Origin of the sequence: Streptomyces sp. NPDC059373, assembly GCF_042751495.1 — a bacterium.
Lineage (GTDB): Bacteria > Actinomycetota > Actinomycetes > Streptomycetales > Streptomycetaceae > Actinacidiphila.
Genome location: NZ_JBHYXC010000009.1, coordinates 1 through 115,343 on the forward strand (window position 1 = coordinate 1; position 115,343 = coordinate 115,343).

The 115,343-nt window shown below is 71.0% G+C and carries 91 protein-coding genes, 1 tRNA gene and 2 pseudogenes (1 of these 94 running past the window's edge); 33 read left to right on the forward strand and 61 right to left on the reverse strand.

The annotated features are described in order from the left end of the window. Positions 1 to 140: 140 nt before the first annotated feature. Positions 141 to 545 (forward strand): globin, encoded by a 405-nt coding sequence (locus tag ACFXJ5_RS15645; RefSeq protein WP_384630923.1) that lies wholly within the window; start codon positions 141 to 143, stop codon positions 543 to 545. A 26-nt stretch (positions 546 to 571) separates the two neighbouring features. Here ACFXJ5_RS15645 and ACFXJ5_RS15650 read toward each other — a convergent pair whose 3' ends face one another. Genes ACFXJ5_RS15650 through ettA form a run of 3 tightly spaced genes read right to left on the reverse strand, consistent with a single transcriptional unit; the run spans position 572 to position 3,356 of the window. Next, positions 572 to 1,270: a hypothetical protein gene (locus ACFXJ5_RS15650; protein WP_384630924.1), complete on the reverse strand. Its 699-nt coding sequence runs from the start codon at positions 1,268 to 1,270 to the stop codon at positions 572 to 574. Next, positions 1,267 to 1,689 (reverse strand): acyl-CoA thioesterase, encoded by a 423-nt coding sequence (locus ACFXJ5_RS15655; RefSeq protein ID WP_384630925.1) that lies wholly within the window; start codon positions 1,687 to 1,689, stop codon positions 1,267 to 1,269. Before ACFXJ5_RS15655 ends, ACFXJ5_RS15650 begins: the two co-directional genes overlap by 4 nt. A gap of 2 nt (positions 1,690 to 1,691) precedes the next feature. Then, positions 1,692 to 3,356, reverse strand: coding sequence for an energy-dependent translational throttle protein EttA (gene ettA / locus ACFXJ5_RS15660; protein ID WP_384630926.1), 1,665 nt, complete (start codon positions 3,354 to 3,356; stop codon positions 1,692 to 1,694). 208 nt (positions 3,357 to 3,564) lie between these two features. Here ettA and ACFXJ5_RS15665 point away from each other — a divergent pair, with 208 nt between their 5' ends. Further along, on the forward strand, positions 3,565 to 3,978 hold the full coding sequence (locus ACFXJ5_RS15665; protein ID WP_384630927.1) for an SHOCT domain-containing protein: 414 nt from the start codon (positions 3,565 to 3,567) through the stop codon (positions 3,976 to 3,978). A gap of 136 nt (positions 3,979 to 4,114) precedes the next feature. Here the strand turns inward: ACFXJ5_RS15665 and ACFXJ5_RS15670 are convergent, their stop codons facing one another. The 4 genes from ACFXJ5_RS15670 to ACFXJ5_RS15685 all read right to left on the reverse strand — a co-directional run bounded on the left by ACFXJ5_RS15670 (position 4,115) and on the right by ACFXJ5_RS15685 (position 9,507). Next, a complete protein-coding gene (locus ACFXJ5_RS15670; protein ID WP_384630928.1) occupies positions 4,115 to 5,506 on the reverse strand; it encodes a Cys-Gln thioester bond-forming surface protein in 1,392 nt (463 codons plus the stop codon). Positions 5,507 to 5,723: 217 nt separating this feature from the next. Next, complete coding sequence (locus tag ACFXJ5_RS15675) at positions 5,724 to 6,149, reverse strand: single-stranded DNA-binding protein (RefSeq protein ID WP_384630929.1); 426 nt, start codon at positions 6,147 to 6,149, stop codon at positions 5,724 to 5,726. Positions 6,150 to 6,259: 110 nt separating this feature from the next. Next, positions 6,260 to 7,921, reverse strand: coding sequence for a GTPase (locus tag ACFXJ5_RS15680; RefSeq protein WP_384630930.1), 1,662 nt, complete (start codon positions 7,919 to 7,921; stop codon positions 6,260 to 6,262). Beyond that, positions 7,918 to 9,507 carry a dynamin family protein gene (locus ACFXJ5_RS15685; protein WP_384630931.1) on the reverse strand — a complete coding sequence of 530 codons (1,590 nt, stop codon included), beginning with the start codon at positions 9,505 to 9,507 and terminating at the stop codon, positions 7,918 to 7,920. The genes ACFXJ5_RS15680 and ACFXJ5_RS15685 overlap by 4 nt, the downstream gene beginning before the upstream one ends. Positions 9,508 to 9,805: 298 nt before the next feature. On the opposite strand from ACFXJ5_RS15685, the gene ACFXJ5_RS15690 reads away from it, so the two are divergent. Next, positions 9,806 to 9,878, forward strand: a tRNA-Arg gene (locus ACFXJ5_RS15690). Positions 9,879 to 10,055: 177 nt separating this feature from the next. On the opposite strand, the gene ACFXJ5_RS15695 is transcribed toward ACFXJ5_RS15690, so the two are convergent. Next, complete coding sequence (locus ACFXJ5_RS15695) at positions 10,056 to 10,637, reverse strand: TetR/AcrR family transcriptional regulator (RefSeq protein ID WP_384630932.1); 582 nt, start codon at positions 10,635 to 10,637, stop codon at positions 10,056 to 10,058. 29 nt (positions 10,638 to 10,666) lie between these two features. Beyond that, complete coding sequence (locus ACFXJ5_RS15700; RefSeq protein WP_384630933.1) at positions 10,667 to 12,025, reverse strand: MFS transporter; 1,359 nt, start codon at positions 12,023 to 12,025, stop codon at positions 10,667 to 10,669. A gap of 212 nt (positions 12,026 to 12,237) precedes the next feature. On the opposite strand from ACFXJ5_RS15700, the gene ACFXJ5_RS15705 reads away from it, so the two are divergent. Beyond that, positions 12,238 to 13,812, forward strand: coding sequence for a glycosyl hydrolase family 28 protein (locus tag ACFXJ5_RS15705; protein ID WP_384630934.1), 1,575 nt, complete (start codon positions 12,238 to 12,240; stop codon positions 13,810 to 13,812). A gap of 56 nt (positions 13,813 to 13,868) precedes the next feature. Here ACFXJ5_RS15705 and ACFXJ5_RS15710 read toward each other — a convergent pair whose 3' ends face one another. From ACFXJ5_RS15710 to ACFXJ5_RS15770, 13 genes are all read right to left on the reverse strand, one after another. Continuing rightward, positions 13,869 to 15,047 (reverse strand): NAD-dependent formate dehydrogenase, encoded by a 1,179-nt coding sequence (locus ACFXJ5_RS15710; RefSeq protein ID WP_384630935.1) that lies wholly within the window; start codon positions 15,045 to 15,047, stop codon positions 13,869 to 13,871. Between the two features lie 114 nt (positions 15,048 to 15,161). Then, the gene (locus ACFXJ5_RS15715; RefSeq protein WP_384630936.1) at positions 15,162 to 16,076 is read right to left on the reverse strand and encodes a LysR family transcriptional regulator; all 915 of its coding nucleotides are present in this window, start codon (positions 16,074 to 16,076) and stop codon (positions 15,162 to 15,164) included. Between the two features lie 49 nt (positions 16,077 to 16,125). Next, on the reverse strand, positions 16,126 to 17,601 hold the full coding sequence (locus tag ACFXJ5_RS15720) for an alpha-amylase (RefSeq protein WP_384630937.1): 1,476 nt from the start codon (positions 17,599 to 17,601) through the stop codon (positions 16,126 to 16,128). Next, a complete protein-coding gene (locus ACFXJ5_RS15725; protein ID WP_384630938.1) occupies positions 17,598 to 20,333 on the reverse strand; it encodes an MGH1-like glycoside hydrolase domain-containing protein in 2,736 nt (911 codons plus the stop codon). The genes ACFXJ5_RS15720 and ACFXJ5_RS15725 overlap by 4 nt, the downstream gene beginning before the upstream one ends. Before the next feature lie 97 nt (positions 20,334 to 20,430). Then, positions 20,431 to 24,441, reverse strand: a complete 4,011-nt coding sequence (locus tag ACFXJ5_RS15730; RefSeq protein ID WP_384630939.1) for a putative Ig domain-containing protein — start codon at positions 24,439 to 24,441, stop codon at positions 20,431 to 20,433. A 2-nt stretch (positions 24,442 to 24,443) separates the two neighbouring features. Next, entirely contained in the window at positions 24,444 to 26,231 is a 1,788-nt protein-coding gene (locus ACFXJ5_RS15735; RefSeq protein ID WP_384630940.1) for a putative Ig domain-containing protein, read from the reverse strand. A 77-nt stretch (positions 26,232 to 26,308) separates the two neighbouring features. Further along, positions 26,309 to 27,997 (reverse strand): AbfB domain-containing protein, encoded by a 1,689-nt coding sequence (locus ACFXJ5_RS15740; protein ID WP_384630941.1) that lies wholly within the window; start codon positions 27,995 to 27,997, stop codon positions 26,309 to 26,311. A 42-nt stretch (positions 27,998 to 28,039) separates the two neighbouring features. Then, a complete protein-coding gene (locus ACFXJ5_RS15745; protein WP_384630942.1) occupies positions 28,040 to 28,978 on the reverse strand; it encodes a glycosyl hydrolase in 939 nt (312 codons plus the stop codon). After that, complete coding sequence (locus ACFXJ5_RS15750; RefSeq protein WP_384630943.1) at positions 28,975 to 31,086, reverse strand: TIM-barrel domain-containing protein; 2,112 nt, start codon at positions 31,084 to 31,086, stop codon at positions 28,975 to 28,977. The genes ACFXJ5_RS15745 and ACFXJ5_RS15750 overlap by 4 nt, the downstream gene beginning before the upstream one ends. Before the next feature lie 17 nt (positions 31,087 to 31,103). After that, positions 31,104 to 32,639 (reverse strand): arabinosylfuranosidase ArfA, encoded by a 1,536-nt coding sequence (gene arfA, locus ACFXJ5_RS15755; RefSeq protein ID WP_384630944.1) that lies wholly within the window; start codon positions 32,637 to 32,639, stop codon positions 31,104 to 31,106. A 34-nt stretch (positions 32,640 to 32,673) separates the two neighbouring features. Beyond that, complete coding sequence (locus tag ACFXJ5_RS15760; RefSeq protein WP_384630945.1) at positions 32,674 to 33,498, reverse strand: carbohydrate ABC transporter permease; 825 nt, start codon at positions 33,496 to 33,498, stop codon at positions 32,674 to 32,676. After that, positions 33,495 to 34,511: a carbohydrate ABC transporter permease gene (locus tag ACFXJ5_RS15765; protein WP_384630946.1), complete on the reverse strand. Its 1,017-nt coding sequence runs from the start codon at positions 34,509 to 34,511 to the stop codon at positions 33,495 to 33,497. Before ACFXJ5_RS15765 ends, ACFXJ5_RS15760 begins: the two co-directional genes overlap by 4 nt. After that, complete coding sequence (locus ACFXJ5_RS15770) at positions 34,508 to 35,830, reverse strand: ABC transporter substrate-binding protein (protein WP_384630947.1); 1,323 nt, start codon at positions 35,828 to 35,830, stop codon at positions 34,508 to 34,510. Before ACFXJ5_RS15770 ends, ACFXJ5_RS15765 begins: the two co-directional genes overlap by 4 nt. Before the next feature lie 457 nt (positions 35,831 to 36,287). Between ACFXJ5_RS15770 and ACFXJ5_RS15775 the strand changes: the two genes are divergently transcribed. Further along, entirely contained in the window at positions 36,288 to 37,286 is a 999-nt protein-coding gene (locus ACFXJ5_RS15775) for a LacI family DNA-binding transcriptional regulator (RefSeq protein ID WP_384630948.1), read from the forward strand. Positions 37,287 to 37,369: 83 nt separating this feature from the next. After that, positions 37,370 to 40,315: a glycoside hydrolase family 2 TIM barrel-domain containing protein gene (locus tag ACFXJ5_RS15780; RefSeq protein WP_384630949.1), complete on the forward strand. Its 2,946-nt coding sequence runs from the start codon at positions 37,370 to 37,372 to the stop codon at positions 40,313 to 40,315. A 27-nt stretch (positions 40,316 to 40,342) separates the two neighbouring features. Here ACFXJ5_RS15780 and ACFXJ5_RS15785 read toward each other — a convergent pair whose 3' ends face one another. Next, positions 40,343 to 41,356: a cytochrome c oxidase assembly protein gene (locus ACFXJ5_RS15785; protein ID WP_384630950.1), complete on the reverse strand. Its 1,014-nt coding sequence runs from the start codon at positions 41,354 to 41,356 to the stop codon at positions 40,343 to 40,345. A gap of 100 nt (positions 41,357 to 41,456) precedes the next feature. Between ACFXJ5_RS15785 and recQ the strand changes: the two genes are divergently transcribed. Next, positions 41,457 to 43,274, forward strand: coding sequence for a DNA helicase RecQ (recQ, locus tag ACFXJ5_RS15790; protein ID WP_384630951.1), 1,818 nt, complete (start codon positions 41,457 to 41,459; stop codon positions 43,272 to 43,274). A 388-nt stretch (positions 43,275 to 43,662) separates the two neighbouring features. On the opposite strand, the gene ACFXJ5_RS15795 is transcribed toward recQ, so the two are convergent. The 6 genes from ACFXJ5_RS15795 to ACFXJ5_RS15820 all read right to left on the reverse strand — a co-directional run bounded on the left by ACFXJ5_RS15795 (position 43,663) and on the right by ACFXJ5_RS15820 (position 51,289). Beyond that, entirely contained in the window at positions 43,663 to 45,423 is a 1,761-nt protein-coding gene (locus ACFXJ5_RS15795) for an acyltransferase domain-containing protein (RefSeq protein WP_384630952.1), read from the reverse strand. Between the two features lie 139 nt (positions 45,424 to 45,562). Next, positions 45,563 to 45,832 (reverse strand): acyl carrier protein, encoded by a 270-nt coding sequence (locus ACFXJ5_RS15800; protein WP_384630953.1) that lies wholly within the window; start codon positions 45,830 to 45,832, stop codon positions 45,563 to 45,565. Positions 45,833 to 45,866: 34 nt separating this feature from the next. Further along, positions 45,867 to 47,030 carry a ketosynthase chain-length factor gene (locus ACFXJ5_RS15805; RefSeq protein WP_384631072.1) on the reverse strand — a complete coding sequence of 388 codons (1,164 nt, stop codon included), beginning with the start codon at positions 47,028 to 47,030 and terminating at the stop codon, positions 45,867 to 45,869. A gap of 50 nt (positions 47,031 to 47,080) precedes the next feature. Further along, positions 47,081 to 48,346, reverse strand: a complete 1,266-nt coding sequence (locus tag ACFXJ5_RS15810; RefSeq protein ID WP_384630954.1) for a beta-ketoacyl-[acyl-carrier-protein] synthase family protein — start codon at positions 48,344 to 48,346, stop codon at positions 47,081 to 47,083. Between the two features lie 173 nt (positions 48,347 to 48,519). Continuing rightward, entirely contained in the window at positions 48,520 to 50,109 is a 1,590-nt protein-coding gene (locus tag ACFXJ5_RS15815) for an acyl-CoA carboxylase subunit beta (RefSeq protein ID WP_384630955.1), read from the reverse strand. A 385-nt stretch (positions 50,110 to 50,494) separates the two neighbouring features. Next, entirely contained in the window at positions 50,495 to 51,289 is a 795-nt protein-coding gene (locus tag ACFXJ5_RS15820; RefSeq protein ID WP_384630956.1) for a BTAD domain-containing putative transcriptional regulator, read from the reverse strand. A 241-nt stretch (positions 51,290 to 51,530) separates the two neighbouring features. On the opposite strand from ACFXJ5_RS15820, the gene ACFXJ5_RS15825 reads away from it, so the two are divergent. From ACFXJ5_RS15825 to ACFXJ5_RS15840, 4 genes are all read left to right on the forward strand, one after another. After that, positions 51,531 to 51,830, forward strand: a complete 300-nt coding sequence (locus ACFXJ5_RS15825; RefSeq protein WP_384630957.1) for a hypothetical protein — start codon at positions 51,531 to 51,533, stop codon at positions 51,828 to 51,830. 44 nt (positions 51,831 to 51,874) lie between these two features. Further along, a complete protein-coding gene (locus ACFXJ5_RS15830) occupies positions 51,875 to 54,124 on the forward strand; it encodes a TOMM precursor leader peptide-binding protein (RefSeq protein ID WP_384630958.1) in 2,250 nt (749 codons plus the stop codon). A gap of 90 nt (positions 54,125 to 54,214) precedes the next feature. Beyond that, a complete protein-coding gene (locus tag ACFXJ5_RS15835; protein ID WP_384630959.1) occupies positions 54,215 to 55,405 on the forward strand; it encodes a sensor histidine kinase in 1,191 nt (396 codons plus the stop codon). A 30-nt stretch (positions 55,406 to 55,435) separates the two neighbouring features. Beyond that, positions 55,436 to 56,047, forward strand: coding sequence for a DNA-binding response regulator (locus tag ACFXJ5_RS15840; protein ID WP_384630960.1), 612 nt, complete (start codon positions 55,436 to 55,438; stop codon positions 56,045 to 56,047). 30 nt (positions 56,048 to 56,077) lie between these two features. On the opposite strand, the gene ACFXJ5_RS15845 is transcribed toward ACFXJ5_RS15840, so the two are convergent. The 12 genes from ACFXJ5_RS15845 to ACFXJ5_RS15900 form a co-directional block, all read right to left on the reverse strand. Continuing rightward, positions 56,078 to 56,914, reverse strand: a complete 837-nt coding sequence (locus tag ACFXJ5_RS15845) for a 4'-phosphopantetheinyl transferase family protein (protein ID WP_384630961.1) — start codon at positions 56,912 to 56,914, stop codon at positions 56,078 to 56,080. Continuing rightward, a complete protein-coding gene (locus tag ACFXJ5_RS15850) occupies positions 56,905 to 58,170 on the reverse strand; it encodes an acyltransferase domain-containing protein (protein WP_384630962.1) in 1,266 nt (421 codons plus the stop codon). Before ACFXJ5_RS15850 ends, ACFXJ5_RS15845 begins: the two co-directional genes overlap by 10 nt. Positions 58,171 to 58,210: 40 nt before the next feature. Continuing rightward, positions 58,211 to 59,905: an acyl-CoA dehydrogenase family protein gene (locus ACFXJ5_RS15855; RefSeq protein ID WP_384630963.1), complete on the reverse strand. Its 1,695-nt coding sequence runs from the start codon at positions 59,903 to 59,905 to the stop codon at positions 58,211 to 58,213. Continuing rightward, a complete protein-coding gene (locus ACFXJ5_RS15860; protein WP_384630964.1) occupies positions 59,902 to 61,638 on the reverse strand; it encodes a fatty acyl-AMP ligase in 1,737 nt (578 codons plus the stop codon). The genes ACFXJ5_RS15855 and ACFXJ5_RS15860 overlap by 4 nt, the downstream gene beginning before the upstream one ends. 113 nt (positions 61,639 to 61,751) lie before the next feature. Further along, positions 61,752 to 62,402, reverse strand: a complete 651-nt coding sequence (locus ACFXJ5_RS15865) for an antibiotic biosynthesis monooxygenase family protein (protein ID WP_384630965.1) — start codon at positions 62,400 to 62,402, stop codon at positions 61,752 to 61,754. Beyond that, positions 62,383 to 63,363: an aromatase/cyclase gene (locus ACFXJ5_RS15870; protein WP_384630966.1), complete on the reverse strand. Its 981-nt coding sequence runs from the start codon at positions 63,361 to 63,363 to the stop codon at positions 62,383 to 62,385. Before ACFXJ5_RS15870 ends, ACFXJ5_RS15865 begins: the two co-directional genes overlap by 20 nt. 86 nt (positions 63,364 to 63,449) lie before the next feature. After that, positions 63,450 to 64,478, reverse strand: coding sequence for a ketoacyl-ACP synthase III family protein (locus tag ACFXJ5_RS15875; protein ID WP_384630967.1), 1,029 nt, complete (start codon positions 64,476 to 64,478; stop codon positions 63,450 to 63,452). A gap of 6 nt (positions 64,479 to 64,484) precedes the next feature. Then, positions 64,485 to 66,086 (reverse strand): citramalate synthase, encoded by a 1,602-nt coding sequence (gene cimA, locus ACFXJ5_RS15880; protein WP_384630968.1) that lies wholly within the window; start codon positions 66,084 to 66,086, stop codon positions 64,485 to 64,487. A gap of 111 nt (positions 66,087 to 66,197) precedes the next feature. Beyond that, positions 66,198 to 66,689, reverse strand: coding sequence for a VOC family protein (locus tag ACFXJ5_RS15885; protein WP_384630969.1), 492 nt, complete (start codon positions 66,687 to 66,689; stop codon positions 66,198 to 66,200). A gap of 38 nt (positions 66,690 to 66,727) precedes the next feature. Beyond that, complete coding sequence (locus ACFXJ5_RS15890) at positions 66,728 to 67,504, reverse strand: SDR family NAD(P)-dependent oxidoreductase (protein ID WP_384630970.1); 777 nt, start codon at positions 67,502 to 67,504, stop codon at positions 66,728 to 66,730. A gap of 192 nt (positions 67,505 to 67,696) precedes the next feature. After that, entirely contained in the window at positions 67,697 to 69,382 is a 1,686-nt protein-coding gene (locus tag ACFXJ5_RS15895) for an MFS transporter (RefSeq protein WP_384630971.1), read from the reverse strand. Positions 69,383 to 69,493: 111 nt separating this feature from the next. Further along, positions 69,494 to 70,555 (reverse strand): CaiB/BaiF CoA transferase family protein, encoded by a 1,062-nt coding sequence (locus tag ACFXJ5_RS15900; RefSeq protein ID WP_384630972.1) that lies wholly within the window; start codon positions 70,553 to 70,555, stop codon positions 69,494 to 69,496. A 145-nt stretch (positions 70,556 to 70,700) separates the two neighbouring features. On the opposite strand from ACFXJ5_RS15900, the gene ACFXJ5_RS15905 reads away from it, so the two are divergent. From ACFXJ5_RS15905 to ACFXJ5_RS15925, 5 genes are read left to right on the forward strand one after another with little or no spacing between them, the layout of a single operon-like run. Continuing rightward, entirely contained in the window at positions 70,701 to 71,930 is a 1,230-nt protein-coding gene (locus ACFXJ5_RS15905) for a cytochrome P450 (protein ID WP_384630973.1), read from the forward strand. Positions 71,931 to 71,955: 25 nt separating this feature from the next. Then, positions 71,956 to 73,077 carry an epoxide hydrolase family protein gene (locus ACFXJ5_RS15910; protein WP_384630974.1) on the forward strand — a complete coding sequence of 374 codons (1,122 nt, stop codon included), beginning with the start codon at positions 71,956 to 71,958 and terminating at the stop codon, positions 73,075 to 73,077. 13 nt (positions 73,078 to 73,090) lie between these two features. After that, on the forward strand, positions 73,091 to 74,323 hold the full coding sequence (locus ACFXJ5_RS15915; RefSeq protein ID WP_384630975.1) for a cytochrome P450: 1,233 nt from the start codon (positions 73,091 to 73,093) through the stop codon (positions 74,321 to 74,323). Further along, a complete protein-coding gene (locus ACFXJ5_RS15920; RefSeq protein ID WP_384630976.1) occupies positions 74,320 to 75,348 on the forward strand; it encodes a zinc-binding dehydrogenase in 1,029 nt (342 codons plus the stop codon). Before ACFXJ5_RS15915 ends, ACFXJ5_RS15920 begins: the two co-directional genes overlap by 4 nt. A 23-nt stretch (positions 75,349 to 75,371) precedes the next feature. Then, positions 75,372 to 76,481 (forward strand): winged helix DNA-binding domain-containing protein, encoded by a 1,110-nt coding sequence (locus ACFXJ5_RS15925; protein WP_384630977.1) that lies wholly within the window; start codon positions 75,372 to 75,374, stop codon positions 76,479 to 76,481. An 88-nt stretch (positions 76,482 to 76,569) separates the two neighbouring features. Here the strand turns inward: ACFXJ5_RS15925 and ACFXJ5_RS15930 are convergent, their stop codons facing one another. The 3 genes from ACFXJ5_RS15930 to ACFXJ5_RS15940 are packed head-to-tail and all read right to left on the reverse strand — an operon-like array spanning position 76,570 to position 79,081. Beyond that, positions 76,570 to 77,607, reverse strand: coding sequence for a ketoacyl-ACP synthase III family protein (locus ACFXJ5_RS15930; protein ID WP_384630978.1), 1,038 nt, complete (start codon positions 77,605 to 77,607; stop codon positions 76,570 to 76,572). Positions 77,608 to 77,609: 2 nt separating this feature from the next. Beyond that, positions 77,610 to 77,849, reverse strand: coding sequence for an acyl carrier protein (locus ACFXJ5_RS15935; protein WP_384630979.1), 240 nt, complete (start codon positions 77,847 to 77,849; stop codon positions 77,610 to 77,612). A 38-nt stretch (positions 77,850 to 77,887) separates the two neighbouring features. Further along, positions 77,888 to 79,081, reverse strand: coding sequence for an NAD(P)/FAD-dependent oxidoreductase (locus tag ACFXJ5_RS15940; RefSeq protein ID WP_384630980.1), 1,194 nt, complete (start codon positions 79,079 to 79,081; stop codon positions 77,888 to 77,890). Between the two features lie 148 nt (positions 79,082 to 79,229). Between ACFXJ5_RS15940 and ACFXJ5_RS15945 the strand changes: the two genes are divergently transcribed. After that, a complete protein-coding gene (locus ACFXJ5_RS15945) occupies positions 79,230 to 80,753 on the forward strand; it encodes an amino acid adenylation domain-containing protein (RefSeq protein ID WP_384630981.1) in 1,524 nt (507 codons plus the stop codon). Positions 80,754 to 80,825: 72 nt separating this feature from the next. Here ACFXJ5_RS15945 and ACFXJ5_RS15950 read toward each other — a convergent pair whose 3' ends face one another. The 3 genes from ACFXJ5_RS15950 to ACFXJ5_RS15960 form a co-directional block, all read right to left on the reverse strand. Next, the gene (locus ACFXJ5_RS15950) at positions 80,826 to 82,139 is read right to left on the reverse strand and encodes a cytochrome P450 (protein ID WP_384630982.1); all 1,314 of its coding nucleotides are present in this window, start codon (positions 82,137 to 82,139) and stop codon (positions 80,826 to 80,828) included. Beyond that, entirely contained in the window at positions 82,136 to 83,614 is a 1,479-nt protein-coding gene (locus ACFXJ5_RS15955; RefSeq protein ID WP_384630983.1) for an alpha/beta fold hydrolase, read from the reverse strand. Before ACFXJ5_RS15955 ends, ACFXJ5_RS15950 begins: the two co-directional genes overlap by 4 nt. A gap of 185 nt (positions 83,615 to 83,799) precedes the next feature. Continuing rightward, a complete protein-coding gene (locus tag ACFXJ5_RS15960; protein WP_384630984.1) occupies positions 83,800 to 85,275 on the reverse strand; it encodes an MFS transporter in 1,476 nt (491 codons plus the stop codon). A 159-nt stretch (positions 85,276 to 85,434) separates the two neighbouring features. Here ACFXJ5_RS15960 and ACFXJ5_RS15965 point away from each other — a divergent pair, with 159 nt between their 5' ends. From ACFXJ5_RS15965 to ACFXJ5_RS15975, 3 genes are read left to right on the forward strand one after another with little or no spacing between them, the layout of a single operon-like run. Continuing rightward, the gene (locus tag ACFXJ5_RS15965) at positions 85,435 to 85,758 is read left to right on the forward strand and encodes a 2Fe-2S iron-sulfur cluster-binding protein (protein ID WP_384630985.1); all 324 of its coding nucleotides are present in this window, start codon (positions 85,435 to 85,437) and stop codon (positions 85,756 to 85,758) included. Next, on the forward strand, positions 85,758 to 87,038 hold the full coding sequence (locus ACFXJ5_RS15970; RefSeq protein WP_384630986.1) for an NAD(P)/FAD-dependent oxidoreductase: 1,281 nt from the start codon (positions 85,758 to 85,760) through the stop codon (positions 87,036 to 87,038). The genes ACFXJ5_RS15965 and ACFXJ5_RS15970 overlap by 1 nt, the downstream gene beginning before the upstream one ends. Continuing rightward, on the forward strand, positions 87,031 to 87,582 hold the full coding sequence (locus tag ACFXJ5_RS15975) for a hypothetical protein (protein ID WP_384630987.1): 552 nt from the start codon (positions 87,031 to 87,033) through the stop codon (positions 87,580 to 87,582). The genes ACFXJ5_RS15970 and ACFXJ5_RS15975 overlap by 8 nt, the downstream gene beginning before the upstream one ends. A 153-nt stretch (positions 87,583 to 87,735) precedes the next feature. Here ACFXJ5_RS15975 and ACFXJ5_RS15980 read toward each other — a convergent pair whose 3' ends face one another. Genes ACFXJ5_RS15980 through ACFXJ5_RS15990 form a run of 3 tightly spaced genes read right to left on the reverse strand, consistent with a single transcriptional unit; the run spans position 87,736 to position 90,612 of the window. Beyond that, positions 87,736 to 88,962 (reverse strand): cytochrome P450, encoded by a 1,227-nt coding sequence (locus tag ACFXJ5_RS15980; RefSeq protein ID WP_384630988.1) that lies wholly within the window; start codon positions 88,960 to 88,962, stop codon positions 87,736 to 87,738. Positions 88,963 to 88,999: 37 nt separating this feature from the next. Continuing rightward, positions 89,000 to 90,121 (reverse strand): hydrolase, encoded by a 1,122-nt coding sequence (locus ACFXJ5_RS15985; protein ID WP_384630989.1) that lies wholly within the window; start codon positions 90,119 to 90,121, stop codon positions 89,000 to 89,002. Between the two features lie 14 nt (positions 90,122 to 90,135). Continuing rightward, the gene (locus ACFXJ5_RS15990) at positions 90,136 to 90,612 is read right to left on the reverse strand and encodes an SRPBCC family protein (RefSeq protein WP_384630990.1); all 477 of its coding nucleotides are present in this window, start codon (positions 90,610 to 90,612) and stop codon (positions 90,136 to 90,138) included. 232 nt (positions 90,613 to 90,844) lie between these two features. Between ACFXJ5_RS15990 and ACFXJ5_RS15995 the strand changes: the two genes are divergently transcribed. The 3 genes from ACFXJ5_RS15995 to ACFXJ5_RS16005 all read left to right on the forward strand — a co-directional run bounded on the left by ACFXJ5_RS15995 (position 90,845) and on the right by ACFXJ5_RS16005 (position 93,226). After that, the gene (locus ACFXJ5_RS15995) at positions 90,845 to 91,630 is read left to right on the forward strand and encodes an SDR family NAD(P)-dependent oxidoreductase (protein WP_384630991.1); all 786 of its coding nucleotides are present in this window, start codon (positions 90,845 to 90,847) and stop codon (positions 91,628 to 91,630) included. Between the two features lie 100 nt (positions 91,631 to 91,730). Continuing rightward, complete coding sequence (locus ACFXJ5_RS16000; RefSeq protein ID WP_384630992.1) at positions 91,731 to 92,267, forward strand: flavin reductase family protein; 537 nt, start codon at positions 91,731 to 91,733, stop codon at positions 92,265 to 92,267. Beyond that, entirely contained in the window at positions 92,264 to 93,226 is a 963-nt protein-coding gene (locus ACFXJ5_RS16005; RefSeq protein WP_384630993.1) for an MBL fold metallo-hydrolase, read from the forward strand. The genes ACFXJ5_RS16000 and ACFXJ5_RS16005 overlap by 4 nt, the downstream gene beginning before the upstream one ends. 217 nt (positions 93,227 to 93,443) lie before the next feature. On the opposite strand, the gene ACFXJ5_RS16010 is transcribed toward ACFXJ5_RS16005, so the two are convergent. From ACFXJ5_RS16010 to ACFXJ5_RS16020, 3 genes are all read right to left on the reverse strand, one after another. Next, a complete protein-coding gene (locus ACFXJ5_RS16010) occupies positions 93,444 to 93,890 on the reverse strand; it encodes a nuclear transport factor 2 family protein (protein ID WP_384630994.1) in 447 nt (148 codons plus the stop codon). Positions 93,891 to 93,969: 79 nt separating this feature from the next. Beyond that, a complete protein-coding gene (locus ACFXJ5_RS16015; protein WP_384630995.1) occupies positions 93,970 to 96,009 on the reverse strand; it encodes a M3 family metallopeptidase in 2,040 nt (679 codons plus the stop codon). Between the two features lie 10 nt (positions 96,010 to 96,019). Next, the gene (locus ACFXJ5_RS16020; protein WP_384630996.1) at positions 96,020 to 96,202 is read right to left on the reverse strand and encodes a hypothetical protein; all 183 of its coding nucleotides are present in this window, start codon (positions 96,200 to 96,202) and stop codon (positions 96,020 to 96,022) included. Positions 96,203 to 96,317: 115 nt separating this feature from the next. Between ACFXJ5_RS16020 and ACFXJ5_RS16025 the strand changes: the two genes are divergently transcribed. Next, positions 96,318 to 96,521 (forward strand): MarR family transcriptional regulator, encoded by a 204-nt coding sequence (locus ACFXJ5_RS16025; protein WP_384630997.1) that lies wholly within the window; start codon positions 96,318 to 96,320, stop codon positions 96,519 to 96,521. Between the two features lie 25 nt (positions 96,522 to 96,546). On the opposite strand, the gene ACFXJ5_RS16030 is transcribed toward ACFXJ5_RS16025, so the two are convergent. Continuing rightward, positions 96,547 to 98,811 carry an MMPL family transporter gene (locus ACFXJ5_RS16030; protein WP_384630998.1) on the reverse strand — a complete coding sequence of 755 codons (2,265 nt, stop codon included), beginning with the start codon at positions 98,809 to 98,811 and terminating at the stop codon, positions 96,547 to 96,549. Between the two features lie 124 nt (positions 98,812 to 98,935). On the opposite strand from ACFXJ5_RS16030, the gene ACFXJ5_RS16035 reads away from it, so the two are divergent. Continuing rightward, a complete protein-coding gene (locus tag ACFXJ5_RS16035) occupies positions 98,936 to 99,574 on the forward strand; it encodes a TetR/AcrR family transcriptional regulator (RefSeq protein WP_384630999.1) in 639 nt (212 codons plus the stop codon). A 165-nt stretch (positions 99,575 to 99,739) separates the two neighbouring features. Next, positions 99,740 to 100,642, forward strand: a complete 903-nt coding sequence (locus ACFXJ5_RS16040) for a 2-dehydropantoate 2-reductase (protein WP_384631000.1) — start codon at positions 99,740 to 99,742, stop codon at positions 100,640 to 100,642. A gap of 33 nt (positions 100,643 to 100,675) precedes the next feature. Here the strand turns inward: ACFXJ5_RS16040 and ACFXJ5_RS16045 are convergent, their stop codons facing one another. From ACFXJ5_RS16045 to recD2, 4 genes are all read right to left on the reverse strand, one after another. Further along, positions 100,676 to 101,416, reverse strand: a complete 741-nt coding sequence (locus ACFXJ5_RS16045) for a DedA family protein (RefSeq protein ID WP_384631001.1) — start codon at positions 101,414 to 101,416, stop codon at positions 100,676 to 100,678. 210 nt (positions 101,417 to 101,626) lie between these two features. Next, complete coding sequence (locus tag ACFXJ5_RS16050; RefSeq protein ID WP_384631002.1) at positions 101,627 to 102,373, reverse strand: SDR family NAD(P)-dependent oxidoreductase; 747 nt, start codon at positions 102,371 to 102,373, stop codon at positions 101,627 to 101,629. 440 nt (positions 102,374 to 102,813) lie between these two features. Beyond that, entirely contained in the window at positions 102,814 to 104,103 is a 1,290-nt protein-coding gene (locus ACFXJ5_RS16055) for a citrate synthase (protein ID WP_384631003.1), read from the reverse strand. Positions 104,104 to 104,235: 132 nt separating this feature from the next. Then, on the reverse strand, positions 104,236 to 106,437 hold the full coding sequence (gene recD2 / locus ACFXJ5_RS16060) for an SF1B family DNA helicase RecD2 (RefSeq protein ID WP_384631073.1): 2,202 nt from the start codon (positions 106,435 to 106,437) through the stop codon (positions 104,236 to 104,238). Between the two features lie 218 nt (positions 106,438 to 106,655). On the opposite strand from recD2, the gene ACFXJ5_RS16065 reads away from it, so the two are divergent. From ACFXJ5_RS16065 to ACFXJ5_RS16095, 7 genes and pseudogenes are all read left to right on the forward strand, one after another. Next, positions 106,656 to 107,669, forward strand: a complete 1,014-nt coding sequence (locus ACFXJ5_RS16065) for a LacI family DNA-binding transcriptional regulator (protein WP_384631004.1) — start codon at positions 106,656 to 106,658, stop codon at positions 107,667 to 107,669. 47 nt (positions 107,670 to 107,716) lie between these two features. Then, entirely contained in the window at positions 107,717 to 109,210 is a 1,494-nt protein-coding gene (locus ACFXJ5_RS16070; RefSeq protein WP_384631074.1) for a sugar ABC transporter ATP-binding protein, read from the forward strand. Continuing rightward, a pseudogene (locus ACFXJ5_RS16075) lies at positions 109,200 to 110,171 on the forward strand (ABC transporter permease); the annotation flags it as partial. The gene ACFXJ5_RS16070 and the pseudogene ACFXJ5_RS16075, both read left to right, overlap by 11 nt. 174 nt (positions 110,172 to 110,345) lie before the next feature. Next, positions 110,346 to 111,212, forward strand: a pseudogene (locus ACFXJ5_RS16080) (D-ribose ABC transporter substrate-binding protein); the annotation flags it as partial. Positions 111,213 to 111,256: 44 nt separating this feature from the next. Then, positions 111,257 to 112,159: a ribokinase gene (gene rbsK / locus ACFXJ5_RS16085; RefSeq protein WP_384631005.1), complete on the forward strand. Its 903-nt coding sequence runs from the start codon at positions 111,257 to 111,259 to the stop codon at positions 112,157 to 112,159. Then, complete coding sequence (rbsD, locus tag ACFXJ5_RS16090) at positions 112,156 to 112,545, forward strand: D-ribose pyranase (RefSeq protein WP_384631006.1); 390 nt, start codon at positions 112,156 to 112,158, stop codon at positions 112,543 to 112,545. The genes rbsK and rbsD overlap by 4 nt, the downstream gene beginning before the upstream one ends. 91 nt (positions 112,546 to 112,636) lie before the next feature. After that, positions 112,637 to 113,038 carry a DUF937 domain-containing protein gene (locus ACFXJ5_RS16095; RefSeq protein WP_384631007.1) on the forward strand — a complete coding sequence of 134 codons (402 nt, stop codon included), beginning with the start codon at positions 112,637 to 112,639 and terminating at the stop codon, positions 113,036 to 113,038. Positions 113,039 to 113,268: 230 nt separating this feature from the next. Here ACFXJ5_RS16095 and ACFXJ5_RS16100 read toward each other — a convergent pair whose 3' ends face one another. The 3 genes in view from ACFXJ5_RS16100 to ACFXJ5_RS16110 are tightly spaced (at most 2 nt apart) and all read right to left on the reverse strand, a layout consistent with a single transcriptional unit that may run on beyond the window. After that, entirely contained in the window at positions 113,269 to 114,111 is an 843-nt protein-coding gene (locus tag ACFXJ5_RS16100) for a sugar phosphate isomerase/epimerase family protein (protein WP_384631008.1), read from the reverse strand. Positions 114,112 to 114,113: 2 nt separating this feature from the next. Beyond that, positions 114,114 to 115,271 (reverse strand): dihydrodipicolinate synthase family protein, encoded by a 1,158-nt coding sequence (locus tag ACFXJ5_RS16105; protein WP_384631009.1) that lies wholly within the window; start codon positions 115,269 to 115,271, stop codon positions 114,114 to 114,116. Then, on the reverse strand, positions 115,268 to 115,343 hold the 3' portion of the coding sequence (locus tag ACFXJ5_RS16110; RefSeq protein ID WP_384631010.1) for a Gfo/Idh/MocA family protein. 1,091 nt of this gene lie beyond the right edge of the window; only the last 76 of its 1,167 coding nucleotides appear in the window; the start codon falls outside the window, past its right edge; the stop codon is at positions 115,268 to 115,270. Before ACFXJ5_RS16110 ends, ACFXJ5_RS16105 begins: the two co-directional genes overlap by 4 nt.

Below are 115,343 nucleotides of genomic sequence, written 5' to 3' on the forward strand. Positions count from 1 at the left end.
CGCTCAAACGGGCCGAGCACCGCAACTGGACGCCACCCGCACCAGACACCGTCACCATCACTCGGCAGGACAGAACCTAAGTCACCGGCATTGGGCCTAGGCCCGAAGTCCTCCGCCGCCCCGTCTGAGACCATGGAGCCGTGAACGAGATCCCGATCGGCAGCATTGAGCAGCAGACGTTCTACGAGGCGGTCGGCGGCGAGAAGACCTTCCGCCGTCTCGTGCACCGCTTCTACGAAGGCGTCGCACAGGACCCCGTCCTGCGGCCGCTGTATCCGGAGGAGGACCTCGGGCCCGCCGAGGAGCGGCTCACGCTGTTCCTCATGCAGTACTGGGGCGGCCCCCGCACCTACAGCGACAATCGGGGCCACCCGCGGCTGCGCATGCGGCACGCGCCGTTCCAGGTCGACCAGGCGGCGCACGACGCCTGGCTGCGCCACATGCGCGACGCGGTGGACGAGCTCGGCCTGGAGCCCGACTACGAGCGGCAGTTGTGGGACTACCTGGTCTACGCGGCCGCGTCGATGGTGAACACGGCCGGCTGAGGCCCTGGCCGGACCGCGGGCCGGGCTCAGACCGGGGTGACGCTCAGCCCGAGCCCGGTGTTGCGCCGTACGGCCACCGAGCCGTAGGGCGTACGCAGCCGCAGCCACGGCCCGGCGGCCAGCAGGGCCGGCGCGTCGTCGGGGGACGCCACGCGCGGGCCCGGCACGGGCAGCCGGACAGGCCGCAGGAAGCCGAGGGCCTGGGCGGCGTGGACGGCCCGCAGGGGCAGTCCGGTGGCGCCGAGCTGCCGGGACCAGATGTCGTCGGCGATGGCGTCGAGGGCGGTCCGGGTACGGTCCTGCGACGCCAACTGCTCGGTGCGGGCGCGGAATTCGGCGACCCCGGCGGCCGCGGCGGCACGGATGTCCTCGGCGGAGGGCAGCCCTTCCACCGGGCGCCAGCCGGCGCGCGGCGGCAGGAGCCCGGCCCAGGCGGGGCCGGTGACGGAGCCGGGGACGGTGACCGTGTCGCCCGGCTCGTCGATGCCCTCGAGCAGCTGCCCGGCGGACACGGTGGCGTCGAGCCCGGAGGGATCCGCGGGCGTGGCCAGCGCGGCCGTACGTATCGCCAGGACCCCGCCGAAGGGCGGCTGTCCGAAGACGGCCAGGACCCCGCCGGCGGCCTGGAGCCTTACCGCGGCGGCCTTGTCCCAGCGCAGCAGCCGGCCCAGGAAGGCGGCAAAGGCCTCCGCCTCCCTGGGCTCCGCGAGCTGGAGGGTCGTCATGCCGCGACAGCCTCTTCGTCCTCGGAGGGCGCGTCGTCCCGGTACTCCTCCAGGAAGGCCCGCTCGTCCGCCGTGATCCGGCGCGGCCGCTGCGCCTCGAAGTCGAACGGCACGATCACCGTCGAGGCCCGGACATAGAGCTGGTCCGGGTCCTTGACCTCGTACGCGACGGTGAACGACGCCGCGTTGATCTTCGTGACCCACAGCTCGATGTCCACCGGCGTGTGCCGGTGCGCCAACTGCCGCTTGTAGTCGATCTCATGGCGTGCCACCACGGACCCCTGCTGGAAGTCCTTGTCCGGGCGGAACAGGAAGTCGATGCGCGCCTCCTCCAGATAGCGGAGGAAGACCACGTTGTTGATGTGGCCGTACGCGTCCATGTCCGCCCAGCGCAGCGGGCAGCGGTAGATGTGCCGCAAGATCAGCCCCGGGTCAGCTTCTTGTAGGTGGCACGGTGCGGACGGGCGGCGTCCGGGCCGAGCCTCTCGACCTTGTTCTTCTCGTACGACTCGAAGTTGCCCTCGAACCAGAACCACTTGCTCTCGCCCTCGTACGCCAGGATGTGCGTGGCGACCCGGTCGAGGAACCAGCGATCATGGGAGACGACCACAGCCGCGCCGGGGAACTCGAGCAGCGCGTTCTCGAGCGAACCCAGTGTCTCGACGTCGAGGTCGTTGGTCGGCTCGTCGAGGAGCAGCAGGTTGCCGCCCTGCTTGAGGGTGAGCGCGAGGTTGAGGCGGTTGCGCTCACCGCCGGAGAGCACGCCGGCCGGCTTCTGCTGGTCCGGGCCCTTGAAGCCGAAGGCGCTGACGTACGCGCGGGACGGCATCTCGACCTGGCCGACGTTGATGTAGTCCAGCTCGTCGGAGACGACGGCCCACAGCGTCTTCTTGGGGTCGATGTTGGCGCGGCTCTGGTCGACGTAGGAGATCTTGACCGTCTCGCCGACCTTGATCTCCCCGGAGTCGGGGGTCTCCAGGCCCTGGATCATCTTGAAGAGCGTGGTCTTGCCAGCACCGTTGGGGCCGATGACACCCACGATGCCGTTGCGCGGCAGGGTGAAGGAGAGGTCGTCGATGAGGACCTTGTCACCGAACGCCTTGGAGAGGTTGTTGACCTCGACGACGATGGACCCCAGGCGCGGGCCCGGCGGGATCTGGATCTCCTCGAAGTCCAGCTTCCGCATCTTGTCGGCCTCGGCGGCCATCTCCTCGTAACGGGCGAGGCGGGCCTTGGACTTGACCTGGCGGCCCTTGGCGTTGGAGCGGACCCACTCCAGCTCTTCCTTGAGGCGCTTGGCGCGCTTCGCGTCCTTCTGGCCCTCGACCTTGAGGCGGGAGGCCTTCTTCTCCAGGTACGTGGAGTAGTTGCCCTCGTAGGGGTGGGCGCGGCCGCGGTCGAGCTCGAGGATCCACTCGGCGACGTTGTCCAGGAAGTACCGGTCGTGGGTGACGGCGACGACGGTGCCGGCGTACTTGGCGAGGTGCTGCTCCAGCCACTGCACGGACTCGGCGTCCAGGTGGTTGGTGGGCTCGTCGAGGAGCAGCAGGTCGGGGGCCTCGAGCAGCAGCTTGCAGAGCGCGACGCGGCGCTTCTCGCCACCGGAGAGGTTGACCACCGGCCAGTCGCCGGGCGGGCAGCCCAGGGCGTCCATGGCCTGCTCGAGCTGGGCGTCGAGGTCCCAGGCGTTGGCGTGGTCGAGCTGCTCCTGCAGCTGGCCCATCTCGTCCAGGAGCGCGTCGGAGTAGTCGGTCGCCATCAGCTCGGCGATCTCGTTGAAGCGGTTGAGCTTGCCCTTGATCTCGGCCACGCCGTCCTCGACGTTCTCGAGAACGGTCTTGGTCTCGTCCAGCGGCGGCTCCTGCAGCAGCATGCCGACGCTGTAACCGGGCGAGAGATACGCCTCGCCGTTGGACGGGTGCTCCAGGCCGGCCATGATCTTGAGCACGGTGGACTTGCCCGCGCCGTTCGGTCCCACGACGCCGATCTTGGCGCCTGGCAGGAAGTTCAGGGTGACGTCGTCCAGGATCACCTTGTCGCCGTGCGCCTTGCGCGTCTTGCGCATGGTGTAGATGAACTCAGCCAAGAGAAACCGTCCGGCATTAGATGATGGGCAGAAAGCAGATACACCCCATCTTGCCTGACCGCCACCCTCCCGGGCGAACCCGTAGGTCGGAGACCTCCATCCCGCCCGCGCCCTGCTGCGGCAGCCCGTCGCCGACGGCCCCGGCCCTCGCGTGGCGGCCCACGCGGAAGCACGTGACCATGGAAGTCGGCGACGACGGGAGAAAGCGATGGACGGCTACATATACATGGCCTACGACTATCCGATTCTGGGTGCGTTCTGGACCATGCTGTTGATCTTCCTGTGGGTCATGTGGTTCTTCCTGCTTTTCCGGGTCATCGTCGATCTCTTCCGCGATGACGACCTGAGCGGATGGGCCAAGGCAGGGTGGCTGGTCTTCGTGCTCGTAGTTCCGTTCCTCGGTGTCTTCGTCTACGTCCTCGCGCGTGGCGGGAATATGGGCGCCCGTGAGAGGCGCGAGGCCCAGGCACGGCAGGAGGAGATGAACGCCTACATCCGCGAGGCCGCGGGCGAGGGCGGAAGGAGCGAGGTGGAGGAACTCGCGAAGCTGTCGGAGATCAAGGCCAGAGGCGACATCTCCGAGGAGGAGTTCCAGCGGGCCAAGGAAAAGATCCTGCACTGACGAGGCACGTGACGAGGAACCCTCGCCGAGTTCGGCGAGGGTAGGTCCGGCCTCGGCCAAGGGAAGCCAAGGGAAAGGGCAGGGGGGCGGACCCTGTGAGGTCCGCCCCCCTGCCCTTGGGGATCAGTGCCTGTTGTTACTCGGTGGGGGTCGCCGACTTCTTCTTGCGGAGGAAGAAGACCGCGCCGCCGCCGACCAGGACGAGGACGAGGGCGATGCCCGCGATGACCGGGGTCGCGCTGCTGCTACCGGTCTCGGCGAGGTCGCCGCCGGTGCTCGTGCTGCCGGTCGAGGCCGTGCTCGGCGAGGAGGACGGGCTGGCGGAGCTGGTGCCGCCGCCGGAGGTGGCCGTCTTGCAGTCCAGGACGCCCTCGAAGGTCTTCTCGAAGCCGTTCGGGCCGGTGATGCTGATCTTGTACGCCTGGTCCTCGTCCACCGGGACGGTGATGGTCTCGGACTTGCCGGGCGCGACCGTGTACTCCTTGCCGGCGAGCTGGAAGGTGAAGTCCTCGTCACCCTCGTTCGTCGCGGTCACGTCCACGCCGCCCTTGGCGCAGTCGACGGCGGCGGAGACGGCGGGTATCGCGCCCTTCTTCGCCCAGGTGCCGCCCGCGGTGGCAGTGACGGTGCTGTCGCTGGAGCCGGCCAGGATCTGGGTCTGGCTGGTGCTGTCGGTCGCGGTGAACGCGCGGCCGACGGGCACGGTGGTGGTCGCGGTCGCGGTCAGCGCGGCGGTGCCCTCGGTGCCGGCCGGGACGTCGAAGTAGACCTGGGCGCCGTCGGCGGCCGTGGTCACCTCCTTGCCGTCCTTGTCGACGAGCTTGACGCCCGCCGGGGTGCTCGGGGTGAGGCCCAGCTCGACGCTGTCGGCGTTGGTGTGCACGGTGACCGGGCCGAGCTTGTCGCCCGCCTTGCCGGACACGGCGGTCGGGCTGAGGCTCAGCGAGGCGTCCGGCTCGGCGGTGTCCGCCGCGTGCTGCTGCAGGTAGTCGGCGAGCTTCTCGGCGGCCGGGTCGGAGGCGGTGACGTCCACACCGTCCGAGAAGCGCCAGATGGCGACCTGGGTGCCCGCCGCAGCGGTCTTCTGGCTGAGCGTGCCGGCGCCGGAGGTGGAGGCGAGCGCTGCGAGGTCGTTCACCTGCGGGTAGGAGTGCTGCAGGATCCAGTTGATCTTGCCGGCGTTGGGGTTGGCGTGCAGCGACGAGGCGTCCCAGGGCACCTCCTTGTAGGTGGCGTCCTTGAGCGTGTGGTGGTTGATGTCGATGCAGTACGTCTGGATGGCTCCGCCACCGTCGACGGACATCTCGAACAGGCCGGCCGAGACATCTTGCGAGGTGCCGTTCTCGTGGATGACGGCGCCGTCGTACGTCTTCAGGCCGCCGAGCGTGGCGGTGGCGCCGCCCGCGGTGGGGGTCGCGTCGTCCGCGACAGCGGATCCGGCGCCGGCTATCGCACCCGCGGCGAAGAGGCCCGAGGCCAGTATCGCGGCGGCAAGGCGGGCAGCGTTCCGCCTTCGTACAGTGAACATGTTTTCCCCTCCGGGCGAGGCCGGTCGGTGGGGGGACGCCTCGCCTGCAGTCTGTGAACCGTGCGGTACCCACGGAATCCTAGGAAGCGGCCGTATCGATGGCGCCGGGATTCACAGGCCGGTTCGCATTCGAATCACAATCGTTATCGGCGCAGGTGAGTATCCCGGCATTCCCAGGCGGGATTGTCGATAAATCACTCACCCGCTGTCCGAATTATCAGGACACGCCCATCGGTACGGGCACCGATGCCGGGGAATCCGGAATAAGCAGTTCGGGCCGACCCTGGGTGATCCGGCGGAACGCCGAGGTCCCGCGCGACAGATCGTGGCCCACGGCCACCGCGTCGATCTCGGCCGAGGTCCACCGCTTGCCGTCCCGGTCCTCCTCGCGAACCCGCAACCTGCCCTGGACGACCAGCGGTTCCCCGACCCCGACCGAGGCCATCACGTTCTCCCCGAGCGCCCGCCAGGCCCAGACGGTGTAGAAGCTCGTATGCCCGTCGCTCCAGGCGCCGTTCTCCCGGTCCCAGCGGCGGGCCGTGGTGGCCAGCCGGAACCGGGCCACCGGGACTTCCGACCCCGTCTTACGGAATTCGGGCTGCGTCGCGACATTCCCCACGATGGTTACCAGCGTCTCGTTCATTCCCGGGTCCTCCCCCGTGTCGACTTCGACTTCCGAGCACCATCGTGCACCCGCCGGGACTGTTTTGGAGGAACCAACTTCAACCTGTGGATAACCAAGGATTACGAGGATTACCGGTGGGTTGTGGACAACTCCGTCACCCGGAAGTGGGTACCGGCCACGACTCCGTACTGCTCCCGCACCTCCCGGTACCGCATCAGCTCGGCCGCGACCGGCTCCAGCACCCGCGCCCGGCCGCAGTCCGCCGCCGCGTCGCGAAGCCGCCGCTCGGCCGCCTGCCCATGGCGACGGGCCGGGCCCCGCGCGGCGAGCCGGCCGGCCCGCGACAGCAGCGGCCCGCCCAGGGCGCCGGTGCCCAGCAGGGCGAGCGGCAGCCACCAGGGCAGGCCGAACCGGCCGGCCGCGACGGCGCCCCCGCACACCAGCCCCGCCATCGTGAGCAGCGCCAGCAGCCACTGGGCGGCGCCCATCACCGACCACCACGCCGGGCGGCCCGGCGCACCCGGCTCTGCCCGCGCCACCGCCTTGTCCAGCGCGTCGGGCAGTTTCTCGCCGCCGCGCCGGGCCGTGTCGCGTACCGCCTGTGCCCAGGGCGCGGGCAGCCCTGCCGCCGCCTCGGCCGCGACGATGCGTACGGCCTCCTCCACCACCGGACGGGACGCCACCGGGCCCCGCCCCACGTCCACCGATCCCGCTGACGGCCCCGCTCCCGCGACCGCCGCCATCGCCCGGACCGCGCCCTGCTGACGGCCCCTCACCAGCCGCCGCCACACCGGGCCGCAGGCATCGGCGGCCGCCCACGCCCACTCCCGCTCGGCCGCCTGCCCGGCCGCCACCGCGCCGACCGCCGCCGCCAGCCGTCCGGCGAACTCCTCCCGGGCCGGGTCGGTGAGCCCGCTCCCGCTCACCGCGTTCTTCGGCACGTACACCGGCCGCAGCCGCGCCGCCGTACGGTCGACGTCCGCCGCCAGCCGCCGGTTCGCGGCATCGCGCTCGGCCACGATCTGCGTGATGGCCGCCCGCAGATCGGCCATGCCCTCCCCGGTGAGCGCGGAGGTCGCGAGCACCGTCGCGCCCGCCTCGCCGTGCTCGCCGACCGCCAGGCCGTCCTCGTCGAGCAGCCGCCGCAGGTCGTCGAGGACCTGGTCGGCGCAGTCGCCGGGCAGCCGGTCGATCTGGTTGAGCACGATCAGCGTCACGTCGGCGTAGCCGGCCAGCGGTCGCAGATAGCGCTCGTGCAGGGCGGCGTCGGCGTACTTCTCCGGGTCCAGCACCCACACCACCACGTCCACCAGCTTCAGCAGCCGGTCGACCTGATCGCGGTGATCGGTCGCCGCCGAGTCGTGGTCCGGCAGGTCGATCAGTACGAGCCCGTCGTCGGAGAAACCTTCCTGCGCGCGCTCCCCGAAGTCCAGTGCGCTGCGGCGCGCGTACCGGGACTTCGGCGCGATGCCGAGGCGGTCCAGCAGCCCGGCCGCGCCCTCCGGGTCCCAGGCGCAGGCCACCGGCGCGGACGTGGTCGGCCGGCGCACCCCGCTCTCCGACAGCTCCAGCCCGGCCAGCGCGTTGAAGAGGGTGGACTTGCCGCTGCCGGTCGCCCCGGCCAGCGCGACCACGGTGTGGTCCGGCGAGAGCCGGCGCCGTTCCGCGACCCGGTCGAGCAGCTCGCCGGTCTCGGCCAGCGCGTCCGGGCTGACCCGGGTGCGGGACAGCCCGAGCAGTTCGCCGAGCGCGTCCAGGCGTGCCCCGAGCGCGCCATCCGTCATCGTCATGCGCATTCCTTCCGCAGTACCGACAGGGCTGCGATCAGCTCCGCCTGCTGTCGCGAGGTCACATCGAGTACGTCGACCGGGCCGAGCCGCCGCTCACGCTCCCCCCGCAGCAGACCGTCGACGGCCGCGTCGAGCGCGTCCACGGCCCGGTCCCGTACCCGCAGCGCCGCCTGGGCGCCGAACAGTTCGGCGAGCCGCTCCCCCGCCACAACGCCCCGGCGGCCGCCGAGCACGGCGACGGCCAGCAGCGCGGCCGCGTCCTCCGGATCCACGCTGTCGTCACGCGAACACACGTCGTACGAAAGCCTGCTGAGCCCCCGCCGCCACTGTCCGACCGCCTCGTCGACCGCTGCCCCGGCGCCTTCGCCGGCCTCCGCCAGCACCACTCCGGCCCGGTCGCGCCGCCAGCCGCACAAGGTCCGTTCCTCGGCGGCCGCCACCTCCGTACGCAACAGCGCCGCCAGCCCCTCCTCCAGCGCCGACCGCACCGCCTCCGCCCCGCACTCCGGATACCCCCGCCAGCACGCCAGTGCCTCCCCCGCCAGCGGCACCCCGTCGACGACGGCCCCCCGGATCCGTACCGCCGCCGCGTCGTACGCCTCGTCCACATACCGCGCCAGCCGCTGCGCCGCCGCATGCTGCGCCGCCGACGCGCCGGCCAGCTCCGGCATGCGGGTACGCAGCGACTCCAGCACCCCGCACGCCGTACGCCGCGCCGCCTGATGCCGCGCCGCCGGGTCCTCCGCGCAGTGCGCCAGCCAGCTCCCGATCGCGGCGACCGCGGTGTGCGGCAACAGCCCCCCGCCCCCGGCCGACTCCGGCAGCTCCGGCACCGTGAACCGCGGTACGTCCCCGAGCCCGGCCTTGGCCAGCAGCGCCGCGTAGTGCCGGGAGACCTCCTCGGCGATCTGGTGCGGCACCCGGTCCAGGACGGTGGCCAGGGTGACGTCGTACTCCTTGGCCGTACGCAGCAGATGCCACGGCAGCGCATCCGCGTACCGCGAGGCGGTGGTGACCAGGATCCAGATGTCGGCGGCGCAGATCAGCTCGGCGGCCAGTTCACGATTCCGGGTGACCAGCGAGTCGATGTCCGGGGCGTCGAGCAGCCCCAGCCCGCGCGGCAGCGTCTCGTCCGTCTCCAGCCGCAGCCACAGCCGCCCCTCCTCCGCCTCCTCCGTCCCCTCGGCGTCCTCCTCGCTCCTCGGCCGCGGCGCCCACGCCCTCGCCAGCCCCGGCAGAATCCGCGGATCCGCGAACCACGCCCGGTCCTCCGGATGGCACACCAGCACCGGCGTCCGCGTCGTCGGCCGCAGCACCCCCGCCTCGCTCACCCGCCGCCCGATCAGCGAATTCACCAACGTCGACTTCCCCGCCCCCGTCGACCCCCCGACCACCGCCAGCAACGGCGCTTCAGGCGCCCGCAACCGGGGCACCAGATAGTCGTCGAGCTGCGCCAGCACCTCCTCCCTCGTCCGCCAGGCCCGGGCAGCCCCGGCAAGCGGAAACGGGAAGCACGCGGCCTCGACACGGTCGCGCAGCGCGGACAGCGCGTCTAGCAGCTCGGGCCGTACGTCCAAGATCGCCACGAGGGAAGAATGACCCATTTTGATGGGATTTTGAAGCCTATTCCGCTCACTTCACGTCTTTCAACCCGCAAGGATGCGGCAAATGAGGACAGAAGCGCCGGATGAGACACCGGCATAACGAGTACACAACAGCCGTCGCCTGGGGCGCCAAAACCGGTGCGCCATTCGTACCCGCCTGCGATTATCAGACCGCTTCACCGAACCTACACATCGTGTTGAGCAGGCGAAGCAACCGGCCGCACATCCGCAGCGCCCTATCCTTGTCCCCGGCAAGGTCAACGGCCGCGGCCACGGTCCAGCCCCCGTAGCTCAGTGGATAGAGCAGGTGCCTTCTAAGCACTTGGCCGCAGGTTCGAGTCCTGCCGGGGGCACACAGACCGCACGACCGCGAGGCCCTCCACCCCGGAGGGCCTTTTTGCTGGTCAGAGGCACTCTAGCGGGCGGTGCGTAGCGGACACGTAAGCGCCGAACCGCCCCGGGGACGGTCGGGGATCGGTCCGGCGCTGTCCGGCTGTCACCGGGTTAACGAGAGGCACTGACGCCACGGATTACCCGGCGACCGCGGCATCCAGCAGAGCGGACGCCGCCGCACGTGCGGCTACAGCCGCCGTCGGGTCGCGGTCCATGCGTGCCGACAGCCCTGCGCCGTCGTAGAGGAGCTGCAGTTGCTTGGCCAGAGCCTCGGGATCCGCAACCCCGGCGTCCTTCGCGAGACCGGTGAACAGAGCCCGTATCCACGCGCGGTACTCGTCGGCAGCCTGGTCCACCAGGCTGCCCGAGTGGGTCTCCGCGGTCGCGCTCACGAAGGCGCAACCGTGGAAGTCCGGCCGGGCGAACAACTCACCCTGCGCCTCGAAAACACTCAGCAACCGCTCCCGTGGGGTGCCGTGGCGTGCGAGCGCGCGCTCGATCTTCTGGGTTGTACTGGCGTGCCGCGAATCGAGGTACGCGCGGATCAGTTGTTCCTTGCCGCCGAAGGTGTTGTACAGCGATGCCTTCGCCACGCCGGCGTGCTCGATGATCCGGTCGATGCCGACGGTCTGCACGCCCTCCGCGTAGAAGAGTTCGTTGGCGGCGGCGAGCAGGCGCTCGCGCGCCGAAGGCTTCGTCGCACTCCTGGTGTCCGCCATGCCCTCACCTCTGGTACAGATCTGTCTGTCTACTGTACGCGGACATCAGACCGTGGAGCGGCTCGCTTGTTGCTCAGGAACAGCGCGCCGAGAGCCAGAACGGCGAGTGCGATCACGGCGCCGCCGTACTCCTCGGAGGTCGTGATGAGGCCGCCACCGTGTACGACCAGCAGCCCGGCGATGACAGAGGGAACGCCCATGCCGAGGTAGGAAACGACGAAGAGCAGGGACAGCACGCCGGAGCTCTCGTGGGCCTTGGTCAGTGGCATCACGGTGCGGATGCCTCCCTGGAAGCCGCTGCCGAATCCGACGCCGGCCACGGCCGTGCCCACGAAGAACAGGGCGGGCAGGCCTGACCGGATGGAAAGGAGCGTGAGAGCCACACCCAGAATGAGGGCCGCGATGCCGGTGTACATGACGGCGGTGGCCTTGGCGTCGCGCAGGGCGAGGACGGACAGAGCAGCGATCCCTGCGAGAACGAAGAGGCCCAGACCTCCGTAGACGGCGGATGTGGAGCCCACGAGGGTGCGTACGACGGCCGGGCCGAGGGATCCGTAGAAACCAGCGAGCGCCCAGACGGCGAAGATGACGGGAGCTGCGGCCGTCACTGCGCTGCGTACCGATCGCGGGAGCCGGATTTCCGGTATCAGCGTCGCCAGGGCGCCCGGCCGGCGGCTGACGGTTTCGTCGATCAGGGCGATGGCGATGGCCTGGGCTGCGAACACCACGAGCAGGGCCAGATAGATGAGGTGGGTCGGCGCGGGCAGGTACTGCACCACAAGACCGCTGACGAGCGCACCCGTCGCAGTGCCCAGACCCGGGGCAAACGCGTTCGCCACGGTTCCGCGGGGCCGGTTGATGTCCATCATGGCGGCGCCGACTGCGCCGAGCGCGGCACCGGTGGACAAACCCTGGACGACACGGGCGAAGAGCAGTGTGTCCACTCCGCCGGCGCTGGAGAACATGAGCATGACAGCAGCCTGCGCGGCGATCGCGGTGATGAGTATCGGGCGCCGTCCGACATGGTCGGAGAGCTTCCCGAGAACCAGCAGCCCGGAGAGCACGGCGACGGCGTAGACGCCGAAGACGACCGTGGTGGTGACGGGGGTGAAGCCCCACTCGGCCTGATAAGTCGCGTACAGGGGCGTCGGCGCACTCGATGCCGCCAGAAAGGAGACCACGATGGAGGCCAGTACGTAGAACGCTGCCCGCGGCGGGATCGGACGACGCGACGCCGCCGTGAGCTCGGGCTGGAACTCCGCCGTCGGGCCGAACCGGGGGTCGGGCTGTGCGCACCGAGCTCGCTCTCCTGGCGTGTGGATGCCGACGACAGTGGCCGCACCACGCTCAGCGTTCCGACCGTGGACGTCCAAGGGTTCGGAGGTCATGAAAACATCCTCGTGGTGGGTAGACCTGTCTGTCTAACTAAGGCTTCCACACTTTAGACAGACCTGTCTACCGATGTCAAGGCGGTGGGAGCGCAGCACCGGCCGCCATTGACAACGTTTCCATCGCTCCTTAGTGTGCGCGGCACACCGTGGTGGGACAGGGACCGGAAGGACACCGGATGAGATCACCGCTGAGCCGCTTAGCCCTTGGGGTGGCCGCTCTTCTGCTGGGTGTCGCGGGGCTCGTGGGGGCGCCGGCGGAGGCTCAGGCCGCTTCGGCGACGGTGGGGGTGTATCCGGTCGCGTCGATCTATCCGGCGTCGACGGACTACCGGCTCAGCGTCAACGGGACGTCTGTGCCGGTCACCAAGTACAGCGGGTACGACATAGCGCAGTTCGCCCTGGGGGCGGGGACGGCGACCATGGCGGTGACCAAGGTCAACAACACGGGCATCGGCTCGTACAGCATCAGTCCGCAGAAGCTGGGGATCGCCGGGTCGGTGAGCGGCCCGACGCTGACGTTCACGGTGCAGAACGACGAGTATCTGATCGTGAAGCTCGACGGGCGCCCCAACCTGGTGATTGCGGCCGACCCGCCGGAGAACAACCGGCCGGCGTCGTCGGGGACCGGGATCTTCAATGTGCAGAGCGCGCCTTACTCGGCGCAGCCGGACACCGGGGCCTACACGACGGCGGCCTTCCAGAGCGCCCTCGACGATGCCGCGGCGTGGGGGTCCGCGAACGGGAAGCAGGGCATCGTGTATGTGCCGGCGGGCGTGTACACGCTGGGCAATCTGTATCTGCGGAGCAATCTCGCGTTCTATCTCGCGCGCGGTGCGGTGCTTCGGTACACGGGAGATGCCGGCCACTATGTGGTGAACGGGCACAAGACGTCGCAGGGGCGGGACCTGACCTGGTTCATATCCACCCGGTACTCGTCGTCGAACATCTCGATCTACGGCCGGGGGGTGATCGACGGGAACGGGCAGGCCGCCCTGGCGCCCTCGAACCTCGGGGTGAACCTCCTGGCTCCCGTCTACACGAGCGGGTTCACGGTCGACGGCATCACCTTCCGTGAGTCCAGTAGTTGGGGGATCATTCCCTTGCGGTCCTCGAACATGACGTTCCGTAACATCAAGATGTTCAACCGGTTCGACATGGGCGAGGACGACGGTATCGACGTCATGGAGTCCACCGACGTCACCGTCACCCACGCGATCGGCATCGGGCTCGACGACCCGTTCAGCACGAAGACCTGGGCAGACGCCACCGACCTCTACAGCACCGTCCCCGGCACCGCGCGGCCGCTGAGCGGCGTCACCTTCGACGACCTGGTGTCGTGGACCTACTGCTACGGCGTCAAGGTGGGCCAGGGCGTGGTGCAGTCGCAGGACAGCGTCACCTTCAGGCACGTCGTGGTCTATGACGCGGCGGTGGGCATCGGCGTCCACCACAAGTACGGGGCGGCCAGCGCGACGAACATCCGGTTCGACGACATCGACATCGAACGGCTCAGCTACAGCAACGACGGCAACCGGACCTGGCTGGCCATGATGACCGGGAGCACCCAGGGCGTCGGCCCGGTCACGGGCGTCACGATCGCCAACGTGAGGGTCCGCAACGCCGGCACCACCGCCGCGCGCATCAACGGCCTGCCGGGCGCCCCCATCAGCGGGGTCACCCTGAGCAATGTCGTGATGCCCGGAAGTACCTCCGCGGCGACCACCCTCGGCCAGCTGAACCTCACGAACCTGTCGGACTACGGAGCGATCACGATCACGTCGTAGGCACGGGTTCTCGGCCGGCAGGGGGCGGTGGGCGGTGGGGCCGGCTCCGGGCGGGGTCAGGACGTGGGCGTCGCCGTCGAGTAGGAGTGGGCGCCGGTGCCGGCCAGGGCGCCGCCGTCGACGATGAGGTATTCGTCGCGGATGGGCTTGCCGTCGAACCAGGACTCGAGGATTTCCCTGGTGCCGGCGGCGTAGCGGGCCTGGGCGGAGAGGGAGGAGCCGGAGATGTGGGGCGTCATGCCGTGGTGGGGCATGGTGCGCCAGGGGTGGTCCGCCGGGGCGGGCTGGGGGTACCAGACGTCGCCCGCGTAGCCGGCGAGCCGGCCGCTGCGCAGGGCGCGGTCGACGGCGTCGCGGTCGACGATCTTGGCGCGGGCGGTGTTGATGAGGTAGGCGCCGCGCTTCATGGTGGCGATCAGCTTGTCGCCGAAGAGGCCCTCGGTCTCGGGGTGGAGGGGGGCGTTGATGGTGATGACGTCGCAGTGCGGGGCCATGGCCTCGGCGCTGTCGTGCCAGGTCAGCCCCAGCTCGCGCTCGGTGGCCTCCGGCAGCCGGTGCCGGTCGGTGTAGTGCAGCTTGACGTCGAAGGGCGCGAGGCGGCGGAGTACGGCGAGCCCGATGCGGCCGGCCGCCACCGTGCCGACGTGCATGCCTTCGAGGTCGTAGGAGCGGGCCACGCAGTCGGCGATGTTCCAGCCGCCGTCCAGGACGACCTGGTGGGAGGGCAGGTAGTTCCGTACGAGCGAGAGCGTCATCATCACGACGTGCTCGGCGACGCTGATGCTGTTGCAGTACGTGACCTCGGCGACGGTGACGCCGCTCGCGATGGCCGCGTCCAGGTCGACGTGGTCGGAACCGATCCCGGCGGTCACGGCGAGCTTGAGGTTCTTGGCCGCGGCGATGCGCTCGGGGGTGAGATAGGCGGGCCAGAAGGGCTGCGAGATGACGATGTCGGCGTCGGGGAGTTCGCGGTCGAAGACCGAGCCGGTGCCGTCGGTGTCGTCCTTGTCGGAGGTGACGACGAGGGTGTGGCCGCGGCTCTCCAGGAAGGTACGGAGGCCGAGTTCGCCGGTGACGCTGCCGAGCAGGTGGCCCGGGGTGAAGTCGGTGCCGGCGGGGGTGGGGGTGGTCTGGCCGCCGGGGTAGTGGTCGATGCGCGGCAGGTCGTCACGGGCGTAGGTGGTCGGGTATCCGTCGGTGGGGTCGTCGTACAGAACGCACAGGACCTTGGCCATGATTGCGGCTCCTCATCCGTTGTCATGCGCTTACGGGAAGGTGCCTTCAACCATCCTCGCGGTCGATCCCGCAGGTCAAAGTGAAAGTTGCTATGCCGGGATAGGCCGCTTCTATCACTTGCCGAGGTAGGTGTTGAGCAGGTCGTCGAGCGCGTCCCGCACCCGCGTCTCCCGGGCCACCTCCAGCAGCGCCGCCGCCAGTACGGATTGCGGCTCGTGGTCCGCGACGACCAGCCCCACCCTCGGTCCGTGCGCCGGCCCCTCCAGCGGCACCACCCGCATCCCCTCCGGCACCCCGAACACGTGCAGCCAGGCATGCGAGATCACGCTCGACCACCGCCCCGCCGCCAGGTGGGCGTACAGTCCGGCCACGGTGTCCGACTCCACCGCCGGGGCCGCCGTCGCCCCCTCGGCGGCGAAGCACTCGTCGATGATCCGCCGGTTGCGCATCCGGGGCGACAGCAGGCACAGCGGAAGCGCGGCCACCTGCGCCCAGGCGGCCGTGGGCCCGGTCGGTTCGCGCGTCAGCAGCACGTAGCGCTCCTCGTACAGCGGGATCCTGCGTACGTGGTGGAGCGTGTCGTCGTCCAGATACGTCAACGCCACATCGAGCTCGAACTCGGCCAGGCGGTGCGTTATCTCGGCCGACGACAGCGAGTCCAGGCTGACCCGGGCCCGCGGATGCCGCTCGCAGAACGGCGTGGTCAGCAGTGACGCGGCGGTCAGCGCCGTGGGGATGGCGCCGATGCGCAGCGTGCCGGTCAGTCCGCCGCGCATCGCCGACAGCTCCTGGCTCAGCGCGTCCCGTTCGGCCAGGATGCGGTGTGCCCAGGCCAGTACCCGCTCGCCCTCCGGGGTCAGCCCCTCGAAGCGGCGGCCGCGCCGCACGATCGGCACGTCGAGTTCGTGCTCGAGCTTGCGGATGGCGGCGGACAGCGACGGTTGCGATACGTAGCAGGCGGCCGCGGCACGTGCGAAGTGCCGCTCGCGGGCGAGGGCGACCAGGTACTCCAGCTGACGTAGCAACATGCCCTCACCCTGTCCGGCTTCCCGATCAGCGTCCAGAGGGGCGCATACGTCAGGCCTCGAGTGACATGAGGTGCCACCGCCAGGCGTCCAGGGCGACGAACAGGCCCGGGGCGGCCAGCTCGTCGCCGTCCCGGGCGTAGGTGGTCCCGTCCAGCAGCTCGGTCAGGCGGCAGGGCCGGCCCCGGAGGTCGTTCCAGGGCAGCGGGACGTGGCCTTGGGCGGGGTGGTCGGAGAGGTTGATGACGACGAGGTGGCGGTCGGGGCCGGCGGTCCAGGACCAGGCGAGGAGGTTGAGGTGGGTGGGGTTGTCGGGCCAGCCGGTGGGGTCGAGGAGTTGCCAGTGGCCGGAGCGCATGCCGGTCGAGCCGACGGCGGCCAGGAGTTGGTGGTGGAAGTCGCGCAGCGGCTCGTCGGCGGGCTCGTCGGGCCTGCGGGAGAGGAAGACCGGCGGGCGCACGCGGCGGCCTTCGAACTCGCCCTCGTGCCAGAGGGTCGCGCCGGGGAGGGTGGCGACGGCGACGGCCGCCGCTCGTTCGTGGTCGGGCGGCATCGTGGCGGCGGCGCGGGGCTCGTCGTGGTTCTCCAGGAAGCGTACGAGTCCGCGCTGGTAGGCGAGGTCGGCGAGGAGATGGGGGCGCACGGAGGCGGGGCCTTCGTGGAGCAGGCGGTCGTAGAGCCTTTTGTCGTAGCAGTGGTCGAACCCTTGCTGCTGGAGGGCCCATTCGTAGTCCCAGTAGGCCTCGGCGACGAGCAGCAGGTCGGGGTGGCGCTGTCTGACCTGAGGGATGACATGCGCCCAGAAGTCCTCGGCGGGTGGGTCGCCGGCCCGGTCGCACCAGGTCTTGGCGAACACGTCGTTCATGAGCAGCATGGCCATGTCGCAGCGCACGCCGTCCGCCTGGTCGCCGATCGAGGCCAGGGTGTCGACGGTGGCGATGCGGAGCTGGTCGCTGAAGGCGTTCAGCTGGACGACGTCCGGCCAGGGCGGGAAGTACGGGTCGCGGCCACGGGCGAAGACGTGCCCGGCGGCTTCCAGGAAGGCGTCGGGGGATTCCGCGAGGTCGGCCGCGTCGCCCTGGATGAGGCAGGCCGGGCGGTCGGTCAGCCATGGATGGTCGGGGGCGACATGGTTGGGTACGTGGTCGAGCACCAGGCGCACACCGCGGGCGGCGAGTTCGGCCCGGGCGGCGGCCAGCCCGTCGGGTCCGCCGAGCGCGCCGTCGACGACGTAGTCGCGGACGCAGTAGGGCGAGCCGGCGATGTCCTCCGGACGGAGGTCGGGCAGGGCGTCCCGGAAGGAGGCCTGCAGGGCGTCGTCGCGCAGGGCGATCCGCAGTCCGGCCGGGCTGCGTTCCCATACGCCCATCAGCCAGACGGCGTCGACGCCCGGCAGCGCGACCTCGTCCCATGCGACGGCGGGTACGTCGCCCAGGGTGACCGGGCGGCCGTGCCGGCGGCTCAGTTCGCCGAGCCAGATCAGGGTGTTGACCTCGTAGATCACCGGCTGGTCCGGCCACCCGGTCATGACAGCGGCTCCTCTCGGGCGCCCATGGGCCGCAGGCCCTCGCGGCTGCGGGTGTGCCAGTCGTCGGCACTGACGGTGTGGAACAGGGTCGTGGTGACCGCGGCCAGGCCGGTCCAGCCTGTCTGGTGGCCGGCGCCGATTCCGGCGCCGTTGTCGCCGTGGAAGTACTCGTAGAACAGCAGCAGGTCCCGCCAGTGGGGGTCCTTGGCGAACTTGGCCTGCGCGCCGTGCACCGGGCGGTGGCCGTCCTCGTCGCGCAGGAAGATGCCGGTCAGCCGGGAGGCGATCTCCCGCGCGACCTCGTAGAGGTTGAGCTGCCGGCCGGAGCCGGTCGGGCATTCGACGGTGAAGCTCTCGCCGTGGTACGCGTGGAGGTTGAGGAGGGCGCGGATGAGCAGGACGTTGATGGGGAACCACACCGGTCCGCGCCAGTTGGAGTTACCGCCGAACATCCCGGAGTCGGACTCGGCGGGCAGGTAGCCGACGCGGTACTCCTCGCCGTGCACCGTGAAGGAGTAGGGGCGTTCGGCGTGGTGGCGGGAGAGGGAGCGGATGCCGTGCGGGCTGAGGAACTCGTCCTCGTCGAGCATCCGGGAGAGGATCCGCCGCAGTCTGTCCTCGCCGAACAGGGCGAACAGGTGCCGGCCCTCGGCGCCGGGTCCCAGCGCGTCCTGGGAGGAGACGATGGCCTCCACCGCGGGGTGGCGTTCGATGAACTCGCGTGCTCCTGCGGCCAGTTCGGGGAAGCGGAGGTCGGCCCAGCCGCCGACCACGCTGGTGGCGGCGAGCGGGATCAGCCCGACGAGGGAACGCACCTTCAGCCGGGTCGCGCTGCCGTCGGGCAGCCGCAGCGAGTCGTAGAAGAAGCCGTCCTCCTCGTCCCACAGGCTGTCGTTCTCCGCGCCGATGCGGTTCATGGCGGTGGCGATCCACGCGAAGTGCTCGAACAGCGTCTGCGCCTGCTCGACGTACACCGGGTTGTCGATCGCCAGCTCGATGGCGATCTCCAGCAGGTTCTGGCAGTACAGCGCCATCCAGGCGGTGCCGTCGGCCTGGTCGAGGTGGCCGCCGGTCGGCAGCGGGGCGCTGCGGTCGAAGACGCCGATGTTGTCGAGCCCGAGGAAGCCGCCCTGGAAGACGTTGTTCCCGTCGGCGTCCTTGCGGTTGAGCCACCACGTGAAGTTCTTCATCAGCTTCTGGAAGGCGTTCTCCAGGAAGGCGCGGTCGCCCCGCCCGGTGCGGTGCTTCTCGAGCTCGTAGACGAAGAGGATGGCCCAGGCGTGCACCGGCGGGTTGACGTCGCCGAAGTTCCATTCGTACGCCGGGATCTGGCCGTTGGGATGCAGGTAGAGGCGGCGCAGCAACAGGTCGAGCTGGCCCTTGGCGAAGGTGAGGTCGACCATGGACAGCGCGATGGCGTGGAAGGCGAGATCCCAGGCCGCGAACCACGGGTACTCCCAGGCGTCCGGCATCGACATGATCTCGTCGTTGACCATGTGGTACCAGTTGCTGTTGCGGACCCGGGGGTCGGAGGCGAGCGGGTCGTGGCCGTGCTCGGCAAGCCAGCGCTCGACGTCGAAGTAGTAGTACTGCTTGCTCCAGAGCATCCCCGCCATCGCCTGGCGGACGAGGCGCCGCTCGTCCTCGCTCATGCCGGGCTCGGCGATGCCGTCGTAGAAGGCGTCGGCCTCGCACCGGCGCTCCGCCATCACCTGCTCGTGTTGCGGCCCCCAGGGGTCGGTGAGTTCGGAGTCGGTCAGGCGCAGCCGCAGGGTGGTGCTCCCGCCGCCGGCGAGGGTGAGCGTGTGATGGACGGCCGCTTTGGTGCCGGTGCGTGCCGGGTTGAGGGTGCCGGTCTCGCCGTGGACGACGTGGCGGTCGATGCCGTCCTTGACGTACGGAGTGGTGTTGGGGCTTCCGAAGATCCGCTCGTTGTTCGTCTCGTTGTCGGTGAACAGCGCCGCCGCGTCGGCGTCGCAGTACAGCCACCGCGGGCCCAGTTCCTCGTGGTCGGCACGGATGACGACCGAGCCCGGTGCGCCGGGGACCTGCCGCAGGCTTGGGGTGGCCGCGCCGCCCGCCCATGACCAGGTGTGCCGGAACCACAGCGTGGGCAGCAGGTGCAACTCGGCCTCGTCGGCGCCGCGGTTGTGCACGGTGATCTCGACGAGCAGGTCATCGGGGCCGGCCTTGGCGTACTCGACGAACACGTCGAAGTAGCGGTCCTCGTCGAAGATGCCGGTGTCGAGCAGCTCGTACTCGAAGTCGTCGCGACCGCGCGCTTGGTTGGTCGCCACGAGGTCCTCGTACGGGAACTCCGCGTGCGGGTACTTGTAGAGGTACTTCATGTACGCGTGGGTGGGCGTGTTGTCGAGGTAGAAGTAGTACTCCTTGACGTCCTCGCCGTGGTTGCCCTCGGCGTTGGTCAGCCCGAACATCCGCTCCTTCAGCAGCGGGTCGCGGCCGTTCCACAGCGCCAGCGCGAAGCACAGCCGCTGCTTGTCGTCGCTGATGCCGGCGATGCCGTCCTCGCCCCACCGGTACGCCCGCGACCGTGCCTGGTCGTGCGTGAAGTACGACCAGGCGTCCCCGTCGTGGCTGTAGTCCTCCCGGACCGTCCCCCACTGCCGCTCGCTCAGATACGGGCCCCAGCGGCGCCACGGCACCCCCGATTCGTCGGCCTCGGCCAGCCGTCGCCGCTCGGCGTCCTCCCGCGGTCCTGTGGTCGTCACTGTCGCCCGCCCCTCCCAGCCGCCCTGCACATCCACCCAGGCTACGGCGGTTCCCGCAGGGCTGAGCCCGCCGGGGGCCCAGCCCTGCCGGGCGGGGTCAGGCGACGGTGAACTCGCTGAAGTCGACCTCCCCCGCGTTGCCGGAGGAATGGGTGCAGGTGAAGACGCCCGCGTCCTGGGTCGTGGCGGCGGAGTTCACGGTGGCGGTGCCGACGGCGGTCCAGGTGCTGCCGTCGGTGGAGTAGGACGCGGCGTAGGAGGTGCCGGTCCGGACGAGCTTGAGCCAGGTCGGGTAGGCCGTGGTGCCGTCTGTCTCGATGTTGCTGTCCACGGCGCCGTTGCCGTCCTTGTCCCACTGGAGGGCGACGCCGTGGCCGGGGGTGACGGCGAGGATGAGGTAACCGGCGGACGTACCGGTGCCGGTGATGTCGTTGCGGACCATGATTCCGGACTTCGTCCAGACGTTGGTGGCGTCCTGCGAGGTGACCGCGACCGTGACGGTCGAGCCGTCGGTGACCGCGCCGGGCAGGTAGATGGAGCTGTACTCGTCGGTGCTGCCCCAGACGTCCGCCCCGGCGCCCTGGATGGCGAGGTCGGTGCCCGACTGGCCGTAGACCGGGGTGGGTGAGGTCGCGGAGCTGAAGGTCTTGTACGGGTCCTGGACCGGCTGGCCGAGCACCGGGACCGACGCCACGGCTGTGACGGTGATGTTGTCGAAGACGGTGGTGTTGAGCGCTGACGGCGTACGTGAGGTGACGACGAGCCCCACGTAGTACGCGGCATCGCCGAAGGTGGCGATCGTGTCCCTTGCTATGACCGACCACGTGCTGCCGTCCGGAGAGGCGGAGGCGGTGAACTTGGTCCCGGCCCGCTCCAGCTTCAGCCAGGTCGGGGTCGCGACACCACTGGAACCGTCGGTCGAGGACGTGCCGCCGGCCACGACCTTGCGGCGGACGAACTGCTTGACGCCGGTGTCACCACTGCCGGTGCTGGTCAGGACCGTGGCGGCCATCTGGCAGAACGGCGACAGTGACTGGGTCATCATCAGTCCGACCCGGTCGGATTCGCCGGCGTTGTCCCGACTCACGACCCGGGCGATGATCGTGCCGTCGCCGGTGATCGGCTGGAAGGCGTACTGGGCCGTCATGCCCTGGCCGTTGACGTTCAGGTCCGTCCCCGCGCCGCGCACGGTGAAGCTCTGGTCCGTGCTGTCGTAGCCGGTGATCCCGGGGGTGCTCAGGGCGACGACCCCGTAGGCCCCCAACTGCCGTTCGTCCAGAACGTAGTCGCCGATGTCCTGGTGGGACCACGGCGCGGGCGGTGGCGTCCCGACGCCGAGCTTGAGGGTCTCGGTGGCGGTGGCAGTCGCGTTGGACACCGAGATCCGGACCTCGAAGTCCCCGGTGCCGGTGGGGGTGCCTGAGATCAGACCGGTCGCGGCATCGACGCTCAGCCCGCCGGGCAGGCCGGAGGCGGCGAAGGACGCGGGGTCGTTGGACGCGCCGATCAGGTACTCGAACGGAGCGCCCACATTCGCGTACGCGGTCAGGGCACTGCCGATCTCCGGTGCGGGCGGCGTCGGCATCGTCGCGCTGACCTCCGCCGAGTCGGGGCCCGCCCCGGCGACGTTGGTCTTGGCGACGACGTACGTGTACGTGGTGCCCGGCGTCCCGGTGGCGTCGGCGTAGCGGGTGTGGATGCCGAAGCCGACCGGTCCGACGCCGGTGGCGATCACCTCGTACGGGCCGTCGGCCGAGGTGCGGCGCTTGACGGTGTAGCGGCCGGACAGGTCCGGGTCGCTCCAGGTCAGCTCGACCGCGCTGGGCCCGGCGGCGGCTGCCAGGGCGGTGGCGACGCCCTTGGGGGCCGGCACCTGCCAGTGCGTCGAGCCCTTGCGGACCACGGTGACGTTGTCGAAGGAGGCCGTCCCGGTCTCCGCGTAGGACTGCGAGACGCCCAGGCAGGAGCAGTTGACCAGCCCGATGTAGAGGGTGGTGCCGAGATCCAGCGCGGTGGAACCGACCTCGGTCCAGTGCACGCCGTCCGGGGAGATCGAGCCGGTGAACGTGTTCTTCACCCGCTCCAGGCGCACCCAGTACGGCATCCGCATCCGGTATCCGTCGCCCGCCGCTTCCACATGGGGAGCCGTCAGCGGTGTCGCCGAATCCGGCAGCGACCCCAGATTGGAGATCGGGTAGGACGCCGCCGTCGAGATCGCCGACTGCTGGGCCGGCGGGACCGAGGTGCTGCCGGTCGCCGACGTCGCCGCACCGGTGGTGGCGCGGGTGGTCCACACCCCGCTCCACGCGCTGAGGGTCAGGCCCTGGAGCAGCATCGCCGCGTGCGCCGAGCCCGTCGCGGTCGAACTGCGCATCATCACGCCGACCTTGGCGTACTGCGAGCTCAGCGGGAACACCACCCGTGCGGTGATGGACACGTTCCCGCTCAGCGACATCTGAGCGATCCGGAAGCTGTCGGCGGTCCCCGCGATGTCCGCGCCACTGGCCTCCAGCGTGAACCGCTCACCGTCGAAGGTCGTCAGCCCCGACGCCTGGACGGTCCCGATGTTCCGGGACGACCAGTTGCTGGGCAGACCGGCCGTCGCGCAGGCCTCCAGCGACGCGAGGCTCGTGCCCACGGCGTTGGTGGCGGTGACCGTGTAGTAGTACGTCGTCCCGATGGTGACCTCGAGGTCGGAGTACGTGGTGGCCGTCAGTCCGGTCGCGATCGTCTTGTACGTCCCCCCGCTGGTGGTCGCCCGCGCCACCGAGTAGGTCGCCGCCGAGGTCGCGCTGACCGGCTCCACCGATCCCACCCAGGCGAGCTCGACGGAGTCCGAGCCGTTGAGCGCGGTCAGCCCGGCAGGTGAGCCGGGCGGGGCGACGGGCGTCGAGGAGGCCGGTGCGTCACGCGCGCAGGTGAGGGTGCCCCAGGAGGCGTGGTCCTGGTCGTAGCCCTCGATGAACCGGGCCCCGTCGGTGCCCCGGAAGACGACCTGCTTCGTGTACGGCGCCGACAGCCCCAGCACGGTCACGTAGTGCGCGTAGGCCAGCTCGTAGATGGGCCGGGACAGACCCCGTACCAGCGTGGTGACCGCGGTCTTGAGGTACTTCCCGGTCCGGTCGAGGTCCGCGACGAAGGGCACGTCGTCATTGCCCAGGTTGTACTTCGCGTCGTACTCGTAGCCGGCGAGGATGCGGTTGCCCGCGAAGCCGAAGAGATCGACGCCCTGGTTCCACGCCACCTGGGCCGCGCTGGCGAGCAGGCCGAGGGCCAGCTGCTCGTGGGTCTGGTCGCGGCCGCTCTCCTGGCCCTGCCCGGTGGCGTTGATGATGCGGTGCTTGATGCTGCCGTTGCCGGCGCCCGCGGCGGCGTAACGCACCGCGTCCTCGAACATCACGCGGTCGTCGCAGAAGACGGCGATGCCCAGGACGGTCTGGATGATCCCGGTGTCCCAGCCGCCGTTGGCGAAGAGGGCGTAGCCGGACTGGGCCTTGTACCAGACGTCCCTGAGGGACTGCTCGCAGCGCGCGATGTCCTCGGCCGCCCAGCCGTCGTAGCCGCTGTACCGCAGGATCTCCGCCGCGTTGGCGAACTTGAACCCCTGCAGGGACGCCCCGAGTTCGCCGTCCGCGCCGGTGATCCCCTCCAGGGTCTTCGACCAGATGTTGATGACGTCCCGGGCCTTGTCGGCGTACCGGACGTCCTGCGTGATGTACCACATCAGGGCGTTCTGGTAGGCCGCGGCGGCGTCGTTCGGCGCCTGGTCCTGGTAGTTGTACGGACCGCGCCCCCAGGTGGTGATCTGGCCGGTGTTCTGCACCGTGTAGTCGTACGAGGAGCGGCTGTCCGCGGCCAGTTTCTGGTAGCCCGAGTAGACCGGATCCAGCTGGGCCGCGACGGCGGATCTCATCCGGTCGAGGTCCTCCTGGGTGTGCAGGATCCCCGGGTGGGCGAAGGCGAAGCCCGCGGCGCCGCCCTCCGCGGGTGTCTCGGCGTGCGCCGTGCCCGACGCCAGGACGGTGCCGGGACCGGTCGCGGCGAGCACGGCTCCGGTCATGGCCCCGGTGGACCCCAGGAACGATCGACGGCTGAAGAATCTGGTCATGTTCAGCTCACCGCCAGCGTGAGGGTCAGGGTGCCGGTACCGACGGCGTTGGTGGCGCTGATCTCGACGGACGACGTGCCGGTGGCCGTCGGCTGACCGGAAATGACCCCGGTGGACTTGTTGACGGTGAGGCCGTCCGGCAGCCCGGTGGCGTCGAAGGCGTACGGGTAGTTGGATGCCGTGATCGTGTAGCTGAAGTCGGAACCGGCGCTCGCGGTCGCGGAGTCGGCGCTGCCGATCGCGGGGAGCACGGAGGTGAGGGAGGCCCCGGAGTCCACGAACTTCAGGTTGGTGACGTGCTCGTTGGTGTACATCGGGACGAAGTCCGAGGTCTTGTACCAGGAGGCGTGACCGTCGGTGTCGGAGACCAGAGTGCCGTTGATGACCAGGTTCTCGAAGGTCACGTCCTTGATGCCGCGGTCCGCGTCGTAGCCCACCATGTGCGAGGTGGAGGCATGGGTGCCGGTGTAGGTGAGGTCCTTGACGTAGACCATCTCGATGCCACGGCCGGCCGAGGTGTTGTACGACGTGTTGAACATCACCCGCATGTTGATCAGCTGTCCCCAGCGGAAGTCCTCGACCCGGACGTCCTCGATGCGGACGTTGCGGATGAGGTTGCTGTCTCCGGCGTTCAGCGCGAAGCAGCCCTGGTAGTCGAGCTGTGGTTCACGGTGGTCGAGGATGTCGATGTTCTTGAAGGTCAGGTTCTCCATCGTCTCGGGGTTGTCGGTATTGCCGTGGGTGCCGATGTTGACCGGGTGCGCGATGTCCGCCCACAGGGTGGAGTTCTTGACGAGGATGTTGTTGGTGTCCCCGACGTAGTCCCAGCGGTGGTTGTAGACGGCGATGCAGTCGTCGGAGTTCCGCATGAACACGCCGTCGATCACCACGTCCGTGCAGCAGAACAGGTCGATCCCGTCGCCCCATTGAGCCGAGGACATGGAGCGGATGTTCCGGATGGTGAGGTTCTTCGTCTCGGCGGCGGTGATGGTGTTCCCCTGGGGGTTCAGCCACATGACGCCGTCGACCTCGATGTTCTCGGAGTAGGTGATGGAGCAGCCGCCCCAGTCGGGGGACTGGTAGAGCATGCCCCGGCCGAGCAGCTTGGCGTTCTCGACGTTGTCCATCAGCACCTTGGCCTTGACGACCGCGCCGCCGGCCAGGTAGACGGTCTTGCCGCTGGGCACGGTGAGATGGCCGTCCGAGGTGGTGTGCACGCCGGGACCGAAGTAGATGACGTCGGGGTCGTCCGCGCTGGGCGGGTTGGTGTCGATCGCTCCCGCGAACAGCTGGAGATTGTCGAAGATCTCCTCGTTGAACTCGATCGACAGGTTCCGCGGTTCGGTGAGCTTGAAGGTCAGCGTGGCGCTGCTCTTGTCCAGCTTGTGCGCGATGTCGTACGACAGAGGGCGGATCCGGGCCTTCTTGACCGTGTCCTGGGTGTAGGTGACCGAGACCTCGACCGTCCCGGTGAAGTCGAAGTACGCCATCGACGAGTTGTTCGTGGTGGAGCCGCCCGTTCTCGGATCGATGATCTTGAAGGTCGCCAGATAGATCGGGAGCTTCTGCCACGTGCCCCCGGGCGTCCGCACCTTCACGGCAAAACTGTCGTTCGTCGCTATGCCGTCAGGGATGGGGTAGACCGCCAGCTGGTCGGCGGCGGCGTCCGTCGCCGCGGCGTCCGCTGCTCGCGCGGGGGTGGCCCTGGTGGCCACGTAGCCGGCGAGGGCTGTGGCGCCTGCGGCGTGCAGCAATGTCCGGCGGGAGAGCCGTGATTCGGGGGTGTTCATCGGGGGTGACCTTTCGGGAGGGGCCGCCGCCCGCGGGGGAGCACGGGCGGCGGCCGATGGGGTGGGCAGGTGTGTGCTCAGGCCCAGGCGGTGACGGGCACGAAGGAGCTGTCGGCCGGGAAGGTCCCGCCGACGAGGTCGTACGTGTCGACCCACAGCTGGTAGTCGCGGTGGCGGATGCAGCGCCCCGGGTAGTTGTGGGACACCAGGCGCACCGACCCGCTCGCCGAGCCGGCCAGGGCGTAGAACGTCGCGTCCTCGTTGAAGGTGGTCGAGCCGTCGCTGGTGTCCAGCTCGATGCGGAACGAGAAGTGACGCAGGTAGCGGCCGTCGGAGGCCCGGAAGGAGTAGCCCTTCGAGTCGGCGAGCCCGGCCACGATCGTGTAGCTGGCTTCCTGCTTGAGCGTGGAGGAGCTGCTGGAGGTGACCTGGGTCAGGGCGCCCAGGCTGTCGGAGCCGTACGAGGCGTAGTACGTCGGGTAGTTGACCGACTGGAGGGAGCGGGTCACGCCGGTCGGCAGGGTGGTGCGGGTCTGCTCGGTGGAGGTCAGCTGGGTCAGGCCCAGGTGGTCGTAGCCACCGCTGGTCGAGCCGTAGTCACCGCCGCCGCCCTCGGGCTCGACGAGCTTGGCGAACGCGGCCGTGTTGGGCACGAACAGCCCCTTGCGCACCGCGTAGTGGTTGTACAGCTGCGCCCAGATGGGCCGGACCTGGCCCCGGCTATCGGTGGACACCTCGGTGAAGGTCTGCGATCCCGACCAGACGCCCGGGGCGCCGTAGAACCAGTAGTAGTCGGTGAACGGCACGTCCTCGCCGAGGTTGTACCGGGCGACGTACTCACACGCCTTGAGGAAGCGGTTGCTGTCGTAGCCGTACAGGTCGTAGCCCTGGTGCCAGGCCATCTCGCAGATCGTGCCCATCAGGCCGATGCCGAGCATGGTGTGGCCCTGGTCCCGGCCGCTCTCCTGCCACTGGGCCAGGCCCTGGTCGTCGTAGACGTAGGGGATGGCGTTCTCGATGGCGCCCATGCCGGCGCCGGACTGGAAGTACGTGATGGCCTGGTCGATCTTGGCCTGGTCGTCGCAGAGGATGCCGGTGGCCAGGACGCACGCGATGTTGCACAGGTCCCAGCTGGCCCAGTAGTTGGTGATGTAGGCGCCGTTGTGGTTGACCAGGAAGTCGTTGCTGAGCGGGTAGAACGCGTTGAGCATGAGGTTCTGGAACGCGGTGAGGTCGAAACCGCTGTAACCGCGCATGATCTCGGCCGCGTTGGCGAATTCGTAGCCGTAGATGCCCGAGGCCAGGAAGCGGTCGGCCGTGCCGTCGATCAGGGTGAGCGTGCTCGACCAGGCGTTGAGGATGTCGCGGGCCGCGTTGCCGTGCGTGGTGAGGCCCTGGATCTTCCAGCGGAGCGCGTTCTGGTACGCGGCGGCGATGTCGTTGTAGAGGATGCCGTAGTTCTCCGGGGTGCCGGAACCACGGTAGATCGTCGCCTGCGGGTTGGCCGTGTAGCTGGGCAGCGAGTGGGAGTTGGCGATCAGCACGGCCCAGGCGTCCTGCCAGGGCTGGGCCGCGGCGCTGACCTTGGCGGCCATCCGGCTGAAGTCGGCCGCGGTGTGCAGCATTCCCGGGTGGACGATCGTCGCGGCCGAGGCCGGGCTCGCCGTTAACAGCGGGCTCGCGAGGGCGGCGACACCGACGCCGGCCGCCGCTTTCAGTACGGTGCGGCGGGTGGTGCCGTTGGATGGTGCGGCTCTTTCTGTCACGTCGGGCTCCTTTGCCCTTCGGTGGTGTGCCTTGCGGATCCGTCAGGACGGCATGTCGCCGCCCCGCAGTACGGGCGTACGGTCCGCCCGCAGTTCCAGGCCGAAGGCCGCGTCCCGCTCGCAGCACAGCAGGCCGTCTCGCACCGTCAGCGGCGCAGCCTGAACGCATGAGCGCTGCCCGTCGGCGGGGTGTGTGAAGTAGAAGAGGTACGCGTCGTCGCCCTGGGAGAGCGCGAAGGCGTGATGGCCGATCGCCTCGTCGCCCGGACGACGGCCCCTGCCCGCCAGGAGCGGTTCGTCCTGCCGTACCCAGTCGGTCAGGTCCTCGGAGCGGTAGACCAGCAGCCCGGACCAGTAGTCGGTGACCATCCAGTAGCTGCCGGCGTGGCGAAAGACGTTCGGCCCTTCCTGCGCCTGTTTGTCCAGGGCCGGGCCGACGGGCCGCCAGTCGTACAGGTCGGGTGAGTCCGCCGCGTGGATGTGGGACCCGCCGGTCTCGTCCTTGAACCACATCCGCCAGCCCCCGCCGGGCAGCAGCCACACGGACGCGTCGATGACCCGGTCGCTGCCGAGGTCGAGCACCGACTCGAACCGCCAGTGCTCCAGGTCCTGGGAGGTGTAGTGCAGGATGTGCGCCTCGCCGCCCCAGTCGGTGGGCACCCCGGAGATGTACGAGACGTACATGTGGTGGGTGCCGTCGTGCCACAGGATCTCCGGCGCCCAGTAGGTGTTGCGGCCCGGCTCGTGGGCCAGGCCCTGGACGATGCCGCGGTACGTCCAGGTGCGGCCGCCGTCCGCGCTGGTGGCGATGCCGATGTCGGTGCCGTGCACCCAGCCGAAGCCCTCGGTGGTGAGGTCGGCGCGCCGGGCGGTGTAGAACATCCACCACTCGCCGGTCTCCCGGTGCCGGATCAGGGTGGGATCGGCGGCGCCGTCGTGGACCGGGTCCCGGAACAGCGGGGCGTCGGGGGCGGTCTTCATGACACCGGCCCGGTGAACGCGGCCGCGACCGCGGCGCCTTCGCGTACGAAGACGGGGATGCGCTCCAGCGGGGCGGGTACGTCGAGGGTGGCTCCGCCCCCGTGGATCTCACCGGTGGCGGTGTCGGTCCAGCGGGCGCCGGTGGGCAGGTACACGGCACGGCTGCGGGCGCCCGCCTCGGTCACCGGGGCGACGAGGACGTCCGGGCCGAGCAGGAACTGGTCGTCCACGGCCCAGGCGCGGTCGTCGTCCGGGAAGCCGAAGAACAGGGGCCGCATGACCGGGGCGCCGGTGAGGTGAGCCGCCTCGGACAGCTCCAGGAGGTAGCGGCGGAGCCGCTCGCGGAGGTGGAGATGCTCGGTCAGGATCGGGTACGCCTCGGGTCCGTACGACCAGACTTCGTTCGGACCGCCGGACATGTCTGCGGAGAAGGTGGGGTGGTTGGGCTCGCGGTCGCCGTGCAGCCGCATGATCGGGCTGAAGGTGCCGTACTGGAACCAGCGGACCAGCAGCTCCTGATACGCCGGGTCGGTGGGGTCGCCGCCGCCGAAGCCGCCGATGTCGGTGTTCCACCACGGGATGCCGCTCATGGCGACGTTCAGCCCGGCCCGCACCTGCTGGGCCAGCGACTCGAAGGTGGGGCGGATGTCGCCGGACCACAGGGCGGAGCCGTAGCGCTGGCTGCCGGCCCAGGCCGAGCGGATCAGGCTGAGCGGGCGGTCCTGGCCGGCCTCGCGCAGGCCTTCGGCGACGCCGCGCGCGTGCAGCGTGCCGTAGAGGTTGCCGACCTGGGTGCCGGGACCGGCGGCGTAGACCGCACGGGCGGCCAGCTCCGGGGGGAGGTCGGGCTCGCAGGCGTCCAGCCAGAAGGCGGCGACGCCGAGGGAGAGGTAGTGCTCGCGGAGCTGCTCCCAGAGGTAGCGGCGGGCGCCGGGGTCGGTGGCGTCGAGGTACGCCATCGGCTGGTGGTCCGCTCCGTGGCCCCGGGCCGGCCAGGGGAAGGTCAGCAGGCCGCCGTGGCCGTCTCCGACGAGGTGCCCGGCGGCGTGCAGGGGCTCGTAGTTGTCGCTGCCGGGCTCCACCGTGGGCCAGACGGACACCGCCAGCTTGACGCCGAGCGAGTCCAGCTCCTTGACCATGGCGTCCGGGTCGGGCCAGTCGGCGGCGTCGAAGTCCCAGTCCCCCATGCGGGTCCAGTGGAAGAAGTCGCAGACGATCGCCGCCAGCGGCAGCCCGCGCTCCGCGTACTCCCGTGCCACGGCCATGAGTTCGTCCTGGGTGCGGTAGCGCAGCTTGGACTGCCAGAAACCGGCGGCCCATTCGGGCAGCAGCGGCGCGTGGCCGGTGGCGTCCGCGTACGAGGCCATGATGTCGGCGGGGGTGTCGCCCGCGGTGATCCAGTAGTCGAGCTGCCGGGCCGGGTCGGCGACCCAGCGGGTGGTGTCACCGCCCAGCTCGACACGGCCCATCGCCGGGTTGTTCCACAGCAGGCCATAGCCGCGGGAGGAGTGCAGGAACGGGATGGCGGCGATGGTGTTGCCCTGGACCAGGTCGATGACCAGGCCCTTCTGGTCGAGGCGGCCGTGCAGATGCTGACCGAGGCCGTGGATCCGCTCGCCGTCGTACGCCTCGAAGCTCTGCTCGATGCGGTACGTCCCGTCGCCGAGCGGTGCGTAGGCGCGCGGCTCCGGATACCAGGTGTAGGGGCGCTTGTCGGCCAGCAGTTCGCGGCCGGTGGCTGTGCGCAGGAAGCGCAGCTTGCCGTCCTCGCCGGCCTCGACCGTGAGCCGGCCGTTGACGAGGCGGGCGGTGCCGTCCTCCCGTACGGTCACGTCCGCGGGCGGCCCGGGCGCGGGGATGTCGAGGGCGCCGGGCAGGGTCTGGTCGATGCCGCCGACGACGGCGCCGGGGGCGGCGTGGGTGACGGCGTCGGCGTCGGCGTGCGTGACGGTGCTGCCGTCCAGGCTGCGGCCGGCGATGGTGTCGTCCAGGTCGCGGACGGACCGGGCGCGGACCCGTACCGAGTGCGGCCCCCACGGTTCGATGACCAGGACCTCGTGCGCGGTGCGCCGTTCGAGCGCGCCGCCCTGTTCGGTGAAGACAGTCATGGGTCGGGAATCCCTTGTCAGCTCTGCGTGGTGGCCAGGCGGATGACGTTCCAGGACAGCGGCGGCAGCGTGGAGGTCAGCACCTCACCGGTGACGCTGCTGGCGTCGACCGCGACGGGGGCCACCCGCTCGGGGTCGGCCAGGGTGTTGCGAGCGCCGGGGTCGGCATCGGTGAGCAGCAGATGCTCGACGACCCGTACGGGGCCGAGGCCGCGGAGCGCCACTTCGAGCGGGAGTTGGTGCGTACGGCTGCGGTTGACGGCGAAGACGGTGACCGTGCCGGCTTCCTCGTCGTGGGTGGCGGTGGCGTGCAGCAGGTCGACCTCGCCGAAGCGCCCGGTGGGGTGGACCGGGCTGTCCACCTCGACGCGCAGCACCCGGCCGCGTCCGTGGCGGGAGGCCTGGGCGAAGGGGAAGAAGGTGGTCTGCCGCCAGGCGGGGCCGCCCGGCTCGGTCATGATCGGGGCGATGACGTTGACGAGTTGGGCGAGGGAGGCGGAGGTGACGCGGTCGGCGTGCCGCAGGAGGGCGATCAGCAGCGAGCCGACGAGTACGGCGTCGGTCAGGGTGTAGCTGTTCTCCAGCAGCCGGGGGGCCTGGGGCCAGTCGTCCTCGGGTTTCGCGGGCGGCGGGGGCGCCGGTTCGGTGTGCCAGACGTTCCACTCGTCGAACGAGATCATGATCTTCTTGTCGGACTTGAGTGTGGCGCCGACGTGGTCGCAGGTGGCGACCGCCGCCTCGATGTACCGCTCCATGTCCACCGCCGACGCGAGGAAGGAGTCGTGGTCGGGCTTGTCCGGGTCGAGGCCGTAGTAGATGTGCAGGGAGAGGTACTCGACCTTGTCATAGCACTCGGTCAGTACGGTCGCCTCCCAGGTGCCGAAGGTCGGCATCCCGAAGCTGGAGGAACCGCAGAGGACCAGTTCGAGGCCGGGGTCGATCTGCTTCATGAGGTTGGCGGTCTCGCGGGCGAGAGGGCCGTACTCCTGGGCCGTCTTGTGGCCGATCTGCCAGGGGCCGTCCATCTCGTTGCCCAGGCACCACATGCGGATGCCGTACGGCTCCTTGCTGCCATGGGCGATGCGCAGGTCGGACAGTTCGGTGCCGCCCGGGTGGTTCGCGTAGTCCAGCAGCCGGCCGGCGTCCTCCACGCCTCGGGTGCCGAGGTTGACCGCCATCATCGGCTCGGCGCCGGCCTTGCCGCAGAGGCCCATGAACTCCGCGAGTCCGAACGCGTTGGTCTCGGTCGAGCGCCAGGCCGGCTCCAGGCGCCGGGGGCGCTGCCCGACCGGCCCGACGCTGTCCTCCCAGCGGTAGCCGGAGACGAAGTTGCCGCCCGGGTAGCGGACCGTGGTGACGCCGAGCTCCCTGATCAGCGCGAGCACGTCCTCGCGCAGGCCGGCCTCGTCGGCGTCGGGGTGGTCCGGCTCGTGGATGCCGTCGTAGACACAGCGGCCCAGGTGCTCGACGAACGAACCGTAGAGCCGCGGATCGACGACCCCGATGCCGAAGGCGGGGTCGAGGGTGAAGCGGGCAGGGCGGGGCGAGGGCATGCTGCGTCCTTGGGGATCGGGGAGGTCGCTGTCTCTACTTCAGGCCCGAGGTGGACACCCCGGTGACAAAGCCCTTCTGGAGAACGAGGAAAAGCACCAGGACGGGGATGATGTACATGACCGCGCCCGCCGCGATGAGGTTGTTGATCGGCGCGCCGTTCGAGGGGATGACGTACTCGGTGGCCACCGCGACGGCCAGGGTGGTGTGGTCGGTACTGAGCAGCAGCGACGGGGCGATGTAGTCACCCCAGGTCCAGGTGAACGACAACACCAGGCTGGTGGCCAGCACCGGCCAGGACTGCGGCAGGAAGATCCGCCAGAAGATCCGGCCGTAGCCGCAGCCGTCGACGATCGCGGCCTCCTCCAGTTCCCGGGGCATGTTCGCGAAGAACTGCCGGAACAGGAAGATCAGGTAGGGGGCGCCGGACAGTCCCCAGAGGACCCAGGGCCAGTAGGTGTCGACCATCCCGAGCTTGGCGAAGATGATGTAGGTGGGGATGAGAGTGATCATCGCCGGCATCATCATCGTGGACAGCAGCATCCCGAAGAGGACCCGCTTGCCCGGGGCGCTCAGCCGCGCGAACCCGAAGCCCGCCCAGGCCGAACTGAGGGTGACCAGCACCGAATAGATGAGGGCAATGGTCAGTGAGTTCCTGGCGTAGGCGAGGTAGGGGATCTCCGTGAGGGCCCTGGAGAAGTTGCTGAACTCCCACGTGTGGGGCGTCCAGTGCAGCGGGTAGGCAGCCAGCTCGGAGGTGTCCTTGAGGGCGGTGATGACCAGCCAGCCGAAGGGGCTGATGAACAGCGTGACCAGCGCTATGAGGATCAGATACATGCTGGTGCGACGAGCGAGAATCATTTCTTGGTCTCCGGCTCGAAGTTGTAGAACACCGCACCCGAGCTCACCTTGAAGATCACAGCGGTGATGACGAGGATCACGGCGAACAGCACCCACAACAGCGCTGAGGCGTAGCCGAAGCGGCCGTACGCGAGGTACTGCGCGAACACGTTGATCATGTAGAGGTAGTCGCCCTGAGGCACCGTGGTGACCCCGGCGGTCCCCGGATTCGCCGCGAGGAGCAGTGGCATCGCGCTCTGGAGGGCCCCGATGACGCCGGTGATGACCTGGAAGAAGATCACGGGCGACAGCAGGGGGGTGGTGATATTCCGGAACACCTGCCAGGAGCTGGCGCCGTCGATGCGTGCGGCCTCGTGCAGTTCCTTGGGCATGTCCTGCAGCCCCGCCAACGAGATGATCATGGCGTTTCCGCAGCCCCAGAGGGTGAGCATCATCAGCACGTACCGGGCGTAGGGATCGATGAGCCACGAGACCGGGTTGATGTCGGCGAAGGCGAGGAGGCCGTTGGCGGCGCCGGCGTCCCGGTCGAAGATCATCTTGAAGGCCATCGCCGCACCCACCGGCGGGAACACCGCCGGCAGATAGAGCAGCGTACGGAAGATGCCCCGGCCCCGGATGGGGCGGTTGAGCAGCACCGCGAGGGCGAGTCCCGCGATGATGCCCAAGGGCACGACGACCGCGACGAAGATTCCGGTGCGGACCAGGGTCTCCCGGGTGACCGGGTCCGAGAGCAGTTCCCTGTAGTTGTCCAGGCCGATGAAACTCGAGTTCCCCGAGATTCCGTCGGAGTTGGTCAAGCTCAGCCACAGCGCATACGCCAGCGGATAGAGCGTGAGGCCGAGGAATCCGAGCACCCATGGCGCTACACAGAGATAGAAGACCCGGGACTGCTGGCGGGCCATCGCGCCCCTGCGGCCGGCCCGCCGGCCGCTCCCCCGGCCGGCGGTCACCCGCGCGCCCCCGGCGGGCTTCGCGGACGTGACGGAAGCTCCGGCGAGCTGGCCCGTACTCACTTGACCAGCTTCTTGCCGTTCGCAAGCTGCTTGTTGATGCCGGAGTTGAGCTGATCCGCCACCTTTCCCACGGCCACGTTCCCCTTGATCGCCGCCGGCATCACCTGGTTGACCACGGCGTCGATGGCGTCGAGCCGGGCGTACGGGGTGAACGAGATCACCGAGAAGTACGGCAGCTCCTTCTGCTGCACCGCGTACGCCTCCTTCTGGTAGGCCTCGGTCTGCGGCAGCAGGGGGCGCAGGGACCTGAGTGCGGGCAGGCCGCCGCCGGTCTTCGCACGCGCCTTGGCGGGCGCACCGCCGAGGAAGTACTCGTACGCCTCCCAGGCCGCGTCCTTGTTCTTGCCGGCTTTGGGCATCCAGTAGCCGGTCGCTCCGGAGCAGGAGCTCACCCGGGTGCTGCCGAACTGTGGGGCGGGGGCGAAGCGCGCGGTCGTGGCGCTCTTCTTGTCGGTGGCGACCATCCCGCCGAACCAGTAGCCGTCGGTGGCGATCGCCATACGGTTGGCCTGGAAGGTGGGCCAGTCCCAGCCGTTCGGGTCGGGGTTGGCGATGGTGGGCGCGATACCGGCCTTGGCCAGCTTCAGATACCAGGTGAGGGCCTTGATCCCCTCCGGGCTGGAGAAGTCGACGGCGGAGAAGTCGTCGGTGAAGAGCCGGCCTCCCTGAGAGGCGATCATGGTCAGGAAGTTGGCGGTGTTGCCGGCGAAGCTCAGCCCGTAGACCTTGGCCTTCTTACCGGTCTGGGTGAGGGCCCTGCCCTTGTCGAAGGCCTCGTCGTAGGTCATCGGCACGGTGTCGCTGGGGTACTCCACACCGGCCTTGTCGAACAGCCCGGTGTTGTACCAGATCATGTTGTCCTGGGAGTAGTCCTTCGCCATCCCGTAGCGGGGTCCCTTGCCCTGCGTCGTACCGTCGAAGCGCCAGACGTCGTTGACCGGGTCCAGGTCGCTGACCTTGAGGACGCTGCTCTTGGCGAAGTAGGCGTCCAGGTCCTGAGCGACGCCGTGCGCCGCGAGGTAGGGGGCGTCCACGGCACCCTGACCGCGGACGATGTCAGGCGGGCTGCCGGCGGTGAGCATGGCGGTCAGCCGGGTGAGGTCGTACTTCAGGATCGTGAGCTTGAAGCCGAGCGCCTTCTCGGCCGCCTTGATATCGGCGGGCGATCCCAGCTCGGTGCCGTTCGACATGATGGTCACGGTGGCCTTGCCCCCGGACTTGCCCGAGGACACCGAGCCGGCGCACCCCGACAGCAGAGCGCCTCCGGTGGCTGCCGCGGCGACGCCGGCCGAGGTGGCGAGGAAGCGACGGCGTGTCATCGGGGTGCCGGGTATGGAGCGCATGGATGCCTGCCTTTCAGGATCGCTTTGCATGAAGAGCGGACAGAGTGTGTGCCAGGCGTGGCAATTGCGTCCATCGGCGGGTTGAATTCCGAAAGTTTCGCCAGAACTACGCCGGTGGCAGCAACTACTGAGATCCGCGGAATTTGCGTTCGGGCTCATCGCGCAACGGTCCGCGTGGTGAGGCTCAAGGAGTGGGCGCAGCACGGTTTTTGACCGGTAAAACGCTGCGGGGCAAGACGTTAACTACGTGTGTCTGGTGCGTCAAGAGGGCGTGCACAAGAGCCTTTTGGGTCGCAGTAGCGGCCGAGAGCAAGGGTCGGGGACGAATATTTCACCGACATCTTGACCGCACTCGCGGACCGCTGTAACAATCCAGCTCCGTATGGATTTTTACCGGTCAAATGAGAGGCGGTACCGCCCGGTGGTGGTCACTATGGCCGACGTCGCGAAGCGCGCCGGCGTCACCAAACAGACCGTCTCCAACGTCGTACGGGGGCGAACGGTCGTGAGCCCCGAGACCAGGGCGAAGGTCGAGGCGGCGATCACGGCACTGGGGTACACGCCCAACCTGGTCGCCCGGGGCCTCGCCACCGGTACGACCATGACCATCGGCTTCATCGTGCCCACCATCGCCAACCCCTTCTACTCGGAGGTGGTGGAGGAGGTGGAGACCCTGCTCGAGGAGCAGGGCTACCACCTGCTGCTGGCCACCACCCGAGGGGACGGGGCGCGCGCGCTGCGCCATCTGACCACCCTGTCCAGCCGGTCCGTGGACGCGCTGCTCGTCGCCGGCGACTTCGACCTGAACCAGCACCTGCCGCTGCTCGGCGACTACGGGTTGCCCGTCGCCCTGTGCGCCTGGGAGATCGATCCGCCGGCCACGCTGCCCGTCGTCACCATCGACTACGAGAAGGCCGGTTACCTGGCCGGCCGCCACCTCCGGGAGCTCGGCCACCGGAGTCTGACGGTGGTCGCCGACCTCCCGGCGCACCGCATCCGGGTCAGCGGAGCCCACCGGGCCTTCGCCGAGGACGGCATCGCCCTGTCCCCGGACTCCGTGTTCACGGCCCCCGCCGCGACCCCCGAGTCCGGTTACGAGGCGGCGCTGCGGGCCCTGAGCAGCTCCGCCGACCGTACGACCGCCGTGTTCGCGTCCACCGACGCCATCGCCCTGGGGGTCATGGACGCCGTGCGGAGCCGCGGCCTGCGAGTGCCCGAGGACGTCTCGGTCGTCGGGATCGACGACATACCGCAGGCGTCGCACGCCCATCCGCCGCTGACCACCGTGGCGCTGCCCAAACGGCAGATGGCCCAGGACGCCACCGCACTTCTGCTCCGCGGGATCGCCGAGAACCAGCCGGTCGCCCCCTCGCTGTCCCTCCTCACCCCCGAGGTCCTGGTCCGCGCGAGTTCCGCGCCGCCGGCCGTGTGACCCGTCCGCGGGACCCGTCCGCCTGACCCGTCCGCCCCGCACCCAGCCACGCCCGTCATCGCCCCAAGGGAGAGCCCTGCCGCATGAGCGAGCCCATCGCGTACGACTACCTGGAAAGCCGCTCGCCGGGCCGTGGCCGTGCGCGGCCCCGTGCCACCTTCACCTCGGACGCACCCGTACTGGACCTGACCGGCCCGTGGCGGTTCCACCTCGCCGCCGGTCTGCCGGAAGTCACCGAGGGCTTCCAGGCAGCCGACTTCGACGACAGCGGCTGGGCGACGATCGCCGTGCCGTCGAACTGGCAGATGGACGGGCTGCCCGGCGAACCACGGTTCGGCGCGCCCGCCTACACCAACCAGATCTACCCCTTCCCCATCGACCCGCCGCACGTCCCCGACGCCAACCCGACCGGCGAGTACCGCCGGGAGTTCGACCTCCCCGAGCCGTGGCCGGCCGGTCGTTCCCTGCTGCGCTTCGAGGGCGTCGACTCCTGCTTCGCCGTCTGGCTCAACGGCCGGTCCCTCGGCGACGGCAAGGGCAGCCGGCTGCCCACCGAGTTCGACGTCACCGACGTCCTGCGGCCCGGCCGCAACACGCTCGCCGTACGGGTGCACCAGTGGTCGTCGGGCAGCTATCTGGAGGACCAGGACATGTGGTGGCTGTCGGGGATCTTCCGCCCCGTCGCCCTCGTCTCCCGTCCGCACAGCGGCCTCGCCGACTTCTTCGTCCACGCCGACTACGACCACCTGACCGGGCAGGGCACCCTCTCCGTGAACACCGCCGGCTCGCCGGCCCGGCTGACCGTCCCCGAGTTGGGCCTCACCGACGCCGACCCGGCCGGGCCGCACACCGTCTCCGGCATCGTGTCCTGGTCGGCCGAGCAACCCAAGTTGTACGAGGGCGAGTTGGTGACCGACGGCGAGCGGATCCCGCTGCGGATCGGCTTCCGGCGGATCGAGGTCAGGGACGGCCGGATCCTCGCCAACGGGCGGCCCCTGCTCTTCCGTGGCGTCAACCGCCACGAGTGGCACCCCGAGACCGGGCGCACCCTCAGCCACGAGGACATGCTCACCGACGTGCTGCTGATGAAGCGTCACAACGTCAACGCCGTACGCACCAGCCACTACCCACCGGATTCCGCCTTCCTCGACCTGTGCGACGAGTACGGACTGTGGGTCGTCGACGAGTGCGACCTGGAGACCCACGGCTTCGGCCTGGTCGGCTGGAAGGGCAACCCCAGCGACGACCCGCGCTGGCGCGAGGCGTGCCTGGACCGGATGCGCCGGATGGTCGAGCGCGACAAGAACCACCCGTCCGTCGTCATGTGGTCGCTCGGCAACGAGGCCGGCCACGGCTCCAACCTGGAGGCCATGGCCGAGTGGGCGAAGGACCGCGACCCCGACCGGCTCATCCACTACGAGGGCGACGACAACTGCCGCTACACGGACGTCTACAGCCTGATGTACGTCGACCACGACGGGCTGGGCGTGATCGGCCGAGGCCATGAAGCCGTCACCCGCGACCCGGCCCTGGACGCCAGGCGCCGCGCGATGCCCTTCATCATCTGCGAGTACGCGCACGCCATGGGCAACGGCCCCGGCGGCCTGCGCGAGTACCAGGAACTTTTCGAGAGCCATCCCCGGCTGCACGGCGGCTTCGTCTGGGAGTGGATCGACCACGGCATCCGGCGACAGGCCCCGGACGGCCGCGAACACTTCGCGTACGGCGGCGACTTCGGCGAGCCGGTGCACGACGACAACTTCGTCTGCGACGGACTGGTCTTCGCCGACCGCACCCCCTCCCCCGGCCTCACGGAGTACAAGAAGGTCGTCGAGCCGGTCCGCATCACCGTCGACCCCACGGCGGGGACGGTACGGGTCCACAGCCACCTGCACACCCTCGACACCGCGCATCTGCGGTTCCGCTGGAGCGTCGAGGACGACGGGCAGCCCCGGGGGGACGCCGAGCTCGCGGTGCCTCCGGTCGCGGCCGGCGCCGCCGTGGAACTGCCCTGGCCCGAGGCCCTCGTCAAGCTCTGCGACGCGCCCCTGACGGCGGGCGAGGAGCGCTGGGTGACGATCACCGCAGAGCTGGCGCAGGACGAGCCCTGGGCGCCGGCCGGGCACGAGGTCGGCTGGACCCAGGCCTCGGTCACGGGCCCCGAGCCGGTGGCCCCGGCGGTGGGCCGGCCGTCGGCGCCGGTCATCGGTGACGGCACGTACTCCCTGGGCCCCGGGGTCTTCGACGCCGTCTCCGGAACGCTGGTCGCCCTGGGCGGCCTCGACGTCGACGGCCCCCGCCTCGAACTGTGGCGCGCGCCCACCGACAACGACCTGCGCACCTGGGGCGGCCCGGTCGCGGAGGCCTGGCGCAAGGCGGGCCTGGACCGCCTGGAACACCGGGTCCTCGAGGTCCGGCCCCATGACGGCGGCCTGGAGGTCACCACCCGGACCGCTCCGGCCGGCGCCGACTTCGCCATGCGCAGCACCTTCCGCTGGTCCGCCGACGCCGAGGACCCCGGGCAGCTACGGCTCTCCCTCACCTCGGAGCCCGCCGGGACCTGGCCCTGCCCGCTCGGGCGCATCGGCATCCGTCTGGCCCTGCCGCAGGGCATCGACACCGTCGACTGGTTCGGGCTCGGGCCGGGTGAGGCGTACTCCGACACCACCTCGGCCGTCCGGGTCGGCCGCTTCACCGCCACCGTCGACGAGCTGCAGACCCCCTACGTCCTCCCGCAGGAGAACGGCAACCGGCGCGCGGTCCGCCGGGCCCGCCTGACCGACAGCCGGGGCGGCGGGCTCGTCATCACCGCGCGCCCCTTCCTCGACCTGACCGTACGGCCCTGGACCAGCCATGACCTCGACCAGGCCCGCCACACCACCGACCTGCGCCCCCGCGACCGGGTGTACGTCAACCTCGACGCCGCCCACCAGGGCATCGGCAGCGGTGCCTGCGGACCCCCCACCCAGCCCCAGTACGAGCTGGTCGCCCGTCCCGTCACCCTGACGATCGGATTCCGCCCCTGCTGACGCCTCCCGGGCCGGCCGGGCTGAATCCTACGTACGTGGGGGCGGCGCTTCTCCCGGCCGGCCGGAGGCACGGATGCGCTGCCCGACCACACCGGTGTCGGTCTCCCACCAGGGGCGTACGCGATCCGCCTCGGCTGCCGGCGCCGACGGCGAGGGCGCTCGCGGGGCGGCCCGCACCTGCTCGGCGTCCAGCCGCCGGTCCAGCTCGGCCGTCTTCACCCGCTCCGCCCGCACCCACTCGGCGAAGACGGCGATCAGGAAGACCAGCCCCACCAGCTCGGCGATCGAGATCATCGCACCCCCGCCGATCATCTGGTCCATCTGCACGTCGGGGCCCCAGGTCCGCGCCTGGGCCCGGTACCAGCTTCCGGCGACGAGCGTGCCGCTGGTCATCACCACCACGCCGGGGATGGCGTCGAAGATGCCGTCGAGGAAGACCAGGGCCGCCCGCACGGGGTGACCGCACCAGGCGGGGAGCATCTCCTCCCGCGAGAGCATCGGCAGGACGAAAAGGCAGCCCGCCAGGAGCAGGTGCAGGTACATGACTTCGTGCAGCGCGCTGTGGCGCAGCGCCGCCCCGAAGTAGGGGGTGAAGTAGATGCCCAGCTCGGTCGCGATCACCACGGCGGAACTCACCAGCGGGAAGGTCAGCGCCCGGACGACGCGGCCGGTCATCGCCCCGCGCAGCCACCGCGCCGACGAGGGCCGCAGAGCGCGGTACGCCAGCGCCAGCGGATCCCCGAGCGCCAGGCCGATCGGGGCGATCAGATCGAGGAGGATGTTCTGAACCGCCGCCGGCCAGAACAGAACCCGGTCATAGACGGCCAGAGCGGACATCGTCGCGAAGACGATGGTGCCCAGCCCGAGGATCCCGAAGGCCGCCGTCCTGGCGACCGGCCACCTCTCACCGCGCCCACGCAGCCGCAGAACGGCCCATCCGTACGCTCCGCCGAGCACGACCACGAACGCGACCGCCGCGAAGTCCCACTCCCAGTAGCCCAGAAAGCGTCCACCGGTCAGCTCCGGCAGGAATCCGGTCACCCTGCCTCACACTCTCTTCCTCTGGGCTCGTAGGCCAATGACCCGACCGACCCTACAGACTCTCGGGAAACGAACGGCACCGGCACCGTAGACTGCCCGGATGACTGCGCTCGACGTGTTGCACCGCGTATTCGGCTACGACGCCTTCCGCGGCGAGCAGCAGGAGATCATCGAGCACGTCGTGGCCGGCGGCGACGCGCTCGTGCTGATGCCGACGGGCGGCGGCAAGTCGCTCTGCTACCAGATTCCGGCGCTGGTGCGGGACGGCGTCGGGGTGGTCGTGTCACCGCTGATCGCGCTCATGCAGGACCAGGTGGACGCGCTGCGGGCGCTCGGGGTGCGGGCCGGGTTCCTGAACTCGACGCAGGACCTCGACGAGCGGCGGCTGGTGGAGGCCGAGTTCCTGTCCGGTGAGCTCGATCTGCTCTACCTGGCGCCCGAGCGGCTGCGGGTCGAGGCGACGCTGCGGTTGCTGGACCGGGGCAAGGTGTCGCTCTTCGCGATCGACGAGGCACACTGCGTGGCCCAGTGGGGTCACGACTTCCGGCCGGACTACCTCGCCCTGTCCGAGCTGCACGAGCGCTGGCCCGAGGTCCCCCGGATCGCGCTGACGGCGACCGCGACGGAGGCCACCCACACCGAGATCGCGGCGCGGCTGAAGCTCCAGGACGCGCGGCACTTTGTGGCCAGCTTCGACCGGCCCAACATCCAGTACCGGATCGCGCCCAAGGACGAGCCCCGGCGGCAGCTCCTGCAACTGCTGCGTACGGAACACCCGGGCGACGCGGGCATCGTCTACTGCCTGTCACGGGCCTCGGTGGACAAGACCGCCGAGTTCCTGGTGAAGAGCGGCGTCGAGGCCGTGCCCTATCACGCAGGACTGGACGCGCGGACCCGGGCCGCGAACCAGGCGCGCTTCCTGCGCGAGGACGGGCTGATCGTCGTCGCGACCATCGCCTTCGGGATGGGCATCGACAAGCCGGACGTGCGGTTCGTGGCACACCTGGATCTGCCGAAGTCGATCGAGGGCTACTACCAGGAGACCGGGCGTGCCGGGCGCGACGGGCTGCCGTCCACGGCGTGGCTCGCGTACGGGCTCCAGGACGTGGTCCAGCAGCGCAAGATGATCGACACCTCGGAGGGCGACGACGCCCACCGGCGACGGCTCGCCGCCCATCTGGACTCCATGCTGGCGCTCTGCGAGACCGTGGAGTGCCGGCGGGTGCGGCTGCTCGCCTACTTCGGCCAGGAGTCGGGGCCCTGCGGCAACTGCGACACCTGCATCACGCCGCCCGAGTCCTGGGACGGCACGATCGCCGCGCAGAAGCTGCTGTCGACGGTGGTCCGGCTGAAGCGGGAGCGCGGGCAGAAGTTCGGGGCGGGGCAGATCGTCGACATCCTGCTGGGGAAGAAGACCGCGAAGGTCATCCAGTTCGATCACGACGCCCTGTCCGTCTTCGGGATCGGAACCGAGCTGAAGGAAGGCGAATGGCGAGGCGTGGTACGGCAGTTGCTCGCCCAGGGCCTGCTGGCCGTCGAGGGTGACTACGGCACGCTCGTCCTGACGGACGGCAGCGGTGAGGTCCTCGGCGGCAGCCATCCCGTGCAGCTGCGCCGCGAGCCGGAGCGCGCGGCGAAGGCGGCCAAGGCCGCCAAGTCCTCCGGCGGCTCGCGCCGTTCCGCCCCCGTCGACCTGCCGGAGGAGGCCCTTCCGGTCTTCGAGCTGCTGCGGTCCTGGCGTGCGGCCACGGCGAAGGAGCAGGGCGTGCCGGCTTATGTGATCTTCCACGACGCCACGCTGCGCGAGATCGCGACGGCGCCGCCCGCCACGCTCGATGATCTGGGCGCGGTGAGCGGCGTCGGTGAGAACAAACTGGCCAAGTACGGTCAGCAGATTCTGGACGCGCTTGCTGTGTAACCGGGTTGGGGGTAGGCCGTCCGCCTGAGGCGGGACGGGCTGGCCCAACCCGGCCACGGACCGTCTGCCGCCGACGCACCCCTGGCCACGCGCCGTCGTGGTGCGGGCCCGTCGCCGGGTGCGGGCCGGGTGTGCCAGCCCTCCCCCAGACTCCGTCTGGGAGGTGCCCCCATCTCGCTTCGCTCGCCTTGCGGAACGTTCTCCCACAACCCGGTTGATTAGGAAGCGAACTCGCGTTCCAGGGCTAGTTCCACGGCGCTAAGTGGTACGTCCGGGCAGGGCCGCTCGGGGTGGCCGGGGGGTGGGCCGGAGAGTGGCGGGAGCGGGGGGATGTGGACCCAGATGGAACCGGCGGCGATGACGGCGTTGTAGATGGTGCGGAGGATCCTCATGAGGTGACCAGGGCGGGGTGGGAGGCGGGTTCGTCGGTCCAGGTCCAGAGCCGGGTGAGGGCGGACTGGTCGAGGTCGTGGCCCTCGGTCCAGAGGCGGGCGGCGGCATTGAGGACGCAGCGGCGGTCGGCCTCGGGCGGGCCGGGGCGGGCGGGGAGCAGGGGGATGGCGGCGCTGGCGCCGAGGCGGACGGCGCGGTGGCGGCGGGCGAAGGCGGTGAGGGTCTGGCGGGGGCCGGCCTCGATGAGCAGCATGTCGTCGGTGGCCAGCAGCGATTCCAGAGCCTGCTTGAAGTAGACGGTGTCGGTGATCTGGCGGGCCCAGAAGCGCGGGCTGAGGGCGTCCGCGGCGCCGAGCAGCTCGCCGGTGTAGCCGGAGTACAGCGGCAGTGTGGGCTCGTTGAGGCGGATGCCGGCGGCGTAGGCGAGTTCCACGGCGGCGGAGGCGGGGGCCATCGCCGGTGAGTGGAAGGGGCTGGTGGCGGGCACCGGGACGACGGTCAGCTCGTCCGCGCGCAACCGGCTCTCGACGAAGGCCAGTTGCGCGGCCGGGCCGGCGAGCATGGTCTGCTGGTTGGCGTTGACGGCCGCGATGGCGACCTCGCCGAGGAGGTAGGGGCGCAGCCGCTCCTCGGAGGCGGCGACGGCGAGCATGCCGCCGGCCGGGATCTCGACGGCGTGCCGTACGCGCTCGCGGACCATCGTGACCGCGTCCGGGAGGGTGACCACCCCGGCGAGGGTCGCCGCGACGAGTTCGCCGGCGCTGTGGCCGAGCAGGGCGGCGGGGCGTACGCCCCAGCTCAGGATCATGCGGCCGAGTGCGAAGTCGACAGCGAACAGGAGGGGTTGGGCCCGGCGTACGTCGTCGATGTCGATCGCGGGACGTACGGTGGCGCGGCTGAGCCAGTCGGCGCGGATCGCGGGGCCGTCCTCGCCCATCAGGTCCAGTACGGCGTCGACGGCGGCGGTGAACACGGGCTCGCGCCGGTAGAGCCCGGCCGCCATGGCCGCGTGCTGGGAACCCTGTCCCGGGAAGAGCAGGGCCACCGGGCGGGGCCGGGTGAGGGTCGCCGCCTTGGCCGCCGCCACGGCCTGCGGGGCGTCGGCGGTGGAGGCGGCCACCGCGGCCCGGACGGGGCCCGGGGCCTGGCCGCAGGGGACGGAGGTGGGGAGCGCGAGGTACGCCTCGGCCGGCAGGCCTTCGAGGAGCGGGCGCAGCTCGCCCCGGACCCGCTGCTCGTCCCGCTCGTCCTGGCCGGACCAGAGCAACAGCCGCTCCGCGCCCCTGTCCAGCACCGCGGCCGTCGCCCGGGCGCCGTGGCGGAGCGGACGCAGCACGGGCTCGGCGCCGGGCTCGGTCTCGGGCTCCGGTACGCCGACGATGCTGTCACCCTCCGCGACCGCCTCGGCGGCGCGGCGTACCGCGTACACCGTGACGGCGCCCGGGGTGGGCTCGCCGAGGGCGGCGATGAGGACGAAGTCGGCCGTCTTGGCGGTGAGTTCGTGGTGGGCGAGGGCCAGGGCGCGGTTGGAGGAGTCGGTGGTGCGGACCGGGATGTCGCCCTGCGCGGGCGCCAGGCCCGGGGCGGGCTCCGGGGCCGCGATGAAGACGAGGGTGCGCGGGGGGAGTTGGGCGGGGGTGCGGCCGCGGAGGGCGGCGGCGACGAGGTCGTTGTCGGCGGCCGGTGAGGGTGCGGTGCCCCCGGCCGTGATCACCAGCCTTCTGGTCACGACGGTCTGGGCGGTGAGCGGCGGCATCCTGGGCTCCTTGGCCATGTGGGACGGGGGCTGGGTGGGTGGAGGCGGGCATGGGGCGGGGCGGGGAAGGGGGATCACCCCCACCCCGCCCCTTCCCGAACCAGGGGCTCCGCCCCTGGACCCCGGTCCTGGGTCGGCGCTACTGCGCGGCCGCGCGGCCCGCGTTGATCAGCTCGAGGAGGGCGCCGGGGGTTTCGGCGTCGACGACCGCGTCGTCGGGTATGACGACGCCGTACTCGCGCTGGATCTGGCCGATGACCTGGAGCAGGGCGAGGGAGTCGTAGCCGAGCTCGATGAACGGGGTGTCCACGACATCGCCGTCGAGGTCGACGCCCTCCTCCTCGCCGGCGCTCTCGCGGAGCATGCGGGTCAGGTCGGCCAGGGTCACCGTGGTGGTGCTGGTGGTCATGAGGTATGTCCTCTCAACTCGTTCCAGGTTCCGGTCAGTTGGCGCGACGTACGACGAGCGCCGCGTTGAAGCCCCCGTGGCCGCGGGCGAGGACCAGCGCGGTGCGCAGATCCGCCTCCCTGGGGGCCCCGGTGACCAGATCGAGGGCGTACTCGGGGGCGGGCCCCGGCACATTGGTGGTGGGCGGGATGACGCGGTCGCGCAGAGCGAGCAGCGCGGTGGCCACGTCGAGGGCGGCGCCCCCGGCGAGGAGACGGCCGGTCATGGTCTTGGGGGCCGTCACCGGCACCCCCCGCGGGCCGAAGATGCCGGTCAGCGCCTCGGCCTCCTGGCGGTCGAGCTCTGGCACGCCGGAAGCGTCGGCGAAGACCACGTCCACGTCGCCGGGGGTGATCCCCGCCTCCGCGAGCGCGTTCTCCGCCGCCCGGCGCAGTCCCGGCGGACGGCCGGAGCCGGGCCGGGGGTCCATGGTGGCGCCGTAGCCGGCGACCTCTCCGTAGATGTGCTCGGCGCCGCGCTCCCGGGCGTGGGACGCCTCCTCGACGATGAGGATGGCGCCGCCCTCGCCCGTGACGTAGCCCCGCGCATCCGATCCGAAGGGCAGGAAGGCGCGGGCCGGGTCGGACTCCGTACTCATCAGCCCGGTGGAGAGCTGCGGTACCCAGCCCCAGGGGCACAGGGCCGCGTCGACGCCGCCGGAGACGACCAGCGGGACGCCCTTGCGGATGTGGCGGCGGGCCTGGCCGATGGTGTCGATGCCGCCGGCCTGCTCGGTGAGCAGCACGCCGCTCGGCCCGCGCATCTTGTGCCGGATGGAGATCTGGCCGGTGTTGACCGCGTAGAACCAGGCGAAGGACTGGTACGCGCTGACGTACTCCTTGCCCTGGCTCCACAGGTTCTGCAGCTCGCGCTGGCCGAACTCGACGGCCCCGCCGGAGGCGGAGGTGACGACACCGAATCCGTACTCCGCGACCTGCTCCGGGTTGACCCCGGAGTCGGTGATCGCCCAGTCGGCGGCGACGAGGGCGAGCCGGGTCATGTGGTCGGTCTGCGGCATGAGCCGGCTGGGGATGTGGTCCTCGGCGGTGAAGCCGGGGACCTCGCCGGCGACGGTCGACGGGTACTGGTCGACGTCGAAGCGGGTGACCTTGCCCAGGCCGCTCTCGCCGGCCAGGGTGGCGGCCCAGTAGTCCTCCATGCCCAGGCCGTTGGGCGCGGCGATGCCGAGACCACTGATGACGGTCGCGCTCACGCGATGCTCCTTTCGGGTCGGGCCAGCACCATGGCGCTCTGGAAACCGCCGAAGCCGCTGCCGACGCTGAGCACGGCATCGGGCTTCTTCTCGCGGGCGACGAGCGGGATGTAGTCGAGGTCCAGCTCGGGGTCGGGCTCGTGCAGGTTGGCCGTGGGCGGCAGCACACCGTGCTCCATGGCCAGGGCGCAGGCGGCGATCTCCAGGGAGCCGATGGCGCCGAGCGAGTGGCCGATCATCGACTTGATGGAGCTGATCGGGGTCTCGTACGCGTGCTGCCCGAGGCTGCGCTTGAAGGCGCCGGTCTCGTGGCGGTCGTTCATCTTGGTGCCGGAGCCATGGGCGTTGATGTAGCCGATGGCGGTCGGGTCGAGCCGGGCCTCGTCGAGGGCGAAGTCGATGGCCTCGGCCATCTCCCGCCCGTCCGGCTTGAGTCCGGTCATGTGGAAGGCGTTGCAGCGGGAGGCGAAGCCGGCGATCTCGGCGTAGATGTGGGCGCCGCGCTGCCGGGCGCTCTCCAGCTCTTCGAGGATCAGGATGGCCGCGCCCTCGCCGAGGACCAGGCCACTGCGGTCCCGGGCGAACGGCCGGCAGGCGCTCTCCGGGATGTCGTTGCGCGGGGTGGTGGCGTGGATGGCGTCGAAGCAGGCCGAGGTGATCGGTGAGATCGGTGCCTCGGTCGCGCCGGCGATCATGATGTCGGCGGTGCCCTCGCGGATCAGGTCGACCGCGTGGCCGAGCGAGTCCAGGCCCGAGGTGCAGCCCGTGGACACGACGGCCGCCGGTCCCTCCGCCCCCGCGGTCCAGGCCACCTCGGCGGCCATGGAGCTGGGGACGAAGTGCCGGTACAGCTCCGGCACCGCGTACTCGTGGTCGACGTTCCACTTCCGGCCACCGTCGCTGACCACCACGTACTCGCGTTCCAGGCTGGTGGTGCAGCCCACCGCGCTGCCCAGCGCGGTGCCGATCCTGGTGGGGTCGAGCCGCGCGGTGTCCAGTCCGCTGTCGTTGAGCGCCTCGCGGGCGCTGACGACGGCGAACTGCGCGGCCCGGTCGAGCCGGCGGATCTCCTGCGGGCTCAGGCCCGCGGCCTTCGGGTCGAAGTCGGCTTCGGCGGCGACCCGGGACCGGAAGGGCGAGGCGTCGTAGAAACTGATGGTGCGGGTGGCGGACCGGCCGGCGGTGAGCAGCTCCCAGTACTCCTTGACGCCGATCCCGCCGGGGGCCACAACGCCCAGTCCTGTGATGGCGACTCGTCGCATCGCCGATACCTCCTGAAGTCGGGTTCTTGGCGGCCGGGGCGGTCCGGGATCGGCCTTAACCGCCCCAGCGCCGGACCGGACGGCTGCCCGCTCGTGACGGACGGCCGCTCCCGTTCACGTCATGGTTGGCCGGGGCCCTCGACAGCCGCTCGCGCGAACATGGACCAGTGCGGCTACAGCGGTACGTTGCCGTGCTTGCGGGCCGGCACCTCGGCGTGCTTGGCCCGCAGCATCGCCAGCGACCGGATCAGCACCTGCCGGGTCTCACCTGGGTCGATGACGTCGTCCACCAGGCCGCGTTCGGCCGCGTAATAGGGGTGCATCAGCTCTTCCCGGTACTGCTTGACGAGCCGGGCGCGGGTGGCCTCCGGGTCGTCGGAGGCGGCTATCTCGCGGCGGAACACCACGTTCGCCGCCCCCTCGGCACCCATCACCGCGATCTCGTTCGTCGGCCACGCGAACGACAGATCAGCGCCGATCGAGCGGGAGTCCATGACGATGTAAGCGCCGCCGTAGGCCTTGCGCAGCACCAGCGAGACCCGGGGCACGGTCGCGTTGCAGTACGCGTACAGCAGCTTGGCGCCGTGCCGGATGATGCCGCCGTGCTCCTGGTCGACGCCGGGCAGGAAGCCGGGCACGTCGATCAGGCTCACCAACGGGATGTTGAAGGCGTCGCAGATGGAGACGAACCGCGCGGCCTTCTCACTCGCGTGGATGTCCAGCACCCCCGCCAGCACCGCCGGCTGATTGGCGACGATCCCCGTCACATGGCCGTCGAGGCGCGCCAGCGCGCACACCACATTCCCCGCCCAGGCCTCGTGCACCTCGAAGAACTCACCGTCGTCGGCGATCTCCTCGATCACCTTGCGGATGTCGTACGCCTGCCCCGGATCGGCCGGGACCAGATCGGCGAGCGCGTCCGTACGCCGGTCGGCGGGGTCCTCCGCGGGGGCGGCCGGCGGCAGTTCGCGGTTGTTGGACGGCAGCAGCGAGAGCAGGAAACGTACGTCCTCCAGGCACTCCGCCTCGTCGTCATAGGCGAACCCGGCTACGCCCGTCGTACCCGCGTGCACGTCGGCGCCGCCCAGGCCGTTGATGCTGATCTTCTCGCCGGTCACGGCCTGGACGACGTCCGGACCCGTGATGAACATCTGCGAGGTCTCACGCACCATGAACACGAAATCCGTCAGCGCCGGGCTGTACGCCGCACCGCCTGCGCACGGGCCCAGCATCACGCTGATCTGCGGAATGACCCCCGACGCCGCGGTATTGCGGCGGAAGATCCCGCCGTACCCCGCCAACGCGGTGACGCCCTCCTGAATACGGGCGCCCGCGCCGTCGTTGAGCGAGACCAACGGCGCCCCGGCCGCCGCCGCCAGGTCCATCACCTTGTGGACCTTCGCCGCGTGCGCCTCCCCCAGCGCCCCCGCGAACACCCGGAAGTCATGGGCGTAAGCGAAGACCGTCCGGCCATGCACCGTGCCCCAGCCGGTCGTCACCCCGTCGCCGTGCGGCTTGCGCTCCTCCAGCCCGAACCCCGTGGCCCGGTGCCGGCGCAACGGCTCGATCTCCGTGAAGCTTCCGGGGTCGAACAGGATGTCCAGCCGCTCCCGCACCGTCAGTTTGCCCTTGGCATGCTGCCGCCGCGTGGCCTCCGGATCGGGGCCCCGCCCGATCTCCTCTTTGAGCCGGTTCAGCTCTTCGGTGGCCCGCCGCACGTCCGGCGCGGGTGTCAGGGTGCTGATGTCATCGATTGCCGTCATCCGCCGAACGTAGGAACGATCCCTAGAACGGGACTTGACGGCCGACGGTGACCACCCGGCGAGTGAGCCGAAGCGGAGCGGTCGCTGTCGAAAAGGAGAACGCGCGCAGTCCGCGAGGAACGAGCGGGCGAGCACGATCGACTTCCCCCAGACTCCGTCTGGGAGGTGCCCCCACAGTGACTGAGCGCAGCGGAGGCGAACCGAGCCGCTCAAAAAAGAGGAATGCGGTCAGCTCACGGCCGGCCTGGGCACGGTGTCGTTGCGCCACCGGCCCTGCGCGCCGAACCCCGGCACGTCAGGCCGCTCGGCTCGAGCCTCCCCGCCCAAGCCGCCCCCGTCCAACCCCTGACCCCTGGCCCCTGACCCCAACCCCTCAAGCCGACCCTCAAGAAGCCCGCGCCGCAGGCTGGTCCAGCCCCGCATCCCCCGAAAGCACCGCGTGGTGCAACCGCTGAAGCTTGTTGGACGGCTCCAGCCCCAGCTCCCGTACCAGCGTCGTCCGCAGCCGCTGGTACGCCTCGAGCGCCCGCCAGGACGAGCCCGACCGGTGCAGGGCGACCATCAGCTGGGCGCAGAAGTTCTCATGCATCGGATTGCGCGCGGCCAGCACACTCAGCTCGGGAACGAGCTCGGTGTGCCGCCCGAGCCGCAGGTCGGCCGCGATGCGGCGTTCCAGGGCGGCCATGCGGTCCTCCTCCAGGCGCAGTACCTCCAGCTCCAGCATCGAGCCGACCCGTACGTCGACCAGGGCCGGCCCGCGCCACATGCCGAGGGCCCGGCCGAGCAGGTCGGAGGCGGCGTGGTCGTCGCCGGCGTCGAAGGCGGCCCGCCCGGAGGCGGTGAGCTGCTCGAACTCCTGGACGTCGACCTGCCCGGGCTGGACCTGGAGCAGGTAGCCGCCGTGCCGGGTGACCAGGACGTCCTTGGCGTGCCGCTCGGGGTCGCCCTCGAGGGCGGCGCCGAGCTTGCGGCGCAGTTGGAGGATGTACGTCTGCAGGGTGGTGGCGGCACTGCGGGGCACGTTCTCGCCCCAGATCTCCTCCATGAGGGAGGGTACGGTGACGACCCGATCGGCCTGCAGAGCGAGCAGGGCGAGGATCTGCCGCGGTTTGGCGGCACTCGGCACTACCGAGTGTCCGCGCTCGTGGGCGGTGAGCGGACCGAGAACCTTGATCTCCATGGTGTGCTCTCCCCTTCCGTTCGCTCCGTTCGACGGCTTCTGGCCAACGATTCAAAACAGAACGTTCTGGAAGCGTGCCAGCGGGGCGCTGGACGGCCCAGTGAGAGGGTCACGAGTCCAATCATGAAAATGTCATGCCGCCCTGATGACCCCGGCACTGTCCCTGGCCCGAACGCTGCCCGCAGAATCCTCGCCAATGGAGTCGAAAATGGATTCGTCCGACTGAGGAGGGGGCTCTCCGATGGACCGTACAGTGGACCACCGTTTCGCCGAAGTGACTGCCGGGATCGAGCTGGAGCCGGACCTGGCCGCGATGCAGGAGGCCGATCTGACCGCCCTGCTCGCCGAGTTCGGGCTGCCGGCCGCGGAACCGGTGTTCACCGGCTGCCCGCTGGTGATCATCGAGGACCTCGACCGGGTGGACCCGGAAGCCATGTGCCTGCCCACCCAAGCGTGCGCGCCGACGATCCCGAGGGCGGAGACGGCTCTGCCGGTTCCGGGCCTGGCACCTGCCGGGCCACGGTCGCTGGTGGGCGCGTGACCGGCGGAAACTCAGCCGAAGGGGCGGCCGCAGGCCGCCCCTTCGTGGGATTCAAACGTCACTGGCGGGCCGAGGTCGTTCCCGGCGAGGCCGCCTATCTGCTGTCCGAGCGGGGGGTCAAGGCCCTGTACGGGCGGCACATCCGGGCGCTGGTCCCGCTGCTCGACGGGACCCGTACGCTGCCGGAGCTGCTCCGGGAAGCACAGTCGGCGATGTCGGCGGCCGAGGCAGGCCGCCTCGTACGGGATCTCGCCAGGGCCGACCTGATCGGCTACCGCCGTCCCGGGACCGGCGACGCGACGGAGACGGAGGAGTCCGCGCGGGCTTACTGGGATCTGTCCGGGCTGGACGGCGCGACGGCCGCGGAGGCCTTGTCCCGAACCCCGGTCGAGGTGGTGGCGGTCGGCCGCACCCACATCGAGGACGCCCGAACGGCCTGTGCGGCCTCGGGTATCGCGGTGACGGAACCGGGTGCGGAGGCGGCGTTCTCGCTGGTGCTCTGCGACGACTACCTGGCGCCGGAGTTGCGGGCGGTGGACGCCCGGCACCGGGAGTCGGGACGTCCCTGGCTGCTGGCCAAGCCCTCCGGCGCCGAGCCGTGGGTGGGGCCGGTGTTCCGCCCGGGGGAAGGGCCCTGCTGGTCCTGTCTGGCACACCGGCTGCGGGCGCACCGCCGGGCCGAGGAGCTGGTGGTGCGCGCCCTGGGCGCAGACGGCCCGGTGGTGTGCCCGGCCAGTTCGCTCGCCGCCGGGCGGGCACTGGGACTGCACGCGGCGGTGCTGGAGGCCGCGAAGTGGCTGGCCGGTTCACGGCACGAGAACCAGGACGCGGTGTCCACCCTGGACACCCTCACTCTGCGCACCCGGCATCATCGCCTCACCCGCCGGCCGCAGTGTCCCGACTGCGGGGACCCGGGCCTGACGGCGGAGCGTACGGCTCTGCCGGTCGTCCCGGGGTCCCGTCCCAAGGCCACCCATGGCGGGAACAACCACCGGGCGCTCAGCCCGGAACAGGTGCGGCTGCGCTACGGGCACCTGGTGAGCCCGGTCACCGGGATCATCTCCGGGATCCGCCGCGACACCCGGCTCCCCGAATCCCTGAACGCCTGGGTGTCGGGCCACAATCTGGCCCTGCGCACCCACACCACTGCGGGGGTGCGCAGTACGTTGCGCCAGCTGAGCGGGGGCAAGGGAACCACCGCGCTCGAAGCCGAGACGGGGGCCCTGTGCGAGGCGGTGGAACGGTACTCGGGGACCCGGCAGGGCGATGAGCTCACGGTGCGCGACACCCTCCACGGGCTCGGGGAGCGGGCCGTGCATCCGAACGACTGCCAGCTGTACGCCGCTGAGCAGTTCAGGGACCGCGAGCGCTGGAACGCCGCCAACTCCGCCTTCAACCAGGTGTGCGCGCCCTTCGATCCCGGGCGGCCGGTGGAGTGGACCCCGGTCTGGTCACTCACCACACGTACCCAGCGCATGCTGCCGACCTCGATGCTGTACTTCGGTGAGTACGGCGACTCCGGCCCCTGGGCCGACTCCAACGGCAACGCGGCGGGCAGCAGTCTCGAGGACGCGATCGTCCAGGGCTTCCTGGAACTGGTGGAACGCGACGCCGTGGCTCTGTGGTGGTACAACCGCACCCGCCACCCGGCCGTCGACCTGGACGCCTTCGACGAACCCTGGCTCGCCGAGATGCGGGAGACGTACGCCCGGCTGCACCGCGAGATGTGGGTGCTGGACCTCACGGCGGACTTCGGCATCCCGGTCATGGCCGCCGTGTCCCGGCGTACGGACAAAACGGAAGAGGACATCGCCTTCGGCTTCGGCGCTCACTTCGATCCCGCCCTGGCCCTGCGCCGGGCGGCGACGGAGATGACCCAGTTGCTCCCCATAGCGGCAGCAACCGATCAGGACTCGGGGGCCCATCCGGTTTCGGACACCGAACTGACCTCGTGGTGGACGGGAGCAACCATGCGGAATCAGCCATATCTGGTACCGGATCCGGGTCAGTCGGCCCGCCGTCCGGGGGAGTTCGGCTACGTTCCGCGCGCCGATCTGCTCCAGGACATCGAGGCCGCCGACGCTCTTGTCCGGTCACATGGCATGGAACTGCTCGTTCTCGACCATACCCGGCCCGACGTGGGGCTTCCGGTGGTGAAGGTGATCGTGCCGGGGATGCGGCACTTCTGGGCACGGTTCGCTCCGGGGCGGCTCTTCGACGTACCGGTGCGGCTGGGGCGCGCGGACCGGCGCACTCCGGTTGCCGAACTTAACCCGATTCCACTGTTCGTCTGAAACAAGTCGACACCGGTGTTGGCTGGTTCGGGTGGAAACCGATGGCCGTACTATGCGACTCAACCGACGGCGGCAGGTGAGGAGCCAGGGATGATCTCCCCCGCGATCCGCAAGGCACGCGAGGACGTCCCGCCTCCTCGGCTCGCACAGACAATTACTGTCGCCGCCCTGGTGTGGTGTGCGGTCGTCGCCGTCCTGAACGTCGTATGGACCGAGCCTGGCCGGAACCAGCTCATCCTCTGCGCGGTCTGCATCGGCGTGATCTTCGGTGTCCAGGTGGTTCACACCCTTCCGACGGCCCGTCGGTGGCCTCCCCGGACCAGGGCCATCACCCTCACCGTGCAGGTTCTTCTCACCTACCTGCCGTCCATCGCCTACGGCATCAACTGGTCGCCGATGGCCGGCCCCCTGGCGGGAACCATTCTGCTTCTGGTGGCAGGGTGGGCCGGCTGGGCGCTCTACGGACTCGCCGCCGCCACGGTGACCGTGACGGCCGTACTGACCGGCCAGACCGCCTTCTTCACGGTGTACTTCACCGGTTCGACGCTGCTGTGGGGCCTGGTCATCTACAGCCTGACCCGGCTGGCGGACCTGGTCGACGAGGTCCACGTCGCGCGCGGCGAACTGGCCCGGATGGCCGTGACCCAGGAGCGGATGCGCTTCGCCCGGGACCTGCACGACCTGCTGGGCTACAGCCTCTCCGCGATCACACTCAAGAGCGAACTGCTGTACCGCCTCATCGGCGACCGGTCCGATCAGGCCCGCGACGAGGTCTCCTCGATCCTCGACGTCTCCCGCCAGGCACTGTCCGACGTACGCCTGGTGGCGAGCGGCTACCGGGACATGTCACTGGCGGCCGAGGCGGATTCGGCGGCCTCGATCCTGGCGGCCGCCGGCGTGCAGGCCGAGGTCGACGTGGAGTGCGGCCGGCTGCATCCGCTTGTGGACACTGTGCTCGCTACGGCGCTGCGGGAGGGGATCACGAATATCCTGAGGCACAGCAAGGTGCAACAATGTTCGATTACCGCCGCCGCGGAAGGAGAAACGGTGCGCCTCACCCTCGTCAACGACGGGGTCGGTGAGGGCGCCGCGATCCTGTCCCCCCACAGCGGCAGCGGTATCGGCAATCTGCAGCTCCGGCTGACCGCGGTGGGCGGCCGGGTGGACGCGGGCGTGCGCGACGACGGCCGTTTCCATCTGGTGGCCGAGGCACCGCTGCGTCCGGAGCCACAGACGGCCGAGCCGTCATCGGAGGACACGGCCGCGAGACCCGCGGCCTGATCCACGCGAGTTGGGCCGGGGGACCAATTGATGCGAACGAGGATCCTGCTTGCCGAGGATGTCCACATGATCCGCGGGGCGCTGATCGCCCTGCTGGAGCTGGAGGCCGATCTCCAGGTGGTCGCCTCGGTGGACCGGGGGGACTGCATCGTGAAGGCGGCGCTGGAGTCCCGCCCCGATGTCGCGGTCATCGACATCGATCTGCCGGGCATCGACGGGCTGACGGCGGCGGCCGAGCTGCGGGAGCAACTGCCGAGCTGCCGCACCCTCATCCTGACCAGTCTCGGCCGCCCCGGCACACTGCGCCGGGCGCTGGCCGCCCATGTGTCGGGGTATCTGCTGAAGGACGCGCCGCCCGACCGGCTCGCCCAGTCGGTACGGGCGATCGCGGCCGGCCAGCGCGTCATCGATCCCCAACTCGCGCTGGCCGCCTGGGACTGCGCGGAGAATCCGATGTCCCAGCGGGAGATCGAGGTGCTGCGGCTCGCCGCCCAGGGGGCGGACGCGTCGGAGATAGCGGCCTGCCTGTACCTGTCCAAGGGGACGGTACGGAACTACCTCACCGCCATCGTCACCAAGCTCAACGCGCGTAACCGGATCGACGCCATCCGAATCGCCGAGGAAGCCGGCTGGATCCCGTGATCAGGGGCCGGACCGGTTGCGGGGGACGGCTCACGGGTCGTACGAGGCGCCGAGCAGCGCGTCCAGCAGTCCCTCGTCGAGCGCGGTGTGCACCGACAGGTCCGCCAGCTCGCCGAATCCGGCGTCGTAGACCCCGGCGCTCACCACGAACCGCCCGGCGAGCGGGAAGGTGCCGAACACCCACTCCCCCGACCCGCCGGCCGGGGTGCCGTCGGGGCGTACCAGACGTGCGCCCCCGTCGCTGTCGCCCGGGTCGCCCAGCGCGAAGCCGAACTCGGTGAAGCGGAAGCGCAGGCCCTGGCCGACGGCCTTGCTGTAGGCCTCCTTCAGGGTCCACAGCCGGACCAGCAGGCTGTTGCGCTGCTCCGGTTCGGCCGCGTCCAGGGCGGCCTTCTCGAAGGCGGTGCAGGCCTGTGACTCCGAGCCGGTGCCGGCCATCCGCCGGTCGGCCAGCTCCACGTCCACGCCGATCCGGCCCCTGCGGGTGATCCCGACCACCAGTAGGTCCTCGGTGTGGCTGAGGCTGACGTCGATCTGGTCGCAGCCGCGCACATACGGGCGGCCGCCCGGCTGGTAGGCCAGGTCGACCAGCTCCGGGGCGGTGTCGATGGCAGCCGCCGCCACATGCCGCAGCAGCAGCCGTGAGGCGGCGAAGCGCTCCCGCATCCGGGGCTGGGACATGCCCTCGTACCGGGTGAAGTCCCGGCCGAGCAGGCGGCGAAGCCCGCTTTCGCCGCCCTTGTAGCGCAGCCAGCCGGGAAGCAGCCCGTAGACCACGACCGTGCCGCTGTCCGCCAGCTCACGGCTCACCTCGCGCCAGGGGCCCCGGGGTCCTGAGGCCTCCAGCGGAGGCCGGATCACCGGCATGTCCTCGACAGCGCCTCCGAGAGCGGCCAGGCGTCGAGTGACGAGAGCACCCCCGCCAGGTCGACCGCGTTGGTCTGCGGATTCCGGCACACGGCGACGCACACCGGTCCGTGGGTGCCGCCCATGCGGCGCAGGAAGGGGGTGAGGACCAGCTTCGGGCCGATCTCCACGATGTGGGTGAGGTCCTGCTGGGCGATCATCAGCCGGGCGGCGTCGGCGAACCGCACCGGGGCGGTGATGTGCTCGGTCCAGTAGGGGGCGTACAGCGGCTCGCCCGTCATCCGGCCGCGCACGGTGGAGTAGTACGGCAGCCGGGACGGTGCGCCCGGCAGCCGGCGGGCGACCGTCTCGAACTTGGCGCACACCGGCTTCATCAGCGGCGAGTGGAAGGCGTGCGAGACGTTGAGCGGCACCGCGGCGATCCCGCGCTTGTCCAGCCGGCGGCGGATCCGGTCCAGGCCGTCGAGGGCGCCGGAGAGCACCACGGCCTTCTCGGCGTTGACGGCCGCGACGGCCACCTCGGGCTCGGCGGCGGCCAGTTCCTCGGCCTCCTCGGCGGAGGCGCAGGTGGCCATCATGCCGCCGCCGTCCGGCAGGTACTGCAGGAAGGCGCCGCGCACCGCCACCAGCTTCGCCGCGTCGGCCAGCGACAGCGCCCCCCCGATCACGGCCGCCGCGAACTCCCCGATGCCGTGGCCCAGGACGGCCGCCGGCTGCACGCCGGCCTGCTCCAGGGTCCGGGCGAGGGCGTACTCGACGGCGAACAGGGCGGGGTGGGTGAAGGCGGTCTGGTCGACCCGGGGGTCGCAGCTGAGGATGAGGTCGACCACCGAGCGGTCGGTGTAGGGGCGGAGCGCCTCGGCGGCCTCGTCGAGGAACGCCCGGTAGCCGCCGGAGTGCAGATACAGGCCCGAGGTCATGCCGGGGTGCTGGGAGCCCTGGCCGGTGAAGACCAGCGCCACCCGGACCGGGCTGTCGCCGTCGGGGCGCGGGTCGCGCATGGCGAGGTAGCGGGCCAGTTCGCGGACGCTGGGGTACTCCCAGATGTCGCTGGGCTCGATCAGCGGGCCGTACTCCTCCTCGATGTCGCCGTAAAGGCTCAGCGCGGCCACCGAGTCCAGGCCGTGGTCGGACAGCGGCTGGTCCCGTGGCACCGTGCGCCCGAGGTAGCGGTCGAGCCGCTCCTCCAGCCATTCCGCGTACGCCTCCTCGCGCGGGTCATGCGGCTCCTGCTGCCCGTGCTGCTGTGCTGTCATGGTGCGCTCCTTCCTCTGTCTCCGGGGGTGGGGCCCCGGTTCAGGCCAGCGGGCTGCCGTACAGGTCGTACGAGCGCCGGCCGTGCAGCCGGGCCAGTACCTCGGCCAGGACGCGCTGCTCGCAACCGGTGGGGCGGTCGGGCAGCGGGAGGCCGAGCCGGCGGCACAGCCGGTACAGGACGGCGGTGGGCCAGGCGTCGTCGGCGAGGAACCGGTCCTGGTCCGTGGCGGCCTCGCGCTGCTCGCGCCAGACCCCCAGGCATGCGGCGGCGGCCAGCACCAGGGCGTAACGGTCCGCCAGGCCGAAGCTGTAGGGGCTGACCAGCGCCTTGCGGTCAGCCGGGTCGATCTCCGCGAACGCCTTGCGCAGCTCGCCGAGTTCGGTGCTGAGCAGCCGGGTCAGCTCGCCCAGCGCGGTGCCCTCGGCGTGTGCGGCGCCGGTCAGGGTGGCGCTGAGCGGGTCGCTGTCGGCGAGCAGCGCGGGGCTGTCCAGGTCCAGCGGCGGCAGTCCGTCGTAGGGGCGGAACAGCGTGGCCGGCGGCTCGTCGTCGGCGAACCACGACTGCCGTGCGAACAGGGGCAGTTGGGGCAGGATGCTGACCTGGCGGCCTGCGCTGCCGGCGTGCCCGAGCGAGGTCACCGGAAGGTCCCGGACCTGTTTGGCGAACATCCCGTAGGCCCCGGCCCCGCCGAACTGGGCCTCGCCGAGCACCGCCGACAGCTCGTCCATCGCCTCGGCGGTGATCTTCGGTACGACATAGGCGGCCACGGCCGCGTACACGCTGACCTGCCGGGGCAGCAGATGCAGCGCCCGGGTCGCCACCAGCGCCAGGCAGTCGCTGAGCAGCAGGTCGAGGAAGGCGCCGGTGAGGACGTTCTTCACGTGCGCGACGTCGAGCGAGGACCGGCCGTCGTCCCGGGGGCGTACGGCGAAGCGCACCACGGTGCGCAGCGCGGTGTCGGCGCCGGCCAGCACGATCGACGGGATCAGGCCCCGGATCAGCAGGGACGAGCGCAGCGACAGCCGGTAGCCGTCGCCCTGTTCGCCGACCAGCGCGTCGGACGGCACCGGGCAGTCCTGCGCCTCCAGGCCGCCGAACTCGCCGCCACGCATGCCGGTGGTGCTGTGCCGGGCGAGGTTGCGCAGGGCGTCCTCGGGCAGTTCGCGGCGGTCGAGCAGCAGCACGGAGTGGCTGCGGCCGGCCACGGCGTCGCCGGTGCGGGCGAAGACGACCAGGCCGTCGGCCCGGTGGGCGTTGGCGATGGCCGTCTTGCGGCCGTTGAGGAGGTAGCCGCCGCCGGGCTGCGGCGCCGCCTGGAACTCGTCCCGTACGAAGTCGTTGCCGTGCGCCACTTCGTGCCGGGCCACCGCGATCCGCCGGCCCTCCAGCAGATGTGCGGCCGTCAGCCGCAGCTGCGCCGGGTCGCCGCCGGACCACACCGGGGCCGCGGCGAAGAAGCAGTTCAGGCCGTAGCCGAAGCCCAGCGAGGCGTCCCGCCGGAACACCGGGCGCAGCACCCGGCCCAGTACGTCCATCCGGTTGAGCCGGCCGCCCAGCGCCTCCGGGACGAACTCGGTGTTCGTGGCGTGCGCGTCCAGCACGGCCTCGCCCTCGGCGAGCACCTCGCCCCGGGTGTCCGCGGCGAGCAGCCGGGCGGCGCCCAGCGGGTTGTCGGGGTCGTCGAGCGGACCGAAGTCCCGCTCCAGGGCGTTGATACGGGCCTCCGGCGTCACTTCCGGCCTCCGGTGGTGAGGAGGGCGCCGACGTCCGGGTCGGTGTCCTGGTGGAGCGGGTCGATCTCGCCGCGCAGGAAGAGGCCGCGCATGGCGGCGCGTTCGACCTTGCCGCTGGTGGTGCGCCGGACGGTGCCGGGGCGGACGAGGAGGACGGCGGCGGCGCGGATGTCGAACTCCTCGGCGAGGCACTGCTGGACGGCGGCGGTCAGGGCGGGCATGTCGATGTCGTAGCGGCTGCGGGAGCGCAGTTCCTGGACGACGACCACCCGCTCGGGCTCGCCGGGGACGGCGAAGGCGGAGCCGGATCCGAAGAGGGCGCTGACGCGCTGCACGGTGTGCTCCAGGTCGTCGGGGTAGAGGTTGCGGCCGGCGACGACGATGACGTCCTTGAGCCGGCCGGTGACGTAGAGCCGCCCCTCGTCGAGGGTGCCGAGGTCGCCGGTGCGCAGGAAGCCGTCGTGGCCGAAGGCGGCGACGGACTCGCGGGGCCGCCCGAAGTAGCCGGGGGCGACGCCCGGACCCCGGTACCAGATCTCGCCGACGCGGCCGTCGGGCAGCACCGCGCCGCCGTCCGGGTCGACGATGCGCAGCTCGCCCCCGTCGACCGCGGGGCCGCAGTCGACGACCGTACGGACCGGGCCGCCGGGGCGCGGCGGGCGCAGCCGGTGGCGTTCCAGCGCGGCGGGGTCCACGGCCCGGTCGGCGCGCCGGGGGCCGCCACCGGCCACCAGCAGCGTCGACTCGGCCAGCCCGTAGCAGGGGGTCAGGGCTTCCGGCCGCAGCCCTGCCGGGGCGAAGCGCTCGGCGAAGGCCGCCATGGTCGAGGCGCGCACCGGCTCACCGCCGCTGACGGCGACCTCCCAGCACGACAGGTCCAGGTCCGCGGCCTGCTCCTCGCTGATCCGGCGCAGGCACAGGTCGTACGCGAAGTCCGGGGCGCCGCTGACCGCGATCCGGTGCCGCGATATCGCCCGCAGCCAGCTGATCGGCCGCTTGACGAAGGCGGTGGGGGTGAGCAGCACCGACGTGCCGCCCAGCCACAGCGGGTGCAGCAACTGGCCGACCAGGCCCATGTCGTGGTGGAAGGGCAGCCAGCCGCCCAGCCGGGAGCGGGGGCGGGTGCCCAGGGCGCGGGAGATGGCCTGCTGGTTGTCAAGGAGGTTGCCGTGGGTGACCACCACGCCGCGCGGCTCCCGGGTGGAGCCGGAGGTGTACTGCAGGAAGGCGGTGGTCCGGCCGTCCAGGTCGGGGGCCCGCCAGTGGTCCTCGGTGTACGCGAGCGCGTCGACGGCCACGCAGCCGACATGGCCGTACCCGGTACGTGCCATGAGCCGGGACACCTCGGGTGCCTCGGCGGCGGAGGTCAGGGCGAGCGAGACGGCGGCGTCCTTGACGATGGAGGCGACCCGCTCGTCGTGGTGGACCCGTCCGCCGGGCGGCGGCGCGGGCACCGCGATGGCGCCGGCGTACAGGCAGGCCAGGAAGCTGACCGCGAACAGTCGGCGCGAGTTCTGCAGCACCAGGACGCGTTCGCCGGCCGCTCCCTTGTCCTGCAGCCAGCCGGCCAGGGCGCGTGCCGAACGGTCGAGTTCGCCGTAGGAGACCGTCTCCGGCGCCCGGCGCGTCTCGTCCTCACGCTCTTCGCCCAGCAGGACGAGCGCGTCCCGGCCGCCGTCCTCGGCGGCCCGGGCCAGCATGACTTCCGCGAAGTTCCGGTAGAGGTTGGCCATACGATCACCATGCGCCCGCCCGCTCGAAGGCCGCTCGGGCACAGAACGCGGCGGAGCCGAGGACCACTCGGCCCCCGGCTCCCTGCATGTTGTCGATGTCACCGGCAGGCCTCCTAGGGCTGCTCCGCGTCCCAGATGACCCGCTCGTACGCGACATGGCGGGTGCGCTCGGGGGTGATCCGGGCCACCTCGGCCAGCCGGCGCTGCGCCACGGCGTAGGCGTCGCTGCGCAGCGCGCGGTCGCAGGACTCGGCGTCGTACCACCAGAACAGGCCCAGGTACTTCTGCGGGCTGACGGTGGAGCGCAGCAGGTCGCTGCCGCCGAAGCCGTCCTGCTTGGCGCACTCGGCGGTGAGGGCGCTGAAATTCTGCTCGAACTCCCAGTGGTCGCCCTCCAGCCGGGCGTGCAGCAGGACCACGTTGGCGGCGCCGACGACGGCGTTGCGCAGGGTGACCCGGCCGACGCTGACCGCCTGGTCGGCCTCGGCCTCGACCATCCGGCCGAGCCGCTGGACGTGGGCGAGGAAGGTCTCGTCGTGGACGACGGCCAGGAAGTCCTCCAGGCTGCGCCAGTGACCGAGGTGGGTGAACTGGTCGGTGCGGTACACCGACCGGACGGTCACCAGGAACTGGAAGCCCTCCTGGCGGCGCAGGTACTGGGAGTGCTCGCGGAACTCCCGCTCGAACTTCTCGATGTCGTCCGTGACGGTGAACCGGTTGATGACCGTGACCGGCCTGCGCAGGTCACGTGGTGCGGGTGGCATGGGCCGCCTCCGCGAACTCCTTGGCGTGGTGGAGGGTGGTGGAGCTGTTGGTGCCGAGCGCCTTGCGGACCATGGCGCGGGCCTCGGCTAGGGTGGCCTGCGGGCCCAGCGCGTGGCTGACGCCCTCGGGGTCGAGGGTGACGGTGTGCCAGGAGGTGGCCCGTACGCCGCCCTCTTCCGCGGGCTCCATGGTCCAGCGGCCGGTGTGCAGGCTCATGGCGACCGGGACCCGGAGCTGCTTGTAGACGATGAGGTGGCGGTCGGCGAAGCAGACCCGCACGGAGGTGGTGTTGTGGGCCGAGCCGTCGGGGCTGAGGGTGTCCATGTCCATGTGCTGCAGGCCCGGCTCGATCTCGGTGAGGCCGAGGCGGGACACGTGCGGCAGCCGCTCGGGCCACAGGTCGGCGCGGTCGAGGAAGGCGAACACGTCGTCGGCGGAACCGTCGATGTGGACCGAGTCGCTGAAGGTGAAGTGGAGTTCGTCGCGTGTGGCGCCGAGTTCGGCGGCGGTCTTGAGGGCGGCGAGTTCGGCGCGGCTGTTGCGGTCGACGGCCTGCTGGATGAGCTCCACCGAGGCGGGGTCGTCGTGCAGCGCACGGAAGTCGTGGAGCAGGACGACCCGGCTGCCGCCGTCCTCGTTGGTCTCGATCCGCCACTGGCCGGCCATCGCCTCGACCGGCGGGGCCGACACGACCTGGCGGAAGCTGATGGTGCGGGTGACGGGGTCCAGGGTGCGCCGGGAGACCCAGGAGCGTACCTGGTCGTTGGCGAAGGCCCAGATCCGGAGCTCCTGCTCACCCCCGGCGCCCTCTTGCGTGACCTCGGCGTGCACGGTGGGCCCGAAGACCTGGGCCCAGTCGGACGCGTCCGCCACGAGGGCGTACACGGTCTCGGGCGGTGCGGAGACCGCGATGGCGTGCTCCGTCACATGGGTCGCGGAGCTCGTAGCGTTCGGCGCCACGGCGAACCTTCCCTTCGAGTCGCGCCGCTCGCACGGCGGTTGTCCCAGATTTGCAGTACTGGCTTGAGCCGCGCTGGAGGATGGGTTCAGCGCTCGGTTCCGGTACCGGCCGCGGCCCAATCCGGCCGGGCCAGGATCTCCACGACCGCGCAGCCCCAGCTGTAGCCGGCCCCGACGCCGATGAGGACGACGCGCTGGCCGGGCCGGGCGAGGCCGGAGACCACCAGGTGGTCGAGGCTCGCGAACTGGTCGCCGGCGCCGAGGTGCCCGACGGTGCGGCTGAACTCCCAGGTGGTGCGGGCCGGGTCGATCCCGTACTGGCGGTGGTAGATGGCGCGCAGCCGGCGGAGCCCGAAGTGCGGCAGCACCACCCAGTCGGCGTCGGACAGTTCCATGTCGGCATCGGCCAGGGCCTGTTTGATGACGGTGCGCTGCCCTGCGTTGGCGCGGGTGATGGTGTACGACATGCCGACCTTGCCGGTGAAGGCCCGCTTGGCGGCCTCGAAGTCCACCGGGACGCGGTGGGACAACGGGGCCGGGGTGAAGGGCTCGTCGCCGCGGTGCAGCGGCTCCAGCTCGGCGTCGGCGAGCATCGCCAGGGAGCGCAGGGCGGCGTAACCGCCGCGCCGGGAGAGCACCAGGGCGGTGGCGCCGTCGGCGTAGGGGGTGCCGGGGTCGGTGTGCCAGCGGTCGATGCCGGGCGGGCAGAAACGGTCGGCGGTGGTCAGCAGGGCGTCGCGGCGGTGCGGTTGGGAGGTGAGGTAGGCGACGCCCAGGTCGAGGGCGGCCAGACCGCCGTTGGACATCTGGCGGATCTCCAGGGCCGGGCAGGTGCTGCCGCCGGCCGACTCACGCTGGATGTACGAGGCCACCGGCCACAGGTCCTGGCCCTGGTGGTAGGTGTCGGCGTGCAGGATCAGATCGAGGTCGTCCGGGCCCGTACCGGACCGTTCCAGGGCCGCGACGGCGGCCGCCGCGCCCATCTCGGCGGCCGACTCGTCCGGGGAGTGGGCCACCGAGACCATGCCGGTCGCCTTGCCGAGGGCCTCGTCCAGCGGCAGGAAGCCGGGCAGCCGCAGGCCGGTGGCCCGTATGAAGACGTCGTCCACGCGCACGGCCGCTCACGCTCCTACCGTCAGTCGCGCGGGCGCCGGCGTGTCGAGCAGGGTGTAGCGGACGGCGTCCAGCAGGGCCTGCCAGGAGGCGGCGACCAGGTTGTCGTCGACCCCGACGGTGCTCCAGCTGCGCTCGCCGTCGGTGAAGGTGGCCAGCACCCGGACCGGGCCCTCGCTGCCGTGCTGGCCGGTGGGCACCCGTACCTGGTAGTCGGCCAGTTCGAGGCGGGCGAGGTCGGGGAAGACCGGGTCGAGCGCCTGGTGCAGGGCGCGGTCCAGGGCGTTGACCGGGCCGCTGCCCCGGCCGATGGCCCTCAGCGGCACCCCGTCGGCCCGCAGCCGCACCCGGGCCTCGGTGACGGTCACCGCGGTGCGGTGCTCCACCGACACGGCCCAGGAGTCGACCGCGAACAGGCCGTCACCGGCGTAGCCGTACAGCTCCTCGCGCAGCAGCAGTTCGAAGGAGGCGTCGGCGGACTCGAAGCTGTAGCCCCGGTTCTCCAGCTCCTTGATACGCGCGGCGGCCCGGGCCACCGGCTCGGATCCGGCGGCGACCTCGTAGCCCAGCTCGCGGGCCTTGAGCTCGATGGAGGAGCGGCCGCCCATGTCGGAGACGAGGGTGCGCATCCGGCTGCCGACCACCGCCGGGGCGATGTGCTGGTAGAGGTCGGGGTCGATGCGCAGCGCGGAGGCGTGCAGGCCGCCCTTGTGGGTGAAGGCGGACGGCCCGATGTAGGGGGCGGCCGCCTCGGCCGGGCGGCCGGTCAGTTCGCCGATGGCGCGGCCCGCCTCGGCCATGGTGGCGAGCCGTGCGGGGGGCAGGATGTCCAGGCCGCGCTTGAGGACGAGGTTGGCGGCGACCGTGAACAGGTTGGCGTTGCCGCAGCGTTCGCCGTAGCCGTGGGCGGTGCCCTGGACGTGGGTGGCACCGGCGTCGACGGCGGCCAGGGTGTTGGCCACGGCGCAGCCGGTGTCGTCGTGGCAGTGGATACCGACCCGGACACCGCTCGCCTCGATGGTGGCGGCCACCGTCTCGCGGATCCCGTCGGGCAGCGAGCCGCCGTTGGTGTCGCACAGCACGACGGCCTCGGCGCCCGCCTCGGCGGCGGTACGGACCACTTCGAGGGCGTACTCGCGGTTGGCGCGGTAGCCGTCGAAGTAGTGCTCGGCGTCCACGAAGACCCGCCGCCCGGCGTGCACCAGGTGACGTACGGTGCTGCCGATCATGGCCAGGTTCTCGGCGAGGGTGGTGCGCAGGGCCAGCTCCACGTGCCGGGTGTCGGCCTTGGCGACCAGGGTCACCACGGGGGCGCCCGATTCGAGCAGCGCCCGCACCTGGGGGTCGGCGGAGACGGCGGTGCCGGGCCGGCGGGTGGCTCCGAAGGCCGCCAGTTGGGCGTTGCGCAGCGGCAGTTCGGTACGGGCTCGGCGGAAGAACTCGGTGTCCTTGGGCACCGCTCCCGGCCAGCCGCCCTCGATGAAGCCCACGCCGAAGGCGTCCAGGTGGCGTGCGACGGCGAGCTTGTCCTCCACCGTCAGCGCCAGTCCCTCCTGCTGCGTGCCGTCGCGCAGGGTGGTGTCGTAGAGCTGGAAGCTCTCGCCGGCCATCGCCCCTCCCTCTCTTTCGCCGCCTGTGGTTGGTGACGGCGGCTGGTACGGTCACGGTCCGACGGGCGCCCGGATTCCTGCTGGAGAACGGGTCGGCGTCGGCGTCGGGTCTCAGGGCCTGCTGCCGGCCAGCCAGGCCTCCATGGGTGCCTTCATCTCCGTGGACAGCAGCTCGACGCGGATTCCGCCGAGTCCGCGGTGGTAGACCCACATCAGCCGGCCGTCGGCCCGGAAGTCGTTGGAGGCCTCCACGGGAAGGCCCTGTTCGACCAGCGCGGCGGACATCGCCTCGATACGGTCCGCCTCGGCCCAGTAGCCCACGTGGTGGGCTCCGTTGCTGCCGTCGGAGACCCACACGGTGCCGGGTATCTCCTCGACGAGTTCCAGACGCGGCTCTTCCAGGGACAGCACGAAGCGCTGGGCGGCCCGCTGGACGCCGCCCGGGGTCAGGGCGGTGACGTCGAGTTCCATGACGGTGGTCCAGTGGTAGCCGGCCAGCTCGCTCAGGGTCTTCATCGCCAGGTCGAGGTCGGGGACCACCAGACCGGTGTGGAACAGCAGATCCGGGTCGAGGACGCTGCGTTGTGCGGAGGTGTGCTCCATCGGTTCCTGCCTCTCCTCTTGTCTTCCGTTGTCGTCCGTCACACCTGGCGGGCGCGCTCCAGATCGGCGCCGCCGTCCATCGTGATGATCTGGCCCGTCACCCAGTGGCTGGCGGGGTCGGCCAGCCGGGTTATCCACAGCGTCACGTCCTCCGGTACCCCGGTCTCGCCCAGCGGCACGCCCTTCGCGACCTGGGCGAACATGCCGTCGACCTGGTCGGCGGACATGCCGCTGTTGACCTCGTAGATCTCGGTGCGTACCCAGCCGGGCGCCACGGCGTTGACCCTGATGCCCTTGGGCGCGAGCTCCAGCGCCCAGCTGCGGGCGAAGCTGTTGACCGCTGCCTTGCTGGCGGCGTACACCGATGCCACCGGGGTCGGGTTGTGTCCGGCCGGGCTGGTGACGAAGACGATGTTGCCGCCCGGGGAGCGCAGCGCCGGAAGCAGCCGGCCGGTCAGCAGCACCATGCCGAGGACGTTGACCTCGAAGACGTCGCGGGCGTCCGCCGGGTCGAGGCTGTCCACCGGGGTGATGCGGTGGATCCCCGCGTTGTGCACCAGCACGTCGATGACGCCGCCGTGCGCACGTACGGCTTCGGCGACCGCGTCCGCGCCCTCGGGGCTGCTCACGTCGGCCTGTACGGGTACCACGGCCGGGTGCAGCGCGGCGGTCTCCGCCAGCCGGCCGGCCCGGCGGCCGGTGACGATGACGCTGCTCGCGCCGCCTTCGGCGAAGGCCAGCGCCGTGGCGCGGCCGATGCCGGTACCGCCGCCGGTGACAACGACGTGCTGGTTCGCAAAGGGCTGGTCGGTCATGCCTTCGTCCTCTCCAGTGGCGCGGGGATGTCCGGCGCGGACACCGCCATCAACGCAGACCCGCCTGGAATCCGGGTCGAAGCAGCCCCGGCCCGCACGCCGGACACCCGGAAGGCCGGACACGCGGAAGGTCCGCACCACCGCCGTCGGTGGTGCGGACCTCGTGTCCCGCCGGGTTGGGGCCGCCGGTCGTTACGCCCCTGCCTCGTCCAGCCGCATATTGCGCGGCACCGAGAACATCAGCAGGAACGCCAGGGTGACGATGCCGCCGAAGACCCACAGGGTGGTCCGCAGGCTGCCGGAGAAGGCGTTGCCGGTGGCGTCCGCCACGTACGGCGCCAGGACGGCCGCGGTCTTCTTGTCCTGCAGCGCGGGCGCGGTGCAGGACACCGGGACGACCGAGGCGTCCTTCTCCTTGGCACGGTCGACCGCGCAGGTCCGGTAGGCGGTGGCCACCGAGCCGGCCTGCCCCGGAGTGACCGCCGCGGAGGCGACCAGGTCCTTGCGCAGTTGCGGCAGTTGGTCGTCGATGCTGTGGGCGGTGTTGGCCGCGAGGCCGCCGAAGAAGACCACGCTGACCAGCGCGCCGCCGATGGCGAAGCCGAGCTGGGCGTTGGTGTGCACGACGCCGGAGGCCGAACCGGCGTCCTTGCCCGGGACTTCGGAGATCACGATCTGCGGCAGCGGGGCCGCGATCAGGCCGAAGCCCATGCCGACCAGCAGCATCGGCACGATGAGCTCGACGGAGCTGACGCCGCTGCCGTAGTGGCTGGAGACCCAGACGTAGCTGAGGACGCCGAGCACCACGACCACGCCGCCCGCCTGGAGCACCTTGCGGCCGAACTTGGGGACCAGCGCGACCATCGCGGCCGAGGAGGTCAGGAAGGCGCCGATGCAGAAGGGCAGGCTGGTCAGGCCCGCTCGCATGGGGGACCAGCCCAGGCCGACCTGCATCCAGATCGTCCAGGCGATGTTGAACATGCCGATGCCGATGTAGAAGGCGAGGTTCACGCCGAGACCGGAGGAGAAGCTGCGGATCCGGAACAGGTCGAGCTCGACCAGCGGCGAGCCGTCCGTGCGGATCTTGTGCTTCTGCCAGAGGACGAAGGCCGCCAGCACCGGCACCGAGGCCACCATGGAGACGTAGCCCCACACCGGCCAGCCCAGCTCGCGGCCCTGCAGCAGCGGGAAGATCAGCAGCAGCAGGCCCACGGTGGCCAGGACGACGCCCCGGACGTCGAGCTTCAGGGCGTGCGGCGCCTTGGACTCGCGGATGACCTTCGGGGCGTAGAACATTCCGAGGATGCCGACCGGCACGTTGATCAGGAAGATCAGCCGCCAGTCGAGACCGAAGAGGTTCCACTCGACCAGCGGGCCGCCCGCGGACATGCCGACGGCCGCGGCGAGGCCGGCGACACCTCCGTACATCGCGAAGGCGCCGGCCCGCTCCTTGGCGGAGAAGGTGACGTGGATGATGGCCAGGATCTGCGGGACCATGATGCCCGCGAAGGCGCCCTGGAGCGCCCGGGATGCCACCAGCTGCCAGGGCTCCTGGGAGAGGCCGGCGCTGAGGGAGGCGAGGGTGAAGCCGACGACACCGATCAGGAAGAGCTTCTTGCGGCCGTAGATGTCGCCCAGGCGGCCGCCGAGGATCAGCATCAGTGCGAACGAGAGCTGGTAGCCGACCAGAACCCACTGGATGACCGAGTAACCGGCCCCGAGTCCGTGCTGGATGGCAGGTGAGGCCACATTCGCGATCGTGCCGTCGAGCATGTCCATGAAGGCCGCGACCAGCAGCACCAGCAGGGCCATCCACCGCTTGGGGTCGGCCGTCGCCGTCTCCGGGGGCGCACCCGCCGCCGTCTCTTCCGTTTCCACCTCCGTCTCCGTGGACGGAACCTGCTCGGACGAAATAGCCATGATGTACCTCTCTGGCTCGAGGGGGGATTCCGGTACGGCCGACAAAAGCCGCGAAGCAGTGTCGGTAGGTCAGGATGAGGCCGGTGCCTCGAATTCCGCTTGAGTGCGGCTGAAGCGCGGTGCCGGAGTGGCGGGACCGCTGCCGCGGGCCACGTGGTGCGGGTGGCTCGCGGCCTCGGCGAGGCTGAGCACCGGGGTCACGCAGGCCTCGGTGCCCTCGAAGACCGCCGCCCAGGCGTCCCGGTCGCGGTCGGCGAAGCGGACGGTGAACGCGCCGCGCAGGGCAGGCCAGTTCGCCGGGTCGTTACGGTCCGGAAGGCGCCCGGGGTCGAGACCGAGGCCGTGCAGCAGCGCCGCGTAGAAACGGTCCTCCAGCGCGCCGACCGCCACATGCCGCCCGTCGGCGCAGGCGTAGCAGCCGTAGTAGGGCGCCCCGCCGTCCAACAGGTTCGCCCCGCGTTGGTCCCGCCACTGGCCGGCCTCCGTCATGGCCAGCAGCATCCCCAGCGTCGCGCCCACGCCGTCCACGATCGCGGCGTCCACGACCTGGCCGAGCCCCGACCGCTGCCGCTCCTGGAGGGCGGCGAGGACACCGGCGACCAGCAGCAGCCCGCCGCAGGCGAAGTCGCCCAGCAGGTTCAGCGGGGGCACCGGCGGCCCGCCCGCCTCACCGATGGCGTGCAACGCGCCAGTGAGGGCGAGGTAGTTGATGTCGTGCCCGGGGGTCCGGGCGAGCGGGCCGTGCTGGCCCCAGCCGGTCATCCGGCCGTAGACGAGGCGGGGGTTGCGGGCCAGGCAGTCGTCGGGTCCGATGCCCAGCCGCTCGGCGACGCCGGGCCGGAAGCCCTCGACCAGGACGTCGGACCGCTCCACCTCGCGCAGCAGCCGCGCCACGTCCACGGGGTCCTTCAGGTCCAGCGCCAGCGTGCGCCGGCCCCGGTCCAGCTCCCGGTGCCAGTCCGCGAAGGCCCGGCGGCCGTCGGCCCGGTCGACGCGCAGCACGTCGGCCCCGAGGTCGGCGAACATCATGCCGGCGAAGGGGGCGGGCCCGATCGCCGCGAGTTCGACGACCCTCAGTCCCAGCAGCGGCCCGGTCGCGGTGCGGCGGGCCGTACTCAGCGGAATGCGCATGCCCGGGAACGTAGGACGCCGGGCTGGAGAGCCCCTCGGCCCGCCCTGGAACGGGCCGTCGGGGGCTCGACCGGTGCCCGAGCGCGACCGGGCACCGTGAAGCAGCCACGAGTCACGACCGAGGGGCCACGAGGAAGGATCCACTGTGACAACCAGTGCCATAGAGCCGGGCGCCCCCGCCGAGGCGGAGACCAGCACATTCCCCTACCGGCGGCAGTGCCCCTTCACCCCGCCCAGTGAGTACGCGGAGATGACCGAGAAGGACGTCTCGCAGGTCACGCTGACCGGCTCCGGTCTGCGCATCTGGACGGTGACCGGCTATCAGACGATCCGGGAGCTGCTCACGGACCCCCGGGTCAGTGCCTCGCGCAGGCATGACAACTTCCCCTTCTACTTCGTCGCGCCGCCGGAGTACCGGACCGAGACCTCCTTCATCGGGTACGACGGCAAGGACCACGCCTCGACCCGCCGCAAGGCCGCCATCACCTTCACCAACCGGCAGGTCCAGCGGCTGCGTTCGCGGATCGAGGAGATCGTCGACGACCACCTCGACCTGCTGCTGTCGATGGCGCCTCCGGTCGACTTCCACCGGGTGTTCTCGCTTGCCGTACCGATGACCGTGATCTGCGAACTGCTCGGTATCCCGCAGGACAAGCACGACTTCTTCATCAAGCACGGCACGGCCCTGCTCGGCGGCCACAGCAGCACCGAGGAGCGGCAGGCGGCGATCGTCGAGGTCAACGCCTATATCAAGGACCTCATCGAGCTGAAGAAGCGCGAGCCGGGCGACGACCTGCTCAGCCGGGCCATGGACGACTACGAGGCCTCCGGCGAGGAGTACACCGACCGCGACCTGTTCAACATGGTGCGGCTGCTGATGAACGGCGGCCACGAGACCACCGCGAGCCAGATCTCGCTGGGCACCGCCTACCTCCTGGAGCACCCCGACCAGCTGAAGAAGCTGCTGGGCGACCCGGAGCTGGTCAAGCCCGCCGTCGAGGAACTCGTACGGATCGCCACCATCGGCGACACCGCCGTCCCCCGCGTCGCGCTGGAGGACATCGAGATCGGCGGCCAGACCATCCGCAAGGGCGACGGCATCCTGTGCCTGATCCTCGCCGCCAACCGCGACCCGGAGGTCTTCCCCGAGCCGGAGAAGGTCGACATCGAGCGCGGCAGTCGCAAGCACCTGGGCTTCGGGCACGGCGTGCACCACTGCATCGGCGCCGACCTCGCCCGCCTGGAGCTGGAGGTCGTCTGGAGCAAGCTCTTCCAGCGCATCCCGGACCTGAAGCTGGCCAAGCCGTTCCTGGAGATCGAGCGCAAGGAAGGCGCGGTCATCTACGGGCTGTGGGAGCTGCCGGTCACCTGGTGACGACGGCGACAAGGAGGAACGACTCATGACCACCGCCATCACGCCTTTCCGCGTCGCCTTCCCCGAAGCCGACCTCGCCGACCTCCGGGACCGACTGGACCGGACCCGCTGGCCCGACCGCGAGACCGTCGAGGACTGGTCGCAGGGGGTACCGCTGGCCTACGTCCGGGAGTTGGCCGCCCACTGGCAGCGTACGTACGACTGGCGGGCGGCCGAGGACCGGCTGAACGCCCTGCCGCAGTTCCGTACCGGGATCGACGGCCTGGGGATCCACTTCCTGCATGTGAGGTCACCGCATCCGGAGGCCAAACCGCTGCTGCTCAGCCACGGCTGGCCGGGCTCGGTCATCGAATTCCTCGACCTGGTCGGCCCGTTGACCGACCCCGAGGATCCGGCGGACGCCTTTCACGTGGTCTGCCCGTCGCTGCCGGGCTTCGGCTTCAGCGACAAGCCGGCGGCCACCGGCTGGACCGTGGAGCGCACCGCCGCGGCCTGGGCGGAGCTGATGGCCCGGCTCGGCTACGAGCGGTACGCGGCGCACGGCGTCGACTGGGGCTCCTTCCTGACCGGGATCCTGGGCGAGACGGACGCGGCGCACCTCATCGGCATCCACATCGCGATGCCGTTCGCCAGGCCGCCCCAGGAGCAGGTGGAGCTCGACGCCCGGGATCTCGCCGGGCTCGCCGCGCTCAAGGACTTCCAGGCCAACGAGGGGGCGTACTCGGTGCTGCAGGCCACCCGGCCGCAGACCCTCGGCTACGGCCTCGCGGACTCCCCCGTCGGCCAGCTCGCCTGGATGACCGAGAAGTACTGGGCCTGGAGCGACCACGACGGCGACCTGGAGAAGGTGGTCCCCCGCGACCGGCTGCTGGACGCGGTGACGCTCGCCTGGCTAGCCGGCACCGGTGCCTCCTCCGCCCGCATCTACTGGGAGAGCCACAACAAGATGGCCCTCGGGCGCGTCGACGTCCCCACGGCCTGCTCGGTGTTCCCCAAGGACGCCCGGATGCCGCGTGCCTGGTGCGAGCACCGTTTCACCGACCTGCGCCGCTGGACCGACCACGAGCGCGGCGGCCACTTCCCCGCGCTGGAGCAGCCGGAGCTGCTCGTCGAGGAGCTGCGTTCCTTCTTCCGCCCGCTGCACTGATGGAGGCTCAGCCATGACCGGGTTGACCGGTGAACTGCCCGAATTCCCCTTCCCCGGTACGAGTTACCGGGGTCCCGACCCGGTCTTCACCCAGCTGCGCGCCGAGCGGCCCGTGGCGCGGGTGAACTGGAGCGGCGGCGGCCACGCGTGGCTGGTGACCCGCCACGAGGACGTCAGGGCCGTCCTCGACGATCCCCGGTTCAGCCGGGCGGCCTCGTACGCGCCGGACGCCCCCACCTTCAGCGGCCTGTTCCAGGCGCCGCCCGGGATGATCATCTCACTCGATCCCCCGGACCACACCCGGCTGCGCACGCTGGCCGAGCAGGCGTTCTCGCGGGAGCGCATCGAGGGCATGCGGCCCCGGGTGCGGGAGCTGGCGGGCCGGCTGCTGGACGGCCTGGAGAAGGAGGCGGACGGCGGCCGGGTGGACCTGGTGGCGGGGTTCGCGGCGCCGCTGGCGATGGCGGTCATCTGCGAGCTGCTGGGGGTGCCGGAGGAGGACCGGGAGCAGTTCGTCACCTGGGTGCGGCAGTTCGCCGATGTCTCGGGGCCGGAGGAGCTGGCGGTCGAGGGTCGCGAGAAGCTCGGGGCGTACATCGCGGGCCTGGTGGCCGGAAAGCAGGCGGCCCCCGCCGACGATGTGCTCTCCGCGCTGATCACCGCCCGGGACGGCGAGGACCGGCTCGGCTTCGAGGAGCTGGTCGGGCTCGGCTACACCCTCCTGGGCGGCGGCTTCGACTCCTCCGCCGGCCAGATCTCCAACTTCGCCCTGACCCTGCTCGCCCACCACCCCGAGGTGTGGCGCCGGCTGGGCGAGCACCCCGAGGAGATCCCGGCCGCCGTCGAGGAGTTGCTCCGTACGGTCAACCTCACCGGCAACGACACCTCCGGCCTGCCGCGCATCGCCACCGAGGACGTGGCCATCGGCGGCGTGACCATCCCGAAGGGCGACGCGGTGTTCCTGGCCTTCGCGTCCGCCAACCGTGACGAGTCGGTCTTCACCGAGCCCGGCACCACCGACTTCGGCCGCACCGACAACCCGCATCTGGCCTTCGGCTACGGCATCCACCGCTGCCTCGGCGCCCCCCTGGCCCGGGTCGAACTCGCCGTGGCGGTCGAAGAACTGACCCGCCGCTTCCCGGACGCCCGGCTCGCCGTCCCCGAGGATGAACTCCTCTGGCGCATCGGCGACGTCAACCACAACCTGGTGGCCCTCCCCCTGGACCTGCGAAGGAGTACGTCATGAGCACCACGCTGCCCGCGACCAGCTGGGAGGTCCGCCTGGCGGCCTATCCCGGCGACGAGGTCACCCTGGACCACTTCACCGTCGCCGAGGCCGAGTTGGCCGAGCCCGGCGAGGGGGAGGTCGTCGTACGCAACGACTGGATGACCCTGGGCTCGGTCGCCCGCGACCAGATGAACCCCGCGACCAAGCTGCCGATCCCGATCTTCCAGCCGGGCGTGGCCATGTGGGGCCGTACCGTCGGCACGGTCGTCGCGTCCAACAGCCCGCTGCTGGCGGTCGGCGACCTGGTGGAGCACTTCTTCGGTTGGCGTGAGTACGCCGTCGGCCGGGCCGAGGGCTTCTTCCCGCGTGACCGGGCCCAGCTGCCCGGCCCGGAGTACTTCCTGTCCCAGGGCCCCACGGCCTGGATGGGCATGGTGGACACGGCGGCGGTCGGCGAGGGCGACGTGGTGTTCGTCTCCGGCGCCACCAACGGGGTGGGCGCGCTCGCCGGGCAGATCGCGAAGCTGCGCGGGGCCAAGCTGGTCATCGGCAGCACGGGCTCCAAGGAGAAGACCGACTTCCTGACCAAGGAGCTGGGCTTCGACGCGGCCTTCGACTACCACGACGGCCCGGTCGTGGAGCAGCTCGCCGCGCTGGCCCCCGACGGGCTCGACGTGGTCTTCGACAACGTCGGCGGCGAGCAGTTCGAGGCCGCCGTCGCGCTCGCCGCGCGCGGTGCCCGCTTCGCGCTGTGCGGCGTGCTGTCGGGGCAGCACGGGGCCGGGGACGGGGACGACGGCGGCAGCCCGCGGCTGCCCCTGATGGCCGCCATCACCAAGGACCTGACCCTGCGCGGCTTCGCCACACTGCACACCCCCGACCAGATCGAGGGCTGGAACGCGCGCTTCGGCACCTGGCTGCGGGACAATCGCATCGTCTTCCCCCACACGGTGGCCGAGGGCGGCGTCAGGGAACTCCCCGAGGCGTTCCTCGGCCTGCTGAACCGCAAGTACAGCGGCACCGTGCTGGTCAAGCTCTCCTGAGAGAACGCGGAGAACGCGGACACATGACAACAGCATCACCGGGCGGACGCGTGCTGGACCGCCGTACGCTCAACCGGGCGCTCCTGGAGCGGCAACTGCTCCTGGAACGCGCGCCGCTGTCCGCCGCCGGTGCCATCGAGCACCTGGTGGGCATGCAGGCCCAGGCGCCCAATCCGCCGTATCTCGGGCTGTGGACCCGGGTCGACGGCTTCCGCCTGGACGACCTCGCCGCTCTGGTCAGGAGCCGCGAGGTCGTCCGCGTGGTGCTCATGCGCGGCACCATCCACCTGGTCACCGCCCAGGACTGCCTCGCCCTGCGCCCGGTCCTGGACGCGGCCCTGGAACGCGCCCTGAACGGCACCTTCGGCCGCCGGCTCGACGGCCTCGACCTGGCCGAGGTAGCCGCGTTGGGCCGCCGGCTGGTCGAGAAGGAGGCGCTGACCTGGGGCCGGCTCGGTGTGCTGCTCGCCGAGCGCTGGCCCGACCGGGACCCCTTCGCCCTCGCCAACGCCGTACGGAACCTGGTGCCGCTGGTCCAGGTGCCGCCGCGCGGGCTGTGGGGCGAGAGCGGCCAGGCCACGCACACCACGGCCGAGTCCTGGCTGGGCCGCCCGCCGGCCGTGGACACCACGCCGGACCGGATGGTCGAACGCTATCTGGCGGCCTTCGGCCCGGCCACGGTCAAGGACATGCAGGCCTGGTCCGGCCTGACCCGCCTGGGGGCGGTGGTGAAGCGGCTGCCCCACCTGCGGACCTTCCGCGACGAGAACGGCCTGGAGCTCTGGGACCTCCCCGACGCCCCGCTGCCCGACCCGGAGGTGCCCGTACCGGTGCGCTTCCTGCCGGAGTTCGACAACATCCTGCTCTCGCACGCCGACCGGGCCCGCATCCTGACCGAGGAGCAGCGCCGGCTGGTCTTCACCCGCAACGGCCTGATCAGGTCGGTCATACTCGTCGACGGCTTCGTCCGCGGCCTGTGGCGGATCGAGCAGCAGCGCGACACCGCCGACCTGGTCGTCGAGCCCTTCACGCCGCTGTCCCGGCAGGAGCGGGAGGTGGTGGCCGAGGAGGGCGGGCGGCTGCTGGCCTTCGCGGCGGCCGACGCGAAGACGTACGACATCCGATTCGTCTGACCCGGCGTACGACCGCGTACGACCGCGTACGCAAACGGATGGGGGGAGGGGCCGGTCGGCCCCTCCCCCCATCCGTATCCGCCGGTCGTCACCAGCCCGGGGTCTCCAGGATCTCCAGGACGACCGTGGTCCAGACGTAGCCCGCCCCGGCGGCCTGCAGCACGACCACGTCGCCGGGCCGGGGGTCGCGGGTGGCGAGCACGTGGTCGAGGCCGAGGACCGGGTCGGCGGTGCCGACCATGCCCTTGCCCAGGCCCCATTCGTGGGTGGTCTTGCCGCGGTCGACGCCCAGCAGGTCGTACAGGCCGTGGGTGACGATCGACAGGGCGAGGTTCTGGTGCAGGAAGAAGCGGACGTCCGAGAGCTCGACCTCGGCCTCCGCCAGCGCCTGCTTCAGCGACAGCTGGACGCTGGAGGAGATCTTCTCGATCGCGTCCTCGAACTCCATGTCCTCGGCGAGCAGATAGTCGCTCTTGCGGTCGCTGACCCCGATGGTCCGGCCGTCGGCGAACGGCGCGTCGGTCCACTCGGCGCCGCTGCGGCCCATCGGCTCCAGCGAGGAGTCCGCGTACGAGTAGGTGGCGCGGACCCGGGCGAAGCCGCCCCGGGAGGACAGCACGAGGGCCGCGGCTCCGTCGCCGTCCACGTTCTGCTCGTCGGAGGCCCACCGGTCGAGGTAGGGCAGCCGGAAGGCGTCGCCGCCGGTGACCAGGGCCGCGGTGACGTCCGGGCGGGCGGCGACGTAGGAGGCGGCGAGTTCGAAGGCGGCCAGCATGCCGTTGCAGCCCTGCCCGACCTCGATCGCCGGGCCCGGGCCGCCGACGGTCTCGCGCTGCACGAAGCTCGCCGGGGTCCACATGTCGAGCCCCTGGTGGCCGATGTAGCTGTGCAGCACCAGCCCGAACTCCTCGGCGGCGTGGCCGGACCTGGCCACGGCCCGGCGGCCGGCCTCCGCCGCCATCGTCGGACCGGTCTCGCCGGGGGCGGCCACGTGGACCGAGCGGAAGCCGTTGAGGGACCGCTTCTCCTGCGTGTAGCGGCCTGCGGCGATCGCCTCCTCCGCGGTCTCGACACGCTCGGGGAGGTAGGTCCCGGTGGCGGCTACGTAGAGGTCGTTCCAGCGCATGTTCAGCTCTCCTTCAGGGCCGCGGTGAGGTACGTGGCGAGGGCTTGCGGGGTCGGCGCGTCGTAGATGCGGCGGACCGGGATCCTGACGCCGTGCGCGTCACGCACCCGGCGGGTGAACTTGGACGCCAGCAGCGAGTGCCCGCCCAGGTCGAAGAAGCTGTCTCCCGCCTCGACGTCGGGTATCCCGAGGATCTCGGAGAACAGCCTGCAGAGTTCGGTTTCCCACTCCTGTGTGGTCACTGTCGGTCTCCGTTGTCGTGATGACGTGATGGGGGTGGTCAGGAAGTGACCAGCAGGTCGTGCAGCTCGTCGTCGTACAGGTCCTCCACGGACATCGCCCCGGCCGCCACCGCGAAGTAACGCTCCGTCAGGTCGGCCGAGCCGCTCAGCACCCGCAGCATGTGCAGCCGCTCGGGGGTGACTTCGAGGCGGCTGGTGAACAGGGTGTTCCGATAGCCCTCGAAGAGCTCGTCCTGCACCTGCCCGTCGTAGCGCAGCAGGGCCTCGTCGAGCTTGGCGGGGTCGCCGTCCACCGTGCCGGTCACCGCCGCGGCCAGCAGGTCCGCCTGGAGGAAGGCGTCACTGATGCCCCGGGCGGTGATGGAGTCCTTGTGGTGCGCGGCGTCGCCCACCAGCGCCCAGCCGGGGCCGCCGGCCCGGCGGAAGAAGTTCTGCTGGTCGCCGGTGCCCTTCAGCCGCTCGACCCGCTCGCCCCGTTCCGCGCGCTCGTACAGGGCGGGGGCGGTGGTGCGGATGTTCTCCAGGTAGTGCGGCAGCGCGTCGGCCCGCACCTCGTCGAACTCGCTCTGCGGGAAGTAGGCCGCGATCAGGGTCGCGCCGTCGTTGGTCGGCACCGAGCCGATCCAGCGGCCGGGCCGCTCGTACAGCTCGAAGCTGGTCTCCAGCCCCTGCCAGTACGTGTAGTAGATGCAGCTGTTCAGGGGGTCCTGGACGGTGTACGGGGCGCCCACCGCCTTGGCGAAGGCCGACCGCATGCCGTCCGCACCGACCACCAGCCGGGCCCGCTCCTGGACCGGCTTGCCCTCCCGGGAGCGGCAGTCGACGCCGACGACCCGGTCACCGTCGAAGACCGGCCCGGAGACCGAGCAGCCCTCCCGGAACTCGGCCCCGGCGGCCACGGCCGCCTCGATCAGAATGCTGTCGAGCAGCTGCCGGCGCGGCGCGTAGGCCGCGGTCTGGCCCTCGTGCGGCAGCGCGGCTCCGTCCAGCCTGACGTCCTCGACCTGGTAGACCATGCGGTCCAGGGCCGGGCAGCCGGTGGCGCGCACGGCGTCCAGCACACCCCAGCGCGCGAGCCGGGCGATCCCGGGCTGGTGGATGTAGTGCGTGGAGAGCGTGTCGCTGGGGAACCGCGCCCGGTCGACGAGAAGTACCCGGTAACCGGCCTGTGCGAGGAGCAGAGCGGTGGATGCGCCCGCGACACGGGCGCCGACCACGATGACGTCGTACATTCCGGACCTCCGAGACGGGAACACCTGACGGGCACCGTCGCACGCCCGGCTGGAGACCTGCTCGACCCCCGAAGCGCCCCGGTCCAGGGGGAATCGAGCCGCCGCACGGACCCTCGTTGCCTGGGAAACCGCGAGAGGAGAGCCTGCGATGACAACGGTGACCGAGCTGTTCCGGAGCCGGGTGGCCGAGGCCCCCGGAGCCGTCGCGGTCGCGGCCGGCGAGGAGCGGATCACGTACGCCGAGCTCGACGCCCGGTCCGACGCGCTGGCCCACCGGCTGGCCGGCGAGGCCGGGGTCGGCCGCGGTGACCGGGTCGGGGTCTGCCTGGAACGGTCCCCACGGCTCATCGTGGCGCTGCTGGGCGTACTCAAGGCGGGCGCCGCCTATCTGCCCATCGCCGTGGACGAACCCGCCCTGCGGGTCGCCGACGTGCTGGCGGACGCCGAGGCGACCGTCATCCTGTGCGACCCGGAGGAGCGGGAGCGCTTCACCGGGACCGGGGTGTCCGCCCTGGAGGTCCCGGAGGCCCCGGAGGTCCAGGAGGTCCCGGAGGCCCAGCAGCGGCCCGACGGGGCGGTGGCGGAGGCAGGCCCGGCCCTGGCCGAGCCGGGCGACCTGGCGTATCTGATGTACACCTCGGGCTCCACCGGCCGCCCCAAGGCCGTGATGGTCGAGCACCGCAACATCACCAACCTGGTGACCGAGCCGAACTACGTGGACCTGGGCCCGCGGGACCGGCTGTTGCAGCTCGCCCCGGTGGCCTTCGACGCGGCGACCTTCGAGATCTGGGGCGCGCTGCTCAACGGCGCGCGGCTGGTGCTCGCTCCCCCGCGCCAGGTGCAGGCCGAGGAGCTCGGTGAGCTGCTGCGGGACAACGGCATCACCGTGCTCTGGCTGACCGCCGCGCTGTTCCACCGGCAGATCGACACCGACATCGAGGCCTTCGCGGGCCTGGGCACCGTGCTGGCCGGCGGCGACGTGCTGTCGGTGGCCCATCTGCGCACGCTGCGCGCGGCCGTGCCGGGCCTGCGGATCGTCAACGGCTACGGACCCACCGAGACCACCACCTTCGCCGTCTGCCACCGCATCGGGACCGACGACGACCTCACCCACGCCGTCCCGATCGGCACCCCCATCCAGAACGCCGACGTGGCGATCGTCGACGAGGCCGGGCGGCCGGTGCCCGACGGGACCCCCGGGGAGCTGTGGATCGGCGGCGCCGGGGTCTCACGCGGATACTGGCGGCGGCCCGAACTCACCGCGAAGGCCTTCGTGGACGGGTTCTACCGCAGCGGTGACCAGGTGCGGCGGCGGGCGGACGGCGTCATCGAGTTCCTGGGGCGGATCGACGACCAGTTCAAGCTGCGCGGCTTCCGTATCGAACCCGGCGAGATCGAGAACGTGCTGACGGACCATCCGCAGGTGCGCGGCGCGGCGGTCGGCATCCGGGAGACCCACCTCGGGGACCGCCGGCTGGTGGCCTGGGTGGTGCCCTCCGGCGAGCGGCTGGACCGGCGCGGGCTGCGCGCGTATCTGCGGGACCGGGTCCCCGAGCACATGATCCCGTCCGGCTTCGTGTCCCTGGACGAGCTGCCGATCACCACCAACGGCAAGACGGACCGCAAGGCGCTGCCCGCGCCCGACTGGACGTCCAAGTCGCTGTACGTCTGAGCCGTACGGCCAAGGGCGCGTACGCCGAAGGGCCGCCGGCACCGTGGGGTGCCGGCGGCCCTTCGGCGTCTGTCACCAGGTGACCGGCAGGGCGGCCAGGGCGTGGTTGATCTCGCCCTGGTGCCAGGGCAGTTCGGCCTCCGGGACGGCCAGCCGCAGATCCGGGAAGCGCCGGACGAGACCGTCGATCGCGATCTCCAGCTCCATCCGGGTCAGTTGCTTGCCGAGGCACAGGTGCATGCCGTGGCCGAAGGAGAGATGGGGGTTGTGGGCGCGGGCCAGGTCGAGCCGGTCGGGGTCGGGGAAGACCGATCCGTCGCGGTTGGCGGCGGCCAGCGCGATCACCACGGCGTCGCCCGCGGCGACCTTGACCCCGCCGATCTCCAGGTCCTCGGCCGCGATGCGCGGGTTGCCCGCGGTGTCGGTGGAGAAGAGGTTGACGTGCCGCAGCAGTTCCTCGACGGCCACCGGGATCCGGGAGCGGTCCTCGGCCAGCCACTGCCACTGGTCGCGGTGGTCGGTGATGAGCGCCAGGACGGAGTTGGCGAGCTGGCTCGCGGTGGTGTCGAAACCGGCGCCGATGAGGGTGAACGCGAAGGTCACCAGCTCCTGTTCGGTGAGCCGGTCGGCGTTGTCGCGGGCGGCGATCAGGTCCGAGAGCAGGTCGTCGGTGGGGTTGGCGCGTTTGTCGGCGACCAGCTCGATCATGTACTCGTTGAGCTTCGCCAGCCCGTTGACCGAGTCCGAGTCCTCCCCCTGGTCGTCGACCGTGACGAACTCGCGGGCGTTCACGGCGAACAGCTGCAGCACCTTCATGGGCACGCCCAGCAGCTCGCCGATGACCGTCAGCGGCATCGGCACGGTGAACCGGTCCACCAGATCGACCGAGCCGACCGGACCGGTGCCGTCGGCCAGTTCGTTGAGCAGCCGGTCGGCTATCCGCTGGATGCCGGGGCGCATCTGCTCGACGCGCCGCGCCGTGAAGGCCCCGGCCGCCAGCCGACGCAGGCGGGAGTGCTCGGGGGCGTCCATCGAGATGATCATCTCGGGCGTCGAGGTCATCGCCCCGCCGATCCGGGGCGCCCCCGGCGCGACCGTCGCGGCCCGGCTCAGGCGGGGGTCGACCAGGGCCTCCCGCGCCGCCTCGTACCCGGACACCAGCCAGGCGTCCACCCCGCCCTCGGTACGCACCCGGGCCACCGGGCACTCGGCCCGCAGCCCGGCGTAGCGCGGGGCCGGGCCCCGGTACGACGACCCGGCGAAGGGGAACACGTCCGTGGGCCGGTCCTGGCCGTGTTCCGCGGCTTGCCCGTTGTCCCGGACCTGATCGTTGTCCGGGACCTGATCGTTGTCCGGGGCCTGCTCGGCCTCGTGAACGGTCGTCACGACGACACCTCCGCGTTCGCCGCCACTCGGTCACGGTCGGCGGGGATGTCCGGGCGGGCGGCGGAGCCCGGGACGGTCGCGCCGGGGGGCGGCAGTTCGCCGTCGGCGAGGTAACGGTGGACGAGGGCGTCGACGGCCGGGTTGCCGCCGAGGACGTAGACCTCGTGCTCGCCGGAGTCCTCGACGGTGACCAGGCGGTGCCCGAGGCGTTCGGCCATGGCGACCCCGCCGGCGTAGTGGTCCATCGGGTCGCCGTCGGCCTGCACCACGACGCCCACCGGGTAGCCCTCGCGGACGATCGGGGCAGGCTCCTCGGGGGCCGTGAAGGTACGGAAGGCGCCCACCCAGGGCTGGGCGCGCAGCACCCCGTAGCCGTACGGGAAGCGCTTCCGGAAGTCCCGCATGTCCTGGTAGTAGACCTCCAGGTCGGCGGGCCAGGCGTGCTCCAGGGTGATGGCCTCCAGAACGCCGCAGCGCAGCGAGCCCTCGCTGTCGCCCGGGCGCCAGGTGCCCTGGCCGGAGAGCAGGGTGGTGACCTGGTCGAGGTCGCCGGCGACGTTGGCGGCACGCAGCAGGCCCACCAGGCGGCCCAGGGACTCCCACTGGGAGCGGTCTGCGGCGCGGTTGCCCACGGCACCGTCGAAGAGCGTACGGAGCTGGTGGTCGGGCGCCTGCGCGTCCAGACCGCTCACGACCTCCTCGACGGCGGCCAGCACCTGGGAGGGCGTCGTGCCGAGCCCGAAGCGGCTGTCGCGCTCGGCGGTCCAGAGGGCCCAGGCGTCGACATTGCGCTGCACCGCGTCGCCCTGCCAGAGGAACTGCTCGCGCCAGGTCCAGTCGGGGTTGACGCTGGAGTCCAGGACACTGCGGTCGAGGTGCCCGGGGAACAGGCTGCCGTAGACCGCGCCGACGTACGCCCCGTACGCGTAGCCGACGAAGCTCAGCTTCTCCTCGCCGAGGGCGGCCCGGATGACGTCCATGTCGCGCGCGGTGTTGCGGGTGCTGATGAGCGGCCGCAGGTCGCCGCCGGCCCGCTCGCAGGCCAGTTCGCGCAGCCGCATGTCCTCGGCGATCGCCTCGAAGGCGGAGTCGGGGGGCCGGGAGTCGAACGAGGCCTTGGGGATGGTGACTTCGGCGTGCAGCGGCGTGGAGTAGCCGGTGCCGCGCGGGTCGAAGCCGATCAGGTCGTAGACCTCGTGCACCGGGGTCCCGGCGAACTTCTCCGGCAGGGCGCGGCCCAGGCCCCAGTCGCCGCCCGGGCCGCCGTTGACGGCCAGCAGGATGCCGCGCCGGCGGGCCGGGTCGGTGGCCCGGAGGCGGCTGACGGCGATGGCGATGCGTTCGCCGTCCGGGTCCGCGTAGTCGCGCGGGACCTCGATGGTGGCGTATTCGAGCCCGTCGGGGGACGGGCTGGGGGTCCAGACTGGTTCGCGCTGTTCGTGTGGTTCGCGTGGTTCGCGGAAGGTCACAGGCACCGTTTTCTCCCTTTTTTGAGGGCTCGTTCGCCTCCGCTGCGCTCAGTCACTGTCGACAGTCGATCGTGCTCGCTCGCTCGTTCCTCGCGAACTGCGCGCGTTCTCTTTTTCGACAGCGACCGCTCCGCTTCGGCTCACTCGCCGACCCGGCACCGCAGATCCAGGCGCACCGTCGGCCTTCGAGGTCAGGACACCAGGCTCCCGTCACCTGCTTGAGCAGCACTGGACGCATTCCGGACCGGCACCGCGAGGGCTGCCACCAGGCCGGCGGCGCTGAAGAGGGCGGCGCCGTAGAGGGCGAGGCCGTAGCCGGAGGCGAGGGCGTGGCCGAGGGGGGCGCCGTGGGCGGCCTGGGCAGAGGTGCGGGAGGCGGCGAGGGTGGCGAGGGTGACGAGGCCGACGGCGCTGCCGAGTTGGCGGGTGGTGTTGAGCAGCCCGGAGGCGAGCCCTGCCTGGCGGGGCGGCAGGCCGGCGGTGGCGGCGTTGGTGGTGGCGTTGAGTACCACGCCCATGCCGAAGCCGATCAGCAGGGCGGGCCCGAGCAGGTCGGCGGCGAACGTCGCGTGCTCGTCGGCATGGGACAGCCACAGCAGTCCGGCGCAGCCCAGCGAGAGTCCGGCCAGCAGCACCGGGCGTGGGCCGGTGCGCGGGACGAGGGAGGAGATGCCCCAGCCGCCGATGGCGAGCCCGAGGGACATCGGCAGGTAGCTCACGCCGGTACGCAACGGGCTGTAGCCCAGCACCTGTTGAAGGATGAGCGTGAAGAAGTAGAAGGTGCTGAAGAGCGCGGCGATGCCGAAGAAGGCGACCAGGTTCGCGGCGGCCACGGAGCGGTTGCGGAAGATGCCCAGCGGCACCAGCGGATGCGCCGAGACCTTGGCCTGGAGCAGGACGAAGAGCCCGAGCAGCCCAACGCCGACCGCGAGGGCGCCGATCACCTGGGGGGAGCCCCAGCCGTGGGTATGGGATCCGGCGACGCCGTAGACGGTGGCCATCAGGCCGAGGGTGACGGTGACGGCGCCCGGGATGTCCAGGCCGCCGCGGCGGCCCCGGCTGCCGGGGGTCTCGGGGACGACCCAGCGGACGGCGGCGAACAGCAGCAGCCCCAGGGGGACGTTGACCAGCAGGATCCAGCGCCAGGACAGCCACTGGGTGATCACCCCGCCGACCAGGACGCCGATCGCCCCGGCGGCTCCTGACACCGCGCTCCAGAAGCCGAAGGCCCGTGCCCTGGCGGCCGGCCGGGTGAAGGTGGTGCCCAGCACGGTGAGGGTCGCCGGCGCCATGACCGCCGCCCCGAGCCCCTGGAAGGCGCGGGCCAGCACCAGCGTCACGGGGCTGCCGGCGAGGCCGCCGACGGCGCTGGCGAGGGTGAACAGCCCGACCCCGGACAGGAAGACGCGGCGCTGGCCGAAGAGGTCGGCCAGTCGTCCGCCCAGCAGCAGGAAGCCGCAGACGGCGATGGTGTAGGCGTTGTTGACCCATTGCAGGTTCGTACGGGTGAAGCCCAGGTCGCCGGCGATGACGGGCAGCGCCACGTTCACCACCGAGGCGTCCAGCACGTTCATGAACTGGCCCAGGCAGCAGACGGCCAGCACCAGGCCGAGCCGGGTGCCGGCCTCGGCGGGCGCGGAGGAGGTCCGCAACGTCGATGCGGTCATGGGGCGACGCTGCCGCCCCCGGCTCGACGCGCGGTGGGGCACGCCTGGAAGACCACCTTCCAGTGCTGCTCGACCGCTCCCCCAGTTTTCGCTGCCACGGTGCCCGGGCTGGCAAAGCCACCACGCCATACGCCCGGCCGACATTCCCCGAGGAGCGCCATGGCCAAGATCACGTACAAGCATCCGAACGGCACCGAGACCGTGGTCGACGTGCCCGCGCCCAACACGGTCATGCGGGGCGCCAAGATCAACAACATCGCGGGCATCGAGGCCCAGTGCGGTGGCTCCGCCCAGTGCGGGACCTGCCATGTCTACATCAACGAAGCCAGTACGGTACCGCTGCCGGAGATGCACGAGTCCGAGGACGACGTCCTGTACGGCACCTCCAGCCCGCGCCGCGAGAACAGCCGCCTGAGCTGCCAGCTCCCGGTCTCGGACGCGATCGACGGTCTGGTGGTCCATCTTCCGGAGACGCAGTCCTGATGGCCGCGCCGTCAGTTGTCGTCATCGGTGCGGGCCAGGGCGGCACCGACACCGCGGCCGCCCTGCGCGGCCGCGGTTTCACCGGCCGTATCACCCTGGTCGGGGACGAGAGCGTGTTGCCGTACCAGCGGCCTCCGCTGTCGAAGGGCTACCTCACCGGCGCCACCGCCGGCGAGGAGCTCGAACTGCGGCCCGGATCCTTCTTCGCCGACCAGGACATCGAGTTGGTCAGCGGTGACCGGGCGGAGCTGATCGACCCGGAGGACCGCACCGTCGCGCTCTCCTCCGGCCGCTCCCTGCGGTACGACGAGCTGGTGCTGGCCACCGGCGCCCGCCCCCGCACCCTGCCCGTGCCGGGCGCCCTGCTCCCCGGCGTCCTGACCCTGCGCGGGGTCGAGGACGCCGAACGGCTGCGCGGGCCGCTCACCGCCGCCTGCCGCCTCCACGTGGTCGTGGTCGGCGCCGGCTTCATCGGCCTCGAAGTCGCCGCCACCGCGCGCGAACTCGGCCACACCGTCACGGTCGTCGAGGCCGCGCACCGGGCCATGGCCCGCGTGGTCACCGACGTCATGTCGGCCCGTATCGTCCGCGAGCACCGCGCGCAGGGCACCCGGGTCCTGATGCGGCGAGAGCTGGTCGCGCTGCACGAGGACGCCTCCGGGCACGTCCGCGAGGCCGAGCTGAACGGCGGCGAGCGTATCCCCGCCGACCTGGTCGTCGTCGGCGTGGGAGTGCTGCCGAACACCGACCTCGCGGCCGCCGCGGGTCTGCTCGTCGGCGACGGCGTCATCGTCGACGCCCGGCTGCGGACCAGCGATCCGGCGATCAGCGCGATCGGTGACTGCGCCCGCTTCCCGAGCCCGCACGCCGGCCGCCACCTCCGCCTGGAGTCCGTACAGAACGCCTCCGACCAGGCCCGTTGCGTGGCCGCGGCGATCTGCGGCGAGGACGTCACGTACGGCGCCGTCCCGTGGTTCTGGTCCGAGCAGTACGCGCTGCGCCTGCAGATCGCCGGGCTCACCGGCAACCACGACACGACGGTGACCCTCGGCGAACCGGACGGGGACCGCCTCTCCGTCCTGTGCTTCCGCGAAGGCCGGCTCACCGGGGCGGAGTCGGTGAACCGGCCCGCCGACCACGCCATCGTGCGCCGGCTGCTGGCCGCCGGCACCGGGCTGACGCCGCGCGAGGCCGGGCGTCCCGGCTTCGACCTCAAGACCTACGTCCTGCAGTCCGCATCACCTTCAACCGCTCCCGTAGAAAGGCCAGTTCATGCCTGACAGCACAGCCACGGCGGTACAGTCCCGTCCGCAGCCCCATCCGCGCCATGTGGGCCTGCGCATCCTCGGCCTCTGGATCGCCATGGTGGCGGCGTTCGTCGGTGTGTCGGCGGTGCCGTCGCATGCCGCCGTCGAGCACCACCCGGCCGTCGTCCAGAAGGCGCTCGCCGGTACCTGGGATCTGACGGTCACCATCCAGGCTCCCAGCGGCGCCACCACGACCACCGCGCGCTTCGTCTTCCACCCGGACCACAAGCTGACCGGAGACGGCGGTGGGTTGGGAGACGACGGCAAGCCGCTCTTCCAGGCCACGGGCTTCTGGAACGAGGGCAAGAACGGCGCCTTCTCCATGTACGTCACGCACCCCGGCGCGGCCGACGGCGCGATCATCGGCACAGTACGCGCCATCCACCTGGGCCAGATACGCGGAACGCACTTCTCCACCCGCGCCTACGCCCAGGTCTACGACGGCGCCGACGTCAACATCGCCGGCCCGATCGCGGTCAGCAGCGTCGCCACCTGGGTGTCGTCCAGCACCTCTTGACCCGCACAGCGCACCTCGCCCGTGGCCGCTTCCGTCCCCCGGAGGCGGCCACAGGCGTTTCCCCTTGCAACGCGCCACACGCCACACGCCACACGAAAAGGTCCCGGACGCCTGATGGATCGGCGTCCGGGACCTTCGCGTCGAGCCCGGGGGTCACTTCCCCCAGGTGACCGGGAGGCGGGTCAGGGTGTGGTTGATCTCGCCGGTGTGCCAGGGCAGTTCGTCCTGCGGGACGGCCAGCCGCAGATCCGGGAAACGCCGGATCAGGCCGTCGAGGGCGATCTCCATCTCCATCCGGCCCAGATGCTTGCCGAGGCAGTAGTGCATGCCGTGGCCGAAGGAGATGTGCGGGTTGCGCTCGCGGGTGACGTCCAGCCGGTCGGGGTCGGGGAACACCGTCTCGTCGCGGTTGGCGGAGGCGAGCGAGAGCAGGACGACATCGCCGGCGCTGATGCTCACCCCGGCGATCTCCAGGTCCTCGGCGGCGATGCGCGGGAACCCGGAGGTGTCGGTGGCGAAGAGGTTGACGTGCCGCAGCAGTTCCTCGACGGCCAGCGGGATCCGGGAGCGGTCCTCGGCCAGCAGCCGCCACTGCTCCGGGCTGTCGGCGAGCAGCGCCAGTACGGAGTTGGCGAGCTGGTTGGCGGTGGTGTCGAAGCCGGCCCCGATGAGCGTGAAGCCGAAGGTCACCAGCTCCTGCTCGCTGAGCCGGTCGTCGTTGTCGCGGGCCGCGATCAGGTCGGAGAGCATGTCGTCGGCGGGGTTGGCGCGCTTCTCCGCGATGAGCCCGACGATGTACTCGCTGAGCCTGGCCAGGCCCTCCATCGACTCCTCGCCGCCCGCCCGGTCGTCGACCGTGGCGAAGGCCCGCGCCCAGCCCTCGAACTTCCGCAGGTCCTCCGGCGGCACCCCGAGCAGCTCGCCGATCACCGTGAGCGGCAGCGGCACCGTCAGCTGCTGTACGAGGTCAATGGGGCCGCCCTTGGCCTCCATGTCGTCCAGCAGCTCGTCGGCGACCTTCTGGACGCCGGGGCGCATCCGCTCCACCCGGCGCATCGTGAAGGCCCCGGCCACCAGCTTGCGGAGCCTGGAGTGTTCGGGCGCGTCGAGGGAGATGATCATCTCGGCCGTCGTGGTCATCGACCCGCCGATCCGGGGCGCCCCCGGCTTGCAGGTCTCCGCCCGGCTCAGCCGGGGATCCGCGAGCGCCGCCCGCACATCCTCGTACCGGCTCACCAGCCAGGCGTCCACACCGCCTGCGGTGGGCACCTTGGCCACGGGCTGTTCCTCGCGCAGGCGGGCGTACTCGGGGGCGGGGCCCCGGTACGTCGTGCCGGGGAAGGGGAAGGGGCAGACGCCCGTTTCCTGAGGGGCAGTCAAGGTGACACCTCCGTAGGGATTGTGGTCAGGCAGGCGTTCACGCCTCGGGACCGAGGAGGACCGCCGAGTAGTTCTTGCGCGCGGCGGTGTCGTACTGCAGCGCCACGTGGCTGCTCGCCGAGGTGATGTCCCGCCAGAGGCGCTGGAGGGGCTGTGCCTCTCCCAGGCCGGCCGTGCCGGCGGCGCGGATCAGCAGGGCGACGGCCTCGGCGAGGGTCTCGGCCGCGTAGGTGGCGTTGCGCTCGTTGCGCGCCATGTGTTCTGGGGTGAACAGCCGCTCGTCCAGGACGCGGGCGTTCTGCTCGACCAGGTGACGCGCCGAGTCGATCCGGCCGGAGACCCGCACCAGGGCGAGCTCGTTGGCGTGGTTGCGCCGCCGCCCGGTCATGGTCGCCGCGGCGGCGTCCAGCGCGCCGGTGGCGGCGCCGACCACGGGCGCGATGAAGGTGAGGCCCCCAACGGCCTGGAAGGGCACGTTGTGGGAGGAGACGACCGAGCCGCCGTTGCGGCCGGTCATCATGTCCGTACGGTCGAAGGACAGATACGCCGGGACGTACACGTCCTCGACCACCACGGTGTGGCTGCCGGTGGCGCGCATGCCCACGCTGTCCCAGGTCCGGCGTACGGCGTACGACCCCGCGGGCAGCGCGAAGAAGCGCGCCCGCGGCGGGCCGTCGCCGTCGCCGCCGGGCACGGCGGCGCAGACCAGTGCCCAGTCGGCGAAGTCGATGCCGCTCACATAGCTCCACTGGCCGCTCAGCAGCCAGCCTCCCCCGGCATCGGCGGGGCGTGCCCGGCCGGCCGGCATGAGCGCGGTGGCGATCACGGTGTCGGGGCTGTCGCCCCACAGCGCCCGGTGCCCCTCCTGCGGGAGGTGGCTCGCGAAGCGCGCCGAGTAGGCGCTCAGCGAGGCGCACCACGCGGTGGCCGGGCAGCCCTCGCCGACCGCGATGACGGCCCGGGTCAGCTCGGCGAACGAGCCCTCCGTGCCGCCGAGTCCGGCGGCCACGAAGTGCCGGGCGAAGCCGGCCTCGCGCAGGGCGGCGATGACGTCGGGGTGCATGGCGCGGCTGCGGTCGGCCCCGTCCGCGTGCTGGGCGGCGAGGACACGTATCTTCTCGGCGGCCTCGGTCAGGCCCGTCCGTGTGTCGGCAGGCATCGTCATGACTCCCGTCAGATCGCCTTGGAGAAGAGGTCCAGGGTCTCCCCCGGGCTCGGTCCGTCGAGCGCGCGGAAGATCCCCTCGGCGCCCTCGCCGTGCTTGTGCAACTTGACGTGGGACAGCTCGACCTTGGTGGTGCTCGCGTCGACCGCCGTGAACTGGACCTCGATCTCGCTGGCCCGCTCGTCGTCGGGGATGGACTGCCAGCGGCCGTCGATCCGCCAGGTCATGACCAGGCGGTTCGGCGGGTCCCACTCCAGGATCCGGCCCCAGGCGATCTCGTTGCCGTCCACGTCCCACTCGTAGTAGCGGCCGCCGACGCCCGGTTCGAAGGCGAGGCCGGCCCGCTCCTTCCGCACCAGGACATGGGAGGGCGGCCACCAGTCCTTGGGCCGCTCGGTGAAGACCTTCCAGCAGTGCTCGGTCGTCGCTGCGACGACCACCTGCTTGCGTACGTCGGGAATCTGCTGCTCGGCCTGCTCGGGCACGGTCCCTCCTTCGTCAGTCCATGTCCGCCCACGCTCGCGCGAGGCGCTCGACACGACATGGAGGGCGGATCGAGTTCGGTCTCCAGCGGGGTTCGAGATACGAGCGAGCAGCCGTTGCGACGGTCGGGGCCGGTTGCACGTACTCACGGCATCCACGGACTCCCACGGACTCCACGCGCTCGACGGACTCCGCAGGATCAGAGGCTCACAGGCTCGAGAACAGGAGAGCACGATGACAGACGCGGTACGACGGGTCGCCTTCGTCACGGGTGCCACCAGTGGGATCGGCCTCGCCGTGACCGAGCTGCTGGCGCGGCAGGGGGTCGCGGTCTTCGGGGTGGCACGCGGCGAGGAGAGCGTGCGCACCGTGGTCAAGCGGCTGCGGGAGGAAGGCCTGGAGGTCGACGGGGCGGTGTGCGACGTCTCCTCCACCGAGCAGGTACGGGAGGCGGTGCGCGCGGCCGTGGAGCGCTACGGCCGGATCGACATCCTGGTCAACAACGCCGGCCGGGGCGGCGGCGGGGTGACCGCCGAGATCGAGGACTCCCTCTGGCTCGACGTGATCGACATCAACCTCAACGGCACCTTCCGGGTCACCCGCGAGGTGCTCAGCACCGGCCGGATGCGCGAGAGCAGCTGGGGCCGGATCATCAACATCGCCTCCACCGGCGGCAAGCAGGGCGTCGAACTGGCCGCGCCCTACTCGGCGGCCAAGCACGGCGTCGTCGGCTTCACCAAGGCCGTGGGCAAGGAGCTCGCGAAGACCGGCATCACCGTCAACGCGGTCTGCCCCGGCTATGTCGAGACCCCGATGGCCCAGCGCGTACGCCAGGGCTACGCGGGCCACTACGGCGTGAGCGAGCAGTCCATCCAGGAGAAGTTCGAGGCCAAGATCCCGCTCGGCCGCTACTCGACCCCCGAGGAGGTCGCCGGCCTGGTCGGCTACCTGGCCTCGGACGTGGCGGCCTCGATCACCGCGCAGGCGCTCAACGTCTGCGGCGGCCTCGGCAATTACTGATACCCGCGACCCGCTGTCCGCCCGGCAGGAACGCTGTCCGGTCCTCCGGGCAGAAACGCCTCCAGGCAGAAACGCAGAGACGCAGAGACGGAGCCCCACCATGACAGAAGCGGCAACCACGCTGCTCGCCGCGCCCGAGGCCGGTCCCGATGTCGCCGCCTTCCGGGCCGCGATGGGCCGCTTTCCCACCGGAGTCACCCTGCTCACCCAGGGCAGCGGCGACGACGCCATCGTGATGACCCTCAACAGCCTGACCTCGGTGTCCCTCGACCCCCTGCTGCTCCTGGTCTCCGTGAAGGCGGACGGGCGGATGCGCCCGCGCGTGGCCCGAGCCGGAAGCTTCGCCGTGAACATCCTGGCCGAGGCGCAGCTGGACCTGTCCACCCTGTTCTGCCGCCCGGACCGGCCGGAGGGCGAGCTCGCGATGCGCCGCCTCGGCGCGGTGCCGGGCGTGACCGGCAATGCCGTACTCCCGTCCGCCGCCGCCTGGTTCGAGTGCGAGCTGCACTCGGAGCACGTCGCCGGTGACCACGCCCTGCTGATCGGCCGCGTGGTGGCCCTGGAGGCCGGCGTGGACTCCCGCCGTCCGCTGGTCTTCCACCAGGGCGGCTACGCCCGGCTCCCGGAGGCGTCATGACGACGGTCACGGGTATGGCTGCCGGCACGGCCACGGGCACCGTCGTCGCGGCGCCGCCCGCCCTGGAGGAGGTCGCCGAGGGCGTGTACGCCTGGGTGCAGCCGCCGGGCGGCTGGTGCCTCAACAACGCGGGCCTGGTGGTCGGCGACGGCGGCGCCGTCCTCGTCGACACCGCCGCCACCGAGGGCCGTACGCGGCGGCTGCGCGAGGCCGTCCGGCAGGTCGCGCCGGACGGCCCGGACACCGTGGTGAACACCCACTTCCACGGCGACCATGTCTTCGGCAACGGCCAGTTCGCGCCCCGCGCGACCATCGTCGCCCACGAGGGGACCCGCGCCGACATCGCCGAGGCCGGTCTCGGGCTGCGGCAGTTGTGGCCGGAGGTCGAGTGGGGCGAGACCCCGCTGACCCTGCCGACCCTCACCTTCCGGGACGGGCTCACCCTGCACACCGGCGGCCGGACCGCGCCCCGCGTGGAGCTGCTCCACCTCGGGCCGGCCCACACCGCCACCGATGTGGTGGCCTGGGTCCCGGACCGCGGGGTGCTCTTCACCGGGGACGTGGCGTGGTCGGGGGTCACGCCCTATGTGCTGATGGGCTCGGTGTCCGGTTCGCTGCGGGCGCTGGAGCGGATGCGCAGCCTGCGGCCCCGTACGGTCGTGGCCGGCCACGGCCCGGTCGGCGGCCCCGAGGTGCTGGACCTCACGGAGTCGTATCTGCGCCGGGTGCGGCAGCTCGCCGAGGAGGGCCTGCGGGACGGGCGTTCGGCGCTGGAGACGGCCCGGCGCGCCGACCTGGGGGCGTACGGGCGGCTGCTGGACTCCGAGCGGCTGGTGGGCAATCTGCACCGCGCCTACGCGGAACTCCAGGGGCTGCCGCCCGGCGAACGGATCGACGTGGCCGAGTCCTTCAAGGAGATGTGCGTGTTCCACGGCGGCCTGCCGACGTGCCACGCGTGACGGGAACGTGAGGGGAGTGGGGTTGTGACGGTACTGCTGGAGGAGCCCGAGGCACCGGATCTGCGGCTGCCGGGAGTGGGTGACGACGACGAGGAGGAACGGCACATCTGCCGTGGCATCGACTGACCGGCGTGCGCGAGACCGGCATCAAAGAAATCAAAGAAGGGGCCTGCTGGGTGCAGGCCCCTTGTTTGTGTTGCTGCTGCCGATCGGGGGTTCACACGCCTTCGAAGAGCGGCGGCGCGTCCTGGTGGATGACGCGCGAACGGGTCAGCAGCCCGCCGCCCGGCCCGCGCACCAGGACGTCCTCCACGGTGAACGTCGGCTGGAAGGACACCTTGCCCTCGCGGTCGGTCTGGCTCACGAGGGTGTAGTACGAGGTGCCGATCGTGCCGTCGTCCGCCGGTTCGATGACGACGTGGCCGAACCAGTGCCGTACGGCGATGTCGCGGTAGCGCGGCAGGCTCGCCAGCATCCCGGCCAGCATCTCCTCCCGGCCCTCCTGACGTCGGCCGCCGGCGTGCACCACGACGCCGTCCTCGGTGAAGGTCGCGGCGAACCCCTCGATGTCCAGGGCGTCCACCCGTCGCATCTGCCGCGCGTAGAACGTCTGCACCTCCGCGTAAAGGTCTCCGCTGACCTTGATCACGCTTTCCTGGGACACCGTGACTCCCTCCGTCTGACTCCGCGGTCCGCTGCCGTCCACGCTGTCAAACCCGGCTGCAGCGGGGCTGGAGAGCCGCTCAGCCCGTGAGCCCCCGGCGGGCCAGCAGCGGCTCGATGCGCGGCGCCCGGCCCCGGAAGGCCTCGAAGGCGGTGAGCGAGTCGACGCTGCCGCCCTTGGAGAGCAGCTCGCGGCGGAAGGCGTCGCCGTTCTCGCGCCGCAGTCCGCCGTTCTCCTTGAACCACTCGACGGTGTCGGCGTCCAGCACCTCGCTCCAGATGTAGGAGTAGTAACCGGCGCTGTAGCCATGGGAGAAGATGTGCGCGAAGTACGTGGACCGGTAGCGCGGCGGGATGGCGGGCAGCGCCAGGCCCGCCTCCTTCAGCGCGGCGGCCTCGAAGGCCTCGGCGTCGCCGGGGTCGGCCCCCGCCGGGATGGTGTGCCAGGCCCAGTCGAGCAGGGTCGCGGCCAGGTACTCGACCGTACGGAAGCCCTGGCCGAAGCGGTCTGCGGCCTCTATCCGGTCCACCAGCTCCTGCGGCATCGGGTCGCCGGTCTCGTGGTGGCGGGCGTAGTTGGCCAGGATCTCGGGCCAGACCGCCCACATCTCGTTGACCTGGGAGGGGTATTCGACGAAGTCGCGCGGGACGGCGGTGCCGGAGAAGAAGGGATACCGGACATCGGAGAACAGGCCGTGCAGGGCGTGCCCGAACTCATGGAAGAGGGTGTTGACCTCGTCGAAGGTCAGCAGCGTCGACTCGCCGGGCGCGGGCTCGGCGATGTTGAGGTTGTTCACCACGACCGGGTGCTCGCCGAACAGCCCTGACTGGTCGACGAGGTTGTTCATCCAGGCGCCGCCACGCTTGGAGGCCCGGGCGTGGAAGTCGCCCAGGTAGAGGCCGAGCGGCGAGCCGTCCTCCTCGAAGACCTCGAAGACCCGGACGTCGGTGTGGTAGCCGGTGAGGTCGGGGCGTTCGGTGAAGCTCAGCCCGTAGAGCAGCCCGGCCGCGTGGAAGACGCCGTCCTTGAGCACCCGGTCGAGCTCGAAGTAGGGGCGCATGGCGGCGGAGTCGATGTCGTACTCGGCCTTGCGGACCTTCTCCGACCAGTACGCCCAGTCCCAGGCGGCGATTTCGTCCAGGCCGGATGCGGCGGCCAGCGCGGCGGCCTCACGTTCGGCGTTGGCGACGGCGGGCGGGACGAGGCGGCCGAGCATCTCGGTGACGGCCTCGGTGGTGCCGGCGGTCTGGTCGGCGACGACGTAGGCGGCGTGGCTGTCGTGCCCGAGGAGGGCGGCGCGTTCGGCGCGCAGCGTAGCCAGCTTCACGACCAGGTCGCGGTTGCTGTTGGGGCCGCTGAGGCCGCGTCCGAGGGAAGCGGTGAGGAGGCGCTCGCGTACGTCGCGGCGGTCCAGGGCCGCCAGTTCCTGCTGGTTGGAGAAGTTCTTCAGGCTGAGGACGTACGTGCCGTCGTGTCCGAGGGCGCGGCCGTTCTCGGCGGCGGCGGTGATGGCGCCCTGGTGGAGCCCGGCCAGTTCGTCGGCACTGTCGAGGACCAGGGCGGCGGCCTTGGTGTCGGCGAAGAGGTTCTGCTCGAAGGCGGTGGAGGCCGTGGCGATCTCCGCGTTCAGCTCGCGCAGCCGCTGCCGGCCGGCCTCCGGGAGCCGGGCGCCGGCCCGCTCGAACCGGGTGTGGTAGCGCTCCAGCAGCCGCAGGGACTGGGCGTCCAGGCCGAGTTCGTGCCGGGTGTCGAAGAGCGCGCGGACCCGGCCGTAGAGCGCCGGGTCGAGGTGGATCGCGTCGCGGTGGGCCGCGAGCTGGGTGCTGATCCGGGCCTCGATCTCCTGCACCTCCGGGTTGGTGTCCGACGACGCCTGGTTGAAGAACACATGCGAGACCCGTCGCAGCAGTGTCCCCGAGCGCTCCAGCGCCTCGATGGTGTTCTCGTACGTCGGCGGGTCCTCGCTCGCCGCCACAGCCTGGGCCTCGGCCAGTTCCTCGGCCATGCCGCGCTCGAAGGCGGGCGGATAGTGCTCCTCGTGGATCTCCGCAAAGGGCGGCAGCCCGTACGGGAGCGTGCTCGGGCTGAAGAAGGGGTTCGTCGCGTTTGTCGGCGTCACGCGATCGACCCTACGTCTGGGCTGCCGCACGGTCGTGCGGTTTTACGTCCGGTGCAGGGGTGGCAACGGCACGCACGGACGGCCGGGTCGAGCGCGGGAACCAGACACGGGCGTCGAGGGCCGCGAGTTCCTTGCCGGTGGCGATGACTTCGGGGCCGCCGAGGATGCGTACGGAGATCGCTACTTTTGTCACTGTTACGCGGGATCCGCGTAACAGATGGCCAACAGGCCCGTTCGGCCCACAAAGCGTGTCGTTTGTCCCCACAAAGCTGACGCTCCGACAGCCGTTTCAGAGGGAGGCACTCGAGATGACCGATCGGACACTGTGGTCATACGCCGAGATCGCCGCGCACATCAGGGTGCAGGTCGACACGGTGCGCTCCTACCGAAAGCACGGACACCTTCCCTCGCCTGATGTGGTCGAAGGCGGCAAGCCCTTCTGGTACGCGGACACGATCCGCGCCTGGAGCTCCCGGCGGCCCGGTAACCGCGGCCGCCGGGATCCCGACTGATGGTCGACCGAAAGAAGCGAGGAGGTCAGGCAGAGTTGACGGGCTCGGGGTCCCGCTCCGTCTCGCGACGCGGGACCTCCGCCGTCCCTCCGCCGCCCTCGCTGAGGCCGAAGCGGTCGTGCAGAGCACGCAGCCCGCGCGGCGCCCACCAGGTGGCCCGGCCGGTCAGCCGCATCACGGCCGGCACCAGCAGGGTGCGGACCACCATCGCGTCCATCAGCACGGCCAGCGCGATACCGAGGCCGAGCATCTTGGTGTTGGCGATCCGCGAGGTCCCGATGGCCACCATGACGACGGCCAGGATCACGGCGGCGGCGGTGATGAGCCCTCCGGTGCGCCGGACCCCGAAGACCACCGAGGCCCGGTGGTCGCCGGTGCGGTCGTACTCCTCCTTTATTCGCGAGAGCAGGAAGACGCCGTAGTCCATGGACAGTCCGAAGGCCACACAGAACATCAGCACGGGCAGCGTGGTCTCGATACTGCCTGTCGCATTGAAGCCGAGCAGCCCCGACAGATGCCCGTCCTGGAACACCCAGACCACGGCACCGAACATCGCGGTGAGGCTCAACGCATTGAGCAGCACCGCCTGAAGGGGGATCACCACACTGCCGGTGAGCAGGAAGACCAGCAGCAGGGTGACCGCCGCGATCATGCCGGCCGCCCATGGCAGCCGCTCGGCTATGACGTGCTTGGTGTCCACCAGGACGGCGGCCGTGCCGGTGACCGAGGCCCGGAACGGCGGGTCCACCGCCCGTATCCCACCGACCAGCGCCTGGCTGGCCGCGTCCACGGCCTCCCCCTTGGGCAGCACGGTGAGGTAGGCCGCACCGTCCGAGCTGCGGGCGGCCTCGGCCGGCCCGGGCGCAGCGGTCCGCTTGCCCCCCGCGTACTGACCGGCCGGGCCGTCGACGAAGACGACGCCGGGCAGCGCCGAGAGCCGCGAGCTGTAGTCGGCCAGTTGGGAAGCGGTCGGGCTGCCCTCGGCCAGGACGGTGATCTCGCCGCCGGGATTGCCGGGGAACTCGTCCCGTATGTGCTGCTGGACGACATGGGCCTGCGCCGTGGCGGGCAACTGGCGGTCGTCGGCGGTGCCGAACTGCACCCGCAGGAAGGGCAGTCCGAGCAGCACCAGGACCGCGACCGTGCCCACGGCGAAGATCGGCGCCCGGCGCATCACCAGCCTGGCCAGCCGCCCGTAGCCGCCCTCCGCCTGGGGGTTGGGTTGGCGGCGCCGCAGCAGCTTGCGCAGGTCGAGCGCGTTGACCCGGTGGCCGAGCAGCACCAGGGCGGCGGGCAGGATGACCAGCGCGGCCGCGGCGGCCAGCAGGACGACCGCGATCCCCGCGTAGGCGAAGGAGCGCAGGAAGTACTGAGGGAAGAGGAACATCGCGGCCAGCGAGGCGGCGACGGTGAGCGCCGAGAAGAGCACGGTGCGCCCGGCCGTGCGCAGGGTGGTCGCGACCGCCTGACGAGGCTCGGCGCCGGCGGCCAACTCCTCACGGAAGCGCCGCACGATGAACAGGGCGTAGTCGATGGCGAGTCCGAGCCCCAGGGCGGTGGTCAGATTCTGCGCGAAGATCGAGACATCGGCGAACGAGGTGATACCGCGCAGCACGGCATTGGTCCCCAGGATGGCGACGATGCCCACCCCCAGCGGCAGCAGGGCGGCGACTGCGCTGCCGAAGACCATGACCAGCAGCAGGAGAGTCACCGGCAGCGCGATCAGCTCGGCACGCGCCAGGTCCTCCTTGATGGTGCTCTGCATCTCGTTGCGAACCTCTGCCAACCCGCCGATTTTCACCTCGACCGGACCGTGCTTGCCCCGGAATTCGGGCGCTATGCGGTCGAGGGCCTTGGTGACGGCATCGTCACTGCCGCCGATCCGGGCCGCGATCATCGCCTCGCCGCCGCCTTCGGTCCGCAGCGCGGGAGCCGAGGTGTCCCAGTACGAGGTGACGCCGGTGATGGCCTTGTCGGCGTCGAGCTCGTGGGCGAGAGCCCGCCCCTCGGCCGCGACCCCGGGGTCGTCGACACCGGCCCCACGGCTGCTGACGAGCAGGATCAGATTGGGCTGCGAGTTCGGGAAGTACCGCTCGAGCGCCTTGGTCGCGTAGGACGACTGCGAGTCCGGGGCCTCCCAGCCACCGCTGGCCAGCCGGTCCGCGACACCGCTCCCGGCGACCACGGCGAGTGCGGTGAAGAGCAGTGCGAGCAGCAGGGTGAGCCGTGGCCGGGCCGTCACGACCCTGGTCCAGCCCCCTACCGCACGCTCGCGGTTGACATCAGGCATGACAGAGGTGTCCCCTCCCCCTGGAACCGCCGTAAACTGGCGGTGGAGAACACGAGCGATCACTCGTGTTTCTCCAGAATGCGAGCGGTGTCTCGCATTTGTCAACACTGATTGGGGATTACACGTGTCCGTGTCCGAGGAGCAGAAGCCACGCCGTCGGCAGGCACGCGGCGAGCGGCGCGCGGCGCAGCTTCTGGAGGCGGCGGCCGAGGTGTTCGGCAAGGTCGGATACACCGCCGCCAGCACCAACGCGATCGCCCGCGAGGCAGGCGTCTCCCCCGGCACGCTCTACCAGTTCTTCCCCAACAAGGAAGCCATCGCGATCGAGCTGGGCGGCACTCTCATCCACCGGATGCAGGAGGCCCATGGCGAGCTGTTCACCGCCGAGAACGCCGCCCTGCCGCTGGACCGGATGATCGACGTCGTCGTCGACCCCTTCATCGCCTTCAACTGCGAGAACCCCGTCTTCCTCGCCCTCGCCCAGGACGGCGACGTCCCCGGCGGGGTCGCCCAGGCGCACGACGCCCTCCACAGCTCCCTGCTCCAGCGTGTCGACACCCTCATCGGCCTGCGCTCCCCCGGCCTCTCCCCGGCCGAGCGCTCCCGCGTCGCCGCGATGTCCTTCGGGCTGTTCAAGGCCGGCCTCGCCCTGGTGCTGGCGCACGAAGGAGCGGAGCGGGACGCGTACGTCGCCGAGTTGAAGAAGGCGCTGTACGGCTACCTCGCCCCGCACGTCGGCAGCGGCCCGGTAGCCCTGGCCTGACCTCACAACCGCCCGACCTCACAACCGCCCGACCTCACAACTGCCGCACCTCACAACCGCCGGACCTCACAACCGCCCCGCGTCGCAACCGCCCGGCGTTACAACTGCCGAAAACCTGACGGCCCGGACTCCGGATTGTCCGACCCCGGGCCTATGGTCGACTCCATGAGCGACACTGCCGCGGCCACAAGCTTCGCGGTGATCGGCGCGGGTGGGATCGGCGGCTTCACCGCCGCTCTCGCACAGCTCGCCGGACACGACGTGACGCTGTGCGTACGCACACCCATCGACAAGCTCGCGGTCGAGACGGACGGCGAGGTGCTCCACTCCCCCGTGCGCATCGCCACGCGGCCGGAGCGGGAGAGTCCCGCCGACTGGGTGCTGGTCACGACCAAGGCCCAGGACACCGGGAGCGCTGCCGAATGGCTGCGCCGGCTGGTCGGCCCGCACACCCGCGTGGCCGTCCTGCAGAACGGGGTGGGCCACGTCGAGCGCGTGGCGCCGCTCCTGCCCGAAGGCACCGACGTGCTCCCGGTCCTGGTCTACATATCCGCCGAGCGCACCGCACCCGGCCGGATCACCCACCACGTCGGCAACGCCCTGCTGGTCCCCGAGGGCGGCCTCGCCGACCGCTTCGCCGCGCTGTTCGACGGCAGCGGCATCGAGGTGCGCACCACCGCCGACTTCACCACCGCCGCCTGGCGCAAGCTCTTCAGCAATCTGGCGGCGAATCCGCTCACCGCGCTCACCGAGCGCCGCGTGGACGTCTTCGCCGAGCCGGACATGGCCCGGCTCGCCTCCGACGTACTGGGCGAGGCCGTCGCCGTGGCGCGCGCGGAGGGCGCGGAGATCGGCGAGCAGGATGTCCGCGACACCCTCGACCTGTACGCGATGAATCCGGCCGCCGGCGGCACCTCGATGCTCTACGACCGGCTCGCCGGGCGCCCGTTGGAGCATGAGCACATCACCGGCGTGGTCGTGCGGGCCGGCGAGAGGCACGGCATACCGACGCCGCTCAACACGGCACTGCTGACCCTGCTGCGCGCCCTGGACCACTCCATGAGCTGAGTCCGCGGACCTGGGGCTCCCCGCCCCCGCCCGTCAGACCGACTGCCCGCCGCCCACCTTCTCGGGCTGTACGGCCTGTTCCTCCGCCGACTGGCCGGGAATGCCGGGCACCACTGCCCCACCACCCGCGGCCACCACCAGCTCGGCGCCCTGCACGTCGCCTCCGCGCCGCCGGGAGATCCACTGGACGAGCGCGCCCAGGGCCGCGACCAGCACCGAGACACCCAGCCCGAGCCCGACCGCGTACAGCGAATTGGAGGTGGCGAGACCGCCGAAGTAGCCGAGCCCCACCGAGTACGTCGCCCAGACCGCCTCGGCCAGGCCCGCGCCGATCGCATAGCGCCGGGCCGGATAGCGCATGATTCCGGCCGCCAGCCCGCCGAACAGCCGGCCGCTGGGCAGGAAGCGCACCCCGACCACGAAGGGCACCCCATGTCGCTGTATCCGGGTGCTGGCCCAGTCGAGGAGGGCACGGCGCCGGGGCCGCCGGTAGAGCCTGGTGAGGATCCGTCCACTGACCGCCCGGCCGGTGCGATGGATCAGCAGGTCTCCGGCCAGCGCGCTGCCGGCCACGACCAGCAGCACCAGCGCGATGCTCAGCCGGCCCTCGGCAGCCAACACCCCGCCGGTGACGAGCAGAGCGGCATTGGGCACCAGCGGGGGCGCGGTGGTGGCTGCCAGCACCGCGTACGCCAGGATCACGTGGCCGTCGCGCAGATACGCGTCCAGGCCTGCCGTGAAGTCGAATGACGACACGAATGTTGCAACGTCCACGTCGCCACCCCTCTTCCCCTTTTGGCGCGTCCGTCCTCGTCCAAGCTCGCAGGGACAGGAGGGGATGAGCAACGGGATTCCACCAGGATTAGGGGCATTCCCAGGGGTTTCCCAAGGTTCCGTCATCCTCAGGGGGCAGCGCGGTCTGGCCCACTCGTCCCCAGGGAGTACAGGTACTACGGCGAGTGGAGCGGTCGGAGGCGGAGACGGTCAGCGGCCGAGCAGTTCGCCGCCGTTGCACTGCAGGATCTCGCCGGTGATGAAGCCGGCCTCCGGGGAGGCCAGGAAGATCACGGCGGCCGCGACGTCGGCCGGGCGCCCCACCCGCCCGATCAGGGTCCGTCCGGCCCGCCGGGTCAGCTCCGCGTCGTTGAGCCGCGCGCCGAAGAACTCGGTGCCGGCCACCGTGCCGGGGGCGACGATATTGCAGGTCACGCCCTGCGGGCCGAGCTGGGCGGCCAGCGAGTGGTTCCAGGCGTGCAGCGCGGCCTTGGAGGCCCCGTACGAACCGCCGCCGCGCAGCGCCGCCACCGAGGTCACCGTGATCACCCGGCCGCCCTCGGGAAAGCGGTCCCGGGCGGACTCGGTCACCAGCACGGCGGTCAGGACATTGCGTTCGAAGTCACCGCGCCAACGGGCGAGCACCCCGTGCGGGCCGGCGCCGATCGCCAGTTCACGGCTGCCCGCGTTGTTGACCAGGACATCGATACGACGCGGCAGGCGGGTCAGCACGGCCTCGACATCATCGGGATCGGCGAGATCGCAGGCCACCGGAGTCACGTCAAGGTCGTATTTGGTACGTAGTTCTTCGGCCGTGGCCTGGAGGACCTCACGACGGCGGCCGACGATGGTGACATGGCTGCCCGCCTCCGCGAACCGGGTGGCCACCGCCCGCCCGATGCCCGTCCCTCCGCCGGTGACAACGACGTTCCGGCCCGTACTCGCGTTCTCCGACATCACTCTCCGCCCCTCAAGGAGGGACAGCACGCTACGGGACGCCGTCCTCAGGGCTTCACCGGGGGTCGGTATCGGGCCCGAAATGACCATAGAGATGCAGATCACACTGGCTGGAACGTAACCTTTTGGTCTAGAGGCGGGTCTATCCGAGCGAAGACACCGGGCTCCCGGCGGACTCGGTGAGATGATGAGCGGGTTGTCTTTGGGGGACAGCCCGATCGTGTTGCCCGGGGCGAAGCGCCCGGAGAGCTTTGAGCGGCCCTCCCGGACGCTTTGATCCCGGTCAAGGCGAACGCACCCAAAGAACGCCCGGTACGGCCCCGTGGGGGGAGCCGCTCCGGGGAACGAGGGGCGCCCCGTGTCCAACCCGTGGGGGGATTGGGCGCGGGGCGCTTCTCTTTTTCGACGCTCGGTATTTTTTGAGGCGAGGGCGCCTCGGGTCAGCGACCCTCGACCGGGACGAAGTCGCGGATCTCGACGCCGGTGTAGATCTGGCGCGGGCGGCCGATACGGGAGCCGGGCTCCTTGATCATCTCGTGCCACTGGGCGATCCAGCCGGGAAGCCGGCCGAGCGCGAAGAGCACGGTGAACATGGTGCTCGGGAAGCCCATGGCCCGGTAGATCAGGCCGGTGTAGAAGTCCACGTTCGGGTAGAGGTTGCGCTGGATGAAGTACTCGTCGCTCAGCGCGTGCTCTTCGAGCTTGAGGGCGATGTCAAGGAGCTCGTCGGACTTGCCGAGGGCGGAGAGGACATCGTGCGCGGCCGACTTGATGATCTTCGCGCGGGGGTCGAAGCTCTTGTATACGCGGTGACCGAAGCCCATCAGGCGGACGCCGTCCTCCTTGTTCTTCACCTTGCGGATGAAGGAGTCCACATCGCCGCCGGCGGCCTGGATGCCTTCGAGCATCTCCAGGACGCTCTGGTTGGCGCCGCCGTGCAGGGGGCCCCACAGCGCGTTGATGCCCGCCGAAATGGAGGCGAACAGGTTGGCCTGCGAGGATCCGACCAGGCGCACGGTGGAGGTCGAGCAGTTCTGCTCGTGGTCCGCGTGCAGGATGAGCAGCTTGTCCAGGGCGTCGACCACGACCGGGTTGAGCTCGTACTCCTCGGCCGGCACCGCGAACGTCATGCGCAGGAAGTTCTCGACGTAGCCGAGATCGTTGCGCGGGTAGACGAACGGGTGGCCGATGGACTTCTTGTACGCGTAGGCCGCGATCGTCGGAAGCTTGGCAAGCAGGCGGATCGTGGAGAGGTAGCGCTGCTTCTCGTCGAACGGGTTGTGGCTGTCCTGGTAGAAGGTCGACAGCGCGCTGACGACCGAGGACAGCATGGCCATCGGGTGGGCGTCGCGCGGGAAGCCCTGGAAGAACCGTTTGACGTCCTCGTGCAGCAGGGTGTGCTGGGTGATGTCGCCGCGGAAGGTGGAGAGCTCGTCCACAGTGGGGAGCTCGCCGTTGATCAGCAGGTAGGCGGTCTCCAGGAAGGAGCCACGCTCGGCGATCTGCTCGATCGGGTAACCCCGATACCGCAGGATGCCCTGCTCGCCGTCGAGGTAGGTGATCGCGGACTTGTAGGCCGCGGTGTTGCCGTAGCCGCTGTCCAGGGTGACCAGACCGGTGTCGGCACGCAGCTTGCCGATGTCGAAGCCGTTGTCGCCGACGGTTCCTTCGATCACCGGGTAGCGGTGCTCGTTGTCCCCGTACCGCAGTACTACAGAGTTGTCGCTCACGTCATTCCCTCACCGACGTCGTGGCCTCTTCATCGAGGTTTCGAGGTGCCCTGACTACCCCTACTGTCCCCCATTTGGCGCGGCCTCGTGCACTCGGGGTCGTCCATCGGGCCGATAGCTGGCACCCAGTGCCTATTTTGCCGCTCCGGAGAGCCGATGGTCGAGCGCCGTGAACCGCCGGCCCGCCGACACCGTGCGGACCGCCTGACCGATGGCCTTGCGCGAGCCGACCAGTACGACCAGCCGTTTCGCACGGGTGACGGCCGTGTAAAGCAGATTGCGCTGGAGCATCATCCAAGCCCCGGTGGTGACCGGGATCACCACCGCCGGGTACTCACTGCCCTGGGAACGGTGGATGGTCACCGCGTAGGCGTGCGCCAGCTCGTCCAGCTCGTCGAAGTCGTACGGAATCTCCTCGTCCTCGTCGGTACGGACGGTGAGCTTCTGCTCAACGGTGTCCAGCGACGTGACTACCCCGACCGTGCCGTTGAAGACGCCGTTCGCCCCTTTGTCGTAGTTGTTTCTGATCTGGGTGACCTTGTCGCCGACGCGGAAGACCCGGCCGCCGAAGCGCCGCTCGGGCAGATCGGGGCGGGCGGGGGTGACGGCCTGCTGGAGCAGCCCGTTCAGCACGCCGGCGCCGGCGGGGCCGCGGTGCATGGGGGCCAGGACCTGGACGTCCCGGCGCGGGTCGAGGCCGAACTTCTGCGGGATGCGGCGGGCCACGACATCCACCGTGAGCCGGCCGGCCTCCTCGGAGTCCTCCTCGGCGAACAGGAAGAAGTCCGGCAGGCCCTGGGTGACCGGATGGAGCCCCGAGTTGATCCGGTGGGCGTTGGTGACCACACCGGACTGCTGGGCCTGGCGGAAGATCCGGGTGAGCCGGACCGCCGGGACCGGCCCGCCCTCGGCGAGCAGGTCGCGCAGCACCTCGCCCGCACCGACGCTGGGCAGCTGGTCCACATCCCCGACGAAGAGCAGATGGGCGCCCGGTGGCACGGCCTTGACCAGCTTGTTCGCAAGCAGCAGGTCCAGCATCGAGGCCTCGTCGACCACCACCAGGTCGGCGTCCAGCGGCCGGTCCCGGTCGTACGCGGCGTCCCCGCCCGGCTTCAGCTCCAGCAGCCGGTGCACGGTCGAGGCCTCGGCGCCGGTCAGCTCCGCCAGCCGTTTGGCGGCCCGCCCGGTGGGAGCGGCGAGCACCACCTTGGCCTTCTTCGCCTGGGCCAGGGCCACCACCGACTTCACGGTGAAGGACTTGCCACAGCCGGGCCCTCCGGTGAGCACGGCGACCTTCTCGGTCAGGGCCAGCCGCACCGCCTGCTGCTGCTCGGGCGCGAGATCGGCCCCGGTACGGTCGGCGAGCCAGGCCAGGGCCTTGTCCCACTCGACGTCCCGGAAGGCGGGCATCCGGTCCTCGGTGCCGCGCAGCAGCCGCAGCAGCGAGCCGGCCAGCGAGATCTCGGCCCGGTGGAACGGCACCAGGTAGACCGCCCGGATGGGATCGCCGCCCTCCGGATCGGGCACCGCCTCACGGACCACACCCTCCTCGTCGGCCAGCGCGGCCAGGCAGTCGATCACCAGCCCGGCGTCGACCTGCAGCAGCTTGACGGCGTCGGCGAGTAGCCGCTCCTCGGGCAGGAAGCAGTTCCCACTGTCGGTCGCCTGCGAGAGGGCGTACTGCAGCCCGGCCTTCACCCGCTCGGGGCTGTCGTGCGGTATTCCGACGGCCTGGGCGATCCGGTCGGCGGTGAGGAAGCCGATACCCCAGACATCGGCGGCCAGTCGGTAGGGCTGGTTCTTCACCACGGAGATCGACGAGTCGCCGTAGTTCTTGTAGATCCGGACCGCGATGGAGGTGGAGACCCCCACCCCCTGGAGGAAGACCATCACCTCCTTGATGGCCTTCTGCTCCTCCCAGGCCGCGCCGATGAGCTTGGTGCGCTTGGGGCCGAGCCCGGGGACCTCTATGAGGCGCCTGGGCTCCCCCTCGATCACATCGAGGGTGTCGGTGCCGAAGTGCTCCACGATCCGGTCGGCGATGCGCGGGCCGATGCCCTTGATCAGCCCGGAGCCGAGATACCGGCGAATTCCCTGGATGGTGGCCGGCAGGACCGTCGTGTAGTTCTCGACGGTGAACTGCTTGCCGTACTGCGGATGGGAGCCCCAACGGCCCTCCATGCGAAGGGATTCGCCCGGCTGGGCGCCGAGCAGTGCGCCGACGACGGTCAGCAGGTCGCCGCCGCCCCGGCCGGTGTCGACCCGCGCGACCGTGTAGCCGTTGTCCTCGTTTGCATACGTGATCCGCTCGAGGACGCCCTCGAGGACGGCCATCGTGAACTCCCCCACAGCCAGGGCCTCCTCCCCACGCGCCGGCGTCGTCGAATGAACTGATCCGAAGGTACCGCCGAGCGCCGACAACCCGCTCGGAGCCTGTGGATAACTCAGCGCGGAAGGGCACGGCAAGGTAACGATCAGGTTTCCGGGTCTTGTCCTCTGCCATGTAATCGATTCCAATGCTCCTTGTAATCGATTCCACAAGGAGGTGGACGGTGGCGAGCATCAAGGACGTGGCATCCCGCGCGGGTGTCTCGGTCGCGACGGTCTCCCGCGTCCTCAACGACCACCCGTCGGTCCGCCCGGACACCCGCACCCGGGTGCTGGCGGCGGTCACCGAGCTCGGCTACCGGCCGAACGCGGTGGCCCGCTCACTGCGTACCGACCAGACCCGCACGCTCGGGCTGGTGATCAGCGACGTACTCAACCCGTTCTTCACCGAGCTGGCCCGCTCCGTCGAGGACGAGGCCCGGGCGCTGGGCTACAGCGTGATCATCGGCAACGCCGACGAGCAGCCGGAGCTCCAGGACCACCACGTACGCACCCTCCTGGACCGCCGCATAGACGGGCTCCTGGTCAGCCCCACCGACGGCGGCTCCCCCCTGATGCTGGAAACCGCCAGGGCCGGAACCCCGATGGTCTTCGTCGACCGCTGGATCCCCGGCATCGGCCCCGAGGTACCGGTGGTCCGCACCGACGGCGGCGACGCCGTCCGGGACCTGGTCGCCCACCTGTACGCGCTCGGCCACCGGCGGCTCGCCATCATCGCGGGCCCGGCGGCGACCACCACCGGCAGCGAGCGCATCGAGTCCTTCCGCGACGCGCTCCAGGAACACGGACTGCCGCTGCCCGACGACCACATCGGCCAAGGCGACTTCCAGGCCGCCAGCGGCCGCCGGGCCACCGCCCGCTTCCTGGACCTGTCCACACCCCCCGACGTGATCTTCGCGGCGGACAACCTCATGGCGCTCGGCGCGATGGACGAGATCCGCGCCCGCGGGCTGCGGGTCCCCGACGACATCGCACTCGCCGCCTTCGACGACATCCCGTGGTTCCTGCACACCGACCCCCCGATCACGGCGATCGCCCAGCCCACCGGCGAACTCGGGCGCGCCGCCGTCCGCGCGCTGATCGACCGCGTCGAGGGCCGCCCCGCGCCGTCCGTCACCGTCTCCGCCCGCCTCGTGGTGCGCCGTTCGTGCGGCGAGTCCGAAGGGAGCACCTCTTGAGCACGACCGAGAAAACCGCGCGGACCGAGCAGACCGAGCTCCTCCGCATGGAAGGCGTACGCAAGGTCTTCCCCGGCGTCGTGGCCCTCGACGGCGTCGACTTCGACCTGCGCCGAGGCGAGGTCCACGTCCTCCTCGGCGAGAACGGCGCCGGCAAGAGCACCCTCATCAAGATGCTCTCCGGCGCCAACCGCCCCGACGGCGGCCGCATCCTGGTCGACGGCACCGAAGCCCGCATCCATGGCGCACAGGACGCCGAACGGCTCGGCATCGCCACCATCTACCAGGAGTTCAACCTCGTCCCCGACCTCAGCGTCGCCGAGAACATCTTCCTGGGCCGGCAGCCGCGCCGCTTCGGCTTCCTCGACCGCAAGCGGATGAACGCGGACGCGGCCGTGCTCCTCGCCCGCGTCGGCATCGACGTCGACCCGACCACCCGCGTACGCGAACTGGGCATCGCCCGGCTCCAGATGGTCGAGATCGCCAAGGCACTGAGCCTCGACGCCCGCATCCTGATCATGGACGAGCCGACCGCCGTCCTGACCAGCGAAGAGGTCGAGAAGCTCTTCCGGATCGTACGGAAGCTGCGTGACGACGGCGTCGGAGTCGTCTTCATCACCCACCATCTGGAGGAGATCGCCGCCCTCGGCGACCGCGTCACCGTCCTGCGCGACGGCCGCAGCGTCGCCCAGGTCCCGGCCGGCACCCCCGAGGACGAACTCGTACGGCTGATGGTCGGCCGGAGCATCGAGCAGCAGTACCCGCGCGAACGAGCCGACGCCGGGGCGCCGCTGCTCAAGGTCGACGGCCTCACCCGGGCCGGCACCTTCCACGACATCGGTTTCGAGGTCAGGGCCGGTGAGGTCGTCGGCCTGGCAGGCCTGGTCGGGGCCGGCCGCACCGAGGTCGTCCGTGCCGTCTTCGGCGCCGACCCCTACGACTCCGGCACCGTCGAGGTCCAGGGCAGGCGGCTCCCCCGGCACGACGTGAACGCCGCCATGGACGCCGGCATCGGCCTGGTCCCCGAGGACCGCAAGGGCCAGGGCCTGGTGCTCGACGCCACCGTGCAGGAGAACCTCGGCCTGGTCACCCTGCGCCGCTCCACCCGTGCGGGCTTCGTCGACCGGGCCGGGCAGCGGCGGGCGGCCGACCGGATCTCCGGACAGCTCAAGGTCCGCATGGCGGGACTGCACCAGCACGTACGGACGCTGTCCGGCGGCAACCAGCAGAAGGTCGTCATCGGCAAATGGCTGCTGGCCGACACCAAGGTGCTGATCCTCGACGAGCCCACCCGCGGCATCGATGTCGGCGCCAAGGTCGAGATCTACCAACTGATCAACGCGCTGACCGCCTCCGGGCACGCCGTCCTCATGATCTCCAGCGACCTCCCCGAGGTGCTCGGTATGAGCGACCGCGTCCTGGTGATGTCCCAGGGCCGGCTCGCCGGCGAACTCCCCGCGCACGAAGCCACCCAGGACGCCGTCATGGCCCTGGCAGTCAACGCGAACGCAAAGGATGTGGAGGGCTCCCGTGGCCACTGACACGCTCAAAAGCGGTACCGGCACGGGCAGCGCCGCCGCCCTGCGCCGCCTGCTCCTCAACAACGGCGCCCTCAGCGCCCTGGTGGTCCTGGCCGTGGCGATGTCGCTGCTGTCCGGCGACTTCCTGACCACCCAGAATCTCCTCAACGTCGGCGTCCAGGCGGCCGTCACCGCGATCCTGGCCTTCGGCGTCACCTTCGTCATCGTCTCGGCCGGCATCGACCTGTCGGTCGGCTCCGTCGCCGCGCTCTCCGCCACCGTCCTGGCCTGGACCGCCACCAACCAGGGCCTCCCGGTGTGGATCGCGGTCCTGCTCTCCATCGGCACCGGCATCGCCTGCGGCCTGGTCAGCGGCGCACTGATCTCCTTCGGCAAGCTGCCGCCCTTCATCGCCACCCTCGCCATGCTGTCCGTCGGCCGGGGCCTGTCCCTGGTCATCTCGCAGGGCAGCCCGATCGCCTTCCCCGACTCGGTGTCCAAGCTCGGCACCACCATCGGCGGCTGGCTCCCGGTTCCGGTCCTGGTGATGATCGCGATGGGCGTCATCACCGCCGTGATCCTGGCGCGTACGTACATCGGCCGCACCATGTACGCGATCGGCGGCAACGAGGAGGCCGCCCGGCTCTCCGGCATCCGCGTCAAGCGCCAGAAGCTGGTCATCTACGCCCTGTCCGGCGGCTTCGCGGCCGTCGCGGGCATCGTCCTCGCCTCCCGGCTGGCCTCGGCACAGCCGCAGGCGGCGTACGGATACGAACTCGACGCCATCGCCGCGGTCGTCATCGGCGGTGCCAGCCTCTCCGGTGGCGTCGGCAAGGCCTCGGGCACCTTCATCGGCGCGCTGATCCTCGCGGTGCTCCGCAACGGCCTCAACCTGCTGTCGGTCTCGGCCTTCTGGCAGCAGGTCGTCATCGGTGTCGTCATCGCGCTGGCCGTCCTCCTGGACACGCTGCGCCGGCGCGCCTGAACCGCCTCACCCCGCGCCCCTCACCCCCCGCCGTCCGTCCCCTCGGCCCGTGCGTCCCCCATCGCCGGACGGGCTGGATCTACCACTCACCCGCAAGGAACAGCCATGCGTACGAAGCAGATCACGGTCACCGCGGCCGCCGTCGCCGCGCTCGCCCTCACCGCCGGCGCCTGCAACTCCGGGTCGTCCGGCTCGTCGAACCTGAAGGTGGGCCTGTCGGTCTCCACCCTCAACAACCCCTTCTTCGTGCAGCTGAAGGCGGGCGCACAGGCCGAGGCGAAGAAGGAGGGGGTCAGCCTCACCGTCACCGACGCGCAGAACGACGCCTCCCAGCAGGCCAACCAGATCGAGAACTTCACCAGCCAGAACGTGAAGGCGATCATCATCAACCCGGTGGACTCCGACGCGGCCGGCCCGTCCGTCAAGGCCGCCAACAACGCCAACATCCCGGTCGTCGCCGCCGACCGCACCGTCAACAAGGCCACGGTCGCCGCCACCGTCGCGTCCGACAACATCGCGGGCGGCAAGCTCGCGGCCCGGACGATCGCCGAGCAGCTCGGCGGCAAGGGCACCATCCTCGTCCTGCAGGGCACCTCCGGCACGTCGGCCGCCAACGAGCGCGGCCAGGGCTTCACCGAGGGCCTGAAGGCCTACCCGGGCATCAAGATCGTCGCCTCGCAGCCCGCCGACTTCGACCGCACCAAAGGCCTGGACGTCACGACCAACCTGCTGCAGGCCCACCCCGACGTGACCGGCGTCTTCGCGCAGAACGACGAGATGGCACTCGGCGCGATCAAGGCGCTCGGCAGCAAGGCGGGCAAGTCGGTCAAGGTCGTCGGCTTCGACGGCACGCCGGACGGCCTGACGGCTGTCAAGGCGGGCACGCTTTCCGCGTCGGTCGCGCAGCAGCCGTCGGAACTGGGCAAGCTGGCGGTGCAGAACGCGGTCAAGGCCGCCAAGGGCCAGAAGGTCGACAGCACGGTCAAGGTGCCGGTCAAGGTCGTGACCTCGAAGAACGTCGCCGGCTTCTCGTCCTGACCCCGTTGCCCCGCGTACGAATCGACGTAAAGGAAACAACGACGATGCACGGCTACGACCTGCTGGTCGTAGGGTCGGCCAACGCCGACCTGGTGATCGGCGTCGACCGCCGCCCGGCGGCCGGCGAGACGGTTCTCGGCTCCGACCTGGTCACCCACCCGGGTGGCAAGGGTGCCAACCAGGCCGTCGCCGCAGCCCGCCTCGGCGCCCGTACCGCGCTGCTGGCCCGGGTCGGCGACGACCCGCACGGGCGCCTGCTCGGCGACTCCCTGCGGGCGGCCGGCGTCGACACCGCCGGCCTCCTCACCGGCGGGGCGCCGACCGGGGTCGCGCTGATCACGGTCGACCCTTCCGGAGACAACAGCATCGTGGTGTCCCCCGGCGCCAACGCGCGGCTGTCCCCCGAGGACGTACAGGCCGCCGGGGAGCTGCTGGCGGCGGCCCGGGTGGTATCGCTCCAGCTGGAGATCCCGCTGGACACGGTCGCCTCCGTGGCCGCCGCGGTGGCAGCCACGGAGGCGCGGGTCGTCCTCAACCCGTCGCCGCCCGCGCCGCTGCCCGCCGAGGTCCTGGCCGCCTGCGATCCGCTGGTGGTCAACGAGCACGAGGCCCGCTTCCTCCTCGGATCCGATGCCGGGGACACCGCGGAGTCCTGGGCCGCCGGCCTGCTGGCCCTCGGCCCGCGCTCGGTGGTCGTCACCCTGGGCGCGGCCGGGGCGCTCGTCGCGGATCCGGCCGGCCAGGTACGTGTCCCCAGCCTCCCGGTGAGGGCCGTCGACACCACCGGCGCGGGCGACGCCTTCACCGGCGCCCTGGCCTGGCGGCTCGGCGCGGGCGACGAACTGGAGACGGCGGTGCGCTTCGCCGTACGGGTCGGGGCCGCCGCCGTCACCAGGGCCGGGGCCCAGGAGTCCTTCCCCACCCTGGAAGAGGTCGCAGCTCTGTGAAGAAGGCCGGAATCCTCAACCGCCACCTCAGCGGGGCGCTGGCCGTGCTCGGCCACACCGACCTGGTGGTGGTCTGCGACGCGGGCCTGCCCATACCCGACGGCCCGATCGTCGTCGACCTGGCCTTCCGCGCCGGGACGCCGTCCTTCGCCGAGGTCCTCGAGGGCCTGCTCGACGAGCTGGTGGTGGAGGGTGCCGTCGCCGCCCGGGAGATCCGGGACGCCAACCCCGGCGCCACCGCGCTCCTGGACGACCGCTTCCCCGATCTGGAGCTCGTCCCGCACGAGGAGTTCAAGGCCCGCACCCGGGCCGCCCGGCTCGTCGTTCGGACCGGTGAGGCGCGGCCGTACGCGAACGTCATCCTCCGCTGCGGCGTGCCGTTCTGAGGCGGAGCCCCGGCCCCCGGACCCGGCTCATTACATCCTTACGGGGCCGGTCGGCAGGACGAGCGGGCGTTTCGCGCGTACCGTCCGGAACATGACCGACCGACCGCTGAAGGACGAGGTGCTGGACGAGCTGGGTGACGACCGGCTCCAGGAGATCGCCGGGCTGCTCCATAGCGACGCCGACACCGCGCGGCACGTCGTGAGCGGCTCGGTCGCCTCGCTGACCGGTGTACTGACCGACGACTCCCTGACCCCCGGCGGCACGGCCGAGCTCTGCCAGGCCATCGCCCAGGCCGCCATGGAAGCCGAACCGCATCCCGGTGGCGTCTCAGCCGGGGGCGGCCTTGTGGCCGCGGTGCTCGGCAAGGTGGCCGACCCGGCGGCGCAGGCGGTGGCGAAGCGGCAAGGGCTGCCGGTGGAGGCGGTCGCGGGGGCGCTGGAGATCCTCGTGCCGGTGACGGCGGCCGTGCTGGCCCGGCGCGCCCGCGCGTAGGTCCTGTCGTCCCTGTCCCTGTGCCGCTGCCCCGGGACAGGCGAAAGGGGTCCGGCAAGCCGGACCCCTTAGGCGTTCCCTCCCCTTACGGTGCCCCGAGCCCCCCTCCGGCCACCGCGTTTCCCCCCATAACCAGGCCCCTGCGAGCCCCCTCCGGGGCCTGATGACATGTACGACCCACGTCCCCGCAAGAAGGTTGCACGCCTCGCGAAAGAAATTTGAAAAACTTCTCAGAGGACGTGCCGGACGTATCTGTCGGCGATCTCGGCGAGCGCCTCGGCGCCCTCCAGGGCCCACAGCCGGGGGTTGAAGATCTCCACCTCGATCGCCCCGTCGAAGCCGGTGGCGTCCACTCGTTCGCGGTACCAGCGCAGGTCGATGCTGCCGTCACCGAGCTGCCCACGGCCGAGCAGCACCCCCTCCGGAAGCGGGGTGATCCAGTCCGCGAGCTGGAAGGACGCGATCCGGCCGGCCGCCCCCGCCCGGTCGATCAGCGCGCCCACCCGGTCGTCCCACCAGATGTGGTACGTGTCCACGACCACGCCCACCTGCTCCGCCGGGAAGCGCTCGGCGATGTCCAGCGCCTGGCCGAGCGTGGAGATCACGCACCGGTCCGAGGCGTACATGGGGTGCAGCGGCTCGATCGACAGCCGTACGCCGCGCTCACCCGCATACGGCGCGAGTTCGGCGACGGCGTCGGCGACGCGCTCGCGGGCGGCGGCGATGTCACGGTCGCCGGCCGGCAGGCCGCCGGAGACCAGGACCAGGGTGCCGGTGCCGAGCGTGGCGGCCTCGTCGATGGCGGTGCGGTTGTCGGCCAGGGCCGCCTTGCGCTCGTCCGGGTCGGCGGCGGTGAAGAAACCGCCCCGGCAGAGCGAGGTCACGGTCAGACCGGCGTCGCGCACCAGCTTCGCCGCCGCCTCGACCCCGTACTCCTGCACGGGGGCCCGCCACAGGCCGATGCCGGTGATGCCGAGGGCGGTGACGCCCTCGACCAGGGCGGGGATGGAGAGCTGCCTGACCGTCTCCTGGTTGATGCTGAGCCGGGCCAGGCGGGTGTTGTCAGTGGTCACTGTCACACTCCGTATACGGAGAGGAGATTGCGTACTCGGGATTCGGCGAGCGCCGGGTCGGGGAACAGGCCGATGCGGTCGGCGAGTTCGTACGCCCGGGCCAGGTGCGGGAGGGAGCGTGCCGATTGCAGACCACCGACCATCGTGAAGTGCGACTGGTGGCCGGACAGCCAGGCCAGGAACACAACACCCGTCTTGTAATAGCGGGTGGGCGTGCCGAACAGGTGCCGGGACAGCTCGACGGTGGGGTCGAGCAGGGCCCGGAAGCCGTCCCTGTCACCGGTGTCGAGCGTGCGCACCGCCTCCGCGGCGACGGGGGCCAGGGGATCGAAGATGCCGAGCAGAGCGTGACTGAAGCCCTGCTCGTCACCCGCGATCAGCTCGGGGTAGTTGAAGTCGTCCCCGGTGTAGCAGCGCACGCCCTTGGGCAGGCGGCGGCGGACGTCGATCTCGCGCTGGGCGTCGAGGAGGGACATCTTGATGCCGTCGACCTTGTCCGGGTGGGCCGCGATGACCTCCAGGAAGGTGTCGGTCGCCGCGTCCAGGTCCTCGCTGCCCCAGTAGCCCGTGAGCGCCGGGTCGAACATCGGGCCCAGCCAGTGCAGGATCACCGGCTCGGCGGACTGGCGGAGGAGGTGGCCGTATACCTCCAGATAGTCCTCGGGGCCCTTGGCGAGGGCGGCGAGGGCGCGGCTCGCCATGAGGATGGCCTGCGAGCCGGCCTCCTCGACGACGGCGAGCTGTTCCTCGTACGCCTTGATGACCTCGGTGAGGGTCGTGGCCGGCGTGGTGAGCTGGTCGGTGCCGACGCCGCAGGCGATGAGGCCGCCGACCGCGCTCGCCTCGGCGGACGAGCGGCGGATCAACTCGGCCGCGCCCGCCCAGTCCAGGCCCATGCCGCGCTGCGCGGTGTCCATCGCCTCGGCCACGCCCAGGCCGTGCGACCAGAGGTGGCGGCGGAAGGCGAGAGTGGCGTCCCAGTCCACGGCCGCCGGTGCGTCGGGGGCACTGCGGAAGGGGTCGGCGACGACGTGGGCGGCCGAATAGACGATGCGGCTGCGGAGTGCGCCCCCGGCTCCGTATGTGACGGGTGCGATGCGCGGTTCGTACGCGTACAGCTCGCCCTGCGCGTCGGGGAGGAGGATCGTGTGCGCTGTCACAGGCTCAGCTCCGGTACGTCGAGGCGGCGGCCCTCGGCGGACGACTTCAGACCCAGCTCGGCGAGCTGCACG

Bases quoted from the DNA above. Each gene is read 5' to 3' on its own strand.
- ACFXJ5_RS15650 (WP_384630924.1), bottom strand. From the start codon at position 1,270: ATGACGACCCTCCAGCTCGCGGAGCCCAGGGAGGCGGAGGCCTTTGCC.
- ACFXJ5_RS15665 (WP_384630927.1), top strand. From the start codon at position 3,565: ATGGACGGCTACATATACATGGCCTACGACTATCCGATTCTGGGTGCG.
- ACFXJ5_RS15670 (WP_384630928.1), bottom strand. From the start codon at position 5,506: ATGTTCACTGTACGAAGGCGGAACGCTGCCCGCCTTGCCGCCGCGATA.
- ACFXJ5_RS15675 (WP_384630929.1), bottom strand. From the start codon at position 6,149: ATGAACGAGACGCTGGTAACCATCGTGGGGAATGTCGCGACGCAGCCC.
- ACFXJ5_RS15680 (WP_384630930.1), bottom strand. From the start codon at position 7,921: ATGACGATGACGGATGGCGCGCTCGGGGCACGCCTGGACGCGCTCGGC.
- ACFXJ5_RS15695 (WP_384630932.1), bottom strand. From the start codon at position 10,637: ATGGCGGACACCAGGAGTGCGACGAAGCCTTCGGCGCGCGAGCGCCTG.
- ACFXJ5_RS15700 (WP_384630933.1), bottom strand. From the start codon at position 12,025: ATGACCTCCGAACCCTTGGACGTCCACGGTCGGAACGCTGAGCGTGGT.
- ACFXJ5_RS15710 (WP_384630935.1), bottom strand. From the start codon at position 15,047: ATGGCCAAGGTCCTGTGCGTTCTGTACGACGACCCCACCGACGGATAC.
- ACFXJ5_RS15715 (WP_384630936.1), bottom strand. From the start codon at position 16,076: ATGTTGCTACGTCAGCTGGAGTACCTGGTCGCCCTCGCCCGCGAGCGG.
- ACFXJ5_RS15720 (WP_384630937.1), bottom strand. From the start codon at position 17,601: ATGACCGGGTGGCCGGACCAGCCGGTGATCTACGAGGTCAACACCCTG.
- ACFXJ5_RS15730 (WP_384630939.1), bottom strand. From the start codon at position 24,441: ATGACCAGATTCTTCAGCCGTCGATCGTTCCTGGGGTCCACCGGGGCC.
- ACFXJ5_RS15735 (WP_384630940.1), bottom strand. From the start codon at position 26,231: ATGAACACCCCCGAATCACGGCTCTCCCGCCGGACATTGCTGCACGCC.
- ACFXJ5_RS15745 (WP_384630942.1), bottom strand. From the start codon at position 28,978: ATGAAGACCGCCCCCGACGCCCCGCTGTTCCGGGACCCGGTCCACGAC.
- ACFXJ5_RS15750 (WP_384630943.1), bottom strand. From the start codon at position 31,086: ATGACTGTCTTCACCGAACAGGGCGGCGCGCTCGAACGGCGCACCGCG.
- arfA (WP_384630944.1), bottom strand. From the start codon at position 32,639: ATGCCCTCGCCCCGCCCTGCCCGCTTCACCCTCGACCCCGCCTTCGGC.
- ACFXJ5_RS15760 (WP_384630945.1), bottom strand. From the start codon at position 33,498: ATGATTCTCGCTCGTCGCACCAGCATGTATCTGATCCTCATAGCGCTG.
- ACFXJ5_RS15770 (WP_384630947.1), bottom strand. From the start codon at position 35,830: ATGACACGCCGTCGCTTCCTCGCCACCTCGGCCGGCGTCGCCGCGGCA.
- ACFXJ5_RS15775 (WP_384630948.1), top strand. From the start codon at position 36,288: ATGGCCGACGTCGCGAAGCGCGCCGGCGTCACCAAACAGACCGTCTCC.
- ACFXJ5_RS15780 (WP_384630949.1), top strand. From the start codon at position 37,370: ATGAGCGAGCCCATCGCGTACGACTACCTGGAAAGCCGCTCGCCGGGC.
- recQ (WP_384630951.1), top strand. From the start codon at position 41,457: ATGACTGCGCTCGACGTGTTGCACCGCGTATTCGGCTACGACGCCTTC.
- ACFXJ5_RS15795 (WP_384630952.1), bottom strand. From the start codon at position 45,423: ATGCCGCCGCTCACCGCCCAGACCGTCGTGACCAGAAGGCTGGTGATC.
- ACFXJ5_RS15800 (WP_384630953.1), bottom strand. From the start codon at position 45,832: ATGACCACCAGCACCACCACGGTGACCCTGGCCGACCTGACCCGCATG.
- ACFXJ5_RS15805 (WP_384631072.1), bottom strand. From the start codon at position 47,030: ATGGAGGACTACTGGGCCGCCACCCTGGCCGGCGAGAGCGGCCTGGGC.
- ACFXJ5_RS15810 (WP_384630954.1), bottom strand. From the start codon at position 48,346: ATGCGACGAGTCGCCATCACAGGACTGGGCGTTGTGGCCCCCGGCGGG.
- ACFXJ5_RS15815 (WP_384630955.1), bottom strand. From the start codon at position 50,109: ATGACGGCAATCGATGACATCAGCACCCTGACACCCGCGCCGGACGTG.
- ACFXJ5_RS15820 (WP_384630956.1), bottom strand. From the start codon at position 51,289: ATGGAGATCAAGGTTCTCGGTCCGCTCACCGCCCACGAGCGCGGACAC.
- ACFXJ5_RS15825 (WP_384630957.1), top strand. From the start codon at position 51,531: ATGGACCGTACAGTGGACCACCGTTTCGCCGAAGTGACTGCCGGGATC.
- ACFXJ5_RS15835 (WP_384630959.1), top strand. From the start codon at position 54,215: ATGATCTCCCCCGCGATCCGCAAGGCACGCGAGGACGTCCCGCCTCCT.
- ACFXJ5_RS15840 (WP_384630960.1), top strand. From the start codon at position 55,436: ATGCGAACGAGGATCCTGCTTGCCGAGGATGTCCACATGATCCGCGGG.
- ACFXJ5_RS15845 (WP_384630961.1), bottom strand. From the start codon at position 56,914: ATGCCGGTGATCCGGCCTCCGCTGGAGGCCTCAGGACCCCGGGGCCCC.
- ACFXJ5_RS15850 (WP_384630962.1), bottom strand. From the start codon at position 58,170: ATGACAGCACAGCAGCACGGGCAGCAGGAGCCGCATGACCCGCGCGAG.
- ACFXJ5_RS15860 (WP_384630964.1), bottom strand. From the start codon at position 61,638: ATGGCCAACCTCTACCGGAACTTCGCGGAAGTCATGCTGGCCCGGGCC.
- ACFXJ5_RS15865 (WP_384630965.1), bottom strand. From the start codon at position 62,402: ATGCCACCCGCACCACGTGACCTGCGCAGGCCGGTCACGGTCATCAAC.
- cimA (WP_384630968.1), bottom strand. From the start codon at position 66,086: ATGGCCGGCGAGAGCTTCCAGCTCTACGACACCACCCTGCGCGACGGC.
- ACFXJ5_RS15885 (WP_384630969.1), bottom strand. From the start codon at position 66,689: ATGGAGCACACCTCCGCACAACGCAGCGTCCTCGACCCGGATCTGCTG.
- ACFXJ5_RS15890 (WP_384630970.1), bottom strand. From the start codon at position 67,504: ATGACCGACCAGCCCTTTGCGAACCAGCACGTCGTTGTCACCGGCGGC.
- ACFXJ5_RS15900 (WP_384630972.1), bottom strand. From the start codon at position 70,555: ATGCGCATTCCGCTGAGTACGGCCCGCCGCACCGCGACCGGGCCGCTG.
- ACFXJ5_RS15910 (WP_384630974.1), top strand. From the start codon at position 71,956: ATGACCACCGCCATCACGCCTTTCCGCGTCGCCTTCCCCGAAGCCGAC.
- ACFXJ5_RS15915 (WP_384630975.1), top strand. From the start codon at position 73,091: ATGACCGGGTTGACCGGTGAACTGCCCGAATTCCCCTTCCCCGGTACG.
- ACFXJ5_RS15920 (WP_384630976.1), top strand. From the start codon at position 74,320: ATGAGCACCACGCTGCCCGCGACCAGCTGGGAGGTCCGCCTGGCGGCC.
- ACFXJ5_RS15925 (WP_384630977.1), top strand. From the start codon at position 75,372: ATGACAACAGCATCACCGGGCGGACGCGTGCTGGACCGCCGTACGCTC.
- ACFXJ5_RS15930 (WP_384630978.1), bottom strand. From the start codon at position 77,607: ATGCGCTGGAACGACCTCTACGTAGCCGCCACCGGGACCTACCTCCCC.
- ACFXJ5_RS15940 (WP_384630980.1), bottom strand. From the start codon at position 79,081: ATGTACGACGTCATCGTGGTCGGCGCCCGTGTCGCGGGCGCATCCACC.
- ACFXJ5_RS15945 (WP_384630981.1), top strand. From the start codon at position 79,230: ATGACAACGGTGACCGAGCTGTTCCGGAGCCGGGTGGCCGAGGCCCCC.
- ACFXJ5_RS15960 (WP_384630984.1), bottom strand. From the start codon at position 85,275: ATGACCGCATCGACGTTGCGGACCTCCTCCGCGCCCGCCGAGGCCGGC.
- ACFXJ5_RS15965 (WP_384630985.1), top strand. From the start codon at position 85,435: ATGGCCAAGATCACGTACAAGCATCCGAACGGCACCGAGACCGTGGTC.
- ACFXJ5_RS15970 (WP_384630986.1), top strand. From the start codon at position 85,758: ATGGCCGCGCCGTCAGTTGTCGTCATCGGTGCGGGCCAGGGCGGCACC.
- ACFXJ5_RS15975 (WP_384630987.1), top strand. From the start codon at position 87,031: ATGCCTGACAGCACAGCCACGGCGGTACAGTCCCGTCCGCAGCCCCAT.
- ACFXJ5_RS15985 (WP_384630989.1), bottom strand. From the start codon at position 90,121: ATGCCTGCCGACACACGGACGGGCCTGACCGAGGCCGCCGAGAAGATA.
- ACFXJ5_RS15995 (WP_384630991.1), top strand. From the start codon at position 90,845: ATGACAGACGCGGTACGACGGGTCGCCTTCGTCACGGGTGCCACCAGT.
- ACFXJ5_RS16000 (WP_384630992.1), top strand. From the start codon at position 91,731: ATGACAGAAGCGGCAACCACGCTGCTCGCCGCGCCCGAGGCCGGTCCC.
- ACFXJ5_RS16005 (WP_384630993.1), top strand. From the start codon at position 92,264: ATGACGACGGTCACGGGTATGGCTGCCGGCACGGCCACGGGCACCGTC.
- ACFXJ5_RS16025 (WP_384630997.1), top strand. From the start codon at position 96,318: ATGACCGATCGGACACTGTGGTCATACGCCGAGATCGCCGCGCACATC.
- ACFXJ5_RS16030 (WP_384630998.1), bottom strand. From the start codon at position 98,811: ATGCCTGATGTCAACCGCGAGCGTGCGGTAGGGGGCTGGACCAGGGTC.
- ACFXJ5_RS16040 (WP_384631000.1), top strand. From the start codon at position 99,740: ATGAGCGACACTGCCGCGGCCACAAGCTTCGCGGTGATCGGCGCGGGT.
- ACFXJ5_RS16050 (WP_384631002.1), bottom strand. From the start codon at position 102,373: ATGTCGGAGAACGCGAGTACGGGCCGGAACGTCGTTGTCACCGGCGGA.
- recD2 (WP_384631073.1), bottom strand. From the start codon at position 106,437: ATGGCCGTCCTCGAGGGCGTCCTCGAGCGGATCACGTATGCAAACGAG.
- ACFXJ5_RS16070 (WP_384631074.1), top strand. From the start codon at position 107,717: ATGGAAGGCGTACGCAAGGTCTTCCCCGGCGTCGTGGCCCTCGACGGC.
- rbsK (WP_384631005.1), top strand. From the start codon at position 111,257: ATGCACGGCTACGACCTGCTGGTCGTAGGGTCGGCCAACGCCGACCTG.
- ACFXJ5_RS16095 (WP_384631007.1), top strand. From the start codon at position 112,637: ATGACCGACCGACCGCTGAAGGACGAGGTGCTGGACGAGCTGGGTGAC.